This window comes from Desulfosediminicola sp. (genome assembly GCF_048381775.1).
In the GTDB taxonomy this organism is placed as follows: domain Bacteria; phylum Desulfobacterota; class Desulfobulbia; order Desulfobulbales; family Desulfocapsaceae; genus Desulfopila; species Desulfopila ganghwensis.
The window spans coordinates 115,344-197,810 of record NZ_JBLXGE010000012.1; the positions used below are offsets into that span (position 1 = coordinate 115,344).

The 82,467-nt window shown below is 50.4% G+C and carries 62 protein-coding genes, 2 tRNA genes and 1 CRISPR repeat array (1 of these 65 cut by a window edge); of the genes, 37 read left to right on the forward strand and 27 right to left on the reverse strand.

Going from position 1 to position 82,467, the window contains the following annotated elements:
- On the reverse strand, positions 1-575 hold the 5' portion of the coding sequence (locus ACN5NT_RS18530; RefSeq protein ID WP_419176422.1) for a DMT family transporter. 367 nt of this gene lie to the left of the window's left edge; the window shows 575 of its 942 coding nt (coding positions 1-575); its start codon is at positions 573-575; the stop codon falls past the left edge of the window.
- A gap of 508 nt (positions 576-1,083) precedes the next feature.
- Between ACN5NT_RS18530 and ACN5NT_RS18535 the strand changes: the two genes are divergently transcribed.
- The 14 genes from ACN5NT_RS18535 (at position 1,084) to ACN5NT_RS18600 (ending at position 16,080) form a co-directional block, all read left to right on the forward strand.
- On the forward strand, positions 1,084-1,245 hold the full coding sequence (locus ACN5NT_RS18535) for a hypothetical protein (protein WP_167495751.1): 162 nt from the start codon (positions 1,084-1,086) through the stop codon (positions 1,243-1,245).
- A 76-nt stretch (positions 1,246-1,321) separates the two neighbouring features.
- Positions 1,322-2,119 carry a transporter substrate-binding domain-containing protein gene (locus ACN5NT_RS18540; RefSeq protein ID WP_419176423.1) on the forward strand — a complete coding sequence of 266 codons (798 nt, stop codon included), beginning with the start codon at positions 1,322-1,324 and terminating at the stop codon, positions 2,117-2,119.
- Between the two features lie 78 nt (positions 2,120-2,197).
- Entirely contained in the window at positions 2,198-3,097 is a 900-nt protein-coding gene (locus ACN5NT_RS18545) for an amino acid ABC transporter permease (RefSeq protein WP_419176467.1), read from the forward strand.
- Positions 3,090-3,824, forward strand: a complete 735-nt coding sequence (locus tag ACN5NT_RS18550) for an ATP-binding cassette domain-containing protein (protein WP_136797135.1) — start codon at positions 3,090-3,092, stop codon at positions 3,822-3,824. Before ACN5NT_RS18545 ends, ACN5NT_RS18550 begins: the two co-directional genes overlap by 8 nt.
- A 243-nt stretch (positions 3,825-4,067) precedes the next feature.
- Complete coding sequence (locus ACN5NT_RS18555) at positions 4,068-5,129, forward strand: BMP family ABC transporter substrate-binding protein (RefSeq protein ID WP_419176424.1); 1,062 nt, start codon at positions 4,068-4,070, stop codon at positions 5,127-5,129.
- Between the two features lie 39 nt (positions 5,130-5,168).
- Entirely contained in the window at positions 5,169-6,239 is a 1,071-nt protein-coding gene (locus ACN5NT_RS18560) for an ABC transporter permease (RefSeq protein ID WP_136797132.1), read from the forward strand.
- A complete protein-coding gene (locus ACN5NT_RS18565; RefSeq protein WP_419176425.1) occupies positions 6,229-7,149 on the forward strand; it encodes an ABC transporter permease in 921 nt (306 codons plus the stop codon). The genes ACN5NT_RS18560 and ACN5NT_RS18565 overlap by 11 nt, the downstream gene beginning before the upstream one ends.
- A gap of 198 nt (positions 7,150-7,347) precedes the next feature.
- Complete coding sequence (gpt, locus tag ACN5NT_RS18570) at positions 7,348-7,836, forward strand: xanthine phosphoribosyltransferase (protein ID WP_136797128.1); 489 nt, start codon at positions 7,348-7,350, stop codon at positions 7,834-7,836.
- A 2-nt stretch (positions 7,837-7,838) separates the two neighbouring features.
- Positions 7,839-9,332, forward strand: coding sequence for an ABC transporter ATP-binding protein (locus ACN5NT_RS18575; RefSeq protein ID WP_419176426.1), 1,494 nt, complete (start codon positions 7,839-7,841; stop codon positions 9,330-9,332).
- Positions 9,333-9,725: 393 nt separating this feature from the next.
- A complete protein-coding gene (locus ACN5NT_RS18580; protein ID WP_419176427.1) occupies positions 9,726-9,959 on the forward strand; it encodes a hypothetical protein in 234 nt (77 codons plus the stop codon).
- Positions 9,960-10,046: 87 nt separating this feature from the next.
- On the forward strand, positions 10,047-10,184 hold the full coding sequence (locus ACN5NT_RS18585) for a CBS domain-containing protein (protein WP_419176428.1): 138 nt from the start codon (positions 10,047-10,049) through the stop codon (positions 10,182-10,184).
- 975 nt (positions 10,185-11,159) lie between these two features.
- The gene (locus ACN5NT_RS18590; RefSeq protein WP_419176429.1) at positions 11,160-12,494 is read left to right on the forward strand and encodes an OFA family MFS transporter; all 1,335 of its coding nucleotides are present in this window, start codon (positions 11,160-11,162) and stop codon (positions 12,492-12,494) included.
- 110 nt (positions 12,495-12,604) lie between these two features.
- Positions 12,605-14,641 carry an acetate--CoA ligase gene (gene acs, locus ACN5NT_RS18595; RefSeq protein ID WP_136797121.1) on the forward strand — a complete coding sequence of 679 codons (2,037 nt, stop codon included), beginning with the start codon at positions 12,605-12,607 and terminating at the stop codon, positions 14,639-14,641.
- 875 nt (positions 14,642-15,516) lie between these two features.
- Positions 15,517-16,080 (forward strand): acyloxyacyl hydrolase, encoded by a 564-nt coding sequence (locus ACN5NT_RS18600; RefSeq protein ID WP_419176430.1) that lies wholly within the window; start codon positions 15,517-15,519, stop codon positions 16,078-16,080.
- Positions 16,081-16,284: 204 nt separating this feature from the next.
- Here ACN5NT_RS18600 and ACN5NT_RS18605 read toward each other — a convergent pair whose 3' ends face one another.
- The 3 genes from ACN5NT_RS18605 to ACN5NT_RS18615 form a co-directional block, all read right to left on the reverse strand.
- Positions 16,285-17,589 (reverse strand): (Fe-S)-binding protein, encoded by a 1,305-nt coding sequence (locus tag ACN5NT_RS18605; protein WP_419176431.1) that lies wholly within the window; start codon positions 17,587-17,589, stop codon positions 16,285-16,287.
- Between the two features lie 17 nt (positions 17,590-17,606).
- On the reverse strand, positions 17,607-18,998 hold the full coding sequence (locus ACN5NT_RS18610; protein ID WP_136797116.1) for an FAD-binding oxidoreductase: 1,392 nt from the start codon (positions 18,996-18,998) through the stop codon (positions 17,607-17,609).
- A 501-nt stretch (positions 18,999-19,499) separates the two neighbouring features.
- Positions 19,500-20,339, reverse strand: coding sequence for a hypothetical protein (locus ACN5NT_RS18615; RefSeq protein WP_419176432.1), 840 nt, complete (start codon positions 20,337-20,339; stop codon positions 19,500-19,502).
- Positions 20,340-20,667: 328 nt separating this feature from the next.
- Between ACN5NT_RS18615 and ACN5NT_RS18620 the strand changes: the two genes are divergently transcribed.
- Genes ACN5NT_RS18620 through ACN5NT_RS18635 form a run of 4 tightly spaced genes read left to right on the forward strand, consistent with a single transcriptional unit; the run spans position 20,668 to position 25,508 of the window.
- Positions 20,668-21,858: an ATP-binding protein gene (locus ACN5NT_RS18620; protein ID WP_419176433.1), complete on the forward strand. Its 1,191-nt coding sequence runs from the start codon at positions 20,668-20,670 to the stop codon at positions 21,856-21,858.
- A gap of 37 nt (positions 21,859-21,895) precedes the next feature.
- Positions 21,896-23,272 (forward strand): deoxyribodipyrimidine photo-lyase, encoded by a 1,377-nt coding sequence (gene phrB / locus ACN5NT_RS18625; protein WP_419176434.1) that lies wholly within the window; start codon positions 21,896-21,898, stop codon positions 23,270-23,272.
- A gap of 59 nt (positions 23,273-23,331) precedes the next feature.
- Positions 23,332-23,754 (forward strand): 4Fe-4S binding protein, encoded by a 423-nt coding sequence (locus tag ACN5NT_RS18630; RefSeq protein WP_136797110.1) that lies wholly within the window; start codon positions 23,332-23,334, stop codon positions 23,752-23,754.
- Positions 23,751-25,508, forward strand: coding sequence for an aldehyde ferredoxin oxidoreductase N-terminal domain-containing protein (locus tag ACN5NT_RS18635; protein WP_419176435.1), 1,758 nt, complete (start codon positions 23,751-23,753; stop codon positions 25,506-25,508). Before ACN5NT_RS18630 ends, ACN5NT_RS18635 begins: the two co-directional genes overlap by 4 nt.
- A gap of 118 nt (positions 25,509-25,626) precedes the next feature.
- On the opposite strand, the gene ACN5NT_RS18640 is transcribed toward ACN5NT_RS18635, so the two are convergent.
- Both ACN5NT_RS18640 and ACN5NT_RS18645 read right to left on the reverse strand, forming a co-directional pair.
- Positions 25,627-26,604, reverse strand: a complete 978-nt coding sequence (locus ACN5NT_RS18640; protein WP_419176468.1) for a malate dehydrogenase — start codon at positions 26,602-26,604, stop codon at positions 25,627-25,629.
- A gap of 229 nt (positions 26,605-26,833) precedes the next feature.
- Positions 26,834-30,445 carry a hydantoinase B/oxoprolinase family protein gene (locus tag ACN5NT_RS18645; RefSeq protein WP_419176436.1) on the reverse strand — a complete coding sequence of 1,204 codons (3,612 nt, stop codon included), beginning with the start codon at positions 30,443-30,445 and terminating at the stop codon, positions 26,834-26,836.
- A gap of 243 nt (positions 30,446-30,688) precedes the next feature.
- Between ACN5NT_RS18645 and ACN5NT_RS18650 the strand changes: the two genes are divergently transcribed.
- From ACN5NT_RS18650 to ACN5NT_RS18660, 3 genes are all read left to right on the forward strand, one after another.
- Positions 30,689-31,672: a TRAP transporter substrate-binding protein gene (locus tag ACN5NT_RS18650; protein WP_419176469.1), complete on the forward strand. Its 984-nt coding sequence runs from the start codon at positions 30,689-30,691 to the stop codon at positions 31,670-31,672.
- 233 nt (positions 31,673-31,905) lie between these two features.
- Positions 31,906-32,523, forward strand: coding sequence for a TRAP transporter small permease (locus ACN5NT_RS18655; protein ID WP_419176437.1), 618 nt, complete (start codon positions 31,906-31,908; stop codon positions 32,521-32,523).
- Between the two features lie 9 nt (positions 32,524-32,532).
- Entirely contained in the window at positions 32,533-33,840 is a 1,308-nt protein-coding gene (locus ACN5NT_RS18660) for a TRAP transporter large permease (protein WP_419176438.1), read from the forward strand.
- A 65-nt stretch (positions 33,841-33,905) separates the two neighbouring features.
- Here the strand turns inward: ACN5NT_RS18660 and ACN5NT_RS18665 are convergent, their stop codons facing one another.
- Positions 33,906-34,694, reverse strand: a complete 789-nt coding sequence (locus tag ACN5NT_RS18665; protein ID WP_419176439.1) for a YwqG family protein — start codon at positions 34,692-34,694, stop codon at positions 33,906-33,908.
- Positions 34,695-34,756: 62 nt separating this feature from the next.
- A complete protein-coding gene (locus ACN5NT_RS18670; RefSeq protein WP_419176440.1) occupies positions 34,757-35,284 on the reverse strand; it encodes a winged helix DNA-binding protein in 528 nt (175 codons plus the stop codon).
- 554 nt (positions 35,285-35,838) lie between these two features.
- Here ACN5NT_RS18670 and ACN5NT_RS18675 point away from each other — a divergent pair.
- The 3 genes from ACN5NT_RS18675 to ACN5NT_RS18685 all read left to right on the forward strand — a co-directional run bounded on the left by ACN5NT_RS18675 (position 35,839) and on the right by ACN5NT_RS18685 (position 39,690).
- The gene (locus ACN5NT_RS18675; protein ID WP_136797102.1) at positions 35,839-36,393 is read left to right on the forward strand and encodes a nuclear transport factor 2 family protein; all 555 of its coding nucleotides are present in this window, start codon (positions 35,839-35,841) and stop codon (positions 36,391-36,393) included.
- Positions 36,394-36,992: 599 nt separating this feature from the next.
- Positions 36,993-37,466, forward strand: a complete 474-nt coding sequence (locus tag ACN5NT_RS18680) for a pyridoxamine 5'-phosphate oxidase family protein (protein WP_419176441.1) — start codon at positions 36,993-36,995, stop codon at positions 37,464-37,466.
- Entirely contained in the window at positions 37,444-39,690 is a 2,247-nt protein-coding gene (locus ACN5NT_RS18685) for a PEP/pyruvate-binding domain-containing protein (RefSeq protein WP_419176442.1), read from the forward strand. The genes ACN5NT_RS18680 and ACN5NT_RS18685 overlap by 23 nt, the downstream gene beginning before the upstream one ends.
- Before the next feature lie 102 nt (positions 39,691-39,792).
- Here the strand turns inward: ACN5NT_RS18685 and ACN5NT_RS18690 are convergent, their stop codons facing one another.
- From ACN5NT_RS18690 to ACN5NT_RS18710, 5 genes are all read right to left on the reverse strand, one after another.
- A complete protein-coding gene (locus ACN5NT_RS18690) occupies positions 39,793-40,749 on the reverse strand; it encodes a YbgA family protein (RefSeq protein WP_419176443.1) in 957 nt (318 codons plus the stop codon).
- A 55-nt stretch (positions 40,750-40,804) separates the two neighbouring features.
- Complete coding sequence (cimA, locus tag ACN5NT_RS18695; protein WP_419176444.1) at positions 40,805-42,397, reverse strand: citramalate synthase; 1,593 nt, start codon at positions 42,395-42,397, stop codon at positions 40,805-40,807.
- 385 nt (positions 42,398-42,782) lie between these two features.
- Positions 42,783-44,663, reverse strand: coding sequence for a GNAT family N-acetyltransferase (locus tag ACN5NT_RS18700; protein ID WP_419176445.1), 1,881 nt, complete (start codon positions 44,661-44,663; stop codon positions 42,783-42,785).
- Positions 44,660-46,798, reverse strand: a complete 2,139-nt coding sequence (locus ACN5NT_RS18705; protein WP_136797096.1) for an acetate--CoA ligase family protein — start codon at positions 46,796-46,798, stop codon at positions 44,660-44,662. Before ACN5NT_RS18705 ends, ACN5NT_RS18700 begins: the two co-directional genes overlap by 4 nt.
- Positions 46,799-47,025: 227 nt before the next feature.
- Positions 47,026-47,538, reverse strand: coding sequence for a fasciclin domain-containing protein (locus ACN5NT_RS18710; RefSeq protein WP_419176446.1), 513 nt, complete (start codon positions 47,536-47,538; stop codon positions 47,026-47,028).
- Positions 47,539-48,075: 537 nt separating this feature from the next.
- Here ACN5NT_RS18710 and ACN5NT_RS18715 point away from each other — a divergent pair.
- A complete protein-coding gene (locus ACN5NT_RS18715; protein ID WP_419176447.1) occupies positions 48,076-48,621 on the forward strand; it encodes a hemerythrin domain-containing protein in 546 nt (181 codons plus the stop codon).
- A 61-nt stretch (positions 48,622-48,682) separates the two neighbouring features.
- Entirely contained in the window at positions 48,683-49,501 is an 819-nt protein-coding gene (locus ACN5NT_RS18720) for a family 1 encapsulin nanocompartment shell protein (RefSeq protein ID WP_136797093.1), read from the forward strand.
- Positions 49,502-49,560: 59 nt separating this feature from the next.
- On the opposite strand, the gene ACN5NT_RS18725 is transcribed toward ACN5NT_RS18720, so the two are convergent.
- Positions 49,561-51,099: a cryptochrome/photolyase family protein gene (locus ACN5NT_RS18725; RefSeq protein ID WP_419176448.1), complete on the reverse strand. Its 1,539-nt coding sequence runs from the start codon at positions 51,097-51,099 to the stop codon at positions 49,561-49,563.
- Entirely contained in the window at positions 51,086-51,256 is a 171-nt protein-coding gene (locus ACN5NT_RS18730; RefSeq protein WP_136797091.1) for a DUF2256 domain-containing protein, read from the reverse strand. Before ACN5NT_RS18730 ends, ACN5NT_RS18725 begins: the two co-directional genes overlap by 14 nt.
- A 65-nt stretch (positions 51,257-51,321) precedes the next feature.
- On the opposite strand from ACN5NT_RS18730, the gene ACN5NT_RS18735 reads away from it, so the two are divergent.
- Positions 51,322-52,677, forward strand: a complete 1,356-nt coding sequence (locus ACN5NT_RS18735) for an FAD-binding domain-containing protein (RefSeq protein ID WP_419176449.1) — start codon at positions 51,322-51,324, stop codon at positions 52,675-52,677.
- A 29-nt stretch (positions 52,678-52,706) separates the two neighbouring features.
- On the opposite strand, the gene nrfD is transcribed toward ACN5NT_RS18735, so the two are convergent.
- From nrfD to phsA, 3 genes are read right to left on the reverse strand one after another with little or no spacing between them, the layout of a single operon-like run.
- Complete coding sequence (gene nrfD, locus ACN5NT_RS18740) at positions 52,707-53,669, reverse strand: NrfD/PsrC family molybdoenzyme membrane anchor subunit (protein WP_419176450.1); 963 nt, start codon at positions 53,667-53,669, stop codon at positions 52,707-52,709.
- Positions 53,666-54,241, reverse strand: coding sequence for a 4Fe-4S dicluster domain-containing protein (locus ACN5NT_RS18745; protein WP_419176451.1), 576 nt, complete (start codon positions 54,239-54,241; stop codon positions 53,666-53,668). The genes nrfD and ACN5NT_RS18745 overlap by 4 nt, the downstream gene beginning before the upstream one ends.
- Positions 54,242-54,250: 9 nt before the next feature.
- The gene (gene phsA / locus ACN5NT_RS18750) at positions 54,251-56,533 is read right to left on the reverse strand and encodes a thiosulfate reductase PhsA (RefSeq protein ID WP_419176452.1); all 2,283 of its coding nucleotides are present in this window, start codon (positions 56,531-56,533) and stop codon (positions 54,251-54,253) included.
- A gap of 803 nt (positions 56,534-57,336) precedes the next feature.
- On the opposite strand from phsA, the gene pstS reads away from it, so the two are divergent.
- The 5 genes from pstS to ACN5NT_RS18775 all read left to right on the forward strand — a co-directional run bounded on the left by pstS (position 57,337) and on the right by ACN5NT_RS18775 (position 63,523).
- On the forward strand, positions 57,337-58,365 hold the full coding sequence (pstS, locus tag ACN5NT_RS18755; RefSeq protein WP_419176453.1) for a phosphate ABC transporter substrate-binding protein PstS: 1,029 nt from the start codon (positions 57,337-57,339) through the stop codon (positions 58,363-58,365).
- A gap of 862 nt (positions 58,366-59,227) precedes the next feature.
- Entirely contained in the window at positions 59,228-59,929 is a 702-nt protein-coding gene (locus tag ACN5NT_RS18760; RefSeq protein ID WP_136797085.1) for a FadR/GntR family transcriptional regulator, read from the forward strand.
- 434 nt (positions 59,930-60,363) lie between these two features.
- Entirely contained in the window at positions 60,364-61,437 is a 1,074-nt protein-coding gene (locus ACN5NT_RS18765; RefSeq protein ID WP_136797084.1) for a TRAP transporter substrate-binding protein, read from the forward strand.
- Positions 61,438-61,598: 161 nt separating this feature from the next.
- Positions 61,599-62,189, forward strand: coding sequence for a TRAP transporter small permease subunit (locus tag ACN5NT_RS18770; RefSeq protein WP_217907674.1), 591 nt, complete (start codon positions 61,599-61,601; stop codon positions 62,187-62,189).
- A complete protein-coding gene (locus ACN5NT_RS18775; protein ID WP_136797083.1) occupies positions 62,189-63,523 on the forward strand; it encodes a TRAP transporter large permease in 1,335 nt (444 codons plus the stop codon). The genes ACN5NT_RS18770 and ACN5NT_RS18775 overlap by 1 nt, the downstream gene beginning before the upstream one ends.
- A 76-nt stretch (positions 63,524-63,599) precedes the next feature.
- Here the strand turns inward: ACN5NT_RS18775 and rocF are convergent, their stop codons facing one another.
- The 3 genes from rocF to ACN5NT_RS18790 form a co-directional block, all read right to left on the reverse strand.
- Positions 63,600-64,493: an arginase gene (gene rocF, locus ACN5NT_RS18780; RefSeq protein WP_419176454.1), complete on the reverse strand. Its 894-nt coding sequence runs from the start codon at positions 64,491-64,493 to the stop codon at positions 63,600-63,602.
- Positions 64,494-64,636: 143 nt separating this feature from the next.
- The gene (locus ACN5NT_RS18785; RefSeq protein ID WP_136797081.1) at positions 64,637-65,728 is read right to left on the reverse strand and encodes a hypothetical protein; all 1,092 of its coding nucleotides are present in this window, start codon (positions 65,726-65,728) and stop codon (positions 64,637-64,639) included.
- A 96-nt stretch (positions 65,729-65,824) separates the two neighbouring features.
- Positions 65,825-65,971, reverse strand: a complete 147-nt coding sequence (locus tag ACN5NT_RS18790) for a hypothetical protein (RefSeq protein ID WP_419176455.1) — start codon at positions 65,969-65,971, stop codon at positions 65,825-65,827.
- Positions 65,972-66,085: 114 nt separating this feature from the next.
- Here ACN5NT_RS18790 and ACN5NT_RS18795 point away from each other — a divergent pair, with 114 nt between their 5' ends.
- Positions 66,086-68,266: an alpha/beta fold hydrolase gene (locus tag ACN5NT_RS18795; protein ID WP_419176456.1), complete on the forward strand. Its 2,181-nt coding sequence runs from the start codon at positions 66,086-66,088 to the stop codon at positions 68,264-68,266.
- On the opposite strand, the gene ACN5NT_RS18800 is transcribed toward ACN5NT_RS18795, so the two are convergent.
- The gene (locus ACN5NT_RS18800) at positions 68,254-70,047 is read right to left on the reverse strand and encodes an AMP-dependent synthetase/ligase (RefSeq protein ID WP_419176457.1); all 1,794 of its coding nucleotides are present in this window, start codon (positions 70,045-70,047) and stop codon (positions 68,254-68,256) included. The two genes, ACN5NT_RS18795 and ACN5NT_RS18800, sit on opposite strands and share 13 nt — an antisense overlap.
- 358 nt (positions 70,048-70,405) lie before the next feature.
- On the opposite strand from ACN5NT_RS18800, the gene ACN5NT_RS18805 reads away from it, so the two are divergent.
- The 4 genes from ACN5NT_RS18805 (at position 70,406) to ACN5NT_RS18820 (ending at position 73,154) form a co-directional block, all read left to right on the forward strand.
- Entirely contained in the window at positions 70,406-71,572 is a 1,167-nt protein-coding gene (locus ACN5NT_RS18805) for an aminotransferase class V-fold PLP-dependent enzyme (protein ID WP_419176458.1), read from the forward strand.
- A 170-nt stretch (positions 71,573-71,742) separates the two neighbouring features.
- Positions 71,743-72,606, forward strand: coding sequence for a hypothetical protein (locus ACN5NT_RS18810; RefSeq protein ID WP_419176459.1), 864 nt, complete (start codon positions 71,743-71,745; stop codon positions 72,604-72,606).
- Between the two features lie 340 nt (positions 72,607-72,946).
- Positions 72,947-73,022: transfer RNA gene (locus tag ACN5NT_RS18815), tRNA-Asn, on the forward strand.
- A gap of 54 nt (positions 73,023-73,076) precedes the next feature.
- Positions 73,077-73,154, forward strand: a tRNA-Pro gene (locus ACN5NT_RS18820).
- A gap of 537 nt (positions 73,155-73,691) precedes the next feature.
- Positions 73,692-74,914: direct repeats of the CRISPR family, unit length 36 nt; unit sequence GTTGTGAATTGCAGGTAGACCTTGGTCGGTTATACT.
- A gap of 49 nt (positions 74,915-74,963) precedes the next feature.
- Here the strand turns inward: ACN5NT_RS18820 and cas2 are convergent.
- From cas2 to ACN5NT_RS18845, 5 genes are all read right to left on the reverse strand, one after another.
- The gene (cas2, locus tag ACN5NT_RS18825) at positions 74,964-75,293 is read right to left on the reverse strand and encodes a CRISPR-associated endonuclease Cas2 (protein WP_419176460.1); all 330 of its coding nucleotides are present in this window, start codon (positions 75,291-75,293) and stop codon (positions 74,964-74,966) included.
- Positions 75,290-76,189 (reverse strand): type II CRISPR-associated endonuclease Cas1, encoded by a 900-nt coding sequence (cas1, locus tag ACN5NT_RS18830; protein ID WP_419176461.1) that lies wholly within the window; start codon positions 76,187-76,189, stop codon positions 75,290-75,292. Before cas1 ends, cas2 begins: the two co-directional genes overlap by 4 nt.
- The gene (cas9, locus tag ACN5NT_RS18835; protein ID WP_419176462.1) at positions 76,186-79,290 is read right to left on the reverse strand and encodes a type II CRISPR RNA-guided endonuclease Cas9; all 3,105 of its coding nucleotides are present in this window, start codon (positions 79,288-79,290) and stop codon (positions 76,186-76,188) included. The genes cas1 and cas9 overlap by 4 nt, the downstream gene beginning before the upstream one ends.
- Positions 79,291-80,109: 819 nt before the next feature.
- The gene (locus ACN5NT_RS18840; RefSeq protein WP_419176463.1) at positions 80,110-80,490 is read right to left on the reverse strand and encodes a hypothetical protein; all 381 of its coding nucleotides are present in this window, start codon (positions 80,488-80,490) and stop codon (positions 80,110-80,112) included.
- Between the two features lie 896 nt (positions 80,491-81,386).
- Entirely contained in the window at positions 81,387-82,088 is a 702-nt protein-coding gene (locus ACN5NT_RS18845; protein ID WP_419176464.1) for an outer membrane protein, read from the reverse strand.
- Between the last annotated feature and the right edge of the window lie 379 nt (positions 82,089-82,467).

The following is an 82,467-nucleotide window of genomic DNA, read 5'->3' on the forward strand; positions in this document are numbered from 1 at the left end:
CCGGTAATCTGAACCGGAGTGACAGACTGGCCGAGATGGCGGGTGATGATCATATATACTGCGGCGGAAAGTACTGCACCGCAAATCATAAGGTCACCGATCAGCGCACCGCCTGATGTGCCGCCAGTTGTCTCACCGAAAACCAGCAGGCAGACTCCAATCATGGAGATGCAGATGCCTATGGTGTTTACCCGTCGCAATCGCTCTTTGAGAAAAAGAACTGACAGCAGCAGCACCACGATAGGAATGGTGGCGATGATCAGTGAGGTTTTGGTTGCTGTGGTGTACTGCAGGCCAATGGTTTCGAAGGTGAAATAGAGACCGGGTTGAAAAATGGCTAGCAGCGCCAACATTTTCAGGTTTGGCCGGTTCAGTTCAGGGAAGCCTGTACGGTTGAGCAGCCAGACAAAGAAGATGGCGGCCACGGCAAAACGGAAAAAGATAAGGCAGAACGGAGTGAAGCTGGCGAGTGCAACTTTGGTGGCAATAAAGGAAAAACCCCAGAAGATCATGGCGAGAGCAAGGGCCAGATATGTGAAAAGGGCCGGACAGGACTGGTGGGGAATACGTTTCATATTCAATCTATTGGCATTTGGGGTAGTGTTTTATCATTCGCAGCACGAGTTCAGGGTGCAACAGCGAAAGTGGCCTGAGGATACAGCGAACTCCGGGCGTCGGGCGAAGGGCGGGCGGGCTGCAGCAGGTGCCCGAGCAGGTTGAATCGTCAACGGTCGAAATTACGCCGATTTGTTGATTTTGTCCAGTAATCATCTTGGCATGAGCATAAGCGGCTGAAGGGAAGAGTTTTTTCGGCGGTTTTTAAAAAAATCGGATTGTTTTATGACAATCTGGTTTTTAAGCAATCGAGATTAAATAAATTGTTGTAATGTCATGAGAATGGTGCAGGAACTGAGCGGAACCAAAGGATCTTACACCCACAAGCTTTTTAACTGTCGTATTTCCGGTATGGTTTGTGTTTCGCCCAGCCAAAACAAAGTTGTCCTGCGTGCCTGTCTGTGTTAATAAGACCATTTGGGAAACTGGCATTTTACGGTAGCGAAAAACCTGTATGAGGTGAGAATCATGCGTGGTGAGAACGAACCTGTTTTGCTTGTGTGTCCAAAGTGCAGGGAAACAAAGATAGTTTACCTGCCCATCGAAGATTTGCCTCCCTGTTCCAACCCTGAGTGCGAGGGCACAAAAATGGTGATTGAGGAACTGCTGGATGAAGGCAAGTCCTATTGATGGTTTCGTCAGTTGGTGTGAAGGGTCGTGGTGGACCCTTTTTTTATTCGTAAATGACGCAACAAGAGGAGATGAAATGAGAAAATTATCTGTATTGTGTGCCCTGTTGGTGGCAATGGTGCTTACCGCTGGTGTTGCAATGGCCGGAACTCTGGACGATATCCAGAAGCGCGGCAAACTTCGTGTTGGTATGGAGCCAGGCTACATGCCTTTTGAGCTGACCAACCAGAAAGGTGAGATCATCGGTTTTGATGTTGATATGGCGAAGCGTATGGCTAAAGCCATGGACGTCGAGCTGGAAATCGTTTCCACCGCCTGGGATGGAATTATCCCTGCCCTTCTGACCGACAAGTTCGATATCATTATGTCAGGTATGACCCTGACCCAGGCTCGTAACATGAGCATCAACTTCGCTTCTCCATACATCGAGATCGGTCAGTCCATCATCGTATCTAACAAAATTGCCGGTGAGATCAAATCTTACAAAGATCTCAATGATCCAAAGTACACTGTTGCTTCCAAGCTTGGCACCACCGGTGAGCAGGCTACCAAGCGTATGATCGGTAAAGCCAAATACGTAAGCTTTGAGACCGAGCAGGAAGGTGTACTCGATGTTGTAAACGGTAAGATCGATGCGTTTATCTATGACATGCCATACAACGCCGTTGCAGTGAGCCAGCGTGGCCAGGGTAAAGTCACCCATCTTGATAAAGCCTTCACCTTCGAGCCGCTTGCATGGGGTATCCGTAAAGGTGATCCTGATTTCCTGAACTGGCTGAACAACTTCATGTACCAGATCAAGAATGACGGCGTATATGACAAGATTTATGGCAAGTGGTTCCAGAGTGATGCCTGGCTGAAAGAAATTCAGTAAAAGAGGATATCCAGACTAGTGAATGCCACAGATAAAACGTGGCCCTGGAAAATCTTGCTTGCGGTCATCCTGATTGGGATGGCCGCATCAATTTATGGGTCCGTAAAAAAGATTGATTACGAATGGCGGTGGAACCGGATCCCCCAGTATTTTGTCTATCAGGGAACTGACGCTCACAAAATACCCTTTGACGGTGTTATCACAGAGATTACCCAACAGAAAAAAAGCTCAACGATTGTTATGACCTCCGAGTCCGGGGATGTTGAGAGTGTTGTGGTCGACAGTGATAGTATCCGGGTTTCTGCAGGGGAGGATCTCTTTGAAGGAGATACAGTAGGCTATACTTCAGACTGGTATCTCGGCCCGTTGATGAAAGGACTGTGGACCACCATCTGGCTGTCGGCGGTTTCAAGTGTTATTGCGCTTTTTATCGGGTTGTTTACCGGGCTTGCCAGGGTAGCGAAAAATTATGTTGTTAGCATGCTGGCGGCCATCTATGTCGAAATCATTCGTGGCACTCCGCTACTGGTTCAGATATTTATTGCCTATTTTTTCATAGCCACTGTCTTTGACTTGAGCAGAAACGTCGCCGGTATCGGAGCATTGTCCCTGTTTGCCGGAGCCTATGTGGCCGAAATTGTCCGTGCGGGAATTCAATCTATTCCCAAAGGCCAGATGGAGGCTGCCAGATCGCTGGGTATGACCACTCCACAGGCCATGATGGACATTATTCTGCCGCAGGCGTTCAAGCGAATTCTGCCGCCGCTGTCCGGCCAGTTCATCAGCCTGATCAAGGATTCGTCTCTGGTCTCCGTCATTGCCATTACCGATCTGACCAAATCCGGTCGGGAAATCATTACCAGTACGTTTGCGCCCTTTGAGGTCTGGTTGGTTGTTGCGGCCATGTACCTGATTATCACTTCGGTGCTGTCGCAGCTGGTCTTCTATATGGAACGGAGGCTCGCAGTCAGTGATTAAAGCTCAGAACGTTTTGAAAGTATTTACCGGCCGCGGTGTAGAAGTCCGGGCGGTGGATGATGTCACGGCCGATGTGGGCTCTGGCGAGGTGGTTGTCGTCATCGGGCCGTCTGGGTCTGGTAAGTCCACCTTTCTGCGCTGTATAAACGGGCTGGAAAAGTTTGATAGCGGTCATATCATCATTGACGGGGTTGACCTTGCCGACAAAAAGACCAACATCAACCACATCAGAGCTGAAGTTGGTATGGTGTTCCAGCAATTCAACCTCTTTCCCCACAAGAGCGTGTTGGAAAACGTAACACTCGCTCAGATGCGGGTGCGAAAACGCTCCAGAGCCGAGGCTGAGGAAAAGGCGAGAAGCCTGCTTAAAAAGGTGGGTATCGCCGAAAAAGCTTCGGAGTATCCATCACGTCTCTCCGGTGGTCAGCAGCAGCGTGTTGCCATCGCTCGCGCCCTGGCCATGGACCCGAAGATTATGCTCTTCGATGAGCCTACTTCGGCGCTTGATCCTGAAATGGTCGGTGAGGTGCTCGATGTCATGAAACAGCTTGCCCGTGAAGGTATGACCATGGTTGTGGTAACCCATGAGATGGGTTTTGCCCGTGAGGTTGCCGATCGTGTCATCTTTATGGATGAAGGCAAGGTGGTAGAAGTCGGAACTCCTGAGCATTTCTTTACCGACCCGCGTGAGGAGAGAGCAAAACTCTTTTTGAAGCAGGTACTGTAGCAACGCATTGAGGGGTGAGAAGTGGAGAGTGGGGAGAGAGGTTTCTCCATACTCTATACTTTTCACCCCTCACCTTTTTAAATGTCTTACCATGTAATATCATATCCTGTAGTTTCCGATGAAGTGTCTGGAGTGTGGATTCTGGCTCCGCTGCGGAGTCGTTGATTCCCCATTTCTGACCCTTTACATGATGTGCGGGTTATCGCTAAAATAATTTATCCCTACAACATACTGGAGTTACAAATGGATCTGGTGAAATCTCTTTTCGCCCTTGCTGCAGGTATCGGCATGTTTGCTGCTACTGCTTCAGCCAAGGATTTGCAGGTTGGTTTTGTATATGTTTCCCCCATTGGTGATGCGGGCTGGTCGTACGCCCATGATGTCGGCCGCCAGGAAATCGACAAGATGGATGGCGTGAAGACCTCGTATGTCGAGTCTGTTGCCGAGGGACCAGATTCAGAACGTGTTATCCTGAATATGGCCCGCAGAGGGTATGACCTGATTTTTGCCACCTCTTTCGGCTATATGGACCCGATGCTGAAAGTTGCCCGGCAGTTTCCTGACACCACCTTTATGCACTGTTCCGGTTTTAAATCCGCTGATAACATGGGCAACTATTTCGGTCGCATGTACCAGGCCCGTTATCTCTCCGGCATCGTTGCCGGCAGTATGACCAAATCCAACACCATTGGCTATGTTGCCGCCTTCCCGATCCCGGAGGTTATCCGTGGTATCAACGCCTTCGCCCTCGGTGTGCAGTCAGTGAATCCCGATGCCACCGTACGCGTGGTGTGGTCCAAAACCTGGTATGATCCCGCCACTGAGAAAGAGGCTGCCAAGTCCCTCCTCGATTTTGGTGCAGATGTGATTGCCCAGCATCAGGACTCCCCCGGTCCGCAGGAAGCGGCTCAGGAAAGTGGTGCGTATTCAATCGGCTACAATACCGATATGTCCGCATTTGCTCCCAAGGCGCATCTGACCGCACCAGTGTGGAACTGGGGACCGTACTACAAAGGAGTTGTCAAGGCTGTGCAGGACGGTACCTGGAAATCCGAGTCTGTCTGGCCCGGCATGGAAGAGGGGTTGGTAGATCTCGCACCTTTCGGCCCGATGGTGCCACAGGATCTGCAGGACAAGGTTAACGCTGTCAAAGATGAAATCGTTGCCGGCAGCAAGACCATCTTTACCGGTCCCATCAAAGACCAGCAGGGTAATGTCAAGATTGCTGAAGGTGTTACTGCCACAGACGAAGAACTGCTTGGCATGACCTGGTTCGTTGAAGGCGTAATCGGTACCACCAAGTAAACGGAGCATCCGGTGTAATGCCGGATAGCATAGAACCATATGATCCGTCTGCGGATAATTAAAAGACAGGAGCCCCTCGGCTGGCGCTCCTGTCTTGTTTTATTTTCAGCCATTGCCTTATCGCTTTTTTTGAGCGGTATTCTGCTCTGGCTCAGGGGGACACCACCCATTGAGGGCATTGTCTCCCTTTTCAGTGGTGGTTTTGGCTCCCGTTGGGCCATTGAGGACAGTCTGCTCAAAGCGATACCGATCTTTTTATGTTCTCTGGGGGTTGCGATTGCCTTCAGATTGCAGATCTGGAATATCGGTGCTGAAGGTCAGTTTGCCCTGGGCGCGATTGGTGCGACCTGGATGGCACTCAGTTTTCCAGAGCAACCGGCTTGGGTGATACTGCCGCTCATGATCATAATGGCGATGATTTTCGGCGGCATGTGGGGCGTGGTGCCGGCGGTGCTGCGGCAAAAGCTGCAAACCAACGAGATCATCGTCACCCTGATGATGAATTACATAGCCATACTGCTGCTCGATTATCTGGTCTTTGGTGTCTGGAAAGATCCAACCTCTTTTGGCTTTCCCATGACACCGACATTTTCTGACGCTGCCATTGTAGGCAAAATCGCTTCTACAAGTATTCACTGGGGCTTGGTGCATTGTGTGATCCTTGGCGTGCTGGTTTGGGCTTTTTTCAGATTCACCAAAACCGGTTTTGAACTCAAAGCGAGTGGTGATTCTGTGCGGGCCGCACGTTATGCAGGTTTACCCTACAACTGGCTGGTCGTGCTGGTGATGGCCATGAGCGGTGCGCTGGCAGGTTGGGCCGGTTTTCTCGAGTCTTCAGCCACCATCCATCGCCTGCAGCCAAGCATTATGGTCGGCTATGGTTATACTGCCATTGTCGTCGCCTGGCTGGCGCGGCTGAATCCGCTTTCCATCGGCATTGCCGCTTTCCTTCTTGCCGGTCTGAGGGTAGGAGTTGAAAGCATGCAGCTCGACCTGCAGGTCCCTGCCGATTTTGGTGGGATCATGGAAGGCCTGATTCTCTTGAGCGTGCTCGCTGGCGGGCTGTTTACCAACTATCGTTTGAAATGGGAGAAGAAACATGACAGTTGAAATGCTCATCCCACTTCTGGCGGCTACGGTACAGTCGGGTACCCCCATTCTTTATGCCACTCTCGGCGCGATTTTTAACGAGAAGTCTGGTGTGTTGAACCTGGGGGTCGAAGGCGTGATGATAATCGGAGCGCTTGCAGGTTTTGTTGCGGCCCAGGCCACCGGCAACCCTGCTCTGGCATTTCTGCTGGCCGGCCTTGCCGGGACTGCTGCTGTGGCCATTCACGGTATTGTCTGTCTCTGGTTTCGTGGTAATCAGGTCGTCTCCGGACTGGCGTTGACTATTCTTGGTGTGGGCTTTGCCAATTATCTTGGAACTTCGCTCGTCGGTCAGTCGGCGCCGGGTTTCTCGAAAATGCCCATTCCACTGCTTTCAGATATTCCGGCTATCGGCCCCATCTTTTTCACCCATGACCCGCTAGTGTATCTCACCTATCTGATACCCCCCTGTATGTGGCTGTTTCTCAACTTTACCCGGTTTGGTCTCGGTCTCCGTGCTGCTGGAGAATATCCGGCGGCGGCCACTGCAGCGGGTCTTAATGTCCAGGGGTACCGGTGGGTTGGTATCCTGGTGGGCGGCTTTTTCATGGGACTTGGCGGTGCCTATCTCTCTCTGGCCTATACGCATCTCTGGACCAACAATCTTACGGGAGGGCGGGGCTGGATTGCCGTGGCGCTGGTGATTTTTGCATTCTGGCGACCGGGAAGAGCAGTCTTTGGTGCGTATCTGTTTGGTGGTATTATGGCTCTGCAATTGCGTATGCAGGCCCAGGGGACGGCGGTGCCATCATCGCTGCTGCTTATGTTGCCATATGCGTTGACAATTCTGGTGCTGGTTTTTTCTTCCTGGCGGCGCGGGGTATCTGATGCACCTGCCGCACTGGGAACCAATGTGGAACCTGCGGATTGATGTAAATTGCACATGGAGCTGTTTTAGTAACAGCTATTGACAAGAAAAAGGTTGATCAACGGACGCCTGATATTTATCAATTATCTGCGATACATGCTCAATTGTATTTGTGTTGTCTAATAAAGGACAAAGGAATAACCAATAAGCTGTCTGCCGGGGTTCTGGCGGAACCCGGCGGCAATGAACGACGAGGGAAAAATGGCATCGAATGATCAGTATAAGAAAACTTATCCGATTAGTTGGGAGCAATTGCATCGTGATTCCAAGGCATTGGCCTGGCGGCTTCTCGATCGTGATTATTTCAAGGGCATCATAGCAATTACCCGTGGCGGTATGGTTCCTGCGGCGATTATTGCCCGTGAACTTGACATTCATCTGGTGGATACCATTTGCATCTCAAGCTATGACTGGAAAGACAAAAAGGGTGATGCAGAGATGCTCAAGCGTTTTGAAGGAGATGGTGAGGGCTGGCTGCTGGTGGATGACCTCGTCGATACCGGACGTACCGCCAAGGTTGTAAGGGAAATGGTACCCAAGGCTCATTTTGCCACGATCTACGCCAAGCCTGCCGGTCGCCCGCTGGTGGACACCTATGTTACCGAAGTGAGCCAGGATACCTGGATTCTCTTTCCCTGGGATACCGAATCTCAATTTTCAACACCCCTCGTTGGCAGGGAGCGAGAGTAATAATGGCGCAGTCAGCTTTGCCGCATATACGCCTTGAGAACATCTCCAAATCTTTCGGAGATGTCCAGGCAAACAAAGATGTGAATCTTGAGATCGTTCCGGGCAAAGTATTGGCCCTGCTCGGTGAGAACGGGGCAGGCAAATCTACCCTGATGTCCATTCTGGCCGGTCAGCTGCAACCCACCTCAGGTACCATTTATCTGGACGATGAAGCAGTGGCTTTTTCCTCGACAGAAAAGGCCATTGAGGCGGGCATCGGTATGGTCTATCAGCACTTTAAGCTGGTGGAGGCCATGACGGTTGCGGAAAATATTTTCCTGGGACAGCGTTCAGGGTTCTGGATGCGCTCCCGCACCATGCGTAAGGAAGTGCAGAAGCTGGCTGATCTGTACGGCATGAAGATTGACCCTGCGGCTCTGGTATGTGATCTCTCAATGGGGGAAAAGCAGCAGGTGGAGATATTGAAACTGCTGCACAGGAAATCGAATATCCTCATCTTTGACGAGCCCACTGCGGTGCTTACACCTGCGGAAGCTGAGACTCTTTTTACAACCATGCGGGTTATGGTGCAGGAGGGCAAAGCTATTGTCTTTATCAGCCATAAGCTGGAAGAGGTTATGGCTGTTGCCGATTATATCGCCATATTGCGGAGGGGAGAAATAGTCGACCGTGTAGCGACCCTGGATGTCTCTTCGACTGTGGAGCTGGCCGAGAGAATGGTTGGTCGTGAGGTTCTGCTTGAGGTGAATCGTGAGCCAATGGCACCCCGGCAGATCGTACTCAAGGTTGAAAACCTTGCAGAGGACCGCCTGAAGTCGGTGAGTCTCGAGCTTCGTAAGGGCGAAATTCTCGGTATCGTGGGCGTTGCCGGGAACGGTCAGAAACCGTTGGTTGAGGCAATCTGCGGTCTGCGCAGGCCGAAACAGGGCTCTGTGCGTATTCTTGGTAAAGATTGGGCTGAATTTTTCAGCTCAAGAAGCTGGGATCATGCGCTCAGCTATATTCCTGAAGATCGTCAGGGGTTGGCGACCTGCCAGGGGCTCGATCTGCTCGACAATTTTTTGCTCACCACACGTGGAGGCTTTGTAAAAGGTCCATGGCTGCAAAAGGATAAAGCGCGGGAGAAGGCTGAGCACCTGATGAAGGAATTTGATATTCGCCCTCCGAATCTGGAATCTCTTGCCTGGCAGCTTTCCGGTGGCAATCTGCAGAAGATGGTTCTGGCCCGTGAATTTTACCGCAAACCGCGACTGATTGTTGCCGAACAACCGACCCAGGGGCTAGATATTGCTGCCGCAGAAGATGTCTGGAATCTCCTGCTGAAGGCCCGTGAACAGGCAGGTATTATGCTGGTGACGGGAGATCTGCCCGAGGCCCTGGCCCTTTCGGATCGTATTGCCGTGATGTACAACGGCGCAATTGTTGACTGCTTTTCTCGTGAAGATGAAGAGAAGGTAGCAGCAATTCCTCAAATGATGGCTGGCCTGAGTATATGAAAGTATAGCCCGGATTTCTTATGGACATTGTGGCAATGGATTTCGATTTTGCCATTCCGCCATGTTCATAAGAAAGAAGAGCCCGCTCATTTATTTCCAACCGCCTGCCCCAGGCTTGTTAACTAGATCATCCCCTGACAAGATTAAAGAATCGAGACTATATCCCGGCTTGATCTAAGAGATACGGGCTAGCCACAGTTTGGCTGAAAATCTGGTTTTAATCATATGTCACCATCAGATTGTGCTGCCGGGGGAGAATATGTTTTACGTCTATGATGTTGACGGGTTGCGTTATGAGGGGTCAACGGAGTCCCTGATGAGGAAGAAAAAATTCAGGGCCAGGGTAAGCCTCGTCAGGCTCAGCATGTCCGGTCTGAAAAGTACGGAGACTCTTTGTCAAACGAAATCCCTGGGGTCAGCCATGAGGTTGCCAGTTACCAGAAACTTGCTCAACCCGAAAATGTGTTGGAACCGGTTCTCCGCATCAGTCAGATCATGACCCGTCCGGTTTTCACTACAGATGCAGGCTTTCCTGTAGATAGCGCATGGCAAAAACTGGCGGAATACTCTGTTTGGCAGCTGGTGGTGACCTCGCCGCTCAATGAGGTTCAGGGTGTTCGTTTCTGAAAGGGGATGTCTTGAGAACGCTCGATATCCGTATAACCAGGACAAGTCACGCAGATCAGGGGGGGTAGCATCATATTATACAGCAGGGTGGCCCGTGTCCTTGCCCTGCATCATATAGACTCCATGCCTGTTACCTGTAAAGCAGGATATCTTGTCGGAATTGTGACCAGAGGTGATATTCTCAGAAGTTCTGCCGAAAACCCACGTCTCGATCTCTGGGGTTAATGCTCTAATCCGGTACGTTGCTTATTAATCCGCGCACCGTTGACTCATCCCTCCTCACGATTCGATTCATGCAGCCGAGCTCTAGGGGTAATCAGATTATTTTATTGCAAATTTTTTATGAGCATCACCAGGGGCTTAAAACAGCTATGCCAGACTCCGGGTTTGTGCCGTAACGTATCGACATAACAAATAGAAACCAGGTTTCTATTTGTTATGTATTTGTATTAATGTGATTTATTATCATTATCACCAAGGAAAAAAACCAGAATAGTTGATTTTATCCTTGAGTTACTGTGAAGTGTTTGATAAATAAAATTGATAGATGACAAAAGTTGTTTAACGGGCTATTGTCATCGACCGATCTTAAATGCCTGGGCAGTGCATAGAGATCGGGTACCGGCAAGATAACAGCAAGGTAGTAAAAAGTAGCTGTATAATAAGATGATTGCCGGAATACAGGGGCCGGGTTTTATAACTCGAACGGTTCAAGTTCTCTTTTCATTTAGTACCATAATGTGCTTTATCGGGCGTGATATTCTTCGAAAATCTGCTGTGATGAGTTTTCAGTAGGACTGAAAATACGGTTAGAGGGATGATCGACAATCACAAATCGATTCTTATTAGAAACCAGGTTTCAAATAAGAATCGATGAGCCCGGTCAGTATGGTAATCATAGACGTTTCGTATTGTTGCAAGATGTACTACTGACACAAGGTTTGGCTTGTCTGAATAGGGTGTTCATCGCTTACATGGGCGAAAAGGGGCCGGTTGATACCGCTGTTCAGATATAAATCAATTAAATGTGCGGCCAAGATAGGGTCGCCAGAAAATTCGGAGGTGAAAACGTTCAGGTAGCAAACGGATGTATCGAATGGAGAAGGTCGACGAAGCTCCTGGTGAATCATTTTTAATCACTATCCTGGTCGGCTAAGAATGGTGGCTACTCAACCATAAAATACAATCAAGGAGAGGCAAATGATGCAACAGGATCAAAAAGTACCAATCCAAGCGTGGATCACAACATTTGCCGGAACATCGATCAATCTATGTCTCGGTATCCTCTACGCATGGAGTATTTGGAAATCTGCATTGGTGAATGTGGATCTGGCAGGCCAGCAGTTCCCGGCCGACAGCATGAACGCGGGGTGGACATATCTTACGAATGCCCAGGCGGCTACCCCTTTCACCATGTGTGTAATCATTTTTGCTATTTTCATGATTCCCGGCGGCAAAATCCAAGATAGGATCAGCCCTAAATTTGGTGCCACACTGGGTGGCCTTTTGCTGGCTGTCGGCTGTATCATCGCCGGACTGATGAAGTCTTATACCGGTCTTCTTATTGGTTTTGGACTCTTCGGCGGAATGGGCATGGGTATCGGTTACGCAGCACCGACCCCGGCTGCCCTGAAATGGTTTGGCCCGAAAAAACGTGGCCTTATCGCAGGACTTGTTGTCGGTGGTTACGGTGGAGCCGCTCTCTACATCGGCTATCTTGGCCAGTACCTCATCGATAAATATGGTGTTACCGGCAGTTTCATAGGTTTGGGAACCTTCTTTGCGGTAGTCGTCATCATCGCCGGTCAGCTTCTGAAAACTCCTGAGGAAGGCTACGTGCCTCCGGGAGTCGACACAACAGCGCTCAAGGATCAGACCGCTGCCCAGAGAAATGCCCTGGCAAACTGGACTACCAGTGAAATGGCCAAAACATGGCAGTGTTATGCACTGATTTTCATGTTCATCCTTACCACTCAATCCGGTCTTCTTATCATCAGTAGTGCCAAAGGTATACTTTCCTCAACTGCCAAGGACATCCCATTCTTTCTGGCGAATGCCTGGCTTCTCGTTTCATTCGGCGGCTTTGTCAATGCATCAGGGCGTGTCGGTACCGGTTACTATTCCGATAAGATCGGCAGGACCAATGCCTATGCTCTGAACTGCTCGATTTCGGCACTCTGCCTTTTCTCGCTGCCGATGGTTATCGCCAGTAAAAATGTGGCGCTGCTCTTTTTGGTAGTCGGTATTGCTTACTGGCAGTATGGCGGCGGTCTGGCGTTGATGCCATCGTTTACCGCAGACTTTTTTGGCCCGAAAAACCTTGGCGCAAACTACGGAATCGTTTTCCTGGGCTGGGGTTGTGGTGTTTTTGTTGCTCGCCTTGGTGGCTGGATTCAGGATGTTACCGGTAGTCTGAACTATGCCTTCTATCTCTCCGGGGCCTTGCTGGTACTTGGTGTGATTCTGGCAATCTCCGTAAGAAAGCCTGACTACGCGAAATTCAAGGGTGAGGATGTGGAGCGGGTGCAGGTCTAGAGTGACACACTTTGAGCAAAAAGCTGAATTAAAGATTTAGGAAATCGTAGGGGACGGGAGAAAACCGTCCTGGGCATTAACTTTTCAATATTCACTAAAGGAGTGATTGAATGAGCGAGGAAAAACAAATTGTTGAAACTTCTGAGGCGCAAATTGCTGTTCACTGGAAAGAGGAAGAGTATATCAATCCATCAGAGGAATTTATCGCCCAGGCTAATCTGACCGATAAATCTATTTTCGAGCGCTTTTCACTCGATAACTTTCCTGACTATTACACCGAGTTTGCAGACATGCTGACCTGGTACAAAAAGTGGGATGAGGTTCTCGACACCAGCGATGCTCCAAGCTTTAAATGGTTTAAAGGCGGCAAACTGAATGCAAGTTACAACTGTATCGATCGCCATCTCGCCAAAAACAAGAACAAGACCGCAATTCACTTCGTCGCAGAGCCGGAAGACGAGCGTGTAAGTCACATCACCTATCAGGAGCTCTACACCCGCGTCAACGAATTCGCAGCATTGTTGCGCGATACAGCTAAACTGAAGCGCGGTGATCGTGTAACCATTCATATGCCTATGTCGGCCGAGCTGCCGATCACCATGCTGGCCTGTGCCCGTCTTGGTGTCATTCACTCGGTGGTGTTTGGTGGTTTCTCTGCCAGCGCCTGTGCCGATCGTGTTATCGATTCCAACAGCCGGGTACTTATCACCATGGATGCCTATTACCGCGCTGGTAATCTGCTGGATCATAAAGCGGTGGATGATGAGGCATGCAAGCTGGCGGCAGACGGCGGTCAGAAAGTTGATACTCTGTTGGTATGGCAGCGCTATCCTGGCAAGATGTCGAGCGAAACTCCTATTGTTGAGGGTCGTGACATAATCGTCAATCAGGAGCTGAAAAAGTATTACGGCGCTATCGTCGAGCCGGAAGAAATGCTCTCTGAGGAGCCCCTGTTCCTGATGTACACCTCCGGAACCACCGGCAAGCCGAAAGGTTGTCAGCATGGTACCGGCGGCTACTTGAGTTATGTAACCGCAATGTCCAAGTACATCCAGGACATTCATCCTGAAGATGTTTACTGGTGTATGGCGGATATTGGCTGGATCACGGGACATTCCTTCATCGTTTACGGACCGTTGGCACTCTGTGCTTCTTCCGTAATTTATGAGGGGGTACCGACCTATCCGGACGCTGGTCGCTCATGGCGTATCGCTCAGGAGCTGGATGTCAATATCTTCCACACTGCTCCGACGGCAATCCGCGCCCTGAGAAAAGTCGGGCCGGATGAGCCAGCCAAGTACAATTATAAGTTCAAGCATATGACCACCGTTGGTGAGCCCATCGAGCCTGAGGTATGGCGCTGGTATTACAACGTTGTCGGTCGTGGTGAGGCAGCAATTGTCGATACCTACTGGCAGACAGAGACCGGTGGTTTCCTCTGCTCAACAGTTCCGGGAATGCAGCCGATGAAGGCTGGTAGCGCCGGTCCTGGTGTTCCGGGTATTCACCCAATCGTCTTTGACGAGTCTGGTGATGTACTTGAGCCTGGCTGCGGTAAGGCTGGTAACATCTGCATCCAGAACCCATGGCCGGGCATGATGCAGACCGTCTGGGGCGATCGTGAGCGCTTTATCGAGAGCTACTTCGGTATGTACAACAAAGACCGTAACTCCAAAGATTGGCGCGACTGGCCATATATGACCGGTGATGCCGCGGTGCTGGCGGGTGACGGTTATGTACGTGTTCTCGGCAGGATAGATGACGTTATCAACGTCTCCGGTCACCGTCTTGGTACCAAGGAGATCGAGTCTGCAGCACTGACCGTGCCTGAGGTTGCCGAGGCTGCGGTTGTACCTGTGGCCCATGAGATCAAAGGCAAGGAGCCGGAGCTGTATGTATCTCTCAAGCCTGGTTATGATGCAACTCCGGAGTTGCAGCAGAAGGTCGCAGATGCCATCACCTTCCAGATTGGTAAAATTGCCAAATGTAAGAACGTCTGGATCGTGCCCGATATGCCGAAGACACGTTCCGGTAAGCTGATGCGACGTGTCCTTGGCGCCATCTCTAATAAAGGCGATGTTGGCAACGTTATGACTCTCGCTAATCCGGAGATCGTGGAAGAGATCCGCAAGATGGTTCAGGGTTGATTGAACCGGTAATTGTAACTAAACCCCGGAAGCACGGTTCCTGCTTGGGCTGTGCTTCTGTAAAAAACATTGGACGTTGGATGTTGGACGTGGAAGTAAATGGGTCGGCTTCGGTATGTGGTGCGGTCACGTCAGCCGAGGTGGCTCAATACAAGTCTTACATTCAAAAACAATAGCCAGAGGTGAAATTGCATTGTTCATAGACGAGGCCTCCAAGGTGAAGCCGCAGTAATCTTGCCGCGATGCCTGGATAATCGATTATAACCTCGAGTAAAAAATAACAGAGGTGAATCTGAAAAGGTCATAGTCGAGGCGTAGAGAGTGAAGGCGTAGTTGTTCTACGTCGAACTCTCTACAACGAAGAGAATGACCTTTTCAGAACATTAGAAGGTTTTTATTCAATTTGCAGAGGCAAGACCGAGGCGTCAAACCCGAAGACGTATTAAACATACTTCGAGGTTTTGACAACGAAGGTTCTGCCCTGCAAAATTGGACAAAAATTGCAGGCACGGGCATGTGAGCAGACAGCGCCTGTGTGGGTGAGGGAGGCCGGTTTTACTGGCTTCCCTCATTTTTTTTGGCGAAAAGCAACATCACGCAACTAGCTTATCTGAATCCTATTTAAGAAATAAGTGGAATGTCTGCATCGTTGATTTGGATGAAAATTTGTGTTTAATCCTTTATCGCAGCGGCTAGAGGTACTGCAAATACAATGCCTTTTCGCGGTGGTTGAACCATGTGTAAATTTCTTTATCGCTTAAACAGATAGTAAGTCAGTGCCTTACCAGAGTTTGCAAAAAGACGATTACGTGCGATAGGCTATTTAGGAGGATTTCCCTGAAATAGCTTTAATCACAATCGATCTGGAGGCTTTGGTGAAAGAACGTCTGCTTATCGTTTTAACCGTATTGGTGATTTTCTCTTCTATTTTCGGTGAAGGAATTGCAAGTGAGGGGAAAGGTGATTCTACTATCGTTTCAGAGATACGGTTTGGTCTGCTGAGTCATGATGTAGGTGTTTTTGCGCAAAGTTTTGAGAATGGAGTAGACATAAATTTTGATATCTTCTTCAAATCGCCAGACAAGTCATTCTTCCGTAAATTCAGTTCTCCCAGACCAATGATGGGGACTTGTATCCACTCAGATGGGCAGACCAGCCAGGTTTATGGGGGCCTTGCCTGGGACTTCAGGACAACAGATAATATTCTACTTACTTTTGGGCTTGGTGGAGCAGTTCATTCTGGTGAATTGGATAGCGACGATCCGGGTGAACAACGTCTGGGCTCAAGAGTCCTGTTCAGGCTGGCAATGAATGTAGGATATCATTTTAGCGAAAAGTGGAATGCTTCATTTTACTGGAACCATATTTCCAATGCGAGTCTGGCTACCCCGAATTACGGCTTGGATAGTATGGGGCTGCAGATTGGTTATGTCTTCTGATTGCAGCGCTTATTACCCTGGCAAATATTTAAAGTAGCCTGTGCGGGCAGCATATCAGTTTGTGTTTGCAATCACATAGCTCTTCAGCCGGCATGTATAACAAAAAAAAAGCCCGGACCCCATCATAAGATGGCGTCCGGGCTTTGGGTACAGCAGAGGTTGTACAGGCTTCAGGTTGTTACACCATGAACTATCTTTCAGGCGTTAGATAGTCTTGGCGGCGCGCAGTGAATCTGCGAGAATCTCAACCACGAAGCGGACGTTCTCGTCGCTTTCGTGCTGGGAGAGATTGTCGGAGATGTGCATTACGCAGGTCGGGCAGCCGGTGGCGACCATATCGACCTTGGCATCCTGAATATCCTTGATCTTGTGGTTGTTGATCTTGATCGAGGTGTCGTAGTGAGTGATGCAGTAACTACCCGCAGAGCCACAGCAGGTGTCGGCATTCTTCATCTCGGTGAACTCTACACCCGGGATCATTTTCAGCAGATTTCTCGGCTGATCTTTAATGCCCTGGCCGCGAACCATGTGACATGGATCGTGGTAGGTCACTTTGTAGGGCAGACGTCCCAGTTCTTCCTGCTTGAACTCGATGTTCTTTTCGATGAACTCGTTGATGTCAAATACCTTACCGGTAAACTCACGCAGCTCGGGGCTGTCGTCGACGAATACCTTGATCTCTTTCTTCAGCGACATGCCGCAAGAGGAACAGGCAACAACGATGGCGTCAAACTTCTCTTTCTGGAACAGTTCGAAGTTGTGCTCCATAAGCCGCCTGGCGCCCTCGTAATCACCATTGGCGAGAACCGGGGTGCCGTTACATTTCTGGGCTTTGGGGATGACAACCTCGTAGCCGTAGCCGGTGAGAATATCCACAACGGACTTGGCGACGTTGGTGTAAATCAGGTTGCCGGCACAGCCGGTGAAGTAACCGATGCGGCCCCTCTTGGCACCCCTCTTCGGTGGATTCACCTCGGGCAACTGGCGCTGGGCGCTCTTGATTGCCAACTGCGGGAAGTTTCTGCGTTTGGAGAAACCGAGCAGCGGATAGAGGTGACGAACCGGGTTCTTCGGGCCGATGCCAAAGAGCATCTTCTGGGCGATACCGCCAAGGGCACAGCCGATGGTGATCGGCCATTTTCTCCAGAGCAGCTGACGGAAAATAAGTGCCTTGAAGAAATGGAGACCTTTCTGGGTGGTGATATACCACCTGAGGCGCAGCACCACGTGCTCGGGGCTTACACCAGCCGGGCAGTTGGCAGAGCAGGTCTTGCAGTTCAAACATTCATTGATGGCCTGTTCAACCCTTTTGGTGATCTGAATATCACCGGAGACGATTTTCTCGGCCAGTTTGTTTTTGCCCCTCGCCACGAAGAGCTCATTGCCGAATTCCTTGAAGACAGGGCATACACTGCGGCATTTACCACATTGCATACACTTCTGGAATTCTTTGGCAGCTTCGAGGAGATGGTCTTCCGCGAGTTGTTTTTGTGAAATATGTGCGTTCATCAGTAGGTCACCCCTGCTTAAGCTGCTTCACCCGGCATATCGAACATCTTGCCTGGGTTGAGAAGGTTTTTCGGATCGAACATGCGCTTGAGATCCTGGAGCATCTTGATGCCGGCTGCGCCGATCTGGGCCTCAAGGTATGGTTTCTTCTCAAGGCCGATGCCGTGCTCACCGGAGATGGTGCCGTCAAGATCGATTGCCAGCTGGAACAACTCATCTACAGCCTTGTGGCAGCGGGCCATCTCTTCCTTATCGCTCTGGTCGATCAAAAAAGTAGGGTGCAGGTTGCCGTCTCCGGCGTGGCCGAAGATACCTACCTGGATGTCATATCTCTGGGCGATCTCAATGATGCCGCGAACCATGGCAGGCAGATCGCTGCGCTTTACGGTGGCATCTTCGAGAATCAGGTTTGGTTTAACAGAAGCAAGTGCGTTCAGGGCAACACGGCGTCCGGCGAAAAGCTTGTCGCGATCTTCGCTGGTCTTGGCGCGGGCAAACTCCCGGGCGTTATTCTTGCCAACCTGCTCTTCTACAGTGGCAATCTCGGCCTTGGCAGAGTTCTCCTCACCATCGGTCTCGATCAAGAGTACCGCCTGGGCGTCGCGTGGCAGGCCGCAATCCTTGAAATTCTGAATGGCGTTGATGGTGGCGTTATCCATGAATTCCATGGTGGAAGGGGTAACACCGGCGGCAATAATGTCAGATACGGTCTGGGCAGCGTCATCAAGGGTGTCGAAGATCGCCAGGGCAGACTCACGGTGCTGCGGGATAGGCAGCAGGGCAAGAGTTACCTCGGTGATCACACCAAGCAGACCCTCGCTACCAACAAACATCAGCTCGGAGTTGAAACCGGCAACGTGCTTTACGCATTTAGAGCCGAGGGTGACGATGTCGCCCTGTGGCATAACCACCTTGAGCATCTTGACATAATCTTTGGTTACACCGTATTTCAGGCCGCGCAGTCCGCCTGCGTTTTCGGCAACGTTACCGCCGATGGTGGAAAACGCTACAGAGCCAGGATCCGGTGGGTAGAAAAGGTTTGCTTCACCGATGATAGGATCGATATCAGCAGTGGTAAAACCAGCTTCAACAGTAATGAGTCTGTTGGCAGGGTCGAACTCGATGAGGTTCTTCATTCTGTCCATGGAAAGAACGATACCCTGCTTGAGCGGAATTGAACCGCCGGAAAGACCGCTTCCCTGACCGCGGGGTGTCACTGGAATCTCTTCGCGATATGCCAGCTTCATAAGTTGACTGACCTGCTCGGTGGTAGTCGGAAAGACAACCGCTTCAGGCTCTATTTCTACAGGCGCAGCGTCATAGCTGTAGGCAATCATGTCCTCACGCTCGGTGAGAACGTTTTCCTGGCCAAAAATTGAGACCAACTCGTCGATAATACTCTTCTTCATGGTTGTCATAACTCCATTCGATGAAATAGTCAGGGATACGGTGGGTAACTCACTAACTGCCGTTTTAATTATTTATATGAGGGGAAATTTCTGAAGCAGGGATGACAGGTATGTATCATCCGTTTTGGAAACCCGATTTCAGGATGTGGTACGTGGTTTCCGTAGAATGCCCTCAAAAGGTCAGACCAATACTAGGAGATACCAATAGCGATGTCAAGAATAATTGAGTTGAGAGGAATTCCTGATAGGTTGCAATTGCCAGTGCTATTAGGTGATCGGAGTTTCGGGGGGATACGGGTTTGACAGGGGTGTCCGAAAAAACGGATTGGTATTACCAATGACCCGAGGGCGGTTTTGCCATAGATAAGGGCCTAAAATTGCACATACTGTAAAAACTGGCAAAATATCACGAATAAACACCAACAAGATAGTGGAGCGGATAGCGAAGGGAAGAAATTGGAGTTTCCCTGGAAATAATCTGGTTTCTAATTGGAAATCAGATTATTTCCAATTGTGCATTTCTGAGATAATCTGTTCGACACCTTTTTTCTTCTTCTTGAATATCCGGCCTATTTCATCAGCGGTGGAAGGGAGCGATTTGTTGGCGTCGTAGATGTCCATCAGCTCGTTGTAGTATTTGTAAAAGAATAGAAAAAGGTCCTGGTAACAGTCTTCGGGAAAAGAGCTGGCGCTCACCTTCACCAGCTTGCCATCTCTGCCGGCTACCAGCTTGGTGGTCTGGAACGGCTCAATGGTCTCCTGAAAGATACGAGTGAGGTGTTCAACGTCCGTTGCCGACTGGATCAGCTCAAATTCGTCCTGGAAGCGGGCAACAGTTGAACAGACAAAACGGGTTATCTTGTTCTGGTCAACAACCTTTTCGGCCTTTGATAGTGCGCTTTCGAATAATCCCTTGCTGCTGGTGCTTTCAATTTTTGCTTTTCTCTCAGCATCGGCGACGCGCTGGCGAATAATTTGTTCGAGATGGGCTTCGCGCTCCTCCAGTCTGGTGACGCGAGACTCCACTTCCTTAAAAAGACCGCTGAGCGCTTTTTTGCAGATTGCCTCGTCAAAATATCGGTCGAGCTCGTGAGCGATTAAGGCAATCTCCTTGATTTCCTCCGCCTGCGACAGGCCCAGTTCTTTTGAAAGTATTCCATCGAGATGATCTGTTGCGTCAGATATTCGTTCTCTGCTCTTCTGGATATTTTGCACAGACTGGTTGGCTGCGGCGTGAACCATGGAGGTCAGGTTGGCCATGGCCTTACGGACTTCATTATTTTCAGATTGCAGGTAAACGTTAATCGCTTCCGCGCCGGTCAATGAGGTGACACTGCTCATTCACTGTCTCCAAGCTGGGCTGTATAAATGGGGAAAATCTCCAGGTCAAAACCTGAAGGAGCCATTATTGACTCAGAGCCGCCAGGGATCAACGTGGAGTTTGCATCGTACTGTATATAATTGAGGATATACCTAATACCGCAAATTTTTTCAGTAGTTTCCTTGAATGGCACCCTGTTTCTACGTTAGTCTGATAATAGACGGCTTCGGTCAATATTGAGAATCTCTTTCGATTTTGAATGTTTTGTACTGATTGTTCAATAGCCGTTATACGGCAGCCAGCCAGCTGTGCAGCTAAACCACGCGATTGAAGGAGATGTCTTGTGATATGGCAGTGTACAGCGTAAATGGAAAATCAGCCTCCAAGCGGGGGAATAACGTTTGCCCAAGGCAGGAATTGCAGCGGGTCAATGTGCTGTTTATTGGTGGCGGCCGCGGCTGTTATGAAATCCTGAGACTGCTCGATTCATATACCCCGGTACGCATTCAGCCCAACGTGGTGGCGGTGATAGATCCGAACCTCAATGCCATGGGAAGTAAATATGCCCGCCAGCTTGGCATCGATACAGTTACCACCTGGGAGAAGTACGTAAAGGATGAGCGGATTGATCTGATCATTGAGCTTACCGGTGATGAAAGAGTGCTGGCGAAGATAGTTGCAGAGAAACTGCCGGCAGTGAAGGTGCTTGATCATCTTTCCGCACTGTTTCTCTGGGAGATTATTGATATCCAGGAGCAGAAGCTGCAACTGGAAGCAAAAGTATCTTCTCTCGATACAATGGCGGCGCTCGGAGAGATCGCCTTTCGCCTTACCCATGAACTGCGAAATCCGCTACTCATTGTCGGGGGGCTGGTCCGCAGGATGATGACCAGGCCGGATTTGCCCCATGGCGTACGTAAACGGTTCAAGCATCTCGCCAATCACGTACTGCACATGGATACGGTGCTCTCTGATATTTGTGATGTGGTCCGGCCCATGAGCCCCCATTATGTACTCACCGATATGAATGACTTTTTTGAAAAATGGTGTACCACCGTCAGGACTGAAGCACGGTACATCGGAGCGAATCTTGAAGCGTCAATAGAAGATGATTTACCGTGTATGTACATCGATCCAATTCTCATCAGGCAGGCGCTCTGGCATATTCTGGAAAACAGTCTCGACGCCATTGGTGAAAAGGGTGGTGGCATCTATGTTACTGTGCAGATATGCTGGGATGAGATTGATATTCAGTTGTCAGATTCAGCCGAAGAGTTTTGTGCGCTTTCTCCGCTGAAGGCGGTTCAACCCTTCACCACCACCAAGTCAGGCCGGATGGGGCTGGGCCTTTCGTTGTGCCGGCAGATTATTCTGGATCACGGAGGTGATTTGAAACTGGTGCAGAGAGCTGATGGGGGGTGTATTGTACTGGTACAATTACCTATACGTTTCAGGGAACCCAAAACTGTTGGCACTTCGGAATCGGACGGGGTGGTTGTTGATAATGGTGGAGCGGTTGAGGAGCCTGTGGAGTGCTAGTGGGCAGGAGGTGATATGAAAGAACAGGTGGCCAGGGATGGTAGAACGTTTTCGGGTTGATCAGCGCAGGGTAAAGCGGGTTCGTAAGGGGCACCGGGGTGAAGGCCCTGTACTCTACTGGATGAACAGGGACCAGCGGGTTGAGGACAACTGGGCACTCCTGCAGAGTCAGGATCTGGCCTTGAGCGTAGGTCGTCCGCTGCTGGTGGTATTCTGCCTGCCGGACAGGTATCTGAGCGCCAGCGCGAGGAACTTCTGGTTTACCATAGTCGGGCTTGAGGAGATAGTGGCCCAGCTGGCACGACTCAATATCGACATGCGTATTCTCTATGGTTCTTCGGTGAAAGCCATCGCGAATTGTGCGAACAGTCTCGATGCCTATGCGGTGGTTACCGATTTTAATCCGCTTAAAATACGCAAACGCTGGTTGTTTGAGATGGGAACCCAGGTGCGTGTGCCGGTGTATGAGGTAGATGCGCATAATATCATTCCCTGTTGGTACGCTTCGGACAAGCAGGAATATGCTGCCTACACTTTCAGGCCGAAGGTGGCCAGGCTACTGCCTATTTTTCTTAACGACTTCCCTGAAGTGAAAAAACATCCATACCGGGTTGAAAACCTGGATCAAGCTCTGGCCCCGCCAGACTGGCCTGAATTATATGCGCGATATCCGGATACGGACTCCAGAGAGAGTTATCCGCGGCCGGGATCTGTACAGGCGAAAGAGGCGTTGAAGGAGTTTATAGCAAAACGTCTCAATGGTTATGACCGAAAGAGGAACGACCCCCTTGCCGAGTGGACTTCACGACTGTCCCCGTACCTTCACTTTGGTCAAGTCTCTCCACAACGGGTGGCCCTGGCTGTTCAGGCTGCGGCCGGGATACCGGATGAGGACAAGGACGCCTTTCTGGAAGAACTCATTGTTCGCAGGGAGTTGAGCGACAATTTTTGCTATTATTGCGATGACTACGACAGTGTTGACGGGTTTCCCGCCTGGGCCATCAGGACACTGGACGAGCATCGTCATGATCAGCGGAAGTATGTGTACACGGAAGAGGAGTTCATCTTCGGAAAAACCCATGAACCGCTTTGGAACAGCTGCCAGAATGCGCTACGGGAGACAGGCAGATTGCATGGTTATCTGCGGATGTATTGGGCGAAAAAAATTCTCGAGTGGAGCGCTATCCCGGAAGAGGCCTTACGAATCGGCAACCTGCTGAACGACACCTTCGCCTTCGACGGCAGGGACCCGAACGGCTATGCCGGGGTGAGCTGGGCAATCGGTGGGGTACATGACCGGGCCTGGAAAGAGCGCCCGGTTTTCGGTAAAATTCGATATATGAATGAGGCGGGTTGTCGTCGAAAATTTGCGGTGGATGACTATATCGCCAAATATGGTGGTGAAGAACAATAGCAGAGATTGGTTTACGCTTACGTCCCTACAGAACAATCCTCAATACAGATGAGTTGCTTATGAAACTGTTAACCACACCGAGACTCGATCAGTGTATTGGATGTCATTCCTGCTCATTGGCCTGTGCACGGCTGGTACATCGTCGGCTTTCATGGTCAACTGCGGGAATACGAATAAAGTCCTCAGGCGGTCTTTCAACCGGTTTCCTGGCAATCCGCTGCCTTGCCTGTGACCCGGCGCCTTGTGTCGAAGTCTGTCCAACAGGCGCCTTTAGTCAGCGAAAAGGCGGTGGGGTGGTGGTCAGGAAGAAGCTCTGTATCCGATGCGGAAAATGTGTACCGGCCTGCCCGGTGAATGCCATTTATGAAAACGACCTGGGGGAGGTGTTTGTCTGCATCCACTGCGGGAAATGTGTGGAGTTTTGCCCCCAGAGCTGTCTGGAGATGCGTGAAGCCAGTGAGATCGAGGAGGTGCTGCTATGATGCGCGAACAATTCAGGGTGCTCGTCTACGATCTTTCGTCAGGCAGTGGTCAGTTTGTGGAGCTGGATGGGCGTGACCAGGTGGCGGGTGGCAGCGGCCTGGCGGCGCTGCTCTATATGAAATATGGTCATCCCGATAAACCGTGGCATCATGAGGGACAGCCGCTGATCTTCGCCATCGGGCCTCTGACCGGTTTGTTCCCGTTGATGTCAAAGACAGTCTGCTCCTTTCGTTCCTCCTATCACAACGAGTATACCGAAAGTCATGGTGGTGGCCGCATGGCGCTGGCCCTGCAGTTCTGCAATCTGGATGGACTGGTGATCGTCGGCAAGGCGAAGCGGCTGTCATGTCTCACCGTGGGCGCAAGGGAGCTGGAGCTGAAAGATGTGGAGTTCATGCGGGGGATGAATGCTGAAAATACCGGCAAATTGCTGCGGCGCATGCATGGCAGGTCTTCGGGACATCGCTCCATACTCCGTATCGGTCCGTCCGGGGAGATTGGTTCCGGCATGGCCTGTATCAACGTCGAGACCTATCGGCACTTCGGTCGCATGGGTGGCGGGGCTTCAATGGGGGTTAAGAACCTCAAGGGTATTATCGTCAGCGGAGAAGGTGAGCTGGAACTGACAGCGGGTAAGGAGTACCGGAAAGTTTTTCAAGAGGTGTACTCCAAGGTAACCTCAACCGATATGTTGCGAAAATATCATAACCTGGGAACTGCGGCCAATCTGCAGACGTTGAATGATATCGAAGCATTGCCGTGGCACAACCTCCAGCGAACAAGCCACTCCGAAATCGACAAGGTGACGGGCGCAAAATTCGCAGATGACACTCTGCTGCGTAACGGTGCCTGTGCCGGCTGCCCGGTAGGCTGCATCCACATAGGGTATATCCGGCAAAAAGCCAAGGTGGACAACCGCTATCATTATCATCAGGTCGCCTATGATTATGAGCCGATCTTTGCGGCAGGCACCATGCTCGGAGTTACCGATACCTTTGGGGTGCTGCGGATTCTCGATGAGATTGAGAAGGTGAGTCTCGATGCCATGTCGGCAGGGGTGGCCCTGGCCTGGGCGACTGAGGCTACAGAACGTGGCCTGGTGAGCGAGAAGGAGACCCTGGTTCCCCTGGCTTTTGGAGATGTGTCGGGATATCAGCAGGCGGCTATGCATCTTGGTCGCGGCACCAATGAATTTTACCGCCTGCTCGGCCAGGGGACATTGAAGGCGGGAAAAGAATATGGTGGTGAGGAGTTTGGCTGTGTACTTGGTCAGGAGATGGCGGGCTATGCCACCGGTGAGCTCTATTTTGCCGCCCAGACCCTGGGGTTTCGCCATTCACACCTCGACACCGGTGCCTATAGCTACGAGCAGAAAAACACGGATAAAGATCTGCAGAAGTCGGTGGATTTCCTGATGAACGATGAGCCGGGCAGGGCTTTCCTTACTTCAATGGTCTCCTGCCTCTTTGCCAGATCAATCTATACTGATGAACAGTTGCAGGAGTGTCTGGCCAGTGTTGGCTACGGTGCACTGGCCGGGACAATAGCTGAAACGTCCGAGTATATTCGAGGGCTTCGCTGGAAGGTGCGTAGTGACACCGGTTTTAAGCCTGAGAACTTCTCGGTACCGAAGCGGTTCTACTCTGTTACCACCTGGAAGGGGCCTGTGGATGGGGCGTATCTGGATCAGGTGAAGACTGAATACGGCAGGCGGATTGTGGAGCTGGTTGATGGGTTTGTTGTGAAGGAGTGAAAAGCTGGGGTTGGACGTTGGACGTGGGACGTTGGATGTGGGACAAAGGACAGAAGCAAAAAAGGCGCAGCCCGTGCGGGCCGCGCCTTTTTTCTGCCTGCAAAGAAGAACGGAGATCCTAGAGCATTTCTTTGATTGCTTCGCGCTCAGATACCAGTTCGTCCTCGGTTTTCTTCATCATCTCGCGGCTGAAGTCGCTGATCTCAAGGCCGGTAACTTCTTTCCACTCGCCATTTTCCGTGACGATAGGACGGGAGTAGACGATATCCTCATCAATACCGTAACTGTTGCCTTTAGAGTAAACGCCCATGCTTACCCAGCTGCCGTTTGAGCCGAGGGCCCAGTCGCGCATATGATCGACAGCTGCAGAAGCTGCAGAAGCTGCACTGGAAGCGCCGCGAGCCTTGATGATCGCCGCACCACGCTGCTGAACGGTCGGGATGAAATTTTCTACATACCAGTCGTTGTCGACCTGCTCTTTAACTGCCTTGCCTTTTGCGGTGGCGTAGCTGATGTCGGGATACTGGGTCGCGGAGTGGTTACCCCAAACAACCATCTGCTCGATGTCGGTGGTGGCACAGTCGAGTTTATCGCCGATCTGGGAGAGTGAGCGGTTGTGATCGAGGCGCATCATGGCGGTGATGTTCTTCGGATCCAGATCAGGTGCGTTTTTCAGGGTGATAAGAGCGTTGGTGTTGGCCGGGTTGCCGACTACCAGCACTTTGACGTTGCGGCTGGCGTTATCGTTCAACGCCTTGCCCTGTACTGAGAAGATCTGGGCATTGGCCATCAGCAGATCGCCGCGCTCCATTCCAGGTCCACGAGGACGCGCGCCAACCAGGACTGCGTAGTCAGTGTCCTTGAAGGCAACGTTTGGATCGTCAGTTGCGACGACGCCTGCAACCAGTGGGAAAGCACAGTCTTTCAGCTCCATGACCACACCCTGGAGGGCATCCATTGCGGGTGGGATTTCAAGAAGCTGGAGAATTACAGGCTGATCTTTGCCAAGCATGTCGCCTGCTGCGATACGAAAAATGATGGAATAACTGATCTGGCCTGCTGCACCGGTAATTGCTACGCGTACAGGTGTTTTCATCATTACCTCCGTGGGATGGAAAGTGTTACGTGAAAAATTCACATAATAGCGCCTGAGCGGCAAGGCGGGTTCTGGTTCATTACGCCGGTTGTCGCACTCGTTATAGCGGTCAGGCGGTAACCAAGTTTACAGTAATGCGCCAGCACGATAACACAATGTCCTGTAAGAATCCAGAATGAACCGGGATTCATTCAGGAAAAATATGAATGGCGTTACTAAGGATAATTGATCAGGAGGCTCCGAAGCCCCCGCCTCCCGGAGTTTTTATGACGAATACATCACCTGGCTCCATGCCTGTCTCAGCATTGCCGTCAAGTTTTTCGGTGGAACCATTTTTACGGATAACGCTGTTACACCCGGTGGCTCCATCACACCCTCCGGCCAATCCGTAAGGATGTTCCCGTCGGTGCGAAGAGAGAATGGTAGCAGTCATCTGCTCAAGAAAACGAATTTTCCGGACCACGCCATCGCCGCCACAATACCTGCCAGTGCCACCTGAATTTCTGCGGATTGAAAACTCGTCAATACGTACCGGAAAGCGCCACTCAACCACTTCGGGGTCTGTCATGCGGGTGTTGGTCATATGACTGTGTACCGCACTGGTGCCGTGGTGATCGGGCCCTGCGCCGGTGCCGCCGCAAATTGTTTCATAATTCTGCACCTTCTCATTGCCATAGACAAAGTTGTTCATGGTACCCTGGGAAGAGGCGAGAACACCCAGCGCGCTGAAAAGAGCATCGGTGATCGCCTGGCTCACCTCGGTGTTGCCGGAGATGACGGCCGCGGGGTAGCTCGGGCTGATCATGGTGCCGTCGGGGATTATGATCTTCAGCGGTTTCAGACACCCTTCATTTAACGGGATATTATCTTCAACCAGAGTTCTGAACACATAGAGTACAGCGGCTTTGCACACGGCGGTCGGGGCGTTGTAGTTGCCTGCAGACTGCGGTGAGGTGCCGGTGAAATCGATTGTGGCCTCCCGGTTGGCGCGATTCACTGTAACCTTCACTTCTATTCTGGCCCCGTCATCCATGGGGTAGCTGAATGCCCCGTCTTGTAATACGTCGAGCACTCTGCGGACGGACTCCTCGGCATTATCCTGTACATGGCGCATGTAGGCATGCACCACGTCAAGAGAAAAGGTGTCAACCATTCGGCGCAGCTCCCTTTCTCCTGTGGCGTTGGCGGCGATCTGGGCAGCCAGGTCCGCCATATTCTGTTCAATGTTTCGACAGGGATAGCGACCTGAAGAAAGCAGTTTTCTGGTCTCTTCGTCTTGCAATTTCCCTGACCGTACCAGGAGAAAGTTGTCGATAAGCACGCCTTCTTCTTCAATATGCTGAGAATCCGGAGGGGAGGAGCCGGGGGTCCGGCCACCGATATCCGCGTGGTGTCCCCTGGAGCCCACATAAAAGAGCACTTTGTCGCCAGTGTCATTGAAAACGGGGGTTATCACGGTGACGTCGGGAAGGTGGGTGCCGCCATTGTATGGGGCGTTCAGCATGTAGACGTCGCCTGTTTGCATGGTGCCGCTGTTTTCCCTGATGACCGTCTTGACGGACTCGCCCATTGAACCGAGGTGCACGGGGACATGCGGGGCATTGGCCACCAGGTTGCCGTCTGCATCGAATAGGGCGCAGGAGAAGTCAAGCCGCTCCTTGATGTTGACGGAGTAGGAAGTGTTGGCCAGGGTCGCTCCCATCTGCTCAGCGATGGACATAAAGAGGTTGTTAAATACCTCAAGCATTACCGGATCAACGGTGGTGCCGATTGCCTCGACTTTCCTGCGCGCGATATACCGCTTGAGAATAAGGTGCTGACGGGTGTTGAGCGTGGCCTGCCAGCCTTCTTCTACCACCACGGTGCCGGTTGATTCTGCAATAATGGCAGGGCCATTGATCACATGCCCGGGCAGCATCCGGTCCCGCTCGTAAAGTGGGGTCCGGTGAGCTTTGCCGTCACTGAAGATTTCCACCTCGTCTGTTGCCACAAGGTCTTCCGTGGCTTTACTGGTTGTTTCAGGGTCAAGGGTCGGCTCATTGATGCCTATTGCTTCAACGGAAATGGCTTCAATCACCAGTCCGCGGTTTTCGGCAATGAAACCGAAACGCTTTTTATGGGCGCGTTCAAAGGCGTCCTGCATCTGCTTGATGGTGCCGCAATCCACGAGCAGGGCAGTGTCTGTGCCTTCATAGCGAAGGTGGGTTTTCAGTACAATGGAGATATTGGCCGCATCGACACCCTGGCTGATAACTTCTGTGCGCGCCTCTTCGATCAGCGGTCTGGCGGCTTCTCTGGCTATGGATTCAGCATTGGCATCAAATGGCTGCTCCACCTGTTTTTCCCGCATGGATCTGATGTCGGCCAATCCCATGCCGTAGGCGGAAAGTACCCCCGCATATGGATGGAGAAATACCTGTTGCATCCCCAGGGCATCGGCCACCAGGCAGGCGTGCTGGCCACCGGCTCCGCCAAAACAGTTGAGGGTGTAGTGGGTTATGTCATAGCCTCGCTGAACCGAGATTTTCTTGATGGCATTGGCCATGTTTTCGACAGCAATGCGCAGGAACCCCTCTGCAACCTGCTCCGGTGTGTGGAGGGCTGCCCCGGTGGCCGCGGCGATTGATTCCGCCAGGCGGCTGAAACCTTCGACGACTGCCTCCCGGTCCAGGGGCTGGTCGGCTGTGAGGCCGAAGACTTTGGGGAAGTGTGCGGGCTGAATCTTGCCAAGCATGACGTTGCAGTCGGTCACTGTCAATGGGCCACCACGCCGGTAACAGGCCGGGCCTGGATTGGCCCCTGCGGATTCCGGCCCAACCCGATATCTTGAGCCGTCGAAATGGAGTATTGAACCACCGCCGGCGGCAACGGTATGGATGTGCATCATCGGCGCACGCATTCGAATGCCGGCCACCATAGTTTCGAAGCTGCGCTCGTATTCGCCGTCGTAGTGGGCCACGTCGGTGGAGGTGCCACCCATGTCGAAGCCGATGAGGCGGGTCAGCCCGCTCATGGCGGCGGTACGTGTCATTCCCACCACGCCACCGGCAGGGCCGGAGAGAATGGCGTCTTTGCCCTGGAAATAATTGGCGTCGGTAAGGCCTCCGTTTGACTGCATGAACATCAGGCGGGGGCCATTTCCGTCGTTTATGTTAAGCTGGTTTGCCACCTGGTTGACATATCGGCGCAGAATGGGCGAAAGGTACGCGTCGACGACTGTGGTGTCGCCTCGGGAGACCAGCTTGATCAACGGGCTGACTTCATGGCTGACAGAGATCTGCTCAAAGCCGATCTCGCCGGCTATTTTCGAAAGGAGCTGTTCATGCTCCGGGTAGCGATAGCCGTGCATGAGGACAATTGCGACAGAACGGATTCCTTCATCATACGCTGCCTGAAAGTCCTCTCTGGCCTGTTGCCGGTCCAGTTCGATCAGGCACAGACCGTCTGCCCCGATGCGCTCGACAATCTCAACACTTTTTTCATAGAGCATTTCCGGCAAGACGATGTGGCGTGCGAAGAGGTCCGGCCTGCTCTGGTAGCCGATGCGAAGAGCGTCGCCAAAGCCCCGGGTAATAGCCAGCAGGGTGCGCTCACCTTTACGTTCCAGAAGAGCATTGGTGGCAACTGTGGTGCCCATTTTGACATGTTCAATAGACTTGGACGGCAGCGGGGCGTCTGTGGGTATCTGCATGAGATCCCGTATGCCCTGAATTGCTGCATCTTTATAGTTCTCCGGGTTTTCGGAGAGCAGTTTGTGGCTTACCAGGGTGCCGTCCGGACGTTTCGCAACGATGTCGGTGAAGGTGCCACCTCGATCGATCCAGATTTGCCATTGTGGCATGGTTCCGCTCCTGTTTGGGTTTGATCTAAAAAATTAATATATCGACTAATATGGTTAATTCGATTACAAATTCGTTATATAAATATATTTTTTATCGACAAAATGTCAACGTTATGGAATGATGTCAATATCGTATTGAAAAGTCAATGTAAATCTTGCAATATTGTAACTCCTGCGGATTCCTCGCAGGGGCCACCACTCCGTTCGGGGTGAAAATCAATTCAGGAGGAGAGAACGATGAAGATGCGTAAGACACTGATGTCCGCCCTGTCTGGAATGGCGGTAGCTGTGGGCATGACGGGACTGGTTGCGACTGCACAGGCAACAACCTGGGATATGCCGACGCCATATCCGGATAAGACCTTCCATACCCAGAATATTTTGCAGTTTTCCAAAGATGTGGAGGCGGCAACGGGTGGGGAGCTGAAAATCAAAATTCATTCTGCAGGGTCGCTCTTTAAACATCCGGAGATCAAGAACGCTGTACGTGGCGGACAGGTACCCATCGGCGAATTTTTTCTTTCCCTGCTCTCCAACGAGCATGCGGTATTCGGGGCAGATTCCCAGCCTTTTCTGGCGACAAACTACGATGAGGCGGCAAAACTCTGGAACAGCCAGCGCCCTGAAGTTGCCAAGCTGTTGGACAAACAGGGCCTGATGCCGCTGTTCTCTGTACCCTGGCCACCACAGGGGCTGTACACCAATAAAGAGATCAAGACTGTAGATGACCTCAAGGGTATTAAGTTCAGAGCATATAACGCGATGCTTGAGAGTTTCGCCAATAAAGTTGGTGCGGCACCGACCCAGGTCGAAGTCCCTGATATCCCACAGGCATTTGCCACGGGCCGGGTTGAGGCGATGATCACTTCACCATCAACTGGTGCCAACTCCAAGGCCTGGGATTTTATTTCCCATTTCACCGATATTCAGGCCTGGGTACCGAAGAATATTGTCGTGGTCAGTAAAAAAGCTTTTCGCAAGCTCGATAAACCTACCCAGGAAGCTGTCCTGGCCGCAGCGGCAGAAGCAGAGTTGCGCGGTCTTGCCATGAGCAAGAAAGAGACCGAAGAGAAAATAAAGATCCTGAAGGATAACGGGGTCATCATCGTTGCTCCGAGCCCGGAACTGATGGCTGGTCTGAAAGAGGTCGGCAAAGAAATGCTGGTTGACTGGAAGCAGGACGCCGGTGCAGAGGGTGAGGCTGTGCTGAGTCATTATCGGCAGTAACTTTTTCGGTAAAGTAGAAGAAGTTTTTTTGAAAACCCGGCTGCATCCCTGTTTTATAAAATGTTGCCGGGTTAATTTGTATTTTTTATCAGTGCAGAGTTTATCGCATGGGTTGTTCCCCATGGCTGTCCGTATCGGGCACATTTGGCGAGCATTTCAACTATAAAACGAAAACGTTGGATTGACCGGCGAGGTAAATGCTCTGACTAAGATTTTCCAGTGAGGTAAGGGAGATGGTACGTAACTGGTTGAACCGGCTTTACACGACAAGCGGCTGGCTGGCGGCCTTCTTTGTCGCCGCGATATGTCTATTGGTCGTGGCACAGGTGATGCTCAATCTCATCGATCGTATCTGTACAGTGATGACTGGCTCAGCCATTGGTCTCACCATTCCCTCCTATGCCGACTTCACCGGTTTTTTTCTGGCTGCGGCTTCGTTTCTGGCGCTGGCCCATACCCTGCGTGAGGGGGATCATATCAGGGTAACGCTGCTGATAAGTAACCTGCCGGGAAAAATCAGGCGAATCGCTGAGTTCTGGTGTCTTGGCGTTGCTGCCGGCATCTCTATCTATTTCAGTTACTACATGGCACTTCTTACCTGGGAATCCTGGAGTTACAACGATCTTTCAGCTGGCCTCGTCGCGGTTCCAATCTGGATTCCCCAGTGTGGGATGCTGATTGGTTTGCTGGTGCTGACCATCGCGGTTATCGATGAGTTTATCGAAGTGCTCATGGGGAGGGCACCAAGCTATTCGAAGAAAAAAGGGCCGCAGAAGGGTGAAGAAGTTTCAGAGCATGGGGAGAGTACCCCTGTCGACTCGAAAACCTGTTTGCAAAAGGAAGGGAGCTGAGAGGTCGTTATGTCGGAATTATCGATGATTGTGTTGTTGCTGCTGGTACTTTTTGCGCTTCTGGGCAGCGGCATCTGGGTTGCTTTCTCGCTGCTGGCGGTCGGTATGACCGGCATGGCAATATTCACGGAGGCACCCGTCGGTGAGGTGCTGGCCACAACGGTCTGGGGTGCGTCGAACAGCTGGGCACTGGCCGCATTACCGCTTTTTATCTGGATGGGTGAGATTCTTTTTCGTTCCAGATTGTCAGAGGATATGTTTAGTGGCCTGTCCCCCTGGTTGTCAAAACTTCCGGGCAGATTGCTTCATGTCAATATTCTCGGCTGTGGAATCTTTGCAGCAGTCTCCGGGTCATCCGCCGCTACTGCCGCCACCATCGGCAAGATGTCTATCCCGGAGCTTTCAAGGCGCGGCTATCCCGAGAAGATGATTATCGGCACCCTGGCAGGTTCAGCAACCCTTGGCCTGTTGATCCCACCATCCATTATCCTGATTGTGTACGGGGTCGCGACGGAACAGTCCATAGCCCGACTTTTTATTGCAGGGCTCCTGCCCGGTTTGATGCTGGTGGCACTTTTTATTGGTTATGTGGCTACCTGGTCGCTGCTCAACCGTCAGGCCATCCCGGTCGGAGAGTGTGAAGCAGACCTGCCGTTGGCAGAGAAGTTCAGACGGTCGAAAGGCTTGATCCCAGTGGTGCTGCTGATTGGCGGGGTCATCGGCTCCATCTACTCCGGCATTGCCTCGCCAACTGATGCTGCTGCGGTCGGGGTGGTGCTGGCGCTGGTTCTCTCGTGGCACTCGGGAACCTTGAGTAAACAGACGTTTTTTGATGGCTTGCTCGGTGCCACCAGAACTTCATGCATGATCGCTTTTATTCTGGCGGGTGCTGCCTTTCTTACGGTTGCCATGGGTTTTACGGGTATACCGAAAATGCTGGCAAGCTGGATCGGTACCATGGGCCTGTCGCCCTATGCCCTGCTGGGAGCGCTGACTATCTTTTTCATCGTCCTTGGCTGTTTTCTGGATGGCATCTCGGTGGTGGTGTTAACCACATCGGTGATTATGCCCATGGTGGAGCAGGCTGGAATCGATCCGCTCTGGTTCGGTATTTTTGTGGTGATCGTGGTGGAAATGTCCCAGATTACCCCTCCCGTCGGTTTCAACCTGTTCGTGATTCAGGGGCAGACCGGGATGAATATCCTACGGGTTGCGGTTGCAGCCTTACCGTTTTTCCTGCTGCTTCTGCTGGCGTTGGGCATAATTGTGGTTGTCCCGGAGATTGTCACGATCCTGCCTGATATGATGGGGCGCTGAGGAGAATGGCTCTGGAGTGGGTGGGGTGCAAACCTGGATTTAACCGGGAAATTAAATTTTTCCGGTTAGCTGCATTGCAAGATCATCCAGGTATTAGAGAAATTGCACGCCCTCGCTTCTCGCTCTCTGACCCAGAAGTAGAGCATTCCCAGGTCACCCCACATAACTCCTATATCATCATCGGAGTCAAACTGAAAAATCAGTCGCCAGTCATTTTCCTGTCCAAGTAGATGCATAGCCTTTTGGGAAGTGTATCCCTCGGGTGAACCGCAATCTACGCCACCGCTTACGAGTTGGCATTCTTCTTCCATGTTGTCATCCTGGATAGGTGATGGATAGCCACCGATTTGATGACGAGGTTTATCTCCGTAGTGCTCTTCAATGAATTCAAAGTAGTCGTCATCGTCATCCTCAGACAGACCTGCTTCTGCAAAGTCAACTCTCTGGCCATGTGGGTAACTGACAAGAATTTCTGACATGAGGTATTTAATAGATGGTGCGCTCTGGTCGTCATTCAGGTCATTTGGCAATTCCTGATGATGAAGGTCTTGAGCACCATTCTCATACAATATAGCCCAGCCGCCTCGATCATAGGGGTCGAATCCCCAGGGCCACTGGTCAAGCTCATAGAAAAACAATAATCGACCGCTGTCCGGCAGCCAATCAACAACTTTTTCACGGTTCAGTTCGCCAAGATCCAATTGAGCTATAAATCCGAGAGGCTTATTGTTTTTGCGAGGCCAATTGATTGACGAACGTACCAGTGGTCTTCCTCCAAGAAAACTGGCAGTTTCCTTTTCGGAAGTAACAAGTCGCAGGCATTTTTGACTCAGCTTTTCGGTATCTTCGATCATTAGGAGATCACTGGTATACCAGGCTGATACAGGAGTGGGGGATAGTGCTGACCTGCTGATCTTTACAATGAAGAAGCAGCCCTGGAAGCCTGATCGTAAATGCCGGACATCAGGCGTAGCAGCGCTGCGGCCTGACTCATCTCATCATTTTCCTGATCCATTGCCCGGTACGTCGAGGTGAGACATTTCTCCCGAATTTTTCTATACTGCGCGCACGCGGCATCGCCTTCTTCAGTGGCAAAATAAAAAATCTCCTTCCCTCGTTTCTCCCGGCCTACCAGACCTGCCTTAACCAGTTTTTTGAGCGAGTAATTCACCGTGTGATGATCCTCGACATGGAGCACGAAGCAAATATCTATCAATCGCTTTTCGCGTTTACGGTGATTGACGTTGTGGAGCACCAGGATATCCAACGGACTGAAATCCACATATCCGGCGGCGCTCATGCAGCGCATCATCCAGCGGGCGAAGGCGTTATATGAGATGATCATGCCATATTCAAACTCACTGAGCTGCCAGCTGTCAGGGGAGGCGAGATGCTCTGAGGATACAATTGGGGTGGGTTCTTCCTGGTCTTTACTCTCTGTCATGATGTTGGCAAGGTTGAATGGTTAGGAGTATTAAGGTTAAGGAATCAGACTCAATTCATAACATGTTTCTGAAAATTTCTGAAGAGAAGATGGAGCGTAACTGGTGAGGCGAGCGGCGCGCGGCGTGGCGGCTTGGCAAGTGGTTTCTCCATGATTCGATCTGATATTAACATCCAGGGAGGTTAGATCGAACCTACCGTAGTGTCGATAAAAGGAAACCTGAGATTTACGGGAAAAGTGTCAATTAGCAGTTTTACTTAAAAGCGTAACTATTGGTAATGGACTTCTATCGCCAGCCTTATGGTGTACCACCGTGTCTCATTGACATGGTTCAGAGCCCAGAGGTACCATGAATTCAACTACAATTAAGGTTTTCCAATTTTGATAAAGCCAAACCTGTTGCAAGGTAGGTTAATGAACTCCATGGGTCTTAACAGGGAGCAGGGGTACTTTTCAACACGAGGTAGCTCTTGCTTGAAGATGCCATTTTTTTATGGTGCCTAGAAGAACACAATTACTTAAAATTCATCACCACAAGAAGTGGGAGGCAAAAAATGAAGACTTTCATCAGAACGTCCGCAGTGCTCGCTTGCATCATGCTTTTGCCTATGATGGCCAGTGCGGAAAGTAATTCGAGTCAACTCAATCGTATGCGACTGGAAAATGGACGTGCGCTCGTCGAAGTGGATTCCGTGAATTGGTCAACCGTAGTGCCCTATTACACCAATGACATTGAATACCATGATCCGATTGTAACAATCCAGGGCATCGATGAGATGACGGAATTCCTCTCGAGATTGTTTACGAGTTCCCCCAATCTAGTCACTACGGTTGAAGACGAGATTTGCATTGATGACACATACACGGCTGCCTGGACGATGACCGGTTATTTCAACGGAGTGCCCTATACTGCTAAAGGCATGTCGATCATCAAATTCCGCCCCAAAGAAAGTCAGGCGTATTATCAGAGGGACTACTATTCAGAAGGTGATATTATGATCAATATCACGGGTGGTTTTGCCGAGCCGGTTGAAGCTTTCAGGCAATACTACAGGTGCGCCGTGGATCCCGATCCCGCGTTCGTTTGCCCCTTCTACACCATAGAGTAAGCGGCTTAGGGAAAGGTAGAGAGGGAATCCACTGGGGGAGATGAGCACCCAGGTAGAAAATACCTGGGTACGAACTTCGCCAGCCCAACGGTCAACTGTAACACGTCGTTCGAAAAATGCGGGTGGTTGAAGAGTCTCCGCCCCACAAGCATCGAATCACCTGTTGTTATAGTAACTCCCATGATCGAAGCCGCCTTTGCCAACATCATCCCTCTAAGCAAAATTGCAATTTGGTTACCAGGCGTAGGATAACTTTATCTGTACATCTCTTAACGATAAAGTTGCCTGCACCGATTAGACCTTACAACTGCGAGCCGGTTTTCGAAGACGGGGCCCTGAACAATGACCATCTTTTAGTGCCAATGATCTGGCTGCCATCCATGCATTTATCTTTTCAGGTTTAGTCATAGTTGATTCCTCCAGTGGCATAACAAGAGCATGAGGGTAGGTGGGGGGAGCAGCGATCACCGGTGGAGCTGTCATTGCACGACTTATGACCAACCGCCACCAAAGATGCCTGACAAATATCTGTCCCTTCTGTGGAGTTCTTTGTACAATTGAAATGATCAGGGCTGACATCTTTTCAAGGGGGAGAGCGGATGCAATCAGGAGAAACGGATGTACGTGAGAGAATAATTCAGGTTCTGGAGAGTCAGCAGCTGGGAGTGCTGGCCACCCAGCGCAACGGGCAGCCTTATACAAGCCTCATGGCCTTTGCCCATACTCCGGACCTGACCAGGATAGTGGTGGCGACAGGACGTGCGACCAGAAAACACACCAATCTGCTTGAGCAGTCCCGGGTCTCTTTACTTATCGATACCCGGTCGAATACTGAAAAGGATTTTCATGCAGCGGCTGCGGTAACGGTAATTGGTGAGGTGGTAAAATTGTCTGAGGAGGAGCAGCAGACCTATCAAAGCCTCTATCTCCGTCACCACCCATATCTGGAACGGTTTGTAGAAGCTCCAAGTACCACGATGTTGTTGATAAAAGTTCGTCATTATCTGATAGTCAATCGATTTCAGAATGTTATGGAGCTGCACTTAAGTGATGAAACAGATATTTTTGCTTGATACCAAAGATCAGTTATTCGCAAAAGATGTGGGCGGCAAAGCTCTGGCGCTGGCAAAGCTGCTTAATGCCGGAGAGCTGTTGCCGAAAACTGCCTGTCTTACCACGGCAGCATATAAGGAGTTTCTGGAGATTAATCGTTTAAGCGAAAAAATACAGATGGAGCTGAACACCAAGGAGTTCAGTGACATGCGCTGGGAGGAGATCTGGGACATTTCGTTGCGTATCCGTCAATTTTTCCTGGCCACCAGTTTGCCGCGTACACTTGCTTCAACTATACACGATTTCGTTCGAACTGAGTTTGGAGAGGTTCCACTGGCCGTGCGCTCTTCGGCCACGGAGGAAGATGGCAGCACAGCATCATTTGCAGGCCTTCATGAATCGTATCTGAATATACGCTCCCAGGACCAGTTAGAGCGGGCTATACGAAAAGTGTGGGCCTCTCTCTGGTCTGATAAGGCTTTACTCTACCGCCAGGAGTTGCAGTTGGCTGTGGGCTCCAGCGCCATGGCCATTGTCATTCAGGAGTTATTGCCAAGTTCATGTGCGGGCGTGGGCTTTACCCATGATCCGATGGATAGCAACCGTATGGTAATCGAGGCGGTCCATGGTCTGAACCAGGGACTGGTCGATGGTGAGGTACCGCCGGACAGGTTCCAGGTCAACCGGGAGGATTATAGCCTCGTTGCCCATATTCCCCCTGAGAAGAGGGAAAAATATGTCATAGCTGACCAGAGCGAGAGGGAAGGAGTTGAAATTGCGGTGTTGCCGCCGGAGTTGGCTGAGCAAAAACCACTGGACATTGAGGGATTAGAGATCCTGGTTCAGGCCATGGATCGGCTTGAAAAAACGTTCGAAACACCTTTGGACATAGAGTGGTGCCGGGTAGAAGGCCAGTTGTATATTCTCCAGGCAAGGCCCATTACGGCTATTTCTGACGACAGAACCGATCGAAGGGCGTGGTATCTGAGCCTTCACAGGAGTTTTCAGAATCTCCAGGGGCTATGGCAGGTAATTGAAAAACAGATGTTGCCTCAAATGGAAGATGATTGGAGAGAAATGGCTGCTGTTAACCTGCCTGGCAGCTCTGATAATGAACTTGCCGGGATAATCAGGCACAGGTTTGAGCGGGTATCCTATTGGAGTAAACGCTATTGGGATGACTGCATTCCCTTTGCTCACGGAATTCGCCTTTTTGGGGAAATATTCAACGAGGTGATGGCGCCGGCAGACCCATATCTGTTTGTCTCCCTGCTGAGTGGCGAGGAGATGCTCAGTACCAAAAGAAATGCCATGCTGAAAAAGCTGGCAAGTATGGTTCGTGCCCATCCGCAGATTCAGAGCCAGTTCAATACTGGAGGATTTGCAGGGATAGAAGACGAACGCTTTTGCAGCGAACTTGAAAAGGTGGAAAGCATCTTCGGTAATTTTTTTATTCAGCAAAACATCGGCAGCAGAGACTCGCGGGACAATCTGGTGAAAGTTATTTTGCAATATGCCACGCTTGAAAACGATAAAATTGATGATCGCGCATCAACCCGGAGGAACCTTGAGAATCAATTTCTCTCAAAAATCGGGGAGACGACCTTGAACATTGATGGTGAGCAACTGCTCTCGCTGGCCAGGGCAAGTTACCGGATGCGCGATGACGACAATATCTATATGGGCAAGATTGAGCAGCAACTTTCCCTGGCAGTAGCAGAAGGCCGCAGTCGACTTGCCACCAGAGGAATGGCAGAGATCCTGGCAACTCCGGAAGAAATTGCCGCCCTCCTTGCCGGTGAACAGGTGGAGTTGATCAGGCCGGCTGGGAAAAAGCCTGAAAAAGCAGAAGAAAGCAGCAAAATTAGATTGGCAAAAGAGACGGGGCCTTTGATCCGGGCCAGGCAACTGCAAGGCCAGCCTGCGTCACGCGGCTTTTGCCGTGGTAGAGCCAGAGTCATAGAGCGACCGGAGCAGATGCCGGAATTCAAGGTTGGCGAGGTGCTGGTCGTGGACAGCATTGATCCCAATATGACGTTTCTGGCACCGCTGGCCCTGGGGATCGTGGAGCGACGGGGAGGGATGCTTATCCACGGAGCCATCATCGCAAGGGAGTATGGAATCCCGTGCGTTACCGGTGTGTCAGCTGTTCTGCGTTATATACGTACAGGTGATATGGTCACGGTGGACGGCTATCTGGGGCTGGTGATTGTCGACAGGGACACAGATAGCCCGGAAAAATAATCAGATTCCCCCCTGGCTCCTTCTCTTAGCCACGTGAAGCGGAACTTCAGGGGGAAAAAGAAAAAACAGGTCGTGTGTCGTAGCGGTAATGACGCGGATTTTTCAGGCGTGATTACGGAGTTTCAGCTCAATGGGGTGTGGGTTCAGGTAATATTGCTCGGCCAGATACTCCTGATTGTATTTGCGGACATAGTGGTTTATCAGGGTTATCGGCACAATGAGGGGTACCAGGCCAGCCCTGTACTGGTCGATGATTTCCAGCACTTCCTGCTTTTCATCCGCGCTCAGATTCTTTTTGAAATACCCTAGCAGATGCATCAGTACATTACTGTGGTTTTTCAGGGTGCAGCGCAGTTTGAGTGCGCTCATCAACAGTTGCTCGTATCTCTGGTAGAGTTCATCGGCGGGAATCTGCTTAGCCTTGGCCACCAGCGGCCCCATTTCCCTGTAAATCTTCTCGCCATGGGCCATGATAAGTAACTTGTGCCTGGTGTGGAATTCCACCAGGCCGCCGACAGTCTTCTTTTCGGCGAGCAGCCTTCGCCATCTTCGATGAACGAAGATTCTCTCGATGAAATTTTCACGCAGGATGAGGTCGTGCAATCGCCCATCCTCTTCCACCGGCAGGTTGGGGAAATGCTCCATGAAGGCGCGGGCAAAGATGCCCACTCCTTTCTTTTCGGCCATACCTTTGCCACTGGCAGGGTAGACTTTGACCCTCTCCATGCCGCTGCTCGGTGAGCGGTTCTTGAAGATAAAGCCATCCAGATCTTCAGCTTCGAGTTTTTCCAGCTCCTGGGGGATCCAGCTCAGCATCTGGTCTGTCATGTCAACATTGGAGCGGGAGGTGACCAGGCGGGGACTTTCAGCCTCACCGACCAGCCGCATCGCCTCCCTTGGGATAGACATACCGCATTCCACTTCCGGACATACCGGCACAAAGTCCACATAGTTGCCAAGAGTTCCGGTTATATAGCGATCATGTTGGTGGCCGCCATCAAAGCGTACCAGATTACCCAACAGGCATGAACTTACTCCCAGGCGAATCTTGTCTTCCATAATGGTCTCCATCACCCCAGTGAAGTGAGAGAAGACAACCCGGAGGGCAGGAAAACTACTTGCGGTTATCCTCTTTCATCAGCTTATAGTTGATACTGTCAACCAGAGCCTGCCAGCTTGCTTCTATTATATTAACAGAGACACCGACAGTTGACCAACTGCAATGCCCATCGGTACTTTCCACCAGAACGCGAACCTTGGCTTCGGTGCCATGCTCGCCGGTGAGAACACGGACCTTGTAGTCGGCGAGTTGCATCTCCTCCAGGCAGGGATAAAAGCGCACCAGCGCCTTGCGGATTGCATTATCAAGCGCGTTAACCGGGCCATCGCCCATGGCGGCGGTGTGGACCTCGTCACCTCCCACGAAAAGGCGGATGGTCGCCTCGGTGAGCGGCGGTTTATCCATGCGGTACTTGTGGTTCATAACCCTGAAGGTTTCGAACTTGAAGTAGTTGCGTTGCAGGCCCATGGCCCTGCGCATCAGAATTTCGAAACTCGCTTCAGCGCCCTCAAAGGAAAATCCTTTGTTTTCAAGGTCTTTCAGCTCGCTGATGATGGCGTTCAGAACGGGATCGTTGGGCGCAATTTTCAGCCCCCAGAGATTGGCCTTATGCAGGATGTTGGAGCGGCCGGCCTGATCAGAGATCAGGATGCGGCGGATATTTCCGACTTTATCAGGGGCAATATGCTCATAGGTTGTCGGATTGCGTTTGACCGCGCTGACATGGATACCGCCCTTATGAGCAAAGGCCGACTCACCTACATATGGCTGGTACCGGTTGTGGGGGAGATTGGCCAACTCGTTCACCAGTCTTGAGGTTGAGTAGAGTTGGTCGATATTACGCTGCACCCCGCAATCGAGGCCCATTTTGAAAATTATGGCCGGGATGATCGAGGTGAGGTTGGCGTTACCGCAGCGCTCGCCAAAACCGTTAATGGTGCCCTGTACATGGTCAGCCCCGCAATCAAGGGCGAGAAGGGCGTTGGCCACGGCTGATTCCGAATCGTTATGGGAGTGGATGCCGATTTTTACCCTGTGGCCATGATCTTCAATATGTTTTTTGACATGCTGAACGATCGGGCCGACCTCCTGGGGAAGGGTGCCGCCATTGGTGTCGCAGAGTACCAATGTTTCAGCGCCTCCTTCAGCCGCCTTGACCAGGGTGGCGAGTGCATACTCTTCATTATTTTTATAGCCGTCGAAAAAGTGCTCGGCATCGTAGATAAGGTGTTCAACCTGGGGGTGCAGGTAGGCCAGGGTGTCCTTGATGATCTGCAGATTATCCGCCAGTTCGATCTTCAGCGCCTCGGTGACGTGGATGTCCCAGCTTTTACCGAAAATGGTGATCGCCTGCGGCTTGGCATCGAGGAGAGCCTGCAGGTTCGGATCATCTTCAGGGGCATTCTTGAAGTGGCGGGTTGAGCCGAACGCAGCCAGTTTGGCGTGGTTCAGCTTGATCTTACGCATTTGGGCGAAATACTCGGCGGAAACCGGGTTGGAACCGGGCCAGCCGCCTTCAATGAAATCGATACCGAGTTTATCGAGCGCCTGGGTAATTCGAATCTTGTCCTCAACCGAAAGATTGAAGTTTTCCGCCTGGGTGCCGTCACGAAGGGTGGTATCGTAAATTTCTATTGATCTCCCCATCTGCAAAGTTCCTCGTTTGATGATTGGTGGGTATTCCGAAGGAGTTCGGTAGGATTATAACTGATTTTCTACTGGAACCGCTCATGATATAGAAAAAAAGCGAAAATGCAAGCCATTAACCTGTCCTCATCAGCAATCCTGCTACGCTCTTGCGGAAAAAGTCCGGAAAGCCGGGCAAATTGGCACGGGCATAGAGGTGTGCATCTGATTCGCTTTGTCCGGGGGGATTGCAGCGAGTCATGGAGAGCCAACGGTGTCTGAATGTATACTCTTCAGGATATAGCCCGGAACCATTATAGTGGTTTGCTCATCGTGCCATTACCTTGAGCGGTTTGCAGTGCCAGCATCACTGAAAAAACATCCAAATGCTCATTATAAATTCGGGTTAGAAATCTATGACAAAGTCATACATGCCCTGATTGAAACTGCTGGTAACCTTGTGGCCGGAATGGTTGAATATGATCTGCATTCGCTGATTTTCACGCAGCACTTTGGCTGTAAAGCCTATTATGCCATTGGCGATAGCCAGCTCGGCCAGATACTCGTAGAGCATGGTGCCGACACCCTTGTTTTGCCATGTGTCGCGGACCACAAGGGTGATCTCGGCCCTGCTGCCTTTCTCGGGCAGCAGATATTTGCCAACGCCTATGAGGTGCTCGCCATACGCCTCGGGAATGGATGCGACCACGGTGGTTTCGTGACGATGGTTGACGTAGACAAACTGGTGGATCTGCTGCAGGGAGAAGTTGGCCTGCCTGCTCATGAAGCGGTGATAGACTGTCTGTTCTGAGAGGTTGTAGAGCAGATCGCGCATACCGGATTCATCCGTAGGCTCAACAGGGCGCAGGTCGATCTGGCTGCCGTCCGGGAGCAGTCTGGTAGTCCGCAGATTCTTGTCGGTTGGGATGAAAAAGGCGTGGCCAATCTCCGAGAATTCCGGGCGCAGAAAGTGGGCTTCGATGGCCTGCTGAAACAGCTTTTCCCTGAAATCAGGATGGGCTATGGAGATCAGTGCCATAACCCGTTCCTGGATTGACTTGCCATGGAGGTAGGCGACACCATATTCGGTAACCACATAGTGGACATCGCCCCTCGTCACCACCACGCCAGACCCCTCACTCAAATGGGGCACGATGTTGGATCTGGTTACCTGGGGGTCGGTGGAGGGCAGGGTGATGATAGATTTACCATCGCGGCAGCGGGAGGCGCCACGGTTAAAGTCGATCAATCCACCGATGCCGGAGTAGAGTTGACCCTGCTGGGAGTCGGCGGCGATCTGGCCGGTAAGATCTATTTCCCGGGCAGGATTGATGGCGATCATCTTTTTCTGCTGACTGATGATCCTGCTATCGTTGACATACTCCGTCGGCCTGAAACTGAAGGTTTCGTTGTTGTCGATGGCATCGTAGAGTTTACGGGTGCCGAGACAGAAACTGGTGACGATTCGGCCCCTGTCGCTGCTCTTGCGGCTACCTGTCACTGCGCCTGATTTCACCAGCTCGAGGATCGTATCGGTGATCATTTCGCTGTGGACACCGAGATCCTTCTTGTGGTGGAGAAACTCAATGGTGGCGTGGGGGACGCGGCCGTAATCATCCAGTCGGCCAAAGCCGAACTCAATGGTGGCACCGTCAGGTATCAGTTCAGCCACCCTTCGGCCAATTTCCCGGCTGATCGGGTGCACCGGCTCTACTTCCCGTTCGAGTATCGGCACATCCACCGGGACCAGAATATCCAGATCATCGACATCGACCTGGGAGTCGCCAAGGCTGCATGGCATCCGTGGATTGACCTGTGCTATGACCAGCGAGGCATTTTCTATAGCGCTTTTGACTATATCGACGGAGATGCCGAGGCTTACCATCCCTTGCTGGTTCGGCGGGCTAACCTGGATAAGCGCCACATCGATCGGCAACCTTCCCGAATTGAACAACTGCGGAATATCGGAGAGCAGCATCGGTGTGTAATCGCCCATGCCTTCCTGGATCAGGCTTCGGACATTCTGGCCGATGAAAAATGAGTTGATACGAAACGTGTCACTGAACTCGTCACGTGCATACGGGGCATCGCCTTTGGTGAAGAGCTGGATAATTTCCACATCGGCCAGATCGTCAGCCCGTGCCACCAGAGCGTCCACCAGCACAGTCGGTTCAGCGCAGCCGGTACCGATAAAGACCCGTTGTCCGGATCGAACATTACGAAGCGCTTTTTTGGGGCTCTTTACCATGGCCCGAAAGCTATCCTGCCAGTTATGATCGAAGTTCATACGTACCTCTGCCTAAACTCGGTTATCCGTGAGCGCTTTGATATGGGAGCCAGTTGAATTCGGGCATCGGCCACCACGGGGTCTGTCCCGAACTGGCCGACAAAGAAGGGATTGATCTCCAGTTCAACAATTTCAGGGAAGTCGGTGGTGAGTTGGCTGATTCGTTGCAGGGCGGTGGCGATAATATCGATATCGACCCCTTTTTTGCCGCGTTTTTTCTCGAGCACCGCAAACGATTTAGTAGACGTCAGCATCTGCAAGGCTTCATCGTGGGTGATCGGTGCCAGGTGAAAAGTGACATCTTTCATCACTTCGATGAATACGCCGCCAAGACCAAAGGTCAACATGGGGCCGAACTGCGGGTCACGGTTCATACCCAGGATAACTTCAATGCCGTGGTCGGCCATATGCTCCAGATAGATACCCTTAATGCGCGCCCGGGGGGCATTTTGCGAGATGCGGAGCATCATCAGGTCGTAGCTGTCCCGCACCTGTTGCAGGGTGGTGATATTCAACCGTACCCCGCCAATGCTCGCTTTGTGCAGAATGTCCGGTGAAACGATTTTCATGGCCAGGGGAAAGCGGATACGATCGGCATTCTCCAGTGCCTCTTCAACGGTACTGACCAGAGCCCCCTTGGGGATAGCGAAGCCGTATGCTTCGAGTATTTTTTTGGTTTTCACTTCGCTGAGGGTGAAGATGGCGTTGGCCCGACTTCGCTTGATGATATGGGCGACCCTGCGTCGGTTGACCCTGAATCTGGTGACTACCCGCGCTGGTCTGGCCCGCCAGGTTGCATATTCATACATTGCCTTCAGGGCCGCCACTGCCCGCTCAGGGGATGGGAAGTTGGGGAGTTTCGCTTTGGCCAGCTCGCTACGGCCAACCACCACACCTTCTCCGCCCATGAAGGTGATCAGAATCGGTTTCGAACCGTCGCTGACCCTGGCAATGGTCTTGGCAGTTTCCTCGGCGTCGGTCATGGCCTGCGGGGTGAGCACGACAATCACTGCGTCTACCTGGCCGTCAGTCAGGGCGGTTTCAAGCGCGGCAGCATACCTCTCGGGTGGCGCGTCACCTAATACGTCGATGGGATTGTTGACGCTGGCGGCCACAGGCAGCCTTCCTCTAAGGGAGGCGGCACTGTTGCTTGCCAGCTCGGCCACCCTCATTCCGGCATGTTCAACGGCATCTGCGGCCATGGTACCGGGGCCACCGGCGTTGCTGATGATGAGCACCCTGTTGCCACGGGGCAGCGGCTGCATGGAAAAAGCTGCGGCGAAATCGAAAAGAGCCTCAAAGGTATCGGCCCGCACGATGCCCGAGCGTTTGAAGGCGGCGGCGTAGGCGGTGTCTTCCCCGGTCATCACCCCGGTATGGCTGGCAGCGGCTTTTCGGCCAACTTCACTGGTACCTGACTTCAGAATGATGATCGGCTTCTTCTCAGCGGCCTGGGTGGCTATTTTTATAAAGCTGTCACCTGAGACGATATTTTCCAGATAGCCCACTACCACATCTGTCTCCGGGTCATTGCCGAAGTAATCCAGCATGTCATCTTCTGTGAGATCTGCTTTGTTGCCGATGCTGACAAGCTTTGAGACGCCAAGCAGCCTGTCTGCAGCTACATCGAGAATAGAGGAGCAGAGGGCGCCGGACTGGGAAAATATGCCTATCCTGCCGCTTATCGGCATGGTACCGGCAAAACTTGCGTTCAGTTTATGACTGGTGTTGAGCAGCCCCAGACAGTTGGGGCCGAGCAACCGTGCCCCGCTGCGCTTACACAGCAAGGCCAGTTCCTCTTCCCGGATGGCGCCATCCCTGCCGGTTTCCTTGAACCCTGCGGTAATGACCACAATGGATCGTGCCCCTTTTTTCAAAGAGCGTTCGGCGGCCCCGATGAGATGTTCTAAGGGCACGGCAATTATGGCCATATCTATGCTGCCGGGGATCTCCTTGACATTGGTGTAGACCGGCAAATCAAACAGATTGTCGCCGCCGGCCGGGTTCACCGGGAAGATCTCTCCGGCGAATTCGCCGGCAATCAGGTTGGCGAGAATATCATGGCCGACCTTGCCAGGGGTTCTGGAGGCGCCGAGCAGGGCTATTTTTTGTGGAAAAAAGAAATGTGTAAGCATAGTTGCAGTAGGTGAATATGCAGAGATGACAGTCTTAGGATAACCAGTGATTTAAACCCTTTGCCATAATGCATTTAAAACAGGAACTGCATGCTATGTCCAGAAATATAAACTGCTTAAGAGGTTGGTGACTGGCCAGGTGTAAAGTGCTGAAGGGTGTGGAAAGATTACCTTGGGTAACCTTTCCACAATTTAAAATGAAGTAAACCTGTTCAAATTAATTACCATTACTCGGGAATCAGCACGCTGTCGATGATGTGGATGACCCCGTTGGAAGCAGGAATGTCAGTCTTGGTAACCATGGCATTGTCCACGTAGACCATATCCTCTTCTACTTTAATAGAAAACTCCTTGCCGTTAACAGTCTTGGCCGAACTCATCTGGACTACATCCGCTGCCATCGCTTTGCCTGGAACCACATGGTACGTCAATATTGCCGTAAGTTTTTCTTTGTTTTCTGGTTTTAAAAGGTCCTCAACAGTCCCTGCCGGGAGTTTGGCAAATGCCTCATCGGTGGGAGCCATCAGGGTAAACGGTCCGTCACCTTTGAGTACCGGGGTCAATCCCGCTGCTTCAACCGCTGCCAGCAGGGTTGTAAACTGCCCGGTGTGATCAGCGAGTGCCACGATGTCCATGGAATCTTTCATGGAGTCATCTTTCTTGTCTCCATGATGTGCTGCAAACGAAGATACCGCAGAGAGGAGTGCAAAAATAAGAGTCGAGATGATGATTTTTTTCATATGATTCTCCATAAATTATCTGATGTTAGGAGTATGGTATGCAGAATAGACAAATACCTAAAAGAGCCTCAGCATACCGCCCATTAGAAGCGCAGCATGAGTTACATCACTCCTGTAGAGACGTTTCATTTGGTTATCTCAAGTGTAGGTTCTTAGGAATGCCTGTCAAGAAAAGTCATCCGAATAGTGAAAGAACTGGAGTTGCGTTCCAATATATCCTGAAGTTCCTCCGGAACTGATAACAGGTTGAAAAATGGATGCTTATATTCCAGAAATTTTTCTTATTGATCTTCAAAATCATTGCTGAATTAATTTTCTTGAAATAGCAATTTCAGGGCGTTACCTGGAAGATTTTAATTATTGGAAAAAAACCTTTGCACTTGCAATGTTTGGAAGCCAATAGCAATGCTTGTAAAATTTGAGTTTGACCAAAGAAGAAGATAAGCTTTTGATAAGAGATTTTTAAGATGACCTGAAACCTGAGACATAACGGGCCAGAATTATGTAGTTACCTGAAATTCATGTGTAGGAGGCAGTATGAACATCGTTGAAGCGTTGACTGACCATCACGATACACTGCGTTCGCTGTATGGGCAGGCGGAGAATGATCCTGCACTATTTGAGACGTTCGTCCATCACCTGATTGTGCACCACACCATGGAAGAGAAATATTTTTATGATCTCCTCAAGCAGTTTGAAGAGGCGGAACACGACTCTCTCGAGGCGGTCAATGAGCATCACATAATTGAACTGATAATCAAGGATGCCCAGGGGTTTCCACGAGATCATTCCGGATTCCCTGTGAAAATAGAAGGATTGGGCGAGTATACGGTGCACCATCTGGAAGAGGAGGAGCTGGAAATCTTCCCCCTTGCAAGCAGGCTCTTTTCCCTGGAAGAAATGACCACCCTCGGTGCCCTGTTTGAAGAGGCCAAAGAGCAATTGCTGGGAGTCTCCCTGCCGGAGATCCCCAAAGCACTGGCCGGTAAATTTGCAGAGCCTCAAGTGGCCGGCGTCAGAACGGTGGGCGGTGGTTCATTGATGACAGCCACCGCAAGAGGCTTGGGCATCGGCAAGCTCTGATCGAACAATGGATGAGGATACCGCGTTATACGAGCCATAACTCATAACCGAGGATCACAAGATGGATTTTCTAAGACGAGAACTGGCCCCGATTCCCATGGAGGCGTGGGCGGAGATTGATGAACAGGCAACCAGAAGCCTTACCGCGATGCTCTCGGGCAGAAGGGTGCTCGATGTTACCGGTCCAATGGGTACCGATTTTCCAGGAGTGCCGGAAGGGCGGCTCGATTATCCCAAAAAGCAAGCCAAGGGTGGACTGAAGTATGGTATTCGCAAGGTTCACCATATCGTTGAGGTGCGTGTGCCTTTCGAGCTGGAAATCGCTGAACTGGATAACGTGGTTCGCGGTGCGAGGGATGTTGATCTTTCGGCACTGGAAGATGCGGCGAAAGAGGTAGCACTCTTTGAGGAAAAGGTCATATACCATGGTTTGCCCGAAGCAAATATAACCGGGCTCTATCTTTGCCAGGGTGAGGAATGCTTAACTATTGGTTCTAAGCCAGAGCAACTGCTGGAAGGAATTGCTGGTGGAGTGACGGAATTCAGCGGTCGCTCAATCGAAGGACCGTACAGCTTTATCGTGGGGCCGAAGTTGTGGAGCAGGATGTCCTCTCATATTCAGGGCTATCCGGTGAAGATGCAGGCGGAGGCCGTGCTGGGCGGGCAGGTGCTGCTCAGTTCCTATTTAAGCGGTGAGCATGAGAATCAGGCTTTTATGATGAGCCAGAGAGGCGGAGATTTCGAACTCATTCTGGGCCAGGATCTGGCGATCGGTTATGAAAGCCATACAGCGGGTAAAGTACGGCTTTATTTTACCGAGTCCTTTACCTTCAGGGTCTTTGAGCCATCAGCGGTGTTGAACTTTACTGCCAGAAAATAGATTCTAAAGTGCGTAGGCGGTCAGTCAGGGAATCTTGGTAAGGGCAGGGTCCTGTTTTCTTAAAGTTTATCGATCCCTTCAAGGTACTGCTCTGCCTGCCTGAGAATTGCCTTCTGTTCATCCTTGTTTTTTCTGCTCCAGGTTCTGTAAACCATGCCTATCCTGGGATTGTTCTCCAGTAATTCGCGGTGACGGTGGTGAAAATGCCAGTAAAGACTGTTGAACGGGCAGGCTTTGGTACCATGGCGTTCCTGGTGCCGGTACCGGCAGTTTGTGCAGTAAGAACTCATCTTATTGATATAATTAGCGGATGAACAGTACGGTTTGGTGCCGACGATGCCACCATCAGCGAATTGGCTCATACCTCGGGTGTTGGTGATCTCAACCCACTGGATGGCATCGATGTAAATGCCAAGATACCAGGCATCTATTTCCTCTGGTGCGATGCCTGCAAGTAATGCAAAGTTACCTGTTATCATCAGGCGCTGGATATGATGCGCATATGCGTACTGGAGTGATTGGGATATGGCATGATGCAGGCAGTTCATGTCGGTCTTGCCTGTCCAGTACCAGGAGGGGAGCTGGCGGTCGGCCTCAAAATAATTGAGGTCGGTAAATTCCGGCATATGAGCCCAGTAGACACCCCGCATATATTCACGCCATCCGATGATTTGCCGCACAAAACCTTCAATTTGGGCAATGACTATTTCATCCTGCCGTTTACTCCACTCCTTAATTGCCCGTTCAACCACCTCCAGTGGGGAGAGAAGTTTGCTGTTCATGGCTGCCGAGATTCGCGAGTGGTATAACGACCAGTATTCCTCGCTCATGGCGTCCTGGTAATCGCCAAAGTGGGGCAGAAGTTCAGCGGTGAAATACTCGAGTAATTCAAGACATTCATCACGTGTCACGGGCCAGATGAAGTTTTTCTGGTCAACCTCGCCGATCGTTTTTATGCCGGCTTTATCGAGTAGCTTCACCAGATCGGATACATCTCTTGAAAAGAGAAGGGGGGCTGGTATTTGGAGGTCAGCAGGGAGTTTTTTGCGGTTAGCGACATCGTAATTCCACTTTCCCGTGAGAGGTTTGCCCGTGTTTTCCGGATCCATCAGGATGTCAAAACGTTTTCGTATATCACGGTAATAGGATTCCATAAGGTAATTCTTCTCACCAAAAAACGCGGCCAGCTCGTCACGTTGGGTCAGGAAATGCTCGGTATCAAACATTTCTGCAGGAATGTTGAGCGATTTCGTTATTTTAATGAGTTGCAGGTCAAGCCGGTACTCATCCGGCATGAGATACTCGAATTTTTCGATTTTATGCGTGCTGATGAGGAGGGAGATGTTTTCTGTCAGATCCTGTTTGTTCTTGTTGGCATTGAGCTTCAGGTAAATCACTTGGTGACCTCGCCCACGAAGTGTTTCGGCAAAGCTGCGCATGGCAGCAAAAAAGAAAATGATCTTCTGAACGTGGTGAGTGACATAGTCGGTTTCCTGACGCATTTCGAAAAGACAATAGAGAATCTCATCATCGGTTGTATTAAACCATGAGTGGTTGATGTTGAGCTGGTCACCGAGAATGAGCCTAAGTGTTTTCATCGCCATTTTTCCTCTTGAATCCGGAACGTCTGCAGCGTTCACTGCAATAAACGATCTCCGGCCAGTTGCGCCGCCACTTCTTTCGCCAGGAGAAGGGGCGATTACAGACCGGGCAGATTTTTGTCTCTAACGGTTTTCTGGCCATCGTAACTATCATATACTTTCAGTAGCAAGGTTGAGAACGATACTGCTGGGATACCCAAGTTCAATACGAGGATAATTATGCTGCGACTGCTCATTATCTGGCATTTGAAATATTTTGATTTTCATATCCCCCGACAGCACCTGATTAAGCATTATAACATGCCGGTGGCGCCACGGGGGTTGATCACGGCTGAATCAAAGTGTTCGGCAGCAGAACATGGTAAAAGTTTTCTGGGGATACCAAGAGTGTCGGCTCATCGCCTGAATTTTTACGACGCGTGCGTTGAGGAGTTGGGCAAACAATATGCTGCGGCAAATCTGCCATTGGAGATAACGGAAAAGAAGGCTGCGGAAATTTTTATTGAACTGGCGGATCGTTATGATGAGGTCGAAGTCTGGGTGCCGGATCAACCCGGGACTGAAGAGGTTGATTTCCTGCTGGAACTGAAGAACGTCCTACCTGCAAAGGTGGTATTTCACCAGTTACCCTCAAATACGCTTTTGCAAGCGGATGAATTGCCAATGGAGGTCGGGAAAATCCCGCGGACCTTCAGCGGCTTTCGAAAGAAGGTGGAGAAAAAGGGGTATCATCAATATGGCTTTAGCAGGATGCAAGAGGTGTCTGATTTCCTGCCAACCAGGTTTTCTCCTGCAAGACAGCGGGTGAAGCAATATATCTTCGAGGACCAGCACATAATAAACTATAAATACACCAGAAATGGTCTGGGGCCAGGAGATTATTCAAGTCGCTTTGGGAAATGGCTTGCTGCGGGGGCCGTCAGCGCGGCGGAGATCGGGGCGGCTATTCTGAAGTATGAGAAAGAACGGAAAAAAAACATCTCAACCTATTGGCTACTGTTCGAATTACTCTGGCGGGACTATTTTCATTTTCTCCACAAAAAGATTGGTGCACAGCTTTTTACTCCGCAAGGGATGAAACAACAGAGGAGCCCGGGGCTTGTCGATTCTATAGAGTGGCGTTTTACCGGCAGTAATGTGGCGATGCAAATCCCTGCGGCTCACCGAAAAGAGGCCGAGGAGCTGTGGGGCGCTTTTCGTTCCTGGGCCCTGGCCTCAAACGGCATGGAGTTCATCGATGCCATGATGCTCGAATTGTATGCGACAGGTGAACTGAGTAACCGTGGGCGGCAGTGTGCGGCAAGTTATCTTATCCACGATCTTCATGTCCCCTGGTGGTGGGGGGCGCAGTGGTTTGAGTATTTATTGACCGACTATGATGTTTCGTCGAACTGGGGAAACTGGGCGTATATTGCTGGTGTTGGTGCAGATTCCCGGCCGGTTCGCCGATTCAACATCACCAATCAGGCCCGGAAATATGATGCGGACCACTTCTACCGTGATTGGGTGAAGGAGCAGAAGTGGTCCGTTCCCGAGGATGCCCTGCCCGAAGAGTTCCCGGGGGAATTCGTCTGAGCGAACTACTTTTCGAACAGGGCTGGGGGTCAGCTTATATAACTTTGTCCGGTGTAGAGGATAAAGTGTCTCAATGCCAGGACCCCAACCAGGCTTGAACATGCAGCAATTATGGCGATGCCTCTGGAGTGTTGCAGAGCTTTGGGCAGAGTCATGGTGAGAAGCGGGATACCGAAGCCGATCGCCACCACGCAGATCCAGAAGGTCCTCGCCCAAAAGCCGTTACGCAGCGCGCCAACGGCCTCGGTAGCTGCCCCACCGGCGAAATAGAGTGCCATAAAAAGCATGAACAGAAACATCACTTCAAGGAAGATAACCACTCCTTCAAAGCTATGTGTTTGTTGTATTTCTCGTTCATCAGCTTTCCCCTTGAACATGGTTATCGCCAATAAATTGTTGGCAGCGGCTCCGGCCGACAGTGCTGAAACCAGAAAGAGCGCCGGCAGTATTGCGGTGTTGAGCATTGGGTAGGCGTTCATTGCCGAAAGCAGAAAGCCGGTGTATGCCGCGACAATGATGGCCATGAGAAAAAGAAATACTTCAAAGGGCCCCCGTATCGTTTCGACGATGACGGCTATTTTTCCCAGCAGTGGATAGCGCGGTACAGGGCTGTCCTGCAGTACCAGGATGGCGTAGAGAAATGCTACCGGTGTATAGATCAGCAGGGCAATCACACCGAGGGACATTACGGATGACAGGTTGTATTTGACAAGTATAACCCAGAAATTGAGCGGCTTGGTCAGGTCCAGCACCAGACAGGCCAGGCCAACAGTGATCGTAAGCGGGGCGATAAAGGCAGCAGCTTTCAGCACCGGTGGTTCGCTTATGGTGCCATCCGGTCGCAAATTGCCACTGGTACCGTTGTACCATTTGAGACCAATTCCGATAAGCAGGCAACCGGCTGAAAGGCCTGCAAGAAACAGATAGACCGCGATAACCCAGTTCCAGACAACAGGGTCGTACTGGGCAACACTTCCCCAAACGCTATTCATAATGAAATCCTCCCCTTTTTCGTCGGTACGACATAAAGCTTCGGCCTGGTGCCGAGGTGGGTCTTGTTACGGTGGGTAGCGATGGTGTCGAGTATTTTAGCCACCTCGCTTTCGGGGTTGTTGGCGTCACCAAACATCAACGCTCCGGTGGGGCAGATTGACACGCAGGCGGGCTGTTTGCCTTCTTTCAACCGTGTTTCCTTGCAGAAATTACATTTGTCGGCACCTTTGTGGACCGGATTGATGAAACGAACCTTATATGGGCAGGCTGCGAGACAATACATACAGCCGACGCAGAGTTTCTGTTTGATGCTCACTATGCCGTCTTCTTTGCCAATATAGGAAGCTCCGGTGGGACATACCGTCACACATGGTGGGTTTTCGCACTGTTGACAGGATATCCTCGGATATTTGAAATGCAGGTTTGGGGTGGCACCGAAGGGGCCTTCGATATGAACCTGGAGACGGGAAACTGTCTCAGGCACCTGATTGACACTCCGGCAGGCGACGCTGCAGGCCTGACAGCCGATGCATCTGTTTTCATCGTGAAGCATTACATAACGCGTTTTCATTCAACTCTCCTATATTTTTTCTATCTTCACACCGCTGGTGTGGAGATTCATACCGCATACCGGTGCTGTGATGTGGGGGAGCAGATTACCGCAGTGGATACCACGGTCATAAGCCCGTTTCAGTTCTTTGTTTTTGGAGCCGAATCCCATATAGGCGAAAACCGTGTCCGGTCTGATGCCCGGGGTGACAAGGGCAGATCCCTCCTCGCTGCCGAGATCGTTGTAGATACGAATTTTATCACCAGTAACGATCCCCATTTTCTTTGCGACTACCGGGTGAATCCAGAGGCCGTTGTCAGACATCATGTTCGAGAGCATTGGTACGTTATGTGTGGCACCATTGGTGTGGATAGCTGTTTTCCCTTGAATAAAATAGAGTTCATCATCTTTCTTCAAGGTCACCGGGCGATAGCGGATGATGCCCCGGCCGGGTGCCATCTCTTCAACTTTGGGTGAACTGAGCTCTATTTTGCCTGTGGGGGTATTGAATTTGAGTGACGAGCTGTAGGTGCCATCGTAGTCCGGGGTGCGGGCATTCGGGAAAGCTTTGACAAAGTTCGAAACTTCACTCTTTTCTCTGGTGATTAAAGGTGCTTTGCCAAATTCAATCCAGCCATCTTGTTTAAGTTTATTGAGCGTTGCTGCATCTCCCTTGAACTGGGCAAGTTGAAAATCGTCGATGTCATTCCAGCTTTTATAGTATTCTCCCAATCCCATGGCGAGACCGAGTTCACGCCAGATCTGCCAGCCGGGTTTGGTGTCCCCGATGGTTTTAACTACTGGCTGCCTGATTGAGAACCGAGGAAATTTACCGGATCGGTCGAAGATGTCCTCAGCACGCTCAAGGTAGGTGGACTCGGGTAATATGATATCGGCAAAAGCCGCAGTTTCACTTATGTACACATCACAGGCAACAACAAGGTCAAGAGCCTTGAGGGCCTCCTCCACCCTGGCACGATCGGTCATCGTCTGCATGGGGTTGGACCGGGTAATAACCCAGGCTTTGAGCTGATACGGGTCGGCAGAAAGCGCGGCGTCCAGGATTGACTGGTAGACCCCGCCTGACGACCAGAGCAGATAATATTGGGTGTCTGCCTGATCGATGCGCTGGGCTTCAACCTTCGGCACTTTGTCAAAGGGGCCTGCCGGTACCGGCGCGACTTCTTCCCCGGCAAAGGTATTGTATTTAGCAGGATTACTCGAGAAGTAGAGGCCGCCTTTACGTTCAATATTGCCAAGCAGCACATTCAGGGCATACAGGGTGCGGCGCAGATCGAACTCTTCGGTGGTAAAGGTAGTGCGGTGGCCATAATCAATCAGGGCATGGGGGGCGTGGGAGGCAATTTCGCGGGCTATACGCACTATATCGGCCGCTTTGACATCTGAGAGTTCTTCCGCCCATTCGGGTGTATAATTGGCAACAGCCTCGGAAAATTCCTCAAAGCCATGGACATAGCGATCGACAAACTCTTTGTCGTAAAGGTCTTCCTCTATCAGCACCTGGCACATGGCCAGGGCCACACAGATATCGGAACCGGGTCGTATTGGGTGCCACTCGTCTGCTTTGTCGGCCAGAATTGAGAAGCGTGGCTCGAAAACAACCAGTTTTGCCCCTTTTGCCCGCTGATTTTCCATCATGCCGATTGTCTCAGGCATGTTGATGCCTTCGTAGACGTTGTGGCCAAAATTTATGATATAGCGGGAGTTGCCTATATCCCGGCTCAGACTTCCGGCAAACATAGCCCTGCCCGCTACCTGATAAGCGCCTGGACAGGTGGTTGCGTGGGTAAAGGTATTCGGGGAACCGTACGCTTGTGCCAGATGGAAAAGATGACTCTGGCCAGATCCGGACTTTGTTGAAAATGCAACAGATTCAGGGCCATGCTGCAACTTTATGGCAAGGAGTTTTTCAGCAATGTATGAATATGCTTCTTCCCAACTGATCTCCTCCCATTTTCCTTCTCCCCGTTCTCCAACCCGCCTGATTGGCTTAACCAGTCGATCAGGGTCATAGAGCAGACTGTGACCGGCACCTCCCCGCGCGCAGACGCTGCCACCAAAAGATTTGGCTAGAGGATTGCCGCCCAGGTAGACATTTTTACCGTTGATGATTTCCGCCGTGATGGGACAGCGGGTAGAACACATTTCACACATACTATTTATGTGTTGGGCTACCAGCTCCGGCGTTTCAGCATAGAGGCTCGCGAGGGTGCCGGGCACGGCCCCGGACAGAGCACAATAGGCTCCGCAAATGGTAGCACTTTTGAGAAAAGTGCGTCTGGTGATTTCCATTGATTAGCTCCTTGAATCTTTCTTGGTTAAAACAGTTGGTTGAAGCTGCAGCCTGGTGGAGGGTGGGTGATGTTGCAGTTCTTCGGAATTGCTCAGCTTGTTTCGTACTTATTTGATGCTACTGCTTTTAAAATCAAGATGTCAAATAGATGGAGCGATTTAACAGTGGCTAATGGGGGCGAAATTGTCGTTTGGTTCAACCTCGATGCCTACGAGAGAATTTTTTTCCAGCTGACTGTTTAACTTTTAAATCGCATGGCCAGAATAATTCTAAACAGATGAGGACAGGCTTTTTCACCAGTATGATGCACTTTCTCATGTCGGCAGGGTGTAGTTGCTATAAGTTTCGTCTTTGGCAGACAGGTTTTGTGCCGACGCAAATAGTGGTCATGTACCTGGCATGCCGGAGAGTGTACGGAGGTGCAGAGGGGAAGCAGGGGCAGGTCCGGTGATGGCTGAGTCTGGTGCGATGACCTGCATGGTGAAAAGGGAAAATCGCAGCCGGTTTTGTAAGGGAAGAGTTAAAAGCGTATTAGGATATTGTTGGTAGTTCTTCAGCCCCTTAAGATAAAGATTTGTATTATTAGTATGTTGGGTAAAAAGGGCTGTTTTGGTCCAGCCACCGGTATATTTACAATTATATCCTTTATGGTAGGTTGCCGTTCAAGCAGATTGCTCATAATAACATCTTTAAATAACAGACTTTTGCGGTTGCATGCATGGCGCTCGTTGTACCAACCGTATGTAGGTTGTGTCTGTGCAATTATAGTGTTTCATTACCACATATCTTTGGGGGGGAATAAATGAAAGTTCGTGCACTGCTGCGTCTTACTGTGCTGGGTCTGGCTGTGCTGGTTTCCGGTACAGGGCCAGCGTATGCTGATTTGAATATTAATGGATCAGGCGCAAGTTTTCCGTATCAGACATATTCATTGTGGTTCATGCTGTTTAACAGGGACCACAAGGGAGTCAATGTAGACTACGTTGCCAAGGGTTCGGGAAATGGTATTAAAGATTTTCTTGCTCATAAAGTTGATTTTGCTGCCAGTGATGCGGCCATGAAGGACAAGGAAATCGCCCAGATCAAGGAAGGTGTGCAGCTGTTGCCGATGACCGCGGGCCAGGTGGTGGTTGTATATAATATTCCGGGAGTGAAACAGCTGAAACTGTCCCGTGAGGTGTACTCAAAAATTTTTCTGGGCGAAATTACTAACTGGAACGATCCACTCATAGCTGTAGCCAATCCGGGGCTGGAATTACCCGATTTGGAGGTCACGGCAATTACCCGTGCAGACAGCTCCGGTACGACCTTTGTTTTTACCAACCACCTCTGTGCTATTTCACCGGCGTTTGCCGCGAATGTGGGGAGTGGCAAAAGAGTACAGTGGCCCGAAGACTTAAATATGAAAAAGTCTCCAATCAACGCTGGAGTGGGTGCCACCCTAAACCGTACTCCTGGTTCCATCGGTTATCTTGATTATGGTTTTGCCAAAATCGCCAATCTGGATATGGCGATTCTTGAGAACAAGGCAGGCAAGTATGTAATGCCAAGTCTGGCCAGCGGTCAGGCTGCGCTTGCCAATGTTGAACTGCCCGAGAACATGATCGCCTGGTTGCCTGACCCGGAAGGCGATACTTCATATCCGATCACCACCTATACCTGGATGATGTTTTATAAGAAATATGATGATCCAGCCAAAGCAGAGGTGTTGCGGAAGATGATTGAGTTCGGCATAAATGAGGGGCAGAAGATCGCCCCCAAGGTGGGGTATATCCCTTTGCCGGAGAAGGTGGTGGAGCGGGCGCGGGCGGTGATTGCCAATATTGAGTAATGTGAATTAAGGGTACCGGCGATGCCTGATTGATGCGATCGATTGTCGTTCATCAGTGTTGATTGTGATGGACAGACCATCCCGGTATCCACCGGCACCAAACACAGCAATGCGGTTTCTTGTGTACCATCTCTGACAGAATGCTTCCTGTCCTGATTGGCTGAATATTGCCATGGCGCTACGAGCAGCCTGAGAACGCGCCTGGTAATAGCCAAACCAATCCCACTCCTTGCAGAGCACTCGTATTTCCCGTCTCCTGTCGGGAAATACGAGTGAGCATTTTCTCGAGTTCCTGTGATTCGCCTACCGGAAATCCAAATTTAGAATTCTCGTTCAAAGAATCTCCATGTCAAAAGTGTGACAGGGTAAGTAGCGGTGATGAATGCATAAAAAATAGGTTTCGCGTGAGCTGGTTTGTGTGAAGGATGTGCTACTAGCGGTATGGTGAAAAACCACGCAGGGTCGGGAATGTGTGGGTTTGGTAATACCAATATGGTGGTTAACTGCTCGTGACCTTTTCTTTTGGACGTCTTGTCAGTTGCAATCGGTTGTTCTATCGGTAATAATGCCTCTATCAAAAGGTGTTTTAGATGTGGTTGATTGGTACTTTTATGACCCTAAATGGTCGTACCAATACGGGATTTGGTGGTTCAAGACCCCAGAAATTCACACCTGTACGGTGGTTACTCGGCTTTCATCCGGTTTTTTTCTGACGTGTAATTATCAGAAAAGGTACGGGGAAGTGACACAAATAACTGAATTCTAACAGGCAATGTCCGAAGAATGCGGCAGGAAATCAACAAGGTTGCATTCGGCTATAAATGATGTTGTTTGAAAATATATTCTAACAGAAGAAGGTATCATGAAGCTTAAACCCATCAAACCCAAGAGAATATCAGATCAGGTATTCGAGCAGATTCGAGAACTTATCTATAAAGGTGAGTTTAAACCGGGCCAACAGATTCTGCCTGAGCGTGAGTTGGCTGTTTCCATGGCAGTCAGTCGAACTTCAGTGCGCAATGCAATCAATAAGCTCGTCACCATGGGGTTGCTTGAGCATCGTCAGGGGCAGGGAACTTTCGTCAGTTCCCCGGACAGCCGCAAAGGCAACCCCCTTGCCGCGGTAATGGCCACTGAAGATGCAACGCTGGATGACCTGCTCGAAGTTCGCCTCGGTCTGGAGGCCAACGCAGCGGTTCTCGCAGCCCAGAGGGCAAGCGATAATGATGTCCTCGCTATGGAGAGGGCTCTGGAGGAAATGACTGAATCCCTTGATTCCAAAGACCGGATCAGTACCGAATCCGATGCCGCATTTCATATGGCCGTGGCCTTTGCCAGCAAGAATCCGGTACTCATCCACCTGATGAGGAATTTCTATGATTTCCTGTTTATCGGCATCAAGAAGAATCTCGCTCATATGTATCAGGATGTCGATACCTTGCATGATGTGCTTGAACATCACAAGGAAGTCATTTCTGCTATCCGGGCTCATGAACCGGAAAAAGCCGGGGAAGCCATGCGTGAACACATGCAATACGTGAAAAAATATTTTCGCTCCCGCTGAAATCCTCTCCTTCCATGTTGCAGCCTGAGATTTGTCTGACAACTCAGGCTGCAGCTTAAGAAAATTTCCCTCAAGCCTGCAAAGCTTAATATAATTAGGCCAAATCCAATTATGTCCTGAATTGTGAGGGTGTTTTGCCTCGAAAAAATTACTTTCCTTATGTAAACCGCGTTTCTGTACTTGCGAAACCGGTTTGAAGTGTATTAGATATGTGCCGGGAAAAGCACTAATCCGTGTGCGCAGAGGCGCACTGGCTCGTCGGAATTTCTTGTTAGTTTTGGCGAATATTGTCTCAAAATCATGCGTGTCAGCTTTTGTCTTCAAAAGTTGCAGCGAAACCTGCTGTACATGGTTTGGTTCAATGTTCGTGGGAAATTCGGGATAGGATTAGGCTAGGAGGGACAGATACGTCGTAATACAGCACAGGAGAGAAGATGAAACGCTTTACAAAAGTAGCGGTAGTGGCTGCAGTGTGCTTGCTCGCAGCCTCCCCGGCAATGGCAGCAAAGAAGATTCGCTGGAAATTGGCGACCACTTGGTCATCAACCCTGACACCTTTGGCATCGGTTGCTCCACAAGTAGCTGAGATGGTCAAGGAAATGAGCGGCGGTAACTTTGAGATCCGTGTAGAAGGTTCAGAAAAACATAAAGCTCCTCTGGGAATTCTCGACATGGTTAAGGGCGGCCAGTACGAAATCGGCCACTCTGCAGCGTACTATTGGAAGGGCAAGGACATCACTTCCGTTTTCTTTACAACTGTACCTTTCGGTATGACCGCAGCTGAGCAGCAGTCCTGGCTGTACTATGACAAGGGGATGGAGCTGCAGCAGAAAACCTTTGATAAATTCGATGTGCTCTCGTATCCAGGCGGCAACACCGGTGTTCAGATGGGTGGCTGGTTCCGTAAGGAAATCAATTCTCTTGAAGACCTGAAAGGCCTGAAAATGCGTATCCCGGGTCTGGCTGGTGAAGTTTTTGCCAAGCTTGGCGTTAACGTAACCAACATTGCTCCCGGAGAACTTTACACCTCTCTTGATCGTGGCACCATCGATGCCCTTGAGTGGGTTGGTCCCGGTATGGATATCAAGATGGGTTTTCACAAGGTCGCCCCGTATTACTATACTGGCTGGCATGAGCCTGCCTCCGATATGCAGTTCCTGATCAACAAGCGTGCCTACGATAAACTGCCTCCTGAATATCAGGCGATCCTGATAACAGCTATCAAGGCAGCCAATGCAGACATGTACTATGAAAACTTCAACGCTTCTGCCAAAGCCTGGGCCCAGATGAAGGCAGAGTATCCGAACATTAAGGTAAAGACTTTCCCAGAGGAAGTTCTGAAGGCGATGAAGAAAGCGACTGACGAGGTTATGACCGGTTATGCCGCTGGCAATGCGGACTTCAAGGAAGTCTATGATTCCCAGCAGGGCTATATGAAAATGGCACGTGAGTGGACTAAAATGTCTGATTATTACTATATCCAGACAAGTGAAATGGTTGAAGAGTAAATCTGATATTTGCTGATCCAGGAGTAAGGTGCAAATCTTTATTCCCGTATCAGAAATACGGTTACTCAGCATTTCCGGTTTGAAGTGCCGGTAGTTGCAGTGCTTTTAGCCGCCCCTCTTCCGCTGCCGGAGGATGGGCGGTTTTGTTATGATGGTGTTGTATGTCGGAGAGCGAGAAGGATACCGGCAAACGCCAATCTCAATGGAGCTTCATCATGTTGGTCAGGGTCGAGCAATTTTACAAGCGGATAAACCGGGTCGCCGGGCGGGTACTGGCGGTTGTTCTGGTGCTGATGACGGTCAACGTCTTTTTCGATGTCATCATGCGTTACTTTTTTCACAACAGTTCTGTGGGAATGCAGGAGATGGAGTGGCATCTCTTCTCCATCGTCATTCTTTTCGGTGTTTCTGTTTCTCTGTTGGAAGAGGAACATGTCCGGGTGGATTTTCTTTACGACAGGTTCAAACCTACCACCAGGGCCTTGATCAATATCTATGGCACTATTTTTCTGCTTTTGCCGTTGGCTATGCTGATCTTTTTCGGTTCATTCGGCTTCGTCCGTGATGCCTGGGAGATCGGCGAAATCTCCGAAGATCCGGGCGGGTTGAAATATCGATGGCTTATCAAGGGAATGATCCCGATGGCCTTTGGCTATCTGATTTTTTCTTCGGTGGGGTATTTGGTGAAAAACATCAATCTCTACCGGGTATTTCGGGAGAATGCGTCCGGTTCAGCTGGGGAGGTGAAGTAATGGTTGGTATTGTCATGTTCGCAGCGGCATTGATGATGCTGGTTGTCGGCTATCCGGTGGCGTTTACCTTTGGTTCTGTGGCGATTTTTTTCGGTATTTTCGCGGCGATTGTCGAACTGGTCCCTGATCTGAGCGTGATCTATGTGGCGGAAGAGTTTCTGCAGATGTTTTCCATGATGCCCTTTCGTATTTATACCATCATGAACAACACCATCCTGATGGCGGTGCCGCTCTTTATCTTCATGGGCATTATCCTGCAGAAGTCGGACCTTGCAGAACGTCTGCTGGAAGCGATGGGTACCCTGTTTGGTAAAATTCGTGGTGGTGTTGCGGTGAGCACCGTACTGGTGGGAACGCTCCTGGCAGCTTCCACCGGTGTTGTTGGCGCCTCCGTCGTGGCAATGGGCGTTATTTCTCTGCCGGTTATGCTCAAGTACGGTTATTCCAAGCGTCTTGCCACCGGCACTATCTGTGCTTCAGGAACCTTAGGGCAGATTATCCCGCCTTCGATTGTACTGATCATTCTTGGCGACGTCTTTCAGCAGCCTGTGGGAGATCTGTTTCAGGCAGCTGTGAAGCCGGGCCTTATTCTGGTTGGTTGTTACATAATCTATATTCTCTGCATATCTTTTCTGGACAAGAGTGTCGCTCCGCCACTGCCACCGCGGGAAGGAACCAGATCGGCCAATATCGGTAAGGCGCTGAAGGCCATAGTTCCCCCCCTCACTCTTATAGTGATGGTGCTCGGTTCGATCTTTGCCGGTATCGCCACTCCGACGGAGTCCGCCGCAGTGGGTAGTATAGGTGCTATGACGCTGGCGGCGCTGTATCGTAAACTTTCCCTGAAAGTTGTCGAGCAATCGGCGCTTGAGACAGTCAAGATCACGGCCATGGTGTTTGCTATCCTGATTGGCGCGACAGCCTTTTCCATGGTTTTTGTCTATTCAGGAGCAGATTATATAGTTGAAGATGCGCTGACCAGTCTTCCCGGCCAGAAATGGACCTTCCTGATTCTGTCGATGCTGGCGATTATGTTGCTCGGTTTTTTCATCGACTTCATCGAGATCAGTTATATCGTGGTGCCGATTCTGTTGCCCATATCAGCTGTGATCGGCCTCGATCCACTCTGGTTTGCTATCCTGATCGCCATGAATCTGCAAACCTCTTTTCTAACGCCGCCTTTTGGTTTTTCACTCTTTTACCTGAAGGGGGTCTGCCCCCCCGAGGTGCGAACCACCGATATTTACAGGGGAGTGATACCCTTTATCATTATTCAGGTGATGGTGTTGCTCTCCATCGTTGTCTTTCCGGCTTTTTACGGTTTTAACGTTTGATAGCTGATTAAAAGAGAAAACAGAAAAGGCGTCTGCTTACAGTTGAGCAGACGCCTTTTCTGTTTCCGGCAGACGGCTAGATAATTGATTTGCCAAAGAGTGAAGCTACCAGTGAGACTGCCATCTCGGCGGAGCGGTTACTGATATCGAGAATCGGGTTAATCTCCATCATGTCCAGGGAAATGAGTTTTTTTGAGTCGGCGATAGTCTCCATAATGAGCTGGCCTTCCCGGTAGGTAAGGCCGCCAAGGGAAGGAGTGCCGACCCCCGGCACCTCGATGGGGTCCATCGAGTCCATGTCGAAGCTGACATGGATTTTAGGCAGATGTGAGAGGGTGTCCAGCGCTTTGAGCAGGATAGTGTGCATGCCGAGCTCATCAATATCGCGCATGGTGAAAATGGTGCAGCCCGATTTTTTCATCAGCCTCTTTTCCGGCGGATCGAGATCGCGAACACCGATAATCACCACATGCTCAGGGGCAATTTTGGCACCGGGCCGTCCCAGGTTGACGAGTTGTTCCGGGCCTTGACCAAGGAGCACAGCTAAAGACATTCCATGCACATTCTTGCTTTCAGAGGTGTCTGGTGTATGGAAGTCACCGTGGGCATCAATCCAGATTATGCCCACAGCCTCGTTATGCGTTATACCGCCTATGGTGCCTATGGAGGCAGAATGATCACCACCCAGAAAAATTGGGATCTCTCCATTTTGCACCGCCTCTCTGCCAAGCTTATAGGCTGATTCGCAGGCTATCCGAATCGGTTCAATGCGATCCTGCAGCCCGGTTGTTTTAAGGCTGTAGTGGCCTGGAATGACGATGTCGCCGCTGTCGGTTATGCTGTGGCCAAGTTCCTGCAAGGTGTGAGTCAGCCCCGCATAGCGGATGGCGCTCGGCCCCATATCGACTCCACGCTGGCGTTGGCCCAGATCCATTGGCACGCCGATAATACGAACCTTTCTGCCTTTCATCCGGTTCACCCCACAGGAGATGTTTTTTTTCTTGCTGTTCGTTCCTCTTTCTTCTAACTGTCAAAGTCAGATAAGGATCTTTTCATTGCAATTCTGATAGCCATCAGATCGCCCTGGCTGTGGCTCATTGGGGTTTCCTGTCACTAACATTCCTGAAGATGGTTCCAGAGATTGACAATGAAATCCTGTACATTGGTCAAGATTGCCTTGGCCTGGGCAGAACCGCGGTTGGCAAGCTTGTCGGCGCTGAACTCTGACATGTCGACAATATAAAAGTAGACCGGGCGGATGGTGCCATCGTCCTGAATCTTGTAACTCGGGGTCATATTACCGAACGCGATGGAGTGCAGCTGGGTGGCCATGGTGATTACCGTGGTGGCGCGGCGGGCGTGCTTGCGCATACTATCCTGGGCGTCGTAGACGTTGCCGATAACCTCGGGCATGGGGCCGTCATCCCTGATGGAGCCGGCCAGGATGTATGGTACGTTCTGTTTTTCACATGCGTACATGATACCATCCTTGATCTCCATATCTTCCAGCGCCTGTTTGATGGACCCGGCCTTGCGAACATCATTGAGAATATCGAGATGGTTGTAATGCCCGAGGGGTTGCAGCGCCTGGCTGTAGATATTCTGGCCGAGACCGGTGCCGAAATGCGCTGCCTCAATGTCGTGGGTGGCAAGTGCATTTCCGGCCAACAGGGCGTGGCAGAAACCGTTTTCAATCAGCCCTTGCATGGCGTCGCGGCTGTCCTTGTCGAAGGCGACAGCCGGTCCCAGCACCCAGACGATATGGCCATGGTCCCGGTCATGTTTCAATATCTCGTAGAGGCTGTCGTAAGAGTGGGAAAATGGGGTCTCTCTGGTGCCGCGCGATCTGAATGTGAACTTGTCTTCGCTCTCTTTTTTCTCGCTGAAGCACTTGTCGTGGACATAGATGCCTTCTTCGCCATTTTCGGTTCTGCCTGTGACAACCATATCTCCATGCTGCAGGCGTCTCGCCTCAACTACCTCGAACTCCCCATCTTTGAAGACCAGTACCGCATCCATCCGCCCTTCAGGAGCAAGTTTCCACTCACCGCTCTCAATTTTGATATATTCCGGAAAATTGGATGTGGCATGGTAGTTGGCTGGAGCGATGCCGCTTGCGGGTGCCGGTCGCATCTGGGCTGCAGGTGCATCCATGAAATGCGATTGGCTGAAATCGGGGGTGTTGTAGAAGAGAGTAAGTGCCATTGATCACCTCGTGAGCTGAAAGTGCAGTGAGCGACGTCCTGTGGACGTCTGGGTTCAATACCATGAGTATACTCGTAAATATAGAAAAATACATGGTTAAAGACAGGTCGGCCCGGGGCTGTAACGTTCTGTTCCGGCCCGGCAATTGGCGGCGCTGCTTCCTTCATTTTCCCTGGTAATCGCCCGTGGTGCAAGTCGGCGGCTCCCCAGTCGACAAAATATTTCAAAAGACCACTCCACCATTTAGCCACCCTGCTTGACCAGTAGAAATAAGATGACATATAGTTATGGGATGACACAATTTTTCCGGTGGATTGTTTATATATCTGTAGGCTTAAGTGTGCGGGGGCTTCGTGTATGAATCGATCCGCGTATCTTACCACTGGCCTTGCCATTAAAGCACTCTCCAACCTGACCAAGGCTGATGTCGCCCTGCACGATATCGAGAATATTCCCGATGCGCCGACTATCTTCGTGATTAATCATTTCACCCGGCTTGAGACCGTTCTGCTGCCATATCATATTTATAAGCTCACCAATCTTCCTGTATGGTCTCTCGCTCACTCCGGTTTGTTTCAAGGTGGCCTTCGCACCTTCCTTGATATGGTGGGCGCCGTTTCCACCGACGATCCCAAGCGCGACGAGTTGATCGTTCGCAGCCTCCTTACCGGAGAAGCACATTGGATAATTTTCCCCGAAGGCAGCATGCTCAAGACCAAGCAGATAACCCACGGCGGCAAGTACATGCTCACCTCGGCCACAGGAGTGCGTAAGCCGCATACCGGTGCTGCCGCCCTGGCTCTTCGCAGTGAACTGTTCCGGCAGTTTCTCTGGCAGAAAGCAGAGGATAAAGAAGATGACTCAATGGAGTTGCTGAATTTCTTCAACCTTGAGTCGATTCATCAGGTACGTAAGGCAACCACCCATATTGTACCGGTGAATGTCACCTATTACCCGATACGGGCCAGGGAGAACCTTCTCTCAAGTCTGGCCTCCAAGATGGTGCGTGATATTTCAGAACGGACGGTAGAAGAGATCATGACCGAAGGCACTATGCTGCTGTCCGGTGTGGATATCGATGTGCGCTTCGGCAAGGCGATCGCTATTTCTGAATATCTTGGTAATGGCAGGATCAAACGCGAGCTCGCAAAAGAAAAAATCGACGGGTTCCTGCTTTCACCTGAGCTGAAGAGTCGAATGCGTGAACTTTCAGAAAAGATCATGCAGCGATATATGGGGGATATTTATTCACTGACGACGGTGAATCACGAGCATCTTTTCGCTTCAGTCCTGAGGCGTTATCCCCAGGCAAAAATTCCGGAACTTGAGCTGAGGCAGCGGGTTTTCCTGATGGCCAACCGGATAGGTGAGATGAAGAACTGCGAAAAATGTCTGCACAGTACTTTGCAGGGCAGCCAGTCTCACCTGTTGACTGATGACAGGTACTCAAGTTACGAAAATTTTCTGAAGCTGGCCGTAGATAAAGGGGTTCTGGTCCGTGATGGGGAGATGCTGTACCAGGACAGAACCCGCCTAACCACCCCGATCAGTTTTCACCGTGGCCGGATAGACAACCCCATAGAGGTGATGGCCAACGAACTGGAGCCGCTTGAGTGGTTGAGCGGGCCTCTCAATTATCATGCTCTGCAGCCGGCATCGATGCTCCGCTTCAACATCGCCCGCTACCTCCTGGCCCGTGATCGCCGGAGGTTTGAGGAGGATTACCATGCGTACGGGTACGGGGATGACCTGGAGCGCAAGAGTTTCGGTAAGCCGTTTCTGCTGCCAAGTTGGCGCGGCTGGCGGCGTAAGCTCGGAGTAGTGTTGATTCACAGCTATATGTCGTCACCGGAAGAGATGCGAAGTCTTGGCAATCACCTCCGGCGAGAAGGGCTGTGGGTATATGTTGTGCGGCTACCCGGCCATGGAACCTCGTCCCGTGATCTGGCGATACGCTCCTGCGATGAGTGGACAGAGGCAGTAGAGGACGCCTATGTACTGATGAGCACGATCTGTGAAAAAGTGGTCTTTTGCGGCATCTCACTTGGTGCGGGGCTGGCCCTTGATGTCGCAGGCAGGGCGCCGGCGGCAGCCGGTGTGGTGGCAATCTGCCCACCCTTGAAGCTCAGTGATTATTCCACCAATTTCATGCCCGCGATCGACGTATGGAACAGAATGGTCACCAGGGTCCGAGGCACCAGTACCGATCCCTATTTTGAATTTGTGGCCGATAATCCGCATATCGCGTACCGACGTAACCCTTTTACGGGAATACGGGAAGTGGGCAGGTTCCTGGTCAAGATGGAAGATATCCTGCGGGCGGTGCGGGTGCCTTCATTCGTTCTTCATACAGAGCAGGACCCGGTGGTCAGCAAGAAGGCGGGCAGAAACGTCTATAAAAAGTTGCGGGTTGAAAATAAGCAGTTCACTGTCTTTAACCTGAAACGCCATATTATCATCAACGGTGAAGGGGCGGATCTGGTGCACCGGAATATTAGTGATTTTATAAATCAGCTCAGTCGGCCTCAGTCCCCGTAGATCGTATCGATTTCATCCTGCAGGTGGTTCGTGATGCTTTTGCGTTTCAACTTCATGGTGGGAGTTAACAGCCCGCTTTGCACTGTCCACGGCTCAAGCGAGAGAACCGCATGTTTGATAAAGGTGGGGCCCGGCAGTCCATGGAGCAATTTCTCAACCCGCGAAAGGATAACCTTCTGCACAATCTCCTGATTCAAGGCCGAGGCGTCGTGGGCAACTCCAATCTCTTTAGCGAGTATTTCCCACCGATCCTTGGCGAGGACAGCCAGGAGCACCAGATAGGGTTTGCCTTCACCGATAATCATTGTCTGTTCAAAAAGCGGATCAAGGGAGATTGCCTGTTCGACATCGCCGGGTGAGACCTTCAGGCCATTGCTGAGCACGATGATATCCTTCAATCGCCCGGTGATATAGATATGTTCATCAATGATTTTCACCTTGTCACCGGTGTGAATCCAGCCCTCAGTGTCAATAGTCTCTGCGGTAGCCTCCGGTCTGTTCCAGTAACCGAGCATAACAGATGGTCCGCGGGCCAGCAGTTCATCGTGTTCTCCGATTTTCACCTCGAAGCCGGGGATTGGGCGGCCGACGCTGGCGGGAATGTTATGGGTGGGGGTGTTGACGCTGATAACCGGGCTGGTTTCGGTTAAGCCGTACCCTTGATAGATGGGCAGGCCGAGACCGATAAACACCTTGGCGATATCGGCTGAAAGAGGCGCACCGCCACTTATGATGACCCTGAGCCTGCCACCGAGCCTGGTGCGTACCTTTTTTGCTACCAATAGGTCGGTCAGCGGTTGCAGTAACTGGCCCGGACACCACTTGGCCCGGTTCTGGCTGATTTCGAATTTATGCCAGCCGAGACGTACCGCAGTGTCGAAAAGCTTCTTGATTACAGATGGTTTTGCCTCCAAGTCATGCTGTATTTTGCTGTAGATCTTTTCGAATATCCGGGGCACGGATACCAGCACGGTGGGTTTTATGTGGCGTATATCTTCGGCAAGATCTGGGATAGAGCGGGCAAATGCCACGCTGGAACCAGACATCATCGGCATATAATAGCCGGCGCATCTTTCCAGCATATGGGAGAGAGGTAGAAAGGAGAGAAAGATGTCGGAAGGATAGCAGTCGATGCACTGCAGGCCGGTATAGGCGTTATTGATGATATTGTTATGGCTGAGCATAACTCCCTTGGGCCGGCCGGTGGTGCCTGAGGTGTAGACAATTGTTGCTGTATCTTCCGGGGATACCGATAACTCGGGGATGTCCTCCGCCTTCTCTGGTAGCCAGTCTGAAATGCAGGCTATACGAGGGTCGTCTTTTACCTGGTGACAGAAATCAATGGTAATTATTCGTTTCAGGCTCTCAATCTGGTTGAACACCGGAGAGAGATGATCCCAGCAGGTCGATCCCGGACATAGAAAGAGCCTGGCCCCGGTGTCTTTCATGATATAGCCGATGTTTTCGGGTCGATCATTGACATAGAGCGGAACCACGATCAACCCCAGCGACTGGGCTGCGATATCGAAATAGACCCACTCCGGGCAGTTCGGCAGCATCAGAGCGATTCTCTCTCCGGGTGCCAACTGTTCACCGGCCAGGGCTGCGCGCCATTGCGTTACGTGCTGGTATGCTTCCTGCCACTTCAGGGTGTGCCATTGACCGCTGATTGTGTTGCAGTAGCGGTAGGCTTTACCATGGGGAGTGCGCTGCACGCGCTCTTTGAACAGATCATAGAGGGTGGGGGCTTCCCGGGGAGATATGAGGTCAGTGTGTGTCATTGCATCGTGCTCCTTGTGCGTTCAGATCGTGAAGATATCTCTTGTCGACTGCAAAGCACCTGCGGATGATCCTGATTCAAGCTGTATATTTTCAGTATATGTCAACTGGGAAGAAATGGATAAAAAAACGTTTAGAGCCAGACGATTGCATTCCTCGAGAGAAGGTTTGCGTGGATTTTTATCGGTTGTGTGGTTTTCTTGTATAATATCTGACCACAAACCCTACAAAATGGGCAGGGATGTGGGACTAGCAATTGTGATAAGATATCCTGTGGCACGTGTCGGCAGAGAGTCTGGAGAAAGTCATGGTTTTAGGTAAAATTTTTCAAATATGAGATCAGGGGAAGGGCAGAACCATATGATAGATAAATGTACCGAATTTTTTTCAAGTGATACTGACAAGGTATTTCTGGGGCACTGTGCCATATCCCCGCTCTTTGCAGGAGCACGGGACGTGATGCAGAGTTATGCAAAGGAGATGGCAGCAGGTGGCGTAACCGCGCTTCACCAGTTTCTCGATTATATTCCCAGGCTGCACAACAGCGCCGGGGCAATGATGAAAACAGGCGGCGAGAATATCTCCTTTGTCCAGAATACTGCTACAGCTTTATCCATGATTGCGGGCGGGTACCCATTTGAGCCGGGTGATCAAATTATCAGCTACGTCCACGAATATCCGAGCAACCATTACCCCTGGCTGATCCAGCAGAGCCGGGGTGTGGAACTGGTGTTGTTGCCGGATGTGGGGGAAACCGGGGACAACGGCACTTTGCTCGGCTGGTCGATGGAAGATCTCGAAAAACTGGTGACCAGCAGAACCAGGGTGATTGCCGTCAGCCATGTACAGTTTGCCAGTGGTTTTGCTGCCGACCTGGTTGAGCTGGGAGCGTTTTGTAAGGAGCGGGATATCGATCTGGTGGTCGATTGCGCCCAGAGTTTTGGCTGTCTGCCGGTCTACCCCGAAGAATATAATATCGCTGCCATCGCCACCTCGGGCTGGAAGTGGCTGATGGGCCCTTTTGGCGCGGGCCTGATGTACACCTCACCAGAGTTTCGTGCCAAGTTACGTATCACCATGGGTGGTCCGTCGATGATGGAGCAGGGGCTCGATTATCTTGATCTGAGTTGGCAACCTCACAAGGATGGCAGGATGTTCGAATTCTCAGCCTCGCCCTTTGATCATATGGCGGCGCTGGCGGAAGTAATGGAGAATGTTTTTGCCAGAAACTCCATGGAGCAGGTGCGTGACGAGGTGTTTCGCCTGCAGGACCTTTTTGTGGCAGAGTTGTTGTCTCTGGGCGTTACCGGGAGGGAAGCGAATGTGCTGATGCCGCCTCAAAAGCATCGATCGGGTATCATGCCGATCCAGGTTGCAGCAGACCCGCAGGCCGTCATGGCCCAGTTGCAGAGCGAGGGGGTGACGTTCACCGGGCCTACAGGCGTTCTGCGCCTGGCACCTCATTTTTATATGAGTGATGCGCAGATTGTAAAAGCGGCTCATGTTTTCAAAAACGTTGTCGGCTGAGGGACGAAATGTAGGGAAGACTCCATATAATAGAGAATTGGAGTTGCAGGGTAGAGAGAAAATAGAGCGCGTGATACAGTTATAGTTTGTTATGACATTGTCCGGTTCAGGCCATTCATCCGTTAAAGTTACTTGTGATAACGAAATCAGACGCACAACAGGAGGCGCATGTGAAACCCAGACACCTGGTTGTATGTATTTCATTATTGGCTCTGGCTGTGACTGCAGACGCTAAAGACAAGAACCCCTTTCTCCGGAACCTGCCTTTTGAAAGCGGTAAAATTCAGTACGCAATATCGGGAATGGAAGAGGGCACAGAGATTCTGTACGTTCGCGGCTACGGTGAACAGACGGCCACGTATCGCCAAACCATAACCAGTATGATGGGGATGAAGGTCGAGAACAAGACCCTTGAAATCACAGATCCGGAGTGGGTTTACAGTTACGATCTGAATGAAGAGAGCGGGGTGAAGAGTGTCAACCCCATCAGGCTCATGGTGGAGGAGTACGAGAAGCTGAGCGGAGCAGAACAAAACACGGTGCAGCAGAACTCAGAGCGGTTTGGCATGAGCGTCGTCAATGGTCTGGGCGGCAGTGTCGAGCAGTTCGCGGCGCGTATTCTCGGCTATGATTGTGACAAATCTAGCGCCATGGGGGTCACGGTATACTCCATACACGGCTCGTCATTGCCTCTCAAGACCGAGTCAGATCTGATGGGCATGAAAATGGACATGGTGGCTACCTCGCTTGACAAGGGCAGGGTGGATGGCAAATATTTTCAACATCCGGCCGGGATTGAGGCCATCTACGATAAAGAATCGGAAATGATGGCGAGACATATGGCCCAGCAGACCATCGCCTGGTTGAAAGATCCACACGGTTCATCTTCACCACAGATGAGAATGATGCAGTCTGGTCAGACACAGCACGCCGATGGTCGTATGCACCATGTGCCCGAGGACGAACAGCCGTCTATGGATGAGGCCATGAAGCTTCTCAAGGGCATGTTTGGCGATCAGCCGCAGCCAGAGTGAAGCTATCTTCTTGGAATTGCTGGAGGCTTAGTAAATCCAGGTGTTCGGCCCTATACTTTGGCCTGATCTGTGCTACAATATTTAGTGCACGATCTATGAAGATACAGTGGTTCGGATTGAAGGTTTATGCTGACGGTGACCGCGGCAGAAAAGGGCGTCAGCAGGAAAAACGCAAAAGAGTTTGTAGGTCGGTCGTTGAAATTCCGTGAGTTTTGCTGATTTGGCGAGAAAGTAGAAAAAAAGGGTGAAAAAGTCGTTGACACTACCCCCCCATTCGTCTATATTCTCGCCTCATCCGGTTGCGACGGGCAAAACGAATTGTCGCTGGCGGATAGTTTAATCCTCGGTAGCTCAGTTGGTAGAGCAGGTGGCTGTTAACCACCCTGTCGGCGGTTCGAGTCCGTCCCGGGGAGCCAACAAATACCTAGCCCGGTTGATTGTTTAAGATCGGGCTGTTTTTTTGATAGAGTCGGGGCGTAGCGCAGCCTGGTTAGCGCGCCTGCCTTGGGAGCAGGAGGCCGTAGGTTCGAATCCTACCGCCCCGACCATCGATTTCAAGCACTTACGGGGTTTCCGTAGGTGCTTTTTTTTGCTTTTTAGGAATTGGTGACAAACTGGTGACAAGAATGGCAAGTCTTTGGAATTGTTGAGCATGTCCTGGGCGTCTCTGATGTCTCAAAATATCAATTACCTATCACACCTCTTCACCTCATCGATCAATCCTTGTTCTGAGGCAACCTATTCTCTGGTGATCGTATAGAAGTGGGGGAGCCGTCACAGAGTCTCGTCACAGCAAAAAATATTGTTAGAGAGATTCAGGTCGGAAAGATCAAAGCACCCAAGTCTTAACAAATCTGTAACCTGCACCAAGCGCATCAACGGATATCAGAGAATCTCAAGAAGTTCTTGTTTGACGGATTACCCCTGCTCTGAACTGTATCGCACCGTATGCCCCTTCTGTCTGGGTTAAGCCTGATGCGAGCGTGAGTCTTCAGGTAGGCTGTAGTATCCGGTTTGAATACGTGAATGGGGCTGAGGTGCCGATCACGTAGTGAGAAAGAGAATCTATGAGTGTTATCTTTACCGTTTTGAATTGCAGGTAGACCTTGGTCGGTTATACTTGAGCCGCTCGTTGCTGTCCATCCTGGTGTGTTGTGAATTGCAGGTAGACCTTGGTCGGTTATACTGCGAAGTCAGCCGCTCCGGTATCTTGCGTAGTTGTGAATTGCAGGTAGACCTTGGTCGGTTATACTTCGACAGGGATGGTGATGTGTTGGCAACGGTTGTGAATTGCAGGTAGACCTTGGTCGGTTATACTTGTCAGTGATGTAGTACCTGCCGTCGTGAAGTTGTGAATTGCAGGTAGACCTTGGTCGGTTATACTCCTCGGGGATTGAGAGATATAATGTCTCGTGTTGTGAATTGCAGGTAGACCTTGGTCGGTTATACTTTGCCGTGGACCCGTTGGACCCGGAGACCCGTTGTGAATTGCAGGTAGACCTTGGTCGGTTATACTCTAAAATGGCTTCTTGTCCGGTAAAAAATGGTTGTGAATTGCAGGTAGACCTTGGTCGGTTATACTTCTATCTCGTTAATAAAGGCTTTTTCTCCAGTTGTGAATTGCAGGTAGACCTTGGTCGGTTATACTTGCAGGGTGAGTGTCCCGCGCCTCCCGCTCGTTGTGAATTGCAGGTAGACCTTGGTCGGTTATACTTTTAACCCTGTCCAGGCCGGTACGTTGCTGGTTGTGAATTGCAGGTAGACCTTGGTCGGTTATACTTAATCGTAACGATGTCAAATGAATTGTGTAGTTGTGAATTGCAGGTAGACCTTGGTCGGTTATACTTATATCATCTGGCCGTGCGGCAGCGACAGGGGTTGTGAATTGCAGGTAGACCTTGGTCGGTTATACTGCAGTTGCGGCAGAGCGCTTCTGGTGTGGAGTTGTGAATTGCAGGTAGACCTTGGTCGGTTATACTCCGTCTGGTCCGTTTGACTACAACATGACAGTTGTGAATTGCAGGTAGACCTTGGTCGGTTATACTCCAGGGCTGAAATGCCAAGGCGTGTCTTGGTTGTGAATTGCAGGTAGACCTTGGTCGGTTATACTTTTACCCTCACGGTCACGTTTCCATGCACGGTTGTGAATTGCAGGTAGACCTTGGTCGGTTATACTAAACCATCGACGCCAACCGGGACCAAATTAGTTGTGAATTGCAGGTAGACCTTGGTCGGTTATACTTATTTTTTGACTACGGACAGACTCATAAAAGTTGTGAATTGCAGGTAGACCTTGGTCGGTTATACTCTTCTGCGCTTATGCTTTTGAATTATATGTATAAATAGATGGATTCTGTTTAAAAAAAACTCAATTGTTTAGGCGCAGACTCTACCTTTTTCCGCTTTTTCCCGAAAAAAACCTCGATTTTCCCAAACTGCTTGTCAGTGATTTTAATGATCCTCACTTCGCCGTCTGGTGGTAGGTTATGCTTCACCCTGTTTATGTGAACAGTTGCATTCTCGTCGCTTGAGCAATGGCGTATATAGATTGAGTATTGCATCATCAGATAGCCGTTCGCCAGAAGACCTTTCCGGAACCTGCTGTACTGGCTCCTTTCTTCCTTGCTCGTTGTTGGCAAGTCAAACATCACAACAATCCACATGCTGTTTAAACCACCAAATGTCATGGTCCTTTGTTGATTTTCTTAGGGTAGTACAGGGATTTCTCTTCTCCGAGATAGATGTCTTTGAGTCTTTTGAGCAAATATTGCAGGGACACCATTAGTGGCACGGCCCTCCCGTCGAAGTGTACTTTTTCTGCAAGCATTGTTAAAATGGCAGTCTTAAAATCTCTGCATACCTCTAGATGATTAATCTTTTGAGCATACTGGTAAACAGAAAAGTCCACCCAGGGGCGCAATGGTTCCATAATATCATCAGCCAAGCAAAACGGATTGTACTGGTTTGAATGATGGATGCCTATTGCTGGGTGAAGGCCTGCTGAGACTATTGCTCGGGACACCACTGCCCTGATTATGGCATAACCATAGTTAAGCAGGGTATTGATACCCTCTTTATCAGGGTCCCTGGTAAAGTGTTCACCAAAGAGCAGCGGCCAGTAAATCCGTGCCGCCTGCCCCTCATGGTTCTCCTTGTCACCCGACTTAACTCTCCGTATGAGACAGTGAACCGGTTGTTCATTTTTTTCGAGCAAGGTCAGGGTCTTTGCCTGCTGCTCAATTTTCTGTTGTACGATCTGCTTCCAGATACGATTATGGGTTGTTTTCTTCACGCTGATCTGCGTTCTGAGTACTTTCTGGTGCAGGGAGTGTCCTTTGTTAAGTGGCAATGTCAAAGCGGATGGCATATGTTTATCATCACAACTAACAAGGGCGACATTGTTTTTCTGGGTTTTGATCAGTACTGCTTGAGTAAGGGTGATAGCTGGATGGTTAAGTAGTAGCACCCCTATATCTTCAATTGGTATGCTCCCGGAGACCCCTCCCTCTGATTCTATGATAAGCTGGTCAAGCCGTACTTTAAGGAAAGCTTTACTGCTTATTTCTATGGTCCGCTTAATCATCGGACGATCTCGCCGATGGCATTAACCGAATGCAATCGCATTTCATATTTGGTCATCAGTGATTTGACTGATTCAGTTACGGCATAATTTGATCCAGTGGCAGCAGTATGCGGCCTCAGGGTAGGCCGGGGCTGTTTACCCTGGTTAAGTTGTCCCAGCTTTTGGACCACAAAAAAGGATCTCACGCCCTCAACAGCGAGGCTGACCGTGTCGTTTATATGCAGACTTCCGACATAGCAAAATTTCTCGCCGTGATCTATATTGATTATAGGGCTGACAGGCTGGGCAATCCCCTTTATCCTATGATGGGCCTCCATATTCGTTATTATTTTTCCAGAGTATTCCCCAGAAGTTCTCTCCTGAACGATTTCTACATGATGTGAATTGCCGTAAGCCATATATTTAAAGACTCTTCCCGACTTGTCCTTTACACCATATTTATCCTTTCGCGGGTCGCCTCTCAGCGCTTTTGCCTGAACCACCCGTACCCGCTTGATAGGTGTTTTGCCATCTTTGTGAAAGACGGTAATATCTTCAGAAAAAGCATTTTTCGAATTATTTCCGTATGATTTGAGATGGGTCAGGATGATTTTCCTTACTTCTGGATCAACGATGCTATTGGCATTGCTGACCTTGAAGTCACCATTAAGATTTTTGCGGTAAACTGTTCCGACTGAGGGGACAAAGCCTGCACCCGTATCTTCATGTAGTGGACCAGAGAGCTTTCTCTGTGGGGCATATGAGACAATTATCTGCCGAACTTTTTGGGAAAGATCGTTCCGTAGTGTGAACCACGGCGGATCAAGATGAATCCTGTTCACATCGAACTCTTCTCTCTCTCTTTCTTTATCCTTTATCAGTTTAACTAAGGTGACATAGAGTGCTCTGTCGACGCAGGCCACCACTGCCGCATCGATGGCATGGTGGCGGTGATCATCCCGTTGCTTGCTATCCCCTGTGCTCAAAATAGAGTTGAGCTGCCACATTTTTCGAAACATCGCTGTGGTCACACCCTTGCTCACCGAAACATCACAGCCGAGAGAGGCAACATAGTCCTGTGATTCCCGCGCTATATAGCGGGTGTCGTTGAGTTGGTTGTTAATGAAGTCGCGTTCTTGCAGATCGACCTCAGTTTTGAAAAAGTTGCTTTTTTTAATAGAGGGTGCGTTTTTCAAAGTGCCCAGTGCCTGGGTTATCTGCTCCCATCGTTTACTGCCACCGAATGCATCTATTGGTGTGCGCTGGCCTTTTAATCTGTTCTCTTCAGCATAGCAGACAACCTTGTTGATGTAGGAGTTATCAAGAGACAGGCTGTATGGCAGGATATGGTCAATTTCGATATTTGCGCTGAACAGCGTACTCATATTGATTGGCCTCAGACTATACGCGCAGAAACCGTTCTGTTCCTTCCACAACCTATATTTCAGTTTGTCTGCCCGGCTTGGGGTCTCTGGAAGAGCTAAATGGGGATTTTGCGAACATGTCTCCCGGTATTTCTTCGAAGCTTCCTCATTGATCTTTTCGTTAGCTTTTTGCTGCGTTATGAAGTTTTTATAGCGTGTGGTATTCATTTCCAGATCTCGCGCCATCTCTATACGAATGGCGTCCGGCTTGCCATATTTGGCAATGATGGCGTTTACCACCCTGCGCAACTCGTGCAGAGCCCTGCGTACAATAGGATTAGGGATGTCTGGTGGAAGTGGAAGGCGCGATAACGGCGGAACATCTTTTAACTGATATCGATACCCAGCGTTGACCCTAGCCTCTGAATAGATCTGGCCCTTTCTGAGGAAAGGGAGCAGTTTCCTGATTGCCTTAAGGGAGTGGCTGGCATGCCCTGCTTCAAATTCAAGCAGACATAAGGCGACTGCTTGTTTGGGGGGAAATTGCCAGTGGTTTATCAGTCGTTTTTTTAGCACCGATTTTTTACGGATAGTAAGCAGGTCCTCAACAAGATCCTGATGTTCATCGCTGCTCATCTTATCCCACTCGTTCAGGATAGTACGGATTTTATAAGCAGTGATGTTCCCGGTGAGTTTTTTCTTACTCGCTTCAAGATTGAATTCACACGACTTTTCAAGTTTAAGAAGCTTGCGTATTGCCGCGTATGTCATCGAGGGTTTTGCCTCAAGCGCAGTTATCAGCCTTTGACGTTGCTCAGCGCTGAGACGGCACCACCTCTCAGAATGTCTTTCAAAATACTCTAAGTTATTAGTGTCTTGAAGGTAACGGAATCGTTGTACCTCAAGTCTTGCTCGCATTGTGCGTGGTAGTTTCTTTTCTAGGGAGCATTTCCCCACTCTGGTTGGGTTGAGTTTTAAGGGGCGTTGGTAAAAAATTATCGACTCAAGCTGCTCGATAACTTCATCGCTCAGTGCTGCATAAAATTGTTGTTGTTTTGCGGTTATCAGCTTGAACTCGTCAAGATACATCTGACGGTCTGTTCGCAGATGGCCTCCATCGGCAAGACGGTTTCTTTTAACCAGGGAACGTGGAAAACCAGAGAGGTATTCACCAAGAGTACGGGCACCGGAAGAAGTTATACGGCTTTTGAGAAGACGAATATCTTCCTTGAAGGCAGTTTCATCTGCAGTTTCATTGGCATCAATATCGCCGGACGCCTCCGCTTCTTGCAATATTTCCAATACATCAGGGTCATCAACCATATCTCCCAGTAGCGTCTTCTTGTTACTGAGAAAGCCCCTCCTCTGAACGAGGTGAAGTAGGACTCGCCCTAACTCATGCTTTTCAAGCTGGGAGTCAAGAGCTTTTGCGCGGAGTTGATATGGGTCGCCGAGGGTGTTAAGAATCACTTCCGGCTGATGCGAATTTCTCAACTCCTGAGGTAGCAGATCAAGCTTCAGCAGATAGTTCATCATCCGCTTTTTACGACGGGATCGCCGTTGAACCACCCTGCGGTTCAGCCTGGCATTTCTTCTTTGAACATTTTTTGGGGTCGGGGTTTTATCCTCAACGGCCTTGGTGAATATTCTGCTGCCAAGGCCAATGATGTTTTTGGGAGCCCCCTCTTCATCAGCTCCAAGTACTGCCCAACCAATAGAGTTCGTACCAAGATCCAACCCAATTATTTTCTTGCACATTTTAGAACCCGAAGTAATAATGTATCTTAGTATAACCGACCAAAGTCTACCAACAGCTTTTCATACCAATGAAACAGATGTTTCGTAGGCAACGCCTTCAGGCGACCACAGCCCTCGCATTCGGGGGCTTTTTTTCTTTCCCGTTCAGTATTCAACCTTTCTGCTGCTATAAATTGTTAACATAGATGGGTCATATTCGACAGCAATTTTAATTTTTCCCTCTTAAAATCATGCATGTGTGAACTTCGATTGTAGTAGGTGTTCTCCTGCAAATCTGCTGAAAAGTTTGAGAATAGGTACTTAAATCCAGGAAAAGAGGGTTAGAAATATTATCTCAAATTATTCTGGTTTCATTTAATGGCCGATCGTGCAATGGTGCCCAAAAATAATCCACTGTTAGCCCGCACTTGCAGCTTATCCTGAGCCTCTTTCGGCAGGATCACCCGCCCACACACTGGCTCTGTTTGATGTCGCCGTGCAGGAGGTCGGCAAGGGACCAGATGTAGGCGATCTCATCTTTGTTTACTGATATCAATGGTAATTTCCGAATTGCCCAGGGAGTCTAATTGCACGGGAAGAACGCTGCCGCACCTTCTCTACCGAGTTGCGGTGCATGATAAAGGCCATCTGGCCCGCAAGTTATTTGCACAGTCCTTACTGGGACCCCTCATTCATGTGACTCTCTGTTATAGGAGTTAGCTCTCTCCCCAGAAGGGGGGGCTTCCGGAGGGGGTGTGGGAGACGGGGGTACCCCGTTCTAATGTTGACTGATACGTCTGAGGGCGGATAGGTCGAGGCGGGCGCTGATCAGTGTTGCAGCTACCCTTGGGGAATCCGAGCCCGAACAACCTCAACCTGGATGGACTCGATCTGTAGCTGGTGGCTACTCTCCACCTTGTTGACCACCTTGCCTTCAACCCGGTCCAGCCATTCCTTCGCCGCCTGGACGTTGCCCGTGACCGCCTTCTCATAGAGTGCTTGATAGACCATGGCCCTTTGTCCGCAACATCGTTGTTTACGTTGTGCTAGAGCCTCATCTTCGATCTCGCCAAGCTCCTTTTTCGTGAAGAGGCGATAAAGGGGAGGTGCCTCCTTATAGCCACAAATGAGCGTTGCAATCTCAGTACGGCTCAACCACGCGTTCTTGGGGTTTGCAAGGTACTCTATGATATTCCGTCTGTGAGTCAGTTTTTTCGGCATATGGCACTCTACGGGTTCAGCCAAACCTTCCAGTTGAGCAGCAGAACAGGTCACATACAGCAGATGACAACCTGCTCCTGCCAGGCCGGTTCAGACTAGATCACCTTGCAATTTCCTGATACCCAAAACATGTCACCAACATGACTCCCTTGGATTATTGTGGTTTTATTGCAGTTCTTTTCTTTTTGCTTTGAAGGGAAAATACCACAAACTCGCCAGTAAAATACATTCATACGTTTACCACCGCCCAACACTGGGCATATGCTCATAAACACATTTTAACATCATCCTTCTCCCGTAATCAAGAATCGATATTTACTGGTAAGTAGTGACTATCTTCTACCTAAACCTCAGCACGGCGGCAAACCTTCCAACACCGTAAAGCCGAATTTCACAGTCCATCACCTACCCGAATGTTGTGCAACATTGACAAGCGCAAATGCGCATGAATGAATAAGTGCGCTGCGCATCTCCCTTTCACGCTGTGACTTCACAGTAGACAGGTCAAGCTGGACTGTTCTCGCTGTTTCGAGAGGCTTCACCCGGTAGTCTAATAATGGACTGACGATAGATATGAAAGTACTATCTTTCACCACCCGTACTTGATAATGGAGCAACTTTGCATAGCCAAGAGGCCGGCCATTCTCAGGAAGAAGCTTCAGTAGCCCTTTTCTGCAATCCCACTAGCTTGGCAATTGAAATCTCTAATCCTGCATTGAATGATTCTGTCGTGGTATCGGGCATAATATTTAACAGTTTATCCAGAAGAGTAGAATCAATAATCACCCGGCTTGGTCAAAAACAGATAAGGCCGGATCAAAGTAGTGTTAATTAAATGATAGATATTACCACACGCATAATCCGGCCAGTCAGGGCCCTTATAAAATGTCTACAAATTAAAAAGAGTACCGAAGTCCAAGGCACAGCATTTGATTCCCTATATCAGTTTCGGCTTCCCACCAGGTAGTGTAATCCGTAATGTCAATATCTCTTGTTCCGAAGTACCGGTAACGCAAATCAAGAGCAAAGTTGGTACTTATTGCGTACTCTAAACCAATTCCGAATTGATAAGCAAAAACAGTGTCAGAAAAATTCATTATTGAATCAGGTACATGGTGAACATCAAGGTCATCCCACTCAACATAGGCCACCCCCATGCCTAGAGTTAGGTATGGGGTAAAATTTGTTGAGTTATCAAATTCAAAATAGCTGTTGATCATTAAAGATGTCACTTCTTGATCACCCGACAACGAAGAAGTCCACGCCTGGGCATAATCTAACCTATCGAAACTGTTTTTTTGATATCCCAGCTCTCCCTCAGCCCTGAATATTCCGAAATCATAACCAGCCGCTAGAAATATCCCGAGCCCAGTATCAAACTCAATAGAAGATTCAACAGGCCATAGACTTGTCGTAAATTTTGCATCATCTGGAAAAACTGCCCCTGCATGTCCACTCACATACCATTCACCAGCTTGCACTGTAGAATTGAACAAAAACGAAAAACAACAGCAAAAAGCAACAACAAACGACAAGTTCAAAAATCTTATTCTCATTTCCCTATCCCCATATTCAGGTTTTTCATGACCTCTGTACATTGAGCAGCCTGCCAAGTACACGTCAATCACTTAAATTAAAATACAAGACAGGGGAGAGGGAGTCTATAGGTATTTGGAATACTGATGTTTTAACAGATTCAACCACATGTTAGTCGCACCATGACGTAGTGGCTTTTTCCACCTAGACATGGCGTGAAAATACTACTTTCAAATCAGTCATGAAATGTCGGTTGAGATTGCCAGCATAAATCGCGTCATCGGTCAATCATGTGCATGCATGAGATGTCTACTGTGAACTGAACCGCTACGCGGAAAAACCGACCAACCAGCCTCCCTTTTGTCCCACCTCTTCCAGCATGAAATTCATTTCTACCATTACTTCCTTGATTGATAAAATACTGTAGTAGCGTCCTTATCA

Excerpts from the sequence above, each read along its gene's own strand:
- ACN5NT_RS18660 (WP_419176438.1), top strand. The coding sequence starts at position 32,533 with ATGTCGGAATTATCGATGATTGTGTTGTTGCTGCTGGTACTTTTTGCG.
- nrfD (WP_419176450.1), bottom strand. The coding sequence starts at position 53,669 with ATGAATAGCGTTTGGGGAAGTGTTGCCCAGTACGACCCTGTTGTCTGG.
- ACN5NT_RS18715 (WP_419176447.1), top strand. The coding sequence starts at position 48,076 with ATGAACATCGTTGAAGCGTTGACTGACCATCACGATACACTGCGTTCG.
- ACN5NT_RS18605 (WP_419176431.1), bottom strand. The coding sequence starts at position 17,589 with ATGAACGCACATATTTCACAAAAACAACTCGCGGAAGACCATCTCCTC.
- ACN5NT_RS18840 (WP_419176463.1), bottom strand. The coding sequence starts at position 80,490 with ATGCCGAAAAAACTGACTCACAGACGGAATATCATAGAGTACCTTGCA.
- ACN5NT_RS18545 (WP_419176467.1), top strand. The coding sequence starts at position 2,198 with ATGGCCGCATCAATTTATGGGTCCGTAAAAAAGATTGATTACGAATGG.
- ACN5NT_RS18575 (WP_419176426.1), top strand. The coding sequence starts at position 7,839 with ATGGCGCAGTCAGCTTTGCCGCATATACGCCTTGAGAACATCTCCAAA.
- acs (WP_136797121.1), top strand. The coding sequence starts at position 12,605 with ATGAGCGAGGAAAAACAAATTGTTGAAACTTCTGAGGCGCAAATTGCT.
- ACN5NT_RS18680 (WP_419176441.1), top strand. The coding sequence starts at position 36,993 with ATGCAATCAGGAGAAACGGATGTACGTGAGAGAATAATTCAGGTTCTG.
- ACN5NT_RS18805 (WP_419176458.1), top strand. The coding sequence starts at position 70,406 with ATGATAGATAAATGTACCGAATTTTTTTCAAGTGATACTGACAAGGTA.
- cas9 (WP_419176462.1), bottom strand. The coding sequence starts at position 79,290 with ATGTGCAAGAAAATAATTGGGTTGGATCTTGGTACGAACTCTATTGGT.
- ACN5NT_RS18785 (WP_136797081.1), bottom strand. The coding sequence starts at position 65,728 with ATGGCACTTACTCTCTTCTACAACACCCCCGATTTCAGCCAATCGCAT.
- ACN5NT_RS18565 (WP_419176425.1), top strand. The coding sequence starts at position 6,229 with ATGACAGTTGAAATGCTCATCCCACTTCTGGCGGCTACGGTACAGTCG.
- ACN5NT_RS18735 (WP_419176449.1), top strand. The coding sequence starts at position 51,322 with ATGCTGCGACTGCTCATTATCTGGCATTTGAAATATTTTGATTTTCAT.
- ACN5NT_RS18775 (WP_136797083.1), top strand. The coding sequence starts at position 62,189 with ATGGTTGGTATTGTCATGTTCGCAGCGGCATTGATGATGCTGGTTGTC.
- ACN5NT_RS18635 (WP_419176435.1), top strand. The coding sequence starts at position 23,751 with ATGATGCGCGAACAATTCAGGGTGCTCGTCTACGATCTTTCGTCAGGC.
- ACN5NT_RS18845 (WP_419176464.1), bottom strand. The coding sequence starts at position 82,088 with ATGTACAGAGGTCATGAAAAACCTGAATATGGGGATAGGGAAATGAGA.
- ACN5NT_RS18700 (WP_419176445.1), bottom strand. The coding sequence starts at position 44,663 with ATGAACTTCGATCATAACTGGCAGGATAGCTTTCGGGCCATGGTAAAG.
- ACN5NT_RS18760 (WP_136797085.1), top strand. The coding sequence starts at position 59,228 with ATGAAGCTTAAACCCATCAAACCCAAGAGAATATCAGATCAGGTATTC.
- ACN5NT_RS18650 (WP_419176469.1), top strand. The coding sequence starts at position 30,689 with ATGCGTAAGACACTGATGTCCGCCCTGTCTGGAATGGCGGTAGCTGTG.
- ACN5NT_RS18555 (WP_419176424.1), top strand. The coding sequence starts at position 4,068 with ATGGATCTGGTGAAATCTCTTTTCGCCCTTGCTGCAGGTATCGGCATG.
- ACN5NT_RS18690 (WP_419176443.1), bottom strand. The coding sequence starts at position 40,749 with ATGGAAGACAAGATTCGCCTGGGAGTAAGTTCATGCCTGTTGGGTAAT.
- ACN5NT_RS18630 (WP_136797110.1), top strand. The coding sequence starts at position 23,332 with ATGAAACTGTTAACCACACCGAGACTCGATCAGTGTATTGGATGTCAT.
- ACN5NT_RS18770 (WP_217907674.1), top strand. The coding sequence starts at position 61,599 with ATGTCGGAGAGCGAGAAGGATACCGGCAAACGCCAATCTCAATGGAGC.
- phrB (WP_419176434.1), top strand. The coding sequence starts at position 21,896 with ATGGTAGAACGTTTTCGGGTTGATCAGCGCAGGGTAAAGCGGGTTCGT.
- ACN5NT_RS18795 (WP_419176456.1), top strand. The coding sequence starts at position 66,086 with ATGAATCGATCCGCGTATCTTACCACTGGCCTTGCCATTAAAGCACTC.
- ACN5NT_RS18725 (WP_419176448.1), bottom strand. The coding sequence starts at position 51,099 with ATGAAAACACTTAGGCTCATTCTCGGTGACCAGCTCAACATCAACCAC.
- pstS (WP_419176453.1), top strand. The coding sequence starts at position 57,337 with ATGAAAGTTCGTGCACTGCTGCGTCTTACTGTGCTGGGTCTGGCTGTG.
- ACN5NT_RS18730 (WP_136797091.1), bottom strand. The coding sequence starts at position 51,256 with ATGATAGTTACGATGGCCAGAAAACCGTTAGAGACAAAAATCTGCCCG.
- ACN5NT_RS18610 (WP_136797116.1), bottom strand. The coding sequence starts at position 18,998 with ATGAAGAAGAGTATTATCGACGAGTTGGTCTCAATTTTTGGCCAGGAA.
- ACN5NT_RS18540 (WP_419176423.1), top strand. The coding sequence starts at position 1,322 with ATGAGAAAATTATCTGTATTGTGTGCCCTGTTGGTGGCAATGGTGCTT.
- ACN5NT_RS18665 (WP_419176439.1), bottom strand. The coding sequence starts at position 34,694 with ATGATCGAAGATACCGAAAAGCTGAGTCAAAAATGCCTGCGACTTGTT.
- ACN5NT_RS18790 (WP_419176455.1), bottom strand. The coding sequence starts at position 65,971 with ATGGTGGAGTGGTCTTTTGAAATATTTTGTCGACTGGGGAGCCGCCGA.
- ACN5NT_RS18745 (WP_419176451.1), bottom strand. The coding sequence starts at position 54,241 with ATGAAAACGCGTTATGTAATGCTTCACGATGAAAACAGATGCATCGGC.
- ACN5NT_RS18670 (WP_419176440.1), bottom strand. The coding sequence starts at position 35,284 with ATGACAGAGAGTAAAGACCAGGAAGAACCCACCCCAATTGTATCCTCA.
- ACN5NT_RS18705 (WP_136797096.1), bottom strand. The coding sequence starts at position 46,798 with ATGCTTACACATTTCTTTTTTCCACAAAAAATAGCCCTGCTCGGCGCC.
- ACN5NT_RS18765 (WP_136797084.1), top strand. The coding sequence starts at position 60,364 with ATGAAACGCTTTACAAAAGTAGCGGTAGTGGCTGCAGTGTGCTTGCTC.
- ACN5NT_RS18615 (WP_419176432.1), bottom strand. The coding sequence starts at position 20,339 with ATGAGCAGTGTCACCTCATTGACCGGCGCGGAAGCGATTAACGTTTAC.
- ACN5NT_RS18535 (WP_167495751.1), top strand. The coding sequence starts at position 1,084 with ATGCGTGGTGAGAACGAACCTGTTTTGCTTGTGTGTCCAAAGTGCAGG.
- ACN5NT_RS18720 (WP_136797093.1), top strand. The coding sequence starts at position 48,683 with ATGGATTTTCTAAGACGAGAACTGGCCCCGATTCCCATGGAGGCGTGG.
- ACN5NT_RS18800 (WP_419176457.1), bottom strand. The coding sequence starts at position 70,047 with ATGACACACACTGACCTCATATCTCCCCGGGAAGCCCCCACCCTCTAT.
- ACN5NT_RS18685 (WP_419176442.1), top strand. The coding sequence starts at position 37,444 with ATGAAACAGATATTTTTGCTTGATACCAAAGATCAGTTATTCGCAAAA.
- ACN5NT_RS18620 (WP_419176433.1), top strand. The coding sequence starts at position 20,668 with ATGGCAGTGTACAGCGTAAATGGAAAATCAGCCTCCAAGCGGGGGAAT.
- ACN5NT_RS18710 (WP_419176446.1), bottom strand. The coding sequence starts at position 47,538 with ATGAAAAAAATCATCATCTCGACTCTTATTTTTGCACTCCTCTCTGCG.
- gpt (WP_136797128.1), top strand. The coding sequence starts at position 7,348 with ATGGCATCGAATGATCAGTATAAGAAAACTTATCCGATTAGTTGGGAG.
- phsA (WP_419176452.1), bottom strand. The coding sequence starts at position 56,533 with ATGGAAATCACCAGACGCACTTTTCTCAAAAGTGCTACCATTTGCGGA.
- cimA (WP_419176444.1), bottom strand. The coding sequence starts at position 42,397 with ATGGGGAGATCAATAGAAATTTACGATACCACCCTTCGTGACGGCACC.
- ACN5NT_RS18675 (WP_136797102.1), top strand. The coding sequence starts at position 35,839 with ATGAAGACTTTCATCAGAACGTCCGCAGTGCTCGCTTGCATCATGCTT.
- ACN5NT_RS18590 (WP_419176429.1), top strand. The coding sequence starts at position 11,160 with ATGATGCAACAGGATCAAAAAGTACCAATCCAAGCGTGGATCACAACA.
- ACN5NT_RS18560 (WP_136797132.1), top strand. The coding sequence starts at position 5,169 with ATGATCCGTCTGCGGATAATTAAAAGACAGGAGCCCCTCGGCTGGCGC.
- rocF (WP_419176454.1), bottom strand. The coding sequence starts at position 64,493 with ATGAAAGGCAGAAAGGTTCGTATTATCGGCGTGCCAATGGATCTGGGC.
- ACN5NT_RS18655 (WP_419176437.1), top strand. The coding sequence starts at position 31,906 with ATGGTACGTAACTGGTTGAACCGGCTTTACACGACAAGCGGCTGGCTG.
- ACN5NT_RS18645 (WP_419176436.1), bottom strand. The coding sequence starts at position 30,445 with ATGCCACAATGGCAAATCTGGATCGATCGAGGTGGCACCTTCACCGAC.
- cas2 (WP_419176460.1), bottom strand. The coding sequence starts at position 75,293 with ATGACATTTGGTGGTTTAAACAGCATGTGGATTGTTGTGATGTTTGAC.
- ACN5NT_RS18640 (WP_419176468.1), bottom strand. The coding sequence starts at position 26,604 with ATGAAAACACCTGTACGCGTAGCAATTACCGGTGCAGCAGGCCAGATC.
- cas1 (WP_419176461.1), bottom strand. The coding sequence starts at position 76,189 with ATGATTAAGCGGACCATAGAAATAAGCAGTAAAGCTTTCCTTAAAGTA.